Consider the following 113,338-nt stretch of genomic DNA (forward strand, 5'->3'; position numbering starts at 1 on the left):
GACTCGGTCAGCCTCTCCCTGACCGCCGTGACACTCGTCGCCGTCAGCGGCGTCGCCTGCGCCGCGGGCCGCCAGTGGGGCCTGTACCCTTCTTGAACCACGCTGATCGCGCTCGCAGGCGTGCTCACCGCTAAACCATGTCCATCTCCTCGACGGTGCCCGTCCACCAGGCGTCCGGGGCGAGCGCGGCCTCGTCGACCAGGCGCAGGTGCGCCCGCACCGTCTCGACCTCGGCGAGCAGCACCTGCCGCCCCGGATCACTCGCGACGAGCCTCGCGTAGCGCTCCATCGCGCAGAGGAACTCCAGGAACGCGGCCACGTCGCGATTGACGTAGTAGCCGCTGTCGAGTTCCTCCTGGCCGTTCACGAACGGATTGACCACCGCGCCGGTGTCCAGGTCGACACAGATGTCGCACTGCTCGTAGGCGCCCACACCCAAGCGTGCGAACCGCGAGCCGCTCGACGACGTCAGCATCTCGAGCTCACGGGCGACGAAGATCGCTCCCGACCCGACCTCCCGCGGCATCCCGATCCGAAGGACGGCTTCGTCTCCTGGTGACATGCCGAGTTCCGAGAGAGCCGGCGGAGAGAAGTGCAGCAACTCGTAGTCGGCCCACAAGGAGCGCACTCTCTCCGCCAACTCGTTCGGTGTGGTCATCCCGTTTATCATCCGTACTTCTGCGCTAGGTATTTAGCCTTCTCAGCCTTGCCGCGGAGCCGCGAAGCCTGGTCATCGTACTCCCAAGCCCAGGTGACTTTCGCCTCAGTGAAAGTGTCGTTCACAAACCTGTTGCATCCCGCCTTGACCGTGGGAGTGGAGCAGGGCTGGAATTCGGTGTAGATCCGTGTCACCTGGTTCGGTTTGACCCCCTGCTTCTCGAGTTGCGCCCAGATCAGGCGCTCGGCGTGAATGGGCCAGTCGCTGAACATCATCGTGGTCCGCTTCTTGCCCTTCGCATCGATGTACTCGAAGACCGCCCCGTTCTTGCCCGACATCGGGTCGGCGAGCTTCCCGCGGCCGCCCTGCACCATGCGGGCGAGGTCGCTACCGTCGGGGGCGATCTTGCCGATCAGCTTCTTTTCCTTGGCCAACCGTGCGAGCCGCTGGAACCACCGCACGAGCACACCGGGAACGACGAGGCCGACACCCGACATTGCGATGTTGGTGTCTGCCTGGATCGCCTCCTCCACCTCTGCCGCGGCCTTCTCGTTGCCTTCGGAGCGGTAGAGCGCGGCATCCGCGTTCATCGCGAGCGAGTCGACCACGGGGACACCGCTGTACACGGTGAGCCAGGTGTGACCCATGTCGTCGTGGCCGGTCTCGCGTTTGTTGCGGAAGTTGATGCACTCGGCGGTACCACAGGTCAGGTCGAGATACGGGCTCTTGTCGTCGATCTCGCCGAGGCGCCGGAAGAAGTTGGCCACCGGGTCCCACCAGTCGTTGCCGGTGGGATCGCTGAAGGTGACCGGGCTGTTGTTCCCGTAGACGTAGCCATGCAGCGTCTGCGGGTGGTACGGATCCATCAGCAGGTCGATCGACACGAACCTGCCGGTCGAGGGATCGTATTCACGGGCACCCAGATGCACCAGCCCGGTGGGGTCTTCCGTGCCCCCCACAAAGCCCTTCGTGTCCGGCCAGGCGGACGGCGGGGTGCCGCGCGTGCCACCGTAGGGCGTGGTGCGTCGCCAGGTGATCGCACCCGTGACCGCATTGATGGTGCACGAGGCAGTCCCGTGGTGGTCGGCAGCCGTGAAGTGCACCCCGGTGCTGTTCCGGACCGCGACGATCTGCCCGCCGAACCCGTAGTAGCGGGTGCCGGTGACGGTGCTGCCACTTGCCGCGAGATCCATTCCGGGCAGGAACAGCGTAGTGCCACCACCCGCGTCCTTACGGGCGATGCGGTTGCCGTCAGCGTCGTAGATGTACGTGGTGGCCTGGCCGCCGGCAGGCGCGCTCGTCGCCAGGTGTCCCTCAGCATCCCAGGCCAGGTTCTGCGAACCCGCGCCGGTGGCGCAGTTGTTCGAGGCGGCCGCAGCCGGGCGGCAGACCGTGTTGCCCGACGAGTCGTACTCGTAGGCGTAGGTCTTGGCGCCACCGGGCCCCGCCTCGCTGACCGAACGCAGCAGATGCGGCCCGGGTTCGCCCGCGTCGGCATAGTGGTAATCGCGTTCGGTGTCGGTGCCACCGGAAAGCGCGTGGACGGTCTCGGTCTCACGGTTGCCGACCGCGTCGAACGTCCACGACTGGCGGTAGGGAGCCGGCCCGCCGACCCCTGTCTCGTCCGCCCCGTCGGCACACGTCTTGGTGGTGCTGGCATGGCTCCACGCCTCGGTCAGCCGGCGCAGATGGTCATGTTCGAAACACTGGACGTCGGTCCCACCCGGCGTGGTCGCCCCGTCGGCGATCGAGAGCACGTTGCCGGCGGCGTCGTAGTGGTAGCGGGCGTCCATGTCGATGGTCGCCACGCCCTGTCGGTCGACCCTTGACCGCACCAGGCGCCCCGTACCCCGCTCATACTCGTACGTCAGCCAGGCCTTCTTGTTCGCCCCGCCGGTGAACAGCTCAGCCTGGCGCAACTCGCCGAGGTCACCGTGCAGGGTCGAGGTGACGTAGCTGCTCGTTCCGGAGAGGCCGATCGCCCGCTGGAGGCCGTCATAGCTGGTGACGACCGCCTCGGCGAGCAGGCCCCCGGCGGCCGGGAATCCGGTCGACTGCACGGTGCCGTCGGTGTTGTAGGCGGTGGTGAACTGGTAACTCTTGCCGAGCGCGGTTCCCACGCCGGCGGCCGGGAAGCTGTAATTGACCTTCAGAGGCCGGTACAGCTTGTCGCGCATCGCGTAGATGGTGTAGTAGCTCTGCCCGTCCACCAGGCGCTGGCTGTAGTGCAACTGGCCCTTGTTGCCGGCGAGGCTGTCGTAGACCCACGCGGCCAGCTTGGTGCCGGAGCCGATCTGGCCCTGCCACATCTCGGTCTTGCGGTTGAGCTCGTCGTACTTGTAGGAGAGCGTGTTGCCACGTTCGTCGGTGGCGGAGCCCACATTTCCGATCGCATCGTAGGTGTAGTGCGTGTCCCCGCTGTCCGGGTCCTCGATCCACTCCTTGAGGCCGCGCTGGTTGTAGTGGTAGGTCCACTTGTTGCCGGACGGATCGGTGACCGTCTCCAACTGGCCGCTCGGCGTGTAGGTGTAGTGCGTGACGTCGGCCGGACCGGAAGGGCTGTCGCCGTGGTACTGGCGCAGTTCGGTGACCTGGCCCCGGGCACCGCTGACCGTAGTGGTGGCGATCCCGCCCGCGGGCGGATCCACATGGACGCGGTCGCCTTCGTACGTCGTCGAGGTGGACCACCGCGCGTCACCGGCGACGGAGAACGTCTCGACGATCTGCCGACCGGCTTGGTCATAGGTGAAGGTGGTCTGCCCATTGACCGAGCCTTCCGCAGTCACGATCGGGATGTCCCCTGGCGTTCCGGTGGCGAGGTAGCCCTTGTTCGTCTTGTACGCCTGACCGATGCCGTTGTAGAAGGTGTCGGCCAGCAGCCACCCGCCCGACCCCGGAGCCTGCGTCTGACGGGGCCGCAGCATGCCATCGAAGAGCTCGTAGGTGGGGCGGTAGGAGCCGTCGTTCCTGAGCGTCTCAGTCTTGATCACGCTCGGCTTGTCGTTGCGCACGGTATAGGTGAACTTCATGCTCGGCGCAGCGCCCTGCGCCTTGCTCCGGTCCGCACGCCAGACCTCGGCCAACCGGCCGAACGCGTCATAAGCGAGATCGCTGCGGTTGAGGTTCACGTCCTCGATCACCGTCGGCACCCCGTACGCGGGATCCTGGGTGGTCGTGGTGACATGGCTGAAAGGCGCCGGGCTGGTGACGGTGGTCTGGGTCGTGAGGCCGTCGGTCTCGACGAACGCCGTGGTGGTCGCGTGTCCACCCGCGTCCTTCACCGTCGTTGCGCGGCCGTAGCCGTCCTGCGTGGTCGTCTCCGAGGTGACCAGGTAGCGCGTGTCGGTGCCGTCGTACCGGTCAAGGGACTCGCTGCGGGTGCGGATGCCCTTCACGGGGGGTTCGCCGTACGCCTTCAGGTCGAAGCTGGTACGCGCGTCCGCCACGAGCTGCGTGTTCAGGTCAGGTGTGAGCCCACACCCGACCGAAACGGTCCGGGTTCGTGACACATACATGTACATGTAGGTGTCCGGGTTGTCCGCGTACCATGTCTGCACGCACTTGTCGTCCCCCGACGTCGCCACGTCGCCCAGGTCCTCCACCTGGAGCACGCGCCCCCAGGCGGTGTCGAAGCTGGTGACTGTCTTGACCTCGCGCCAGACGTCGTTGCCCTGCGCGTCATCCGGCATGGAGATCAGGTTGCGCACCACGTCGACGCGGACATACGCCGACTGCCGGCTTCCCCAGTCCTCGGTCTGCGTCCGGGTGATGTGTCGCCACGGCTGGTTGATCGTCTTCTTGATGACGTCGGATCCGTTGTAGACGATCGTCTCAAGCTCGTGGCCAGACCACTGGTCGTGATCGGTGTAGCTCGCACCGGTCGAGTCCGTGCGGTTGACCACCGGAGTGCTGCCGTTGGCCTGCTTGCCGCCCGAGAGTCCGCGCAGGAAGAAGTGGTCGGTCCGGGCGGGCATGCTCTGCCCGTTGCCGGAACGCACGGTCACCTGCTTGTAGCCGCGCCAGTCGGACCAGGTGAGATCCTCAGCCTTGCCGATGCCGTCCGGCTCGTCCTTGCGCCAGCCCGCGTCGCCGACATACTCGTACGCGGCGACCATGTCGTCGTTTCCACCGACGAGGTCATCCTCGACCACACTCGCCACGACGTACTTGTGGAACCAGTCGGTGACCTCGTCCTCGTCGTCGCCGCCGAGAGGATTCCAGATCACTGGGAAGCAGCGCCTGTCGGAGTTGCCGGGAGTGGGCAGGTTGTCCTTGCTGCAGTCGGCGGGCGCGTAGTTGACCGAGATCTGCGCACCGCTGTCGGTCTTGACAGTGGCCAGCCGATAGCGGATCAGCGGCCCGAGGTTGTCGCCGGTCTTGACGATGCGGTTGGGCAGTTGGATGCCCTCCAGTTCGGTGGCCGGCAGCGTGATGTCCGGATCGCCCCAGTGGCCGGTGTTAGTGATCTTCTTCAGCCACAGCGTGCGCGAATTGTCATCGTTGACCTTGAACTCGTGCTCCAGTGCCCAAGACTCGACCGGCGACCAGCCTACGCCCTGCCGGATCTGCGTCTCGATCTTCGTGAGCCGCTTGCGGGTAAAGAACGTCGCCGCCGACTGCGTCCACTCGCAGTGGGTGTTCGCCGCGCAGATCAGGTCCTCTGGCACGTCCGGCCAAGAAGCGGCCGTGTCCTCGTCCAAGTCGCCGGGATCGCAGTCGACACTGCCGCCCGGGATGCACCGCTCGGCGGCGTGGAAGACCACCCGGGCCGGCGCGCTGGTGCTGTAGACCTGCTGGTCGCGTTGCCCGTAGTCGATGCGGGCGAGCCAGCCGCCCCGGTGGTACGCCGTCCCGTCGACGTCCGTCTTCCCACTGCGCGCGTAGTGGTTGGTTTCCGCGTCGTAGAAGTAGGAGACCACGTTGCCGCGCGGGTCGACCACGTAGTCAAGGTTCCAGCGCCATGCCTGGTTGCACCACGAGTCAGCGAAGCCGCCGCTGTCATGGCACGGCTCGCCGGAGTCGTCGCCGAACACCGGCACCGTCCATACCGACTCGGTCACCTCTTTGCCGGTGCTCCAGCCCGGCAGCCGGTTCTTGCCGAAGTAGTACTGAGTGCCGTCGGTGGTGGTGACCCGCCAGTGCTCCCCGTCGTTGTCACCGTTGCTCGCACCGGTCAGCCGCTCGATCTTGGAACCGTCGTCGTCCGACAGTCGCCACAGGTTGTCGGTGACCTTCACCAGCGTGCCGGAACGGCCCGACAGCATCATGGTCGCGTTCTGGAACGCCCAGCACTTCTCAGCCGAGTCCTCGTGCCCGTCATCGTCGCAGGACTTGTACTGGCGCTCGATGTAGCCGGGCTCGTAGGAGAAGCCCTCACCGAGCCACGACCCCTGGTTGTTCGTGGCGGCGGTGCGCCCGTCGACGGTCTGCGAGGAGTACGACAGCGCGATACGCGGGCCGAGCCCGCCCGGAGTTCCGGGGGTGCGGATCGGATAGGTCCAGGTGAACGCGCCCGAGGACAGCGACGTCGACCAGGACGACGACGGGGCGAGTTTGGTGGCCTTGAAATCTCCCTGCACCGACGCCTCGCCGGCCATCATGGTGAACGCCATCGCACCGGACTCGGCCGCTGCGGCGTCGACCTCGGCCGACAGGGTCTGCGCACCGCTGTCGTTGATCGTGGCCAGCGGTCGCCCGGTGCGACACTCCGGCTTGTCCGGTGCCGTCAGGGCACAGGCAGGCAGAGCCACCAGCCGGAGCCGCGCACCCCAGTCACCGCCGCGGGCATGCGCGAACCGGCCGTAGCCGATCCGAACATTCACCTTCCGCGCGTTCGGCTCGCCATCCGTGCGGTACACCTTGAAGACCGGGGCATCCACCGCGAGAGCCTGCGACACCGCCTGCCGGAGCACCTTGACGCGCACTTTCCGCGGGGCGTCGGCGGCATGCCCCTCTGCGCCCCGCGCGATGTCGAACGGCAGGCCGCCGACTTCCTGCAGGGAGGTGTCCACCGACATCGCGTCGACGTCGGCCGTGCCTCCGGCAGGCCACACGACGGAGTCCGGCTTACGCATGGTCTTGTCGGCCGACGGATCACGCTTCGGGATCTCCGCGGCCCTTCCCGCACCCTTGGCCGGCCCGGCCGGCCTCTCCACCGCAGGTGCACCGTGGTTCTGTCCGGCCTCGGCCGGCACGTAGGCCAACGTCACCAACAACAGCGCCGACAAAGCCACAGCCACCGTACGTACGGCCCGATGCCGGGCTGATTGGGAACGCTCACCGGTACCACTCATCATCAACACCACCAGGTCGAGCTGACACGAATGCCGCGAAGACGGATATGCCCCCAGCCCCTGCGGCAAGCGCATGGGAGTCGAGACATCGACAATGCTTGGTCGTGGAGGCTAGACCACGGTGATGCGGCCCGCTGTCCCGTCGACAGGGCACCCCTCGGCGCGGCGGGTGCGCGCCCGGCAACCACCTCGACGAGAGACGCCTGTTCACTACGCCGATCGCGTGCCGACTGCGGTATGGCGCGCCAGCCACGCCGCCGCACGGAAAGCCAGCGGTATGGTCTAACTCACAGCGCGGGACTCACAGCGCGAGGGAGCCAGCCGACGCGAAGGCCCAGGTGCAATCACCTGGGCCTTCGCGGTGCCGAAGCGCGGTCAGCAGGCCGACGGGCCCGCGTCGGCCATCGGGCGGGAGGCGTACACGATGTCGCCGTGCCCGGCCCAGATCACCACGCCCGCGCGGTGCGCCCGGGCCCGCTCGGCGGCGGCGAGCAGGTTGCCGACCCGGAACCGGAGGTAGTCCTCCGACCGCCCCGCGGCGGCCGCCACGTCGGCCAGGTGCTTTCCGATGAGCTCGCAGTCGGCGACCATCTCGTCGAGCCGCCCGAAGTCGACCCACACGTCCCCCTGGGCCAGCCCGACCACCACCGTCGCGCCCAGGGCGCGCACCGCGGGCGAGCCCCAGAGGGTGTGCCGGGTGTCGTCGTGCCCGACGAGGTCGGATTCCTCCGGCGGGGTGGTCAGGATGACGAGGTTGCCGGAATCGTTGCGCAGATAGACGTCGACCGAGATGCTCACCAGCGCAGCAGACCACACCCGTGGCCTGCGCTCCAATCACGACTCACGCCATAGAGCGACGTCCGTACGGCCCGCCGTATCTGTCCAGACGGTCCATTCCGGAGGCGGTCAGGCGTTGCAGAGACGGCGGTGGGCGTTCTCGTCGGCGGCGGCGCTGCAGCGGTAGGGCGAGCCGAGGATCCGGCGCAGGTGCTCGGTGAGCGGGATCAGTTCGATGACCCCGGGGGCGAACACCCGCACCCGGTATCCGTCGCCGACGCGGGGCAGGCCTTCGAGGCTGTCCGGCACGACCGTCGCGCCGTCGTCGCCGGTGTAGCGGAAGCCCGTGTAGACCAGGTGGGGAGCCCCCGGGCTCAGGTCCACCTTGAGCGTCGCGGTCGCCGTGCAGCGGACGGGGACGTCGATGCCGCGGCACGGGCCGAGGTCGATGCGCTCGGTGGCCTTGCCGTCGGGCTCGATGGTCAGCTCGGCGCCGTGCACCCGCCAGGTGCCGACATACGGCGCGAGCCCGGGGATGATCGCGGCGGGTGTCGAGGCGGGCGTGCCGCTCGGCGTCACCGGCGCGGCGAGCTGCGGCTCTGCCACGACGACGGTGCCGACGCCGGTGGGACCCACACCCGCGGTGGGGTCGGCGAGCAGCCCGCGGCCGAGGACCACACCGCCGCCGAGCAGCAGCACGCCGAGCGCCGCGGCCAGCGGATACCGCAGTCCCACCCCGCCCTCCCCACGATCGGACGAACTCCCCCGGGTCAATCCACCCTAGTTCCGACCGATTCGTGGCATCCGACAAACGCAAAGATCGCCGTTTCCGGTCCGGATCCACGGTCGAAGCGCAGATCCTGACCCGAAACGGCGATCTTCATCCGGCAGCCGCCCGAGCGGGCGGTCTCAGCCGGGGACGTGTCGCGAGGTGGGACGGGGTTCGGTCAGCGGACGCCGCGCAGGAAGTTCCAGGCGTCGATGACCCATTCGATGGTTCGCAGGTACTGCACACCGGCGACGACCAGGAAGAGGCCGGTCACGGCGTGCGACAGCCAGGCGCTGCGCCGGGTCCGCCCCATGAGCTTCTCCAGCACCACGCCGCCGACGAGCCGGGACAGCGCGAACAGGCCGACCGCCACCACGAACACCAGGAACAGGGCCAGGGTGGCCGAGGCGTGGTCGCTGTCGCCGCCCGCCGAGGCGGCCCACAGGCCCCAGGAGACCAGCAGGAAGATCGCTCCGGCGACGCTCCACCGGCCGCCCGCCTTCAGCTGCCGCATGCGTACGGCGAACGGCACGTCCGGGCGCTTGAGGTGGCCGGACGTGACGATCTGGCCCGGCGCGAGCGTCGGCTCGAAGGAGACCGTCTGCTCCACCTGGCGCTGGGCGGGCACCGCTGCCACACCCGTCTTGAAGTCCTTCTGGCCCGGACCGGGCTGCTGGGTCTGCAACGCCTCGGTCGGGATCTCCTGCGTGCGGTCGAAGCGCAGTTCCTGCGTCGGATCGGTCCCCTCAGTCACGCCCGACATGCTAGCCGCCCGACACGACACCGCCAGCCGAGTATCGCGGCCGGCCGAGTTCACCCGATAGCCTGACGGGATGCAGGAATACGAGCGCCGGAGGCACCGTGGCCGCTCCGACGACGATGACGACCACGACCTCGAGCGGGGCCTGCGCGGCCTGATCGGGCCCGGTGCGTCGCAGATCAGCCTGTCGGCGGCGCTGCGGGCGCGGGACGCCGCCCGGCCCACGGCAGAAGACCTGGCCCGCGCCGAGGCCGAGCTGGAGATCGTCCGCCGTGGTTGGGTGCCGCGCGATCCGCTGCGCTGACCCCGCCGGAATCGCCCCGAAACAGTCGGGAATCCGTCAGTTGGGCAGCGGGGGCAGCTCGCCGGTCTTCTCGTACACCGCGACCTCCTCGATGCGCCGGGCGTGCCGCTCGGCCTGCGAGAACGGGGTGCTGAGAAACGCCTCCACGATCGCGGTGGCCTCCTCCAGCGAGTGCTGGCGCGCGCCGATGCCGACGACGTTGGCGTCGTTGTGCTGGCGGGACAGGGTGGCCGTGTCGATGTTCCAGGCCAGCGCGGCGCGTACGCCCGCGATCTTGTTGGCGGCGATCTGCTCGCCGTTGCCGGAACCGCCGATCACCACACCGAGGCTGCCCGGGTCGGTGACGACGCGGTGCCCGGCGTGCAGGCAGAACGAGGGGTAGTCGTCCTCGGCGTCGTAGGCGTGCGCGCCGACGTCGACCACGTCGTATCCCTTGGCCTGCAGCTCGGTGACCAGGTGGGCCTTCAGTTCGAAACCGGCGTGGTCCGCCGCGAGGTAAACGCGCATGGTCAAAGTCTGCCAGCCGGACCCGCCGGCCGCGCAGCGGACCCGCTCACCGCCGAGCGGGGCGCGGTCCTCACCAAGGTCCTTCGACTTGCCAGGCAGGTGGGCGAATGCGGCTTCAAGATACGCACACGTGCCCGGCAAGTCGGACGATCATGGCGCGGCCGGGCCGACGACCCGCATTGCCCGCCCGCCGTACGCGCTCCCGCCCGGCGTCCCGTCAGCGCTGCTCAGCGTGGGTGGCGCGTTAAGAAGGGCACCTTCTACATCGCGGAGCGATGTGAAGGTGCCCTTCCTTTCGTCAGAGCTGGGTTACGACGAGGCCGGCGCGGGCCTTGGGGGTGAACCAGGTGCTCTTGCGGGGCATCTTCTGGCGGGCCAGGTTGACCTCGACGAAGTCGTCGACGGTGACCGGAGCGATGAGCACGGCGAGGGCGGCGCGGCCGGCGTCGACCTCGCCGGTCAGCCAGGACGCCGGGTAGTCGCCGCCGACGTAGGTGATGCGCTTGTCGCCGGGCTCCAGGTCCAGGGCCTCGCCGAACAGGACGCGCTCGACCAGGGCGTGGTCGATGTTGTCGACGACGGAGCCGGCGGGGTCGCGGGGCAGGGTGACCGCGTAGGAGCGGCCTGCCGCGTAGAGGTGGATCACGCCGCCGGTGGCGGGCACGTCCGGGGTGCCCTCGGCGACCTGCGCGCCCGCCTTCTCCAGGCGGGTCAGCAGCTCCTCGACGGTGACGTCGAGCTTGTGCACCAGGCGGTTGTAGGGCTGGATCGCCACCGAGGCGGGCGTGGTCACCACGGCCAGGAAACGGGTGAAGCCGCCGGTCTGCGCGGCCAGGCTGCGGTGGTTGCCGTCGGCCACGACCAGGTCGCCGCCGCCGGCCAAAGCGACCAGCGCGTCCGCCTGCGGGCCCGCGGGCAGCGGCCAGATCGCGTGGGTACGCCCCGACGGGTCCACGTCGGTCGCGGCCGGCTCGCCCGCTCCGGCGACCGCGTCGGCCAGCGCCGCGTGCAGCTCGTCGCCGCGGCCGGTCTGCAGCAGCAGCACCGGCGACAGCAGGTGGCCCAGCGCCTGGGCCAGCGCCACCCGCTCGCGCACCTTCTCCAGGAAGACGTCCTCGTTGCGGATCACCAGGCCGGGCTCGTCGGCGCTGGTGGAAATCTGGTCGGTGTCGACCATGCACCAGAGGCCGTACGCGGCCGAGCCGTCGGGGGCGGTGATCGCGTAGAGCACCACCACGTCCCGCGCGGAGCGGTAGGCCCCCGCGTCCTTGGCCTCGGCCAGCCGCGCCACCGCGTCGGGCAGCGCGTCGGCGAAGGACTTGCCCAGGCTGTCCGGGGCCCGGTGCGGCATCTCGACGGCGAGCGCGCTACGCGGGTTGGCGGTGATGATCTCGGTGATCTCGGCGTCGTCGGCGAACTCGTCGTAGTTCTGCGCGCCGGTGGCTCCCGTGGTGAGCCAGGCCGTGTGGATCGGGTGTACGACTGTCACGGCTGCTCACGCTACCGCCGTCCACCCGCTGGGACGGCGTGGCCCCGTGGGGCCACGCCGTGGCAGGCGAGGTCAGCGGCCGATCATGAACCCGGCCGGCGAGGCCCCGACCAGCACCGGCTCGGCGAGGAACGCCGCGATCTCGGCGGGCAGATCCGGCTGCCAGGTCGCCCACCTGCTCTCCTCGACCGTGAAGCACGAGGTGCCCAGGCTGTCCGTGACGGCCTGGGCGGGTGCGTCCAGGCGCCAGGGGTCCGCGGCGACGTCCGCCATGTCTGTTCTCCCGACTCGTCGGTGAAGCGGTGATGTGGTCCACTTCACCAACGAGCGGGTGGGCGGAAAAGGTCGCCCCGGCGCGGTCGGCCGGTCGGCCGGACCTCAGTCGAAGATCGGACCGAGGTCGCGGCTGCGCTTGAGCTCGTAGAAGCCGGGGATGCCCGCGACCAGCAGCACGCCGTCCCACAGCTGCCCCGCGGCGTCGCCCTTCGGAGCCGGGGTCACGACCGGGCCGAAGAAGGCGATGCGCTCGTCGTTCGGGCCGGGCGCGTGGATCACCGGGGTGCCGACGTCGGTGCCGACCGGCTTCATGCCCGCGTTGTGGCTCTCGACGAGCAGGTCGTCGTGCACCGTCTCGGTCGCGGCCGCGGCCAGCGCGGGGTCGAGCCCGGCGTCGGTCAGGGCGGCGGCGTACAGCTCCGGGCCCAGCTCCTGCTTGCCGAGGTGGATCCGGGTGCCCAGGGCCGTGTAGAGGTCGCGCAGCACGTGGTCGCCGTACTTGCGGGCGGCCGCGATGCACACGCGCACCGGGCCCCAGCCCTTGGCCATCAGGTCCTGGTACTGCTCGGGCAGGTCACGGCCCTGGTTGAGCACGGACAGGCTCATCACGTGGAAGTCCACCTTCACCGGGCGGACCTTCTCGACCTCCAGCAGCCAGCGGGAGGTCATCCAGGCCCACGGGCAGATCGGGTCGAACCACATGCCGACCGAGGAGGGGGATTCGCTTACAGGGGTCATGTGGTGAATCATGACGCGGCGGTTTCACTCCGGCGCGTGACCTTAGCCACGCCTCTGGGACACAATGTGAAACAGTTACTTCGCGCCCTCACCCGGGACGTGATGAAAGACTGCTCTGGGCAGCGCCACTGCCCCCCATGCTGCTCACGACCGCAGCCGACAGGAGTTAACACGCCGTGACCGGTACGCGCAATCTCTCCCAGACCGAGGCCGCCGACAGGGCCCGGCTGCTGGACGTCAACTCGTACGACATCTCGCTGGACCTCACCGACGGGGCCGGCAACCCCGGCGACGGCACCTTCCGCAGCGTGACCACGGTGAAGTTCACCGCCACGCAACCGGGTGCGGGCACCTTCATCGAGGTCGCCGCGAGCAAGGTCCTGCGCGCCGAGCTGAACGGCGCCGCGCTGGACACCAGCGCCTGGACCGCCGAGACCGGCCTGGTGCTGCCGCAGCTCGCCGAGCAGAACACGCTCGTCGTCGAGGCCGACTTCCCGTTCTCGCAGCAGGGGCAGGGCCTGCACCGCGCGGTCGACCCCGCGGACAAGGAGGTCTACCTCTACAGCCAGTTCGAGACCGCCGACGCCCAGAAGGTCTTCGCCTGCTTCGACCAGCCCGACCTGAAGTCTGTCTACACCTGGCACGCCGTGGTGCCCAAGCACTGGAAGGTCGTCTCCAACGCGCCGATCGACTCGGTCACCACCGAGGGCTTCGGCAAGACGGTCCACTTCGAGCAGTCGGCTCGCATGTCGACGTACGTGACCGCGCTGTGCGCCGGGCCGTACCACGAGGTGCGCACCACGCACGACGGCATCGACATGGGCGTCTACTGCCGCGCCTCGATGGCCGAGCACCTGGAGGCCGACGAGCTGTTCGAGATCACCAAGCAGGGCTTCGACTTCTTCCAGGCGCAGTTCGGCGTGCGCTACCCGCTGCCCAAGTACGACCAGCTGTGGGTGCCCGAGTTCAACGCGGGCGCGATGGAGAACTTCGGCTGCGTCACCCACGCCGACGCGTCGTACATCTTCCGCAGCGAGGTCACCGACTTCGAGCGCGAGCAGCGCGCCAACACGATCCTGCACGAGCTGGCCCACATGTGGTTCGGTGACCTGGTCACCATGCGCTGGTGGGACGACCTGTGGCTGAACGAGTCGTTCGCCGAGTGGGCGTCGCACTGGTGCAACGCCGAGGCGACCCGCTTCTCCGACGCCTGGACCACGTTCCTGTCGCTGCGCAAGAACTGGGGCTACGGCCAGGACCAGCTGTCCAGCACGCACCCGGTCTACTGCGACATGCCCGACGTGGACGCGGTCGAGGTCAACTTCGACGGCATCACGTACGCCAAGGGCGCCAGCGTGATCAAGCAGCTCGTGGCGTACGTCGGCATCGACGCGTTCGTCACCGGCCTGCGCTCCTACTTCAAGCAGCACGCCTGGGGCAACGCCACCTTCGGCGACCTGCTCTCGGCGCTGGAGGCCGCCTCCGGCCGCGAGCTGCGTGACTTCGCCGCCGCGTGGCTGGAGACCGCCCAGGTCAACACGCTGCGGCCGGTCGTGGAGATCGCCAAGGACGGCACGTACCGGCAGGTGACCGTGGTGCAGACCGCGCCGGAGAGCCACCCGACGCTGCGCCCGCACCACCTCGCCGTCGGCCTGTACGACCTCGTGGACGGCAGCCTGGTGCGCCGCGAGCGGATCGAGACCGACGTCGCGGGCGCGGAGACGGTGCTCACCGAGCTGGCCGGCCGCAAGGCCGCCGACGTGCTGCTGCTCAACGACGACGACCTCACCTACACCAAGCTGCGCCTCGACGAGCGTTCGCTGGCCACGGTGGTCGGCAACCTGAGCGGCTTCGACTCGTCGCTGGCCCGCGCGCTGTGCTGGGCCGCCGCGTGGGACATGGTCCGCGATGCGGAGATGCCCGCCCGCGACTACGTCGCGCTGGTCACCAACGCCCTGCCCGGCGAGCGCGACATCAACCTGGTCACCGCCACGCTGCGCCAGGTCCAGCTGGTGCTCACCCAGTACGCCGACCCGGCCTGGGCGCCGGCGGGCTGGGCGAAGCTGGCCGACACCGCCAAGGCGGCGCTGGCCGTCGCCGAGCCCGGCAGCGGCTTCCAGCTCGCCTGGTCGCGGGCCTTCATCAGCGCCGCCCGGGGCAGCGCCGACCTGGCCGTGCTGCAGGGCTGGCTGACCGGCACCGGGGTGCCCGAGGGCATCACCATCGCCGGTGAGCTGCGCTGGCAGCTGGTGCAGTGCCTGGTCGCCAACGGCGGCGTCGAGCCGGCGGTCATCCAGGCCGAGCACGACGCCGACCGCACCGCGTCCGGCGACATCGGAGCGGCGCTCGCGTACGCGCTGATCCCGACGCCGGAGAACAAGGCCGCCGTGTGGACGGAGCTGACGGGCCCGACGGCGCTGCCCAACTGGCGCAACCGGGCGCTGATCCAGGGCTTCCAGCACCCGGCCCAGGCGGAGCTGACCGCTCCGTACACGCCGCGGTTCTTCGCCGAGGTCGCGGGCGTGTGGGCGGCCCGGGACAGCGAGCCGGCGCAGGAGTTCGTGGTGCTGGCCTACCCGGTGCTCGACGTGTCGCAGCAGACCGTCGCCGCGGCGCAGGCGTGGCTGGCGGAGCAGGGCCACCCGGCCCCGCTGCGCCGCCTCATGGCCGAGGGCAACGACCGGGTGCTGCGCGCCCTGAAGGCCCGCGCCAAGGACGCCGCCTCGTCCTGAGCAGGTATGCGAGAAGGGCCGGACGCGTAGCGTCCGGCCCTTCTCGCATGAACGTCAGGTCACAGGTTGTGCTTGCCCGCCAGCCCGGTGAGCTGGGCCAGACCGCTGACGAGGCCGCCGGCCAGGTCGCCCCCGCCGAACGAGGCCGCCATGGACAGCGCGGCCAGCTTGCAGTCGCGGTCCGACAGGCGCTTGCGGGCCTGCGAACCGGTCACGATCTCCAGCTGGCGCCGGGCCGGGTCGACGGCGATGAGCACCGACTCCGCCGGGTGGGCCAGCCGGGCGTGCAGCCGCTCGGCTCCCTCGCGCATCGGCTCCTCGACCTCGCCGACGTACGTGCTGAAGGTCAGGCCGGAGTTCTCGTCGGCCTTGCGCAGCGCGTCGTCGAGCCGCAGCAGCTGACGGGTCGTGAACGGCCCGTCGAGCACCGCCGCGCTGGACACGGCGTAGTGGTCACCAGCGGTCACTTGCGCCTCCTGTCACGTCCACGACCGGCGCGACGTCGCCGGCCGCGGTCAGCTCCGCGCGTGCGGCGGCGTCCAGTGCCGCATGCTGCGCCTCCGGTCCGTCCGATTCGGGCCGGGCGAGGAACCACACCGGCGCGAACTCGTACGGCCGGCCGGGCCGGTACCGCTTGGCGTTGCGGCCGCCGGCCGCATAGACCAGTGCAAAGATGATCCCGATCACCGCGAGCGGGATGCCCGCGTAGATCAGCAGATCGGATAGATCTGGCGTGGACACCGTGAAGCCCCCCGGCTCAGTCCGAATGAACGTCTCAACGCTAGCGGAGCGGACGCGGCCACCTGCTCAGGGGTGGTCGCGTGCCGCCTCAGTCACCCAGCCGCGACAGCTCGGCGAGCACCGTGGGCCAGGCCGCCGACAGCGGGTCGATGACCGCGAAGTGCGCCGCGCCGGGCACCGCCACGAGCCTGCTGCCAGGCTGCCCGACGGCGTACGACTCGGCCACGGTGATCGGCACGATCTCGTCCGACACGCCGTGGACCAGCACCGTCGGCCCCGGCGGGGCGGGCAGCCGAGCCGGGTCGAGATCCTCGCGGGCCGATGCGTCCGCACCCAGGAAATCGACGACCGCGCCGCCGTCGAGCTCCAGCCGCTGCGCCAGCCGCAGGTCCGCCACCGGCGCCAGGGCCAGCGTACCGGCCTGCCGCGGCGCGGGGGCGGCGATCGCCGCCCACAGCACCAGGTGACCGCCGGCCGAGTGCCCGACGGTGATCACCCGTCCGTCGTGTCCGCCCAGCTCACCGGGCACGACGGCGAGTGCCTCGGTGACGTCGCGCACAGTCGCGTCCGGGTCGCCGGGCACGCGGCGGTACTCGACGGACGCCACCGTCCAGCCCGCGTCGCGGATCGCGGCCGCCATCGGGTGAGTGTGGGCACGGTCATACTCGGGCCGCCAGAAACCGCCGTGCACGATCACGACCAGCGGCCGGACCGCAGCGCGGGCGTCACCGGACCAGACGTCGGCGACGTGCTCGGGCTGCGGGCCGTAGCGCAGGGCGAGGTCCGGCGCGGCCGCCTCCCTGGTGAGCACCGACCGGTCCTCGCTCATGCCTCCTCCTCGCTGCGCTCGTCGTCGGCGAAGCCGCGCCGACTGATTCGCTCGCTCATTCCCGCCCCAAGAACGCCAGGGCGTTGCCGCCCAGCAGCTTGGCGCGCTGGGTGTCGGTGAGGAAGTCGGACTTGCGCACCACCGCGCCGACCGGACGCTCGCCCAGGGGGTACGGGTAGTCGCTGCCCAGCAGCACCCGGTCCTCCCCCATCGTGTCGACGAGCAGCCGCAGCGCGGACGGGTCGAACACCACGGTGTCCACGGAGAAGCGGTGCGTGTAGTGGCTCGGCGGCAGCGCGGACTGGCCGCGTACCACGTCGCCGCGCCGGTGCCAGGCGTTGTCGGCCCGGCCCAGCCAGAACGGGAAGCTGCCGCCGCCGTGCGCGAAGCACAGCCGCAGCGACTCGGGGACCTGGTCGAAGACCCCGCCGAGGATCATCGACAGCACCGACAGGTGGGTCTCGGCGGGCATGCCGGTCAGCCAGCGGGCCATCCACCGGTCCAGGCGCGGCCCGGTCGGCATGTCCCACGGGTGCACGAACACCGGCGCACCGACCTGCGCGCAGTGCTGCAGGAACTGCACGATGCCGGCGTCGTCGAGGTCGCGGTCGCCGACGTGGTTGCCGATCTCGACCCCGGCGTGCCCGTTGGCCAGGCAGCGGTCCAGCTCCGCGCAGGCCAGGTCCGGGTCCTGCAACGGCACCTGGCAGAACGGCACCAGCCGGTCTCCCCCGTCCGCGCAGACCGTGAGCGCCAGGTCGTTGAAGATGCGGGCCACCTTCATCGCCTGGTCGGCGGGGCGCTCGTACGAGAAGAACACCGGCGTCGGCGAGACGACCTGGATGTCGACGCCGTCGTCGGCCATGTCGGACAGCCGGGTCGGCGCGTCCCAGCACTGCGCGCCGATCGGCCGGAACTCCGTCTCCCCGACCATGATCATCGCGGCGCGCTCGGAGTCCACCCGCAGCCAGGGCCAGCCGTCGCCGCCGCACGCGCTCGACAGCTCCGGCCAGCCCTGGGGCACGACGTGGGTGTGCACGTCGACGACGGGGGACATCAGCCCTTGCCCGGGTGCAGCGTGCCGCACTTGGCACAGGTGCGGGCCTGCTCGCTGTCGTAGAACGCGGTGAACACCGGCGGCAGGTCGGCGACGATGTCACGCACCTGCAGCTCCACCTCGTGCACGATCTCCTGGCAGTTCGGGCAGTACCAGCGGAACTTCTCCAGCGTGCCCTCCTCACGGACCCGCTCCATGACCAGGCCGATCGAGCCGGCCTCGCGCTGCGGCGAGTGCGGGGTGAGCCGGGGCAGCATCCACATGTGCCCCTCGGGCACCGTGATCGTCTGCGGGCCGTCCGGCGTCATCACGTTGATCCGCAGGGTGCCCTTGATCTGGTAGAAGAACTCCTCGTACGGGTCCACGTGGAAGTCGGTGCGCTGGTTCGGGCCGCCGACCACCATCACGATGAAGTCGTCGCCGGTCGGGAACATCTGCTTGTTGCCGACCGGCGGCTTGAGCAGGTGCTGGTTCTCCTCGATCCAGCCGGGGAAGCTCACCGGCTCGGAAATCTCCGTCACTTCGGTCCTCCTTTCGTCGCCCGCGGTAGCGGCCGCTCGATGTCATCCGGAGCGGAGCGGAGGATGGCATCGATCAAGGCCGCGGTAGCGGGCGAGCATCAACTGGGCAGCAGGGCGACAGCCTGGATCTCGATCAGCAGGTGCGGGTGCGGGAGCTGGTGCACCGCGACCGTGGTGCGGGTGGGTCCGGTGGCGTCGAAGAACTCGCCGTACACCTGGTTGTACCCCCCGAAGTCGTTCATGTTGACCAGATACGTGGTGACCTGGACGAGGTCGGACAGGTCCGCGCCGACCGAGCGCAGGATGTCGCCGATGTTCTCGATCACCGCGCGGGTCTGCTCGCGGATGTCGAGGCTGGTCGTGCCCATCTCGTCCACCGACGCGCCCGCGATGGTGTTGTCCGGCCGCCGGCTCGACGTCCCGCTCACGAACACGAACCCGCCCGCGACCTTCACATGCGGAAACCGCCCCCGCGGCGTCGCCTTGCCCGCGACCACCTTCGCCCCGCTCATGCCGCCGCCTTCAGGCAGGCGGTGCCGAGGCCCTCGACGACGGCGCGGACGTGAGCGCCTGGCGTCAGCGGGACGGCGGCGGTGGCGGCTCCGGCAAGGAAGACCCAGCCGGGTTCCAGGGCGACGCCGTAGCGGGCGGTCAGGGCGCGGCCCTCGGTGAGCGCGCGGCGCGGGTCGCCGAGGATCGCCGCGGTCGAGCCGGCCTGGACGACCTTGCCGTCGACCTCCAGCAGCACGCCGAGGTTGTCCACGCCCGCCGGGACCGGCTGCCACGCGCCGATCACGTACGCCGCACCGGAGGTGTTGTCGGCGACGACGTCGGCATGCGTGAACTGGAAGTCCGCGTACCGCGAGTCGATGATCTCCAGGGCCGGGGCGGCCGCGGCGATGCCGTTCTCGCCCAGCAGGAACGCGATCTCCGGCTCGACCCGCGGGTGGATGAACCCGTCCAGGCTGAGCTGCCCGCCGTCGGGCACGGCCATCGCGTCGGTGAGCCGTCCCCAGATCACCTCGTGCACGCCGACCTGCGCCATCTTGGCCCGGCTGGTCAGCCCCATCTTGATGCCGACCAGCCGCTGCCCCCGGTCGAGGCGGCGCGCGATCAGCGCCTCCTGGACCGCGTACGCGCCGTCGACGTCCAGCTCGTTGGCCAGCGTGAGCTGCGGAATCGCGGTGGCGTTGACCGCCGCGTCGTCCAGCAGCGCCGCCATCTCGGTGACGCTCACTTCGTTCCTTCCCCCGCCTGGACCAGGTCCAGGGCCACGTCCACAATCATGTCCTCCTGGCCGCCGACCATGCGGCGGCGGCCCAACTCGACCAGGATCGAGCGCACGTCCACGCCGTACTTCGCCGAGGCGCGCTCGGCGTGGCGCAGGAAGCTGGAGTAGACGCCGGCGTACCCCAGCGACAGGGTCTCCCGGTCGACCTGCACCGGCCGGTCCTGCAGCGGCCGCACCACGTCGTCGGCGGCGTCCATCAGCGCGAACACGTCGCAGCCGTGCTGCCAGCCCATCAGCTCGGCGGTGGCCACGAACACCTCCAGCGGGGCGTTGCCCGCGCCCGCGCCCATGCCGGCCAGGCTCGCGTCCACGCGCACCGGCACGCCGGGGCGGTCGCCGTGCTCGACGGCGACGACGCTGTTGGCGACGCCGAGCGACAGGTTGTGGTGGGCGTGGATACCGACCTGGGTGGTCTCGTCCAGCACCTGGCGGTAGGCGTCGACGCGCTCGGCGACGTCGCGCATGAGCAGGCGGCCGCCGGAGTCGGTGACGTAGACGCAGTGCGCGCCGTACGACTCCATGAGTTTGGCCTGTTTCGCGAGACCGGCCGGGTCGTTCATGTGCGACATCATCAGGAAGCCGGAGACGTCCATCCCGTTGTCCCTCGCCCAGCCGATGTGCTGGGCGGAGATGTCGGCCTCGGTGCAGTGCGTGGCGATGCGCACGCTGGTCACGCCGAGGTCGCGGGCGGCCTTCAGGTCGGCGATGGTGCCGATGCCGGGCAGCAGCAGCGTGGTCAGCTTCGACCGGGTCATCACCTCGGCGGCCGCGGCGATCCACTCGGCGTCGGTGGCCGCGCCGTGGCCGTAGTTGACGCTGGAGCCGGCCAGGCCGTCGCCGTGCGCGACCTCGATCGCGGCCACGCCCGCCGCGTCCAGCGCCGCGGCGATTCGCCGCACCTGGTCCACGGTGTACCGGTGCCCGATGGCGTGCATGCCGTCGCGCAGGGTCACGTCCTGTACGTAGATCTCGGTCATGCCACTGCCTCCGCGCGCTTGCTGACCAGCCGCTCCGCCGTACGCAGCGCCGCCGAGGTCATGATGTCCAGGTTCCCGGCGTACTCGGGCAGGTAATGCCCCGCCCCGGAGACCTCCAGGAACACCGAGACCTGCAGCGCGGGCTCGGCGAGCATCGGCACGCTCACCCGGTCGAACTGCACCTTCTGCTTGAGCCGGTAGCCGGGCACGTAACCCTGGACCTGCTTGACCATGTCCTCGATCGACGCCTCGATCGCGACCCGGTCGGCATCGGCGTCCGAGCACAGGCAGTACACCGTGTCGCGCATGAGCAGCGGCGGCTCGGCCGGGTTCAGCACGATGATCGCCTTGCCGCGTGCCGCGCCGCCGACGACCTCGATGGCCCGCGCCGTGGTCTCGGTGAACTCATCGATGTTGGCCCGGGTGCCGGGGCCCGCCGAGCGGGACGCGATGGACGCGACGATCTCCCCGTACGCCACCGGCGTCACCGCGTGCACCGCCGCGACGATCGGCACGGTGGCCTGCCCGCCGCAGGTCACCATGTTCACGTTCGGCTGGTCGAGGTGCTCGTCCAGGTTCACCGTCGGCACCACGTACGGCCCGATCGCCGCCGGGGTCAGGTCCACCACGACCTTGCCGTGCGCCCGCAGCACCTCGGCGTTGCGCCGGTGCGCCCCCGCCGACGTGGCGTCGAACACGACCTCCACCTCGACGAACTCCGGCATCGCCACCAGCCCGTCCACACCCTCGGCGGTCGTCGCCACCCCGAGCCGCGCAGCCCGCGCCAACCCGTCCGACTCCGGATCGATCCCGACCATCGCCACCATCCGCAGCGACTCGCTCAACCGCAACACCTTGATCATCAGATCGGTCCCGATGTTCCCCGACCCGATGACCGCCACCCCGGCCTTCACCGCACCCACCGCTCTTCCTGGTTGATCATGAACTTATGGCACGGGTCGGCGGCGTGTCGTGACCACAACTTCATGATCAACGGTCCTGCCTCGCTGTGCTGCGACCTGGGAGCCATGTGCCTCACCCGGCCAGGCCGGAGAAGCGGGTGCGGACGGAGCCTAGGCCGGAGATGCGGGCCTCGTAGGCGGCGCCGGGGGTCACCGGGACCATGGGGCCCAGGGCACCGGACAGGATCACGTCGCCGGCGCGCAGCGGGGTGCCGGACTGGGCCATGGTCTGGGCGAGCCAGGCGACGGCGTGCAGGGGGTGGCCGAGGCAGGCCGCGCCCGCGCCGACGGAGACCGGCTCGCCCTCGTGCTCCAGGACCATGCCGCACAGGCGCAGGTCCACGTCGGCCAGCGCGACCGGGCGGTTGCCGAGGACGAACATGGCGCTGGAGGCGTTGTCGGCGACCGTGTCCACGATGGAGATGTCCCAGTTCGCGATGCGCGAGCCGACGATCTCGATCGCGGGCAGCAGGTGGTCGGTCGCCCGGCTCACGTCGGCGACGGTCACCTGCTCGTACGGCAGGTCCCGGCCCAGCACGAAGGCGACCTCCGCCTCGACCTTGGGCTGCAGGATGCGGGTCACGTCGACCTCGGCCCCGTCGAAGGAGGCCATGTCGGCGAACAGCACCCCGAAGTCGGGCTGGTCGACGCCGAGCTGCCGCTGCACCGCCGGGTTGGTCAGGCCGATCTTCGCCCCGACGATGCGCCGCCCGGCGGCGACGGCCTGCTCGGTCATCGCCCGCTGCACGGCGTACGCCGTGGCCACGTCCCCGACCGGCAGCAGCCGCTCCCGCAGCGGGGCGATCGGCGTGCGCGTCTCCTGCGCCTCGCGCAGCAGCCGTACGGCCTCCTCGACGATCTCCATGCTCACCTCTCCGGTCGTGGCCGCGCCGGTCACGACAGGTCCACGCAGACGTTGGTCAGTTCCGAGTAGAAGGCCAGCGAGTGCACGCCGCCCTCGCGGCCCACCCCGGAGGCCTTCACCCCGCCGAACGGGGTGCGCAGGTCGCGCAGGAACCAGGTGTTCACCCAGACCAGCCCGGCGTCCAGCCGCGCCCCGGCCCGGTGCGCCCGGCCGACGTCGCGCGTCCACACCGTGCTCGCCAAGCCGTACGCGCTGTCGTTGGCCAGCGCGAACGCCTCGTCCTCGTCGTCGAACGGCATGAGGCTGCACACCGGCCCGAAGATCTCCTCGCGGTTGACCCGGGCGTCCTGGGCCAGCCCTGTGAGCACCGTCGGCTGCACATACGCGCCGCCGTCACGGGCGTCACCGAAGCCCGGCACCCCGCCCCCGGCCAGCACCGTCGCGCCCTCGGCGCGGGCGAGGTCGTAGTAGCCGAGCACCTTGTCCCGGTGCTGCCGCGAGATCAGCGGCATGTTCACCGTGGCCTCCTCGTGCGGCCAGCCGAACGCCAGCTCGGAGGCGGCCTTGGCGAGCCGGTCGGCGAACTCGTCGAAGACGGAGCGGTGCACGTACAGCCGCTCGGTGCACAGGCAGACCTGGCCGCCGTTGGTGAAGCTGGACCGCACCGAGCCGGCCACCGCCGCGTCCAGGTCGGCGTCCGGGAATACCAGCCCGGCGTTCTTGCCGCCCAGCTCGAACGAGACCGCCTTCACCCCGTCGGCCGCGGCGCGCATGATCGCGCTGCCGGTGGCCGACTCGCCGGTGAACGTGATCGCGTCCACGCCCGGGTGCCTGGTCAGGAACTCCCCCGCCGAGTCCGGGCCGAAGCCGTGGACCAGGTTGAACACGCCCTCGGGCACGCCCGCGGCGGCCATCACCTCGGCGAGCAGCGTCGCCGAGGACGGGGTCTCCTCCGACGGCTTCACGATCACCGCGTTGCCGCAGGCCAGGGCCGGAGCCAGCTTCCAGGTGAGCAGCAGCAGCGGCAGGTTCCAGGGCACGATGATCGCGACGACGCCGACGGGCTTGCGTACCGCGTAGTTCAGGGCGCGAGCGCCGGTCGCGGTCGTGGTCGTGAACGACTCGGTGGGCGCGGTCGCCACGATGTCGGCGAAGGCCCGGAAGTTGGCCGCGCCGCGCGGGATGTCGAGGGTACGCGCCTGCGAGATGCTCTTGCCGGTGTCCGCGACCTCGGCGGTTACCAGGTCGTCGAAGCGCCGTTCCAGCTCGTCGGCGACCCGGCGCAGCACCGCCGCGCGCTCGCCCTCGCTCATCCGCCCCCACGGCCCGTGCAGGGCCTTGCGGGCGGCGGCGACGGCGGCGTCCACGGTGGCCGCGTCCGCCTCGGCGACGTCGAAGATCTTCTCGCCGGTCACCGGCGACACCTTCGCGAAGGTCTTCGCGGTCGCGACGTACTCGCCGCCGACGAAGTTGCGCAGCAGCCCCGGCTCACCCGCCGGGCGGCCGGTCATGAGGATGGGATCCCAGTTCATCGGCCCGTGCCCTTCCGGAAAGCGAATGCGGCCAGCGCGCCCGCGGCCAGCACCGCCGCGCCCGCCGCCGCGGCGAGCAGCCGCTGCTGCCTGCGCACCCGCTGCTGGACCTGCGCGTACGGCGTGGTCGAGAACGACACCAGTTCGTAGCGTGACACGTACCGGCCGGGCAGCGCCCGCTCCAGCGCGTGCTCGACCTTCTTCTGCGCCTGGAACACCGGGGAGGCGACCTTGTCGCGCATCTCCACGAAGTTGTCCAGCGCCATCTGCGCGATCGCCTCGGTGTCGTCCCGTCGGCGGGACTCGAATGTCGGCAGCGCCCGGTCCCAGTCGTCGCCGGTCTCGTCGAGGATGCGGTCCAGCTCGACGACGTCCTCGAAGGCGCAGTTGGCGCCCTGGCCGTAGAACGGCACGATGGCGTGCGCGGCGTCGCCGAGCAGGCCGACCCGGCCGTACGCGTGCCACGGGCTGCACCGCACGGTGCCCAGCACGCCCACCGGGTTGTGCAGGTAGTCGTCGACCAGGTTCGGGGCCAGCTCGATCACGTCCGGATACACCCGCGCGAAGTGCTGCTCGATCGCGGCCTGGCTGCTCAGCGACGCGAACGCGTTGGTGCCGCCGGTCGGCCAGAACAGGGTGCAGGTGAAGGAGCGGTCCGGGTTCGGCAGCGCGATCATCATCGACGCGCCGCGCGGCCAGATGTGCAGCGCGCCCGGGTCCATCGCGAACTCGCCGTCGCGGGCCGGGATGGTCAGCTCCTTGTACCCGTGCTCCAGGAAGTCCAGGCTCTCGGTCAGGCCGGTGTGCGCGAGCAGCTGCCCGCGTACCGCCGAGCTGAAGCCGTCGGTGCCGATGACCACGTCGGCCTGCGCTTCCACCGCGCCGTGCGGGGTGTCGAAGCGCATCTCGCCGGTCTTCGGGTCCAGCCCGGTCAGGCGGTGGTCGAAGTGCGCGGTCACGCCCGGGAGCGCGGTGGCCGCCTCCAGCAGGGCGTTGTTCAGCGCGCCGCGGCTGATCGAGTTGATCGCCCGCTCGCCGTCGCTGCTGTACGGCTGGAAACCCGGCTCGCCCGCGACCGGGTGGATCATCCGGCCGCGCATCGGCAGCGCGTCGGCCATCACCGAGCGGTCCAGGCCGATGCGGCGCAGCGCGTCCAGGCCGCGCTCGGACAGCGCCAGGTTGATCGAGCGGCCGCGCTCGACCTTGCCGGTACGCGGGTCCGGGCGGCGCTCGTACATCGTCACCGCGTAGCCACGGCGGGCCAGATAGCAGGTCAGCAGGCTGCCCGCGAGCCCTGCCCCGACGACCGCGACGGTCTTGTCCCTGGTCATGCCTTCTCCTCGCTGCGCTCGTCGGCGGCATGACTGCCGGTTCGCATGATTCGCTCGCTGCGCTCGCTCATGCCTTCTCCATCGGGAAGATCGCGGCGAGCGCCTGGGCGACCCGCCAGCAGTCGTGATAGGTCGAGTACAGCGGCACCGGCGCGAAGCGCACGATGTCGGGCTGGCGCGCGTCGGCGATCACGCCGTGCTCGTGGCGCAGCCGCCGGGCCAGCTCGTTCGCGCCCAACTCGGTGGTCCGTACGGACAGCTGGCAGCCGCGCCGCGCCGGGTCGCGCGGGGTGACCTGCCGCAGCGGCCGGCCGGGCAGCACCTCGTCGAGCAGGCTCTCCAGGTACGCCGTCAGCCGCAGGCTGCGCTCGCGCAGCGTGTCCATGCCGACCTTGTCGAACAGCTCCAGCGAAGTGCGCACCGGGCCCATCGCGAAGATCGGCGGGTTGGAGATCTGCCACGCCTCGACCGTGGCCGGGGGGCGCGAGGTCGGCGTCATCTCGAACCGGGTCGCCGCCTCGGTGCTCCACCAGCCCTCGAAGCGGGGCAGCTCGGGGTCGCCCAGGTGACGTTCGTGCACGAACACGCCGGCCAGCGCGCCGGGGCCGGAGTTCAGGTACTTGTACGAGCACCAGGCGGCGAAGTCGACGCCCCACTCGTGCAGGCGCAGCGGCACGTTGCCCGCCGCGTGGGCGAGGTCCCAGCCGACGACCGCGCCCGCGGCCCGGCCCGCCGCGGTGATCGCCGGGATGTCCATCAGCTCGCCGGTGAGGAAGTTGACCCCGCCGAGCATGACCAGCGCGACGGTGTCGCCCTCGTCGCGCAGGAACGCGAGCACGTCCTCGGTCCGCAGGGTGTCCTCGCCGGCGCGCGGGCGCAGGCGTACCACGGTGGTGTCGGGGTCCAGGCCGTGGAAGCGGGCCTGGCTGCGCACCGCGTAGCTGTCGGACGGGAACGCCGCGTCCTCGATCACGATGCGCGTGCGCGCCCCCGCCGGCCGGTAGAACGACACCATCAGCAGGTGCAGGTTCACCGTCAGCGAGTTCATCACCACGGTCTCCGCCGGCAGCGCCCCGACCAGCCGTGCGGCCTGCTCGGTCAGCAGCTCGTGGTAGGGCAGCCACGGCCGGGCGGCCTCCAGGTGCCCCTCGACCCCGAGCCGCGCCCAGGCGTCCAGGTCGCCCAGCAGCTCGTCCCGGGTCGCCCGGGGCTGCAACCCGAGCGAGTTCCCGGCCATGTAGGCGGTCTCCGGGTACGCCCCGCCCTCGGCGGGCGGCACCAGGAACAGGTCACGGTGGCCGGGATCGGCCGCATCCCGACGCCGCGCGTCTTCTTCGGTGAACGTCATGCTGCTCTCGCTGTGTCTCGTTAGATGTCCCGATCATGAGGTTATGGCACGGACACGCCGTCGAGCCGTGCCATAAGTTCATGATCAGCGCTTACATGGCGGTGCGGGCGGACCAGAGTTCGGGGAAGACGGTGCGGGACATGCTGCGCTGGAGCCAGGCGTACCCGTTGGAGCCGCCGCTGCCGACCTTCGCGCCCATGGTGCGGGCCACGGCCTTGAGGTGCTTGTAGCGCCAGTCGTCGAAACGCTCGGCGACGTCGGTCAGGGCCTCGCCGAGGCGGCGCAGGTGGTTGTCAGGGCTCTCGTCGGCGTAGATGCGCACCCAGGCGGCCTCGACGGCCGGGTGGGCCTCGTGCTCGGTGGCGAAGTCGCGGGCCAGCAGGTCGGCGGGGATGTCGAAGCCCTGGCGGGCGAGCAGCGCGATCACGTCGTCCCAGACGCTCGTGCCGTGCAGGGTGGCCAGCAGGTCGTGGTACACCTCGTCCTGGCGCTGGAACGGGCGGATCAGCGACGCCGTCTTCAGGCCGAGCAGGAACTCCAGGTGCCGGTACATCGCCGACTGGAAGCCCGAGCCCTCGCCGAGCAGGTTGCGGAACCGGTTGAAGTCGGCCGGGGTCATCCAGTGCAGCGCGTTCCAGGCGGCGTTGAGCCCGTCCAGGTGCAGCACGGTGCGGCGCAGCGGGGCGAGCGCGCCGTACACGTCGTCCTCGGCGAGCAGCCGCTGCGTCTCCCGCAGTTCGAAGCGCACCAGACCGAAGTACAGCTCCATCACCTGGCTGATCATGAGGAAGGACATCTCACCCGGGTCCTTGCTCAGCGTCTGCTGCAGCGTGTGCAGGGTGCTCGCGTGCACGTACGCGTCGTACGGCGTGCGCTGGGCGAACTCCAGCGTCGGCTCACCGCCGTTGGCCTCGGCGCGCTCGGCGCGCTCGGCCGCGGTGGCCGGGCGTACGGCAGCGTTGGTCGTCGATGGAGCGGTCACGCGTTCCTCCAGGTGCTCTGGTCAACGTCATGATGTCTCCGTGATGCCCCGTGACGGAATGCCGAATCAACGGCACTCGGGGCGATCGGCTTAACGTTCATACTGGGGTCGGGGCGTTTCGTTTACGAAGGGAAAGCGCGTCGTGGACGACATGGATTGGGCGCTGCTGCGCGAACTGCAGGAGGACGCCCGGCTGTCCTTCAGCGAGCTGTCCCGGCGGGTGCACCTGTCCCCGCCGGCGGTCGCCGAACGGGTACGGCGGCTGGAGGAGTCCGGGGTGATCGCCGGTTACCGCGCCCACGTGGACCTGACCGCGGCCGGTCGTCCGGTGGTCGCGCTGATCCAGATGTCCTGCTACGGCGCGGGCTGCATCCTGCGCGACCCGTCGGTGGCCGAGTGGCCGGAGATCCTGGAGATCCACCGCATCACCGGCGACGCCTGCAGCATCCTCAAGGTCGCCGCGACCTCCATGGACGCCTTCGAGGCCCTGATCGACCGCCTGGCCCCCCACGGCCGCCCCTCCAGCACCCTCATCCTGTCGACCCCGCTGGCCTGGCGCCCCCTCACCCCGCCCTGAAGACCCCGCCCGGGTCCCACCCACGCGCGGCCGAGCGCCGGCACTGGCGCGCCAGGCCGCGAGCCGGTGCGGCAACGCACCATGATCGTTCGACTTGCCAGGCAGATGGGCGAATGGGCGGTCAAGATACGCACAGGTGCCAGGCAAGTCGGATGACCTTGGCGGGGGACGGTCGACGACGACGCGCCTGTCCGGTGAGAGTGCCCGGTTCGGGCCTTTTTTCATGTTTATGGGCGTGGTGGGTTAGTGCTGGATGAGAGGATTTGTGATAGCCCGGGGTGATCGGGTGGTCAAACGCGATTTGGGGGAAACATGCGGTCTGCTCTCCGGGTGGCGGCCGGGGCCGTGGCGCTGGTCGTCGCGGCGCTCACCGCGCCGGCGCCCGCGCACGCCGAAGGTGTCTTCGTCGAGGTCAACCCGAGCACCATCCAGGCCGGCTTCCAGGTCGCGATCCGCGCCAGCTGCGGTGACGCGCTGAACAACGCGAAGGTGCACTCCGACGCGTTCGGCACGGTCACCGTCGAGCCGGTCAACGTGTACCTGATCGCGGCGGCAACGGTGCCGGAGAACAAGAAGGCGGGCGGCTACAACGTGAAGCTGACCTGCCCGAGCAGGCAGACCGCCACCACCACGCTGTGGGTGGTCAACCACGACAGCCCGCAGCGCGGCCCGAACACCGGCGGCGGCGGCCTGGCCGGGGACGGCGGCACGACACTGATCGGCGCGGGCGCCGCGGCGATGGGCCTGGGCCTGGGTGTGCTGCTGCTGTCCCGTCGCCGCGGGCGCAACCCGCTGACCCCCGCCTGACGCCGTGCTGCGCCGCCTGCGCGGCCCGCTGGCCGTGGTGCTGCTTCTGGTCGGGCTGTTCAGCGTCGGAATCGGCCTGGGCAAGGCCGGCGGCTTCTCGTTCGCCGAGCTGTTCCGGGGACCGGGCAAGGCTCCGCCGGGCGAGTTCCCGGTGCTGGGCCCGAGCCGGCCGCTGCGCATCCAGATTCCCGCGATCAAGGTCAAGGCGTACATCCACGGGGTGGGCCTGGACGAGCGCGGCGCGATCGACACCCCGTCGCTGCTGCTGCGCAACGAGGCGGGCTGGTTCGACGACGGACCCTCCCCCGGCCAGTACGGACCGGCGATCATCGTCGGGCACGTGGACACCAAGGACTCCCCCGGTGTCTTCCACCGCCTGAACGAGCTGAAGCCCGGCGCGAAGATCGAGATCACGCGCCGGGACAACAAGGTCACCGTGTTCGAGGTCAACACGGTCGAGCGGTTCAGCAAGCAGAGCCTGCCCGTCGACCGGATCTACCACGACTACACCCGGCCCGGGCTACGGCTGATCACCTGCGGGGGCCGCTGGGTGGGCGGCGAGCTGGGCTACGCCGACAACATCGTGGTGTTCGCGAGCCTGGTCAGCGCGCACAAGGCCTGAGCCTCAGACGGTCTCCAGCCACTGCGCCCAGCGCGGGTCCGGGGTGCGGTGGCCGAGCACGCGCCAGACCGCGCCGTGCGGCACGGTGGGCTTCACGGGAAGACGCCAGCCGAGGTCGGCCAGCGTCTTGTCGCCCTTGTGGTGGTTGCAGCGGGCGCAGGCGGCGACCACGTTGTCCCAGGCGTGCTGCCCGCCCTTGGAGCGCGGGTGCACGTGGTCGATCGTCTCGGCCGGACCCTGGCAGTAGACGCAGCGCCCGCCGTCGCGCGCGAAGATCGCGCGCCGGGACAGGCCGACCTGGGTGCGGTAGGGCACCCGCACGTAGCGGGTGAGTTTGGCCACGAGGGGGACGGGCACCCGGGCACGGGAGCTGTGCAGCACCCCGTCGCCGTCGGCGACGCAGACGGCCTTGCCGGAGAGTATGAGGATGGCGGCCCGGCGCACGGACACGACACACAGCGGTTCATAAGTCGCGTTGAGGAGCAACGCGGCGGAGGCGGCTGTGGGTCGTATGTCAGGCATCGGTCTCACCCTCCGGCGGCACAGTCACGTCATCGCGTCATTGTGACCATCGTCCCCGATTGATCTGGTGATTGCACCTACAATTTGCGGCGGTCTCATGAATTCTCAGCCGCGCTATGCCCTGCTCATTGGCATATGCGAGGAAAGTCCCCCGCAGGCCGCCCGCACCGCCGACCGACCGATGAGGTAGCTAGTAAGCCATGCCGTTGAGCCTTCTCGCCCCCGACCCCACGGAGACGCCCTCCACCGCGTGCCTGGCGGACCCCGTCTGCAAAGGCGTCTACAACTTCTCCGACTCGCAGTGGCTGGCCGACGGCGGCTACTACATCCTCATCAAGCCGATCCGCATCGTCGTCATCATTCTCGTGGCGATGATCGCCCGCGCGCTGCTGAATCACACGATCAACAAGATCGTGGCCCGCACGGCGCAGGGCAAGGTGCCGACGATGCTGCGGCCGATCCGGGAGAAGGTGCCGGTCTCGGTGCTGAACGCCGGGAGCGCGTTCCCGGAGCGCCGCCGCCAGCGCGCCGAGGCCATCGGCTCGGTGCTCAAGAGCATGGTCACCGTCGCGGTGTTCTCGGTTGCCTTCCTGATCGTGCTGAGCGAGTTCTCCATCAACGTCGGGCCACTCATCGCCAGCCTCGGCATCGCCGGCGTGGCCCTGGGCTTCGGCGCGCAGTCGCTGGTCAAGGACCTGATCGCGGGCCTGTTCATGCTGCTGGAGGACCAGTACGGGGTGGGCGACGTGATCGACACCGGCGAGGCCGTCGGTGTGGTCGAGTCGGTCGGCCTGCGCACCGTCACCATCCGTGACGGCCGCGGCGTGATCTGGTACGTCCGCAATGGTGAGATCATCCGCATCGGCAACAAGAGCCAGGGCTGGGCCACCGTCATGATCGACGTGCCGATCGGCTTCGTCGGTGTGGAGGAGGCGACGTCGGTGCTGCGCCAGGCGGTCGACGCCTTCGCGCACGATCCCGAGTGGGCCGCCGATTTCGTCGAGCCGCCGCAGGTGCTGGGCGTGGAGAACATCAGCGTGGACGGCGCGGTCATCCGCACCGTGTGCAAGACCTCCGCCGACCGGCAGTGGGACCTGCAGCGGGAGATGCGCCGACGGCTCACGGAGGCGCTCGAGGCGTCGGGCATCGCGGCGCAGATGCAGGCGGCCCGCGCGTTGCGGGCGTCGGTGCCGACCGAGGAGCCATCGTCGGCTCCCTGACTGTGCGTGGTGGCATCAGCCGTAGAGGCTAGCGCTTTATCCACCGATCGGGCAGAATCAACCGACGACATCCCTTCTGGGACGGTCATTCGGCGTGACTCTGCGACAGGATGGCGGTCCTCGACACCAATGTCGTGATCGATGGAGGACCATCCGGTGGTGCACCACCCCGCTCGCACCAATACGCCCCCACCGAACGATCCGCCCGGCTCACCACCTGAGCACCGCGCAACGTTCGGCGAAGTGCTCGCCATCCGCGAGTACCGGGGCATGCTCGGTGCGAGCGTGCTGTCCTGGGTCGGCGACTACCTGGCCAAGGCCGCGGTCACCACACTGGTCTACGAGCAGACGCAGTCGGCCGGCATGGCCGCGGCCACCTTCGCGATCAGCTTCGCGCCGTGGGTGCTGCTGGGTCCGATGCTGGCGGCGGTCGCCGAGCGGTATCCGTACCGCACAGTCATGATCATCAGCGATCTGGCCCGTATGGTGCTCATCGCGCTGGTCGCGGTGCCGGGCCTGCCGATCCCGGTCCTGATCGGCCTGCTCTTCCTCACCGCCCTGGGCAACCCGCCCTACGAGGCGGCCCGCTCGGCGCTGTATCCGGCCATCCTCGCCGGCGACCGCCTGGTGGTGGGGATCTCGCTGAACCTCAGCGCGGGCCAGGCCGCCCAGATCGGCGGCTACCTCGCCGGCGGCCTGCTGGCCGCCATGAACCCGCGGCTGTCGCTGCTGCTCGACGCCGGCACCTTCGCCCTGTCGGCGCTGCTGCTGACGTTCGTGGTGCGGCACCGTCCGGCGGTGGGCGACCCGGCTGCGCGGCGCAACCTGGTCCGGGAGACCGCCGAGGGCTTCGGGGTGGTCTTCGGGATCCCCGCGCTGCGGGCGATCGCCCTGCTCGTCTTCAGCGTGACCCTGTTCGCGATCGTGCCGGAGGGCCTTGCCGCCGTCTGGGCGCACCACCTCGAACCCGGCGGGGAGGCCGAGCGCGGCTTCGCCCAGGGAATGATCATGCTCGCCAACCCGGCCGGTTACGTGCTGGGCGGCATCGTGATCGGCCGGTTCACGGCACCGCACCTGCGCCGGTTGCTGATCCGGCCGCTGGCCCTGCTCACCCCGATCATGCTGGTGCCGGCGCTGCTCAACCCGTCCCTGTACGCCGTGTGCCTGATGGCCGCGGCCTGCGGCTTCTGCCTGGCGGGCATGCTGCCCGCCATCAACGGGCTTTTCGTGCAGGCGCTGCCGAACGTCTACCGCGCCCGCGCGTTCGGCGTGATGCAGGGCGGGATGCAGATCATGCAGGGCAGCGCGGTGCTGATCACCGGGATGCTGGCCAGCCATTGGCCACTGCACCAGGTCATCGGCCTGTGGAGCGTGGCCGGCGTGGTGCTGGTGCTGGTGGCGCTGTCCGCATGGCCCGCGCAGGAGCGCTTCACCGCCGCGATCGAGCGCGCCCGGCGGCTCAACGAGGCTCCGGTCGCCGGGTAGCCTGGGCCTGGTGAGTGACCAGCCCGCCACCCCCGCGTCGACCGCCCTGCCGACTCCGAACTATTTCGAACTGCTCGGCGGCGAGGACGCCTTCCGCCTGCTCGTCGACGAGTTCTACGCCGGGGTCGCCACCGACCCGGTGATGCGGCCGATGTACCCGGAGGAAGATCTCGGCCCGGCCAACGAGCGGCTGCGACTCTTCCTGATCCAGTACTGGGGCGGCCCGAACACGTACTCGCAGGAGCGCGGGCATCCGCGGCTGCGCATGCGCCACGCCCCCTTCGTCATCGGCGCCGTCGAGCGCGACGCGTGGCTGCGCCACATGCGCCACGCCGTCGACGTCCTCGAACTCAGCCCCGAACTCGACAAGATGCTCTGGGACTACCTGGAGCGGGCGGCATTCTTCATGGTGAATTCTGACCATTGATCTGGGCCGAGTGACTTCGGGCACCCTTCTCGACTGACCGGTCGAGGAGGGTGCCCTTCTTTTCGGTCGCCTCGTTAACCAGGGGAGGAATTGCCCGTATTTGCGAGGAGACGTCCTGATGCGCCACCGCGTGGTATCGCTGGCCGCACTGGCCGCGATGGCCCTGCCCGCCGCCGTCTGGGCGGCAGAACCCCAGGCCCCGGCCGAGAACCTGAAGCCGCGCCCGGTGCGCACCGTGGACGAGGATCCCGCCGACTGGACGCCGCACATCCTCGACGGCGAGGTGCACGCGCTGGCCGTGGTCGGCCAGGTCGCCGTCGTCGGCGGCGACTTCACCAGGGTGAGCGACAACACCGGCGCCGAGGAGTACGAGCGCGAGCACCTGTTCGCCTTCGACCTGCGCACCGGGGCGGTGCTCGAGGACTTCGCGCCGGACGTGGACGGCATGGTCTACTCGCTGACCCCCGGCCCGGACAACTCGGTGTTCGTCGGCGGCTCCTTCGAGGAGATCAACGATGCCGAGCAGCGCGGGCTCGCCCGGCTGGACCTGGCCACGGGTGGACGGATCCCCGGCTTCGACGCCGCGATCAACTGGGGCGACGTGCGCGGGCTGGCCGTCTCGAACGGGTGGCTCTACCTCGGCGGCTCGTTCACCGCGATCAACGACGTGCCACGGCGCGGCCTGGCCCGGCTCGACCCGGTCACCGGCGCGGTGGACACCGTGTTCGACGCGCGGCTGGACGCTCCGGAGATCGGCCGGGTGAAGGTCGAGGACATCGCCGTGTCTCCGGCGGGCGACCGCCTGCTGGCGATCGGCGCGTTCACCCGGGTCGGCTCGGCCCGCCGGGTGCAGGCCGCGATGTTCGACCTGACCGGCAACCCGTCGAAGGCCGCCAACTGGTCGACCGACGCGTACGTCCCGCTGTGCCGCGAGGGCTTCGACACCTACATGCGCGCGGCCGACTTCTCCCCCGACGGCGAGTACTTCGTCATCGTCACCACCGGCCGGCTCAGCGGCTGGGAGATCAACTGCGACACCGCGGCCCGGTTCGAGACCTACGCCACCGGCAAGGTCCGGCCCACCTGGGTCAACCACACCGGCGGCGACTCGCTCTACGCCGTCGAGATCGTCGGCGGGGCCGTCTACGTGGGCGGGCACCAGCGCTGGCTGAACAACCCGTACGGCATGGAGTCGGCCGGCCCCGGTGCGGTGGAGCGCCCCGGTGTCGCGGCGATCGACCCGGTCACCGGGATGGCGCTGCCCTGGAACCCGACCCGCTCGCGCGGGGTGGGCGTGCGGGCGTTCGCCATCTCCCCGCAGGGCCTGCTGGTGGGCTCGGACACCGACGAACTGGGCCGGGAGTACCACGGCCGGATCGGGCTGTTCCCCCGCATGGACTGAGGCGGTGGCGCGGCGCTGAGGACGGATCAGCCGCCTGCCCGGGTGTACGAGACCCGGGCAGGCGGCTGTCGCCGTCAGAGGGCCCTGCGGCGGTGGAGAGACGTCCTCAGAGCAGCAGGCCGCCGTCGCTGTGCATCCAGTCCACGAAGGTGGTGGACACCGAGGCGGCGCAGTCGAGCAGCTCCATGAGGAGCGCGTCGTGCACGCCGGAGCGTAGGGGCACCTGCCACTCGGCGTAGATCGGCAGCTGGCCGCGCTCCGTGGGGTCGCCCACGTACGCCTTGGCGAAGCGGCGGGTGTGGTTCCATTCGTTGACCGCGCGATAGGCGAGGTCGGCCAGCTCCGGCGGCACGGTGGCGTGCGGGCGGGCCCGGATCACCAGGATCTCGTCGTCGGGGCCCTCGACCGCGAACAGCAGGGCGTGCCGCTCCCAGAGCGCCAGCAGGCTCTCCTCCCCGTCGGAGAGGTAGCGGATGTCGAGCAGGTCGAGGGTGGCGGCGATGCGGCGCAGGTTGACCTGCGGTGTCTCAGCCGGCGCCAGTGTCGTCGGAGCCGGTGGCAGGCTGTCCATCATGGACAGGTCGTCCGGCACCTCGAAGAGGCTGCGCTGCTGCGGGACCGTACGCGGCCGCGTCTCTCCCGCCGTCGACTGACCCACCCGCAAGCGTTGCCACGAAAACCACGCCATGCCCATGCTCCTGTCCGACCGTAGCCTGAAGCCGACAGATCAATGCTGAGGGAGATTGCTTGCCTACCCTCAGTTCCATCCCCGGCGAGGAGGCTACCCGTACAGCCGTCTTTCGTCATCCCCTTACCGAAGGTCCCGGGCTGAACAGCCGATGGTCGATCAACCTATCGACCGACTGACAATCGGCCGTACGGACAAGACGGGTGTCCGGAACCAGGCGGTGCCATAGGAACCGGCGAGCCCGGTCCACGTGCCGGCGGTGACCACCGTCACCTCGTCGGCACCGAGGAACCCCATCCGGACCAAGCCTTGCACGAGCCGCTGCGGAACGGCGAACGACACGCCGTCCACATCGGACACACCGCTGATGACGACGTGGTCCAGCAGCGCGTCCCGCAGCACCCGCTGCCCGACGGCACGGCCCTTGAGCCCGGTGGACCCGACGTCGCGCAGGGCCTGCGCGGCCGCGGCGGCCGCGCCGCCGACCACCGCCGCGGGCAGCCGCTCGACGGCGCGAGCGGTCGCCGGGGGCAGCGCGCCGCGCCACCGGTCGTCCAGCGCCGGTGGCTCCGCGACGCCTTCCAGCAGCGCCGACGCCTGCGCCACCCGGTCCCGGTCGACGCTGCCGGCGACCGTGCGGGTGACCAGCACGCCCCACGGCAGCGACGCCCACAGCGCCACCCGGCCCGGCCCGGCCGGGCACAGCCGCACCAGCGTCGCCGGATCCAGCCGCACCAGCCGGTGCAGGAACACCGCCGCGTCGGCGCGGTCGGTCAGGTCGACAGCCATGGCTTCAGGAAACTCTGCTCGGCCTCGCTCATCCGGCGGGGCCGCTGCTTGTCGAGGTCGTACGGCACCAGCACGGACCGGGCCCGGCTGGCCAGCAGGTCGCCGTCGAACAGCTCGTAGCAGACGGTGAAGCGGGACGGCTTCAGGTCCTCGATCCACAGCTCGATGCGCACCGGGTCGCCGTAGTCGACCGGCCGCAGGTAGTCCACCTCGTGCCGGGACACCACGATGCCGTCCTCGAAGGAGGTCACCCCGGCCTCCCGGGCGCCGACGAACATCATCGCGACCCGTGCCTCCTCATACAGGGTGAGGAAACGCGCGTTGTTGACGTGCCCGTACGCGTCAAGATCAGACCACCGCAGCGCGCAGTGGTAGGTGAATCTCATGGTTCTCCCACTCGCCTCGATCGTTCGCCCGGCCGCGATCGGCCGGGCGAACGATCATGAAGATCCGGATCAGTCGCGCGTCAGACGGCGGTGGGTGACCCGGTGCGGGCGGGCGGCTTCGACGCCGAGGCGGTCGATCTTGTTCTTCTCGTACGCCTCGAAGTTGCCCTCGAACCAGAACCACTTCGACTCGTCGGAGTCGGTGCCCTCCCACGCCAGGATGTGGGTGGCCACGCGGTCGAGGAACATGCGGTCGTGGGAGATGACCACGGCGCAGCCGGGGAACTCCAGCAGCGCGTTCTCCAGGCTGGAGAGCGTCTCCACGTCCAGGTCGTTGGTGGGCTCGTCGAGCAGCAGCACGTTGCCGCCGATCTTCAGGGTGAGCGCCAGGTTGAGGCGGTTGCGCTCACCGCCGGACAGCACGTTGACCGGCTTCTGCTGGTCCGGCCCCTTGAAGCCGAACGCGGCCACGTACGCCCGCGACGGCATCTCGACCTTGCCGACCATCAGGTAGTCCAGGCCGTCGGAGACGACCTCCCAGACGGTCTGGGCGCTGTCCAGGCCGGCCCGGTTCTGGTCGACGTAGGACAGGGTCACCGTCTCGCCGACCTTGACGTTGCCCTTGTCGGGGTTCTCGATGCCGACGATGGTCTTGAACAGCGTGGTCTTGCCGACGCCGTTCGGGCCGATGATGCCGACGATGCCGTTGCGCGGCAGCGAGAACGACAGGTTCTCGATGAGCACCCGGTCGCCGAAGCCCTTGACCAGGTCCTTGACCTCGATCACCGTGTTGCCCAGGCGCGGGCCCGGCGGGATCTGGATCTCCTCGAAGTCCAGCTTGCGGGTCTTCTCGGCCTCGTTGGCCATCTCCTCGTACCGGTCCAGACGGGCCCGGGACTTGGTCTGGCGCGCCTTGGCGTTGGAGCGCACCCACTCCAGCTCCTCGGAGAGGCGCTTGCGCATCTTGGCGTCCTTGCGGCCCTCGACCGACAGGCGTGCCGCCTTCTTCTCCAGGTAGGTGGAGTAGTTGCCCTCGTACGGGTAGGCGCGGCCGCGGTCGAGCTCCAGGATCCACTGGGCGACGTTGTCCAGGAAGTACCGGTCGTGGGTGATCGCGATCACCGTGCCGGGGTACTTCGCCAGGTGCTGCTCCAGCCAGAGCACGCTCTCGGCGTCCAGGTGGTTGGTGGGCTCGTCGAGCAGCAGCAGGTCGGGCTGCTCCAGCAGCACCTTGCACAGCGCCACGCGGCGCTTCTCGCCACCGGAGAGCGGGCCGACCGGCAGGTCGGGCTCCGGGCAGCGCAACGCGTCCATGGCCTGCTCCAGCTTGGAGTCCAGGTCCCACGCGTCGCTGTGGTCCAGCTCCTCCTGGAGCCGGCCCATCTCGTCCATCAGCTCGTCGGAGTAGTCGGTCGCCATCAGCTCGGCGATCTCGTTGAACCGGGCGAGCTTGGCCTTGGTGTCGGCGACGGCCAGCTCGATGTTCTGCAGCACGGTCAGCGACTCGTCGAGGCGGGGCTCCTGGGCCACCATGCCCACGGTGTAGCCGGGCATGAGCCGGGCCTCGCCGTTGCTGACGATGTCCTGGCCGGACATGATCCGCAGAAGGCTCGACTTACCCGCGCCGTTCGGGCCGACCACGCCGATCTTGGCACCCGGCAGGAAGTTGAGCGTGACGTTGTCGAGCACAACCTTGTCGCCGTGCGCCTTGCGTGCCTTCTCGAGCGTGTAAATGAACTGGGCCACGGTCGGGCCAACCCCCTTCAGACAGTCTTCGGTTCAATACTCCCAGGTGGTCCCGCGCCCTGGGACATCGGGCCGTGTGAGGCGGATCGCGCCGTCGGAACGTGCGACGATCCGGACAGCGGGTTTGGCGGGGCACGGGCCGGGCATCACGCAGCGGGTTGTGATCAATGCGCCCCGCTGGGATGATCTACACGTATCGCCCCCGCGTGCCGCGCCGATGATCCACCTTTCAGGGGACTTCAGTAGTCTCAGAGGATGGCCCACGATCCACCGATCGGAGGAGAGGCAGCGATGGTCGATCGCAGTCCGTTCGTCGTCGTCGCGAACCGGCTGCCCGTGGACGAAGTGACCACGGACACGCCAGGAGGTCGCGTCACGGGTTCCGGTGACTCCGCCCGCCGCTGGCGGCGCAGTCCCGGCGGGCTCGTCACCGCACTGCACCCGGTGCTCGTCGAGCGCCATGGCACGTGGATCGGCTGGTCGGGTTCGCCCGGCCCGGCTCCGGAGCCGTTCGAGCTGGACGGGATCAACCTGCGGCCGGTGCCGCTCTCCGAAGAAGATCTTGAGCGGTACTACGAGGGCCAGTCCAACGCCACCATCTGGCCGCTCTACCACGACAACGTCGAGCCGCCCGTCTTCCGCCGCCGCTGGCGGGAGGCCTACCGGGTGGTCAACCGCCGCTACGCCGAGGCGGCCGCGGAGGTCGCCGCCGAGGGAGCCACCGTATGGGTGCAGGACTACCAGCTGCAGCTGGTGCCGGCGATGCTGCGGGAGCTGCGCCCCGACCTCAAGATCGGCTTCTTCCTGCACATCCCCTTTCCGCCGATCGAGCTGTTCATGCAGCTGCCGCAGCGCGCCGAGGTGCTGCGCGGCCTGCTCGGGGCCGACCTGGTCGGCTTCCAGCAGCGGCTGGCCGCGCAGAACTTCATCCGGCTGGCCCGGCACCTGCTCGGCACGCCCTACCACGGCAACGTGATCGAGTACGAGGGCCGGCAGGTCAAGGCGGACGCCTTCCCGATCTCGATCGACGTCGGCGAGATGCAGCGTCTCGCGGACAACCCACTTGTCCGGGAGCGCGCGGTGCAGATCCGCGCGGAGCTGGGTGACCCCAAAACGGTCATCCTGGGCGTGGACCGCCTCGACTACACCAAGGGCATCGAGCACCGCCTGAAGGCATATCGCGAGCTCCTGGCCGCGGGACGGCTTTCCGTGCCGGAATCGGTGATGGTGCAGGTCGCGACGCCGAGCCGGGAAAGGGTCGAGCACTACCAGGCACTTCGCATCAAGGTCGAGCGCGAGGTGGGCCGGATCAACGGGGATTTCGGCCGCGTCGGCGTGCCTGCCGTGCATTACCTGCACCAGTCGTACAGTCGCAGTGAGTTGGCCGCGCTCTACTGCGCGGCCGACGTCATGATGGTGACCCCGTTGCGGGACGGTATGAACCTGGTGGCCAAGGAGTACGTGGCGGCACGCTTGGAACATGGTGGCGCACTCGTGTTGAGCGAGTTCGCGGGCGCGGCCGGAGAGCTGCGACAGGCGTTCCTGTGCAACCCCCACGATCTGGACGCGGTCAAGGACGCACTCATGCGCGCGGTCACCGTCGACGAGCACGAGGCCCGGCGCCGGATGAGCGTGATGCAGCGGCACCTGCGGCGTCACGACGTGGCGCGCTGGGCGTCAGACTTCCTGACCGAACTGGGAGCAATACCATGACCCTGGGCATGACCGTCGATCTCGACCGCGACGGCTTCGACCCCGAACTGCGCTCCGCGCTGGCGCAGCTGGCCCGCGTACCGCACCTGCTCGTCGCGTGCGACTACGACGGCACCCTGGCCCCGATCGTGGAGGACCCGTCCGCGGCCGCCCCGATCCCCGAGGCGGTCGCAGCGTTGCGATCGCTGGCCACGCTCCCGCAGACCACCGTCGCGGTGGTCTCCGGGCGGGCGCTGCGCGACCTCGCCGCGCTCTCCCGGCTGCCCAGCGAGGTGCATCTCGTCGGCAGCCACGGCTCCGAGTTCGACATCGGCTTCGTCCAGCGGCTCGCCTCCGACCTGGTCGAGCTGCGCAGCAGGCTGCAGACCGAGCTGGAGCGCATCGCCGCCGAGCACCCTGGCGTACGCCTGGAGAACAAGCCCGCCAGCGTCGCCGTGCACCTGCGCACCGCCTCCCGGGCGGTGGCGGCCGCGGTGACCGACGCCATCCGGTGCGGCCCGGCCGCCTGGGCCGGCGTGCACACCACCGAGGGCAAGGAGGTCGTCGAGCTGTCGGTGCTGGCCTCGCACAAGGGCACCGCGATCGACGAGCTGCGCCGCCAGGTGTCCGCGGGCGCGGTGCTGTTCATGGGTGACGACGTCACCGACGAGAACGCCTTCCGGCAGCTGTCGGGCAAGGACATCGGCGTCAAGGTCGGCGCGGGCGAGACCGCGGCCAGCTTCCGGGTGCAGGACCCGCTGCAGGCGGTGCGCATCCTGGCGCTGCTGCTGGACACCCGGCGGCACTGGCTGTTCGGCGAGCGGGCGGTGCCCATCGAGCGGCACTCGATGCTGGCCGACGGCCGCACCGTCGCGCTGATCAGCCCGGACGCCCGGGTGAGCTGGCTGTGCCACCCGCGGCCGGACAGCGCGGCCATCTTCGCCGACCTGCTCGGCGGCGCGCCCGCGGGCCACTTCAGCATCGCCCCGCAGCGCGGCGGGCACCCGCTGGGCCAGCGCTACCGCCCCGGCACGATGACCGTGGAGACCCGCTGGTCCGGGGTGACCGTGACGGACTGGCTCGAAGGCGACAGCCTCATGCGCCGCCTGACCGGCAACACCGTGGTCCGCGTCGAGTACGCGCCGCGGCCCGAGTTCGGGCAGGTGCCGGTGCAGCTGCAGCCGCTCACCGACGGGCTGCTCGTGCTGGGCACCAGCGAGCACCTGTGCCTGTACTCCCCCGGCGTGGAGTGGGACGTCGTCGACGACGGCGGGCACGACACCGCCCGCGCGGTCATCGACCTGTCGAAGATGAACGGCGAGGCGCTGCTGGAGATGCGCATGCGCAGCCACAACCTGACCGCGCACCCGCTGTCCGCGGGCGAGCGGCTGGAGCTGGTCGAGCAGCCGTGGCGGGAGTGGGCCAACTCCCTGGAACTGCCCTCGGTCGAGAAGGAGGTGGTCATGCGCAGCGCGCTCACGCTGCGCGGGCTGTGCCACTTCGAGGGCGGCGGCGTCATCGCGGCGGCGACCACCTCGCTGCCGGAGACGCTCGGCGGCATCCGCAACTGGGACTACCGCTTCGTCTGGCTGCGCGACGGCGCGATGACCGTCAAGGCGCTGGTCGAGCTGGGTTCGCTGACCGAGGCCGAGGCGTTCCTGCGGTGGGTCGACGGTGTGGTCGACCGGACCGGCGGGCACCCGGAGCGGCTGCACCCGCTCTACACCGTGGACGGCTACGAGCTCGGCCCGGAGGCCGTGATCGAGAGCCTGCCCGGCTACGCCGGCTCCCGGCCGGTGCGCGTCGGCAACGCGGCCAACAAGCAGCTCCAGCTGGACGTGTTCGGCCCCGTCGCGGACGTGCTGATGGCGGTCGCGGACAAGCGCGGCAAGATCCGGCACGAGGAGTGGCGGGTCATGGAGGCCATGGTGCAGGCCTGCTCGCAGCGCTGGCACGAGCCCGACCACGGCATCTGGGAGGCCCGTCTGCCTCCGCGCCACCACGTGTACTCCAAGGTCATGTCCTGGATGACGGTGGACCGCGCCCTGCAGGTGCTGGAACGGCACACCACCGAGGAACGCCCCGAGTGGGTCGAGCTGCGGGACCGGATCGCCGAGAACGTCCTGCACCAGGGCTGGCACGAGGGCACCAAGGCGTACACGGTGGCCTACGGCTTCCCGGAGATGGACGCCTCCAGCCTGTGGATCGGCCTGTCCGGCCTGCTCGCCGACGACGACCCGCGCTTCCTGGACACCGTGCTGGCCGTCGAGGCCGAGCTGCGCTCCGGACCGGTCGTCTACCGCTACAAGTGGGACGACGGCATGCCCGGCAAGGAGGGCGGCTTCCACATCTGCACCGCCTGGCTGATCGAGGCCTACCTGCGCACCGGCCGCCGCGCCGACGCCGAGGAGCTCTTCGACCAGATGCTCGCCACCGCCGGCCCGACCGGCCTGCTCCCCGAGCAGTACGACCCGGACCTGGAGCGCGGCCTCGGCAACCACCCCCAGGCCTACAGCCACCTCGGCCTGATCCGCTGCGCCCAGCTCCTCGGCCGCTGATCCAGCAAGGAAGGGCACCTTCACAGCGCTTGTGAAGGTGCCCTTCCTGACGTCGCGGCAACTATGGTAGCGGCAACTATGATAGTTGCCGCTACCATAGTTAGGTGGACGCATCGAAACCTGAGCGGTTGCACGGCCGCGCCGTCGAATGGGACGAGCTGACCGACTTCGTGTCCGCGCCGACGCCCGGCGCGACGCTCGGGCTCGTCTACGGCCGCCGCCGCCAGGGCAAGACGCTCATGCTCGAACTGCTCGCCCAGCAGGCCGGCGGTTTCTTCTTCGGCGCGACCCAGCAGACCGAGAGCCAGAACCTGGCCGACCTCGGCCGCGCGCTGGCCGAGCACCGCGGGCTCGGCTCGCCGCTGGCTCCGGCCGACTGGCGCGAGGCGCTGACAGAGCTGATCCGCCTCGGACGGGAGCGGCAGCTGCCCGTCGTCATCGACGAGTTCCCGTACCTGGTCGCCACGACCCCGGCGCTGCCGTCGTACCTGCAGCAGGCGCTCAGCCCGCTCGGCGAGGCCAAGCAGGACACCCGCACCCGGCTCATCCTCTGCGGCAGCGCGCTGACCACGATGTCCACGTTGCTCGGCGCGGGCGCCCCGCTGCGCGGCCGGGCCGTGCTGGAACTGGTGGTGCGCCCGTTCGGCTACCGCGAGGCGGCCGCCTTCTGGGGGCTCGACGATCCCGAGCTGGCGTTCCGGGTCAACGCGCTGGTCGGTGGCACCCCGGCATATCTGGAGATGGCCGGCGGCGCGGGTCCGCGCAGCGCCGCCGACGTCGACCGCTGGGTGCAGCGCCGGATCATCAACCCGGCTTCGGCCATGTTCCGCGAGGGCAGCCTGCTGCTGCGCGAGGACCCGTCGATCGCCGACCCCACGTCGTACGCCGCCGTGCTGACCGCGCTCAGCGCCGGCAAGGTCCGCCGCACCGAGATCGCGGCCGAACTCGGCCGGCCCGCTTCCGCCCTGGCCCACCTGCTCAACGGGCTGCAGGGCATCGGCCTGGTCGAGGCCGTCGACGACGCCCTGCGCAGCAAGCGCACCGTCTACCGGATCACCGAACCGGTCGTCCGGCTGTACCAGCTGATCATCAACCGGCACGAGGCCGAGCTGGTCGCCGGGCGAGCGGAGCAGGTGTGGGACCGCAACAGCGACACCATCGCCTCCAAGATCTACGGCCCGCACTTCGAGGACCTGACCCGGCAGTGGTGCCTGTGGCACGCGAGCGAGCAGACCCTCGGCGGCCTGGCGAGCCGGGCGCTGCCCACCGAACTCCCCTGCCGGGAGCACCGGGCCGGCCACGAACTCGACGCCGTCGTCTGGGAGACCCGCTCCGGCCACCCCGATCGCATCATCGCGATCGGCGAGGCGAAGGCCACCGCGAGCCCCGTCGGCGTCGACGAGCTGCACCGCCTGGAGCACCTGCGCACCCTGTTGCCCGCTGACGCCGCGACCCCCGCGCCCCGGCTGCTGCTGTTCGCCCGCTCGGGCTTCACCTCCGCGCTGAAGCGCACCGCGTCCACCCGCGGCGACGTCGAACTCGTCGACCTGGCCCGCCTCTACCAGGGGTCGTGACGGCCCCGGGTCGCGACGACCGGCCCTGCCGTCACGCTCACCGGCCGCGGCGCTCCGTGTCGGTCGTGCCGCGCCGCCACGGTGGCGTGCACCGCTTCATGATCTGTTTTTGTGGACGCTGGGTGCCCCTACAGGGGCCGCTGGCGTCCACAAAAACAGATCATGGCTGCGAAGGATCTTCCGGCGGCGCGACCCGGGTCCGGGCGGGGTCAGAAAGCGGTGGGCAGGACGTCGACGACGTCGCCGATGACGACGATGGCGGGCGGGCTCAGCTGCGCGGCCAGGGCGGGCAGGTCGGCGAGGGTCCCGTGGACCGACTTCTGCTGGTCGGTGGTGCCCTCCTGGACGATCGCGGCCGGGGTGGCGGCGTCGCGGCCGTGGGCCAGCAGGGTCGCCACGATGGCGGGCAGGTTCTTGAGGCCCATCAGAATCACCAGCGTGCCGCGCAGCCGGGCCAGCGCGGGCCAGTCCACCAGCGAGTCCGGGTGATCCGGGCCGATGTGCCCGCTGATCACGGTGAACTCGTGCGCCACCCGGCGGTGCGTCACCGGGATGCCGGCTGCCGCGGGCACCGAGATCGCACTGGTCACGCCAGGCACGACGGTCACCGGGACACCCGCCTCGGCGCAGGCCAGCACCTCCTCGCCGCCGCGGCCGAAGACGTACGGGTCGCCGCCCTTGAGGCGTACCACGAACAGGCCCGCCTTGGCCCGCTCCACCAGGATGCGGTTGATCTCCTCCTGCTGCGCGGCCGGACCGTACGGCAGCTTCGCCACGTCGACGAGTTCCACGTCCGCGCGCAGCTCGTCGAGCAGCAAGCCGGGCCCGAGCCGGTCGGCGACCACCACGTCCGCGGCGGCCAGCAGCCGGCGGCCCTTGACCGTGATCAGCTCCGGGTCGCCGGGGCCGCCACCGACCAGCGCCACGGTGCCCTTGACCGTCTCCGGCACCGTCGCCTCGTCCGTGGCCAGCAGGTTCGCGATGCGGTCACGCACCGCGACCGCCCGCCGGGGCGAACCGCCGGCGAGCACGGCCACGGTCACCGCCCCGTGCCGGGCCACGGCCGGGGTCCAGGCGCTCGCGGCGTGCCGGTCGTCGGCGCGTACGCAGAAGATGCGGCGTCGCTCAGCGGCGGCCGAGACCGACTCGGCGGCCTCGTGGTCGTCGACCGCGACCTGCACCAGCCAGACACCGTCCAGGTCGTCCTCGACGAACGGCCGCTCCCGCCAGCTGAGCCGGCCCGCGTCGGCCAGGCCGCGCAGCGCCGGAGTCAGCTCCGGCGCGACCAGGCGCACCTGTGCCCCGGCAGCCAGCAGCGCGGGCACCCGCCGGGTCGCCACCGCGCCCCCGCCGACGACCAGCACCAGCCGCCCGTCCAACCGCAACGCCAGGGGATACAGCTCAGTCACGGGCGTCCTCACTCGGTTCGCACGGCGAGCCACCACCCACCGCCGCGGCCGCCGTGGCGGCGGCCGCTGTCATTCTCGTCTGTGCAGTGAAACCGGGCTCAGCCCGGCGGGCTCACTCCTCGACTTTCGCGGCGACTCCGGCGCTGTCGAAGGTCGCCATCTCGTGCAGGACCCGCACCGCGCCGGCGACGATCGGGTAGGCCAGCACCGCGCCGGTGCCCTCGCCCAGCCGGAGGCCGAGGTCGAGCAGCGGGTTCAGTTCGAGCTGCGACAGGGCCACGCTAGCGCCCGGCTCCACCGACTGGTGTCCGGCGATCATTGCGTCCCGGCTGCTGGGCGCGATGGCGGCGGCGGTCAGCGCGGCGGCGGCCGCGATCACTCCGTCGAGGATGACGGGCACCCGGCGCGACGCCGCGCCCAGGATGAAACCGGTCAGGCCGGCGTGCTCCAGACCGCCGATCGCGGCGAGCACGGCCACCGGATCGCCGGCGGCGTCGTCGCCCCAGGACGGGCCGTGCAGCGCCAGCGCCTGCCGGATGACCTCGACCTTGCGCAGGTGGGTGGGCGCGTCGATGCCCGTGCCGTAGCCGGTCACCACGCCGGGGTCGCGCCCGGTGAAGGCTGAGATGAGCGCCGCCGACGCGGTCGTGTTGCCGATGCCCATGTCGCCGGTGAGCAGCACCCGCGCACCGCCGTCGATCATCGCGTACGCGGTCTGGATGCCGACCTCCAGCGCGGCCTGCGCCTCGGCGCGGGTCATCGCGGGCTCGCCGGTCATGTCCCGGGTGCCGGCGCGGACCTTGGCCGAGACCAGGCCCGCGGCCGCAGGCAGGTCGGCGGCGACCCCGATGTCGACCACGGTCACCGTGACGCCGGTCTGCCGGGCGAACGCGTTCACCGCCGCGCCGCCGGCCAGGAAGTTGGCCACCATCTGTGCGGTGACCTCCTGCGGCCACGGCGTCACGCCCTGCGCGTGCACCCCGTGGTCACCGGCGAAGATCGCCAGCTGGGCCGAGTCCAGCATCGGCGGCGGGCAGACCGCGGTCAGGCCGGCCAGGCGCACCGACAGTTCCTCCAGCTCACCCAGCGATCCGGCCGGCTTGGTCAGCCGGGCCTGCAGTTCGCGGGCCTGGTTCATCGCGGCGGCGTCGAGCGGACGGACCGCCTCGATCGTTAAGCCCAACAGCTCACTCGTCACGACCTCACCTCACCATGTCGACTGTCGCGATGCCGACTCGGGGGCAGAAATCGTCGCGTCTTTTACTGCTTTGAATCCTTCTTCTGAGTAGTTTGTCCTACCTTTGTAGGGTGAAGCCGCTTAGCCGCCTAAAAGGTGCAATTTCCGCCACTGGACGTCTCGCGCCGATCCTGCGGTCGGGCCTGATCGCGGGCGTCGTCGTAGCCGCGGTCACCTACCCCCTCGCCGCCGTCGGCGGCCTGGGACTGAAGGCCGGCGCAGATTTCTACGACTCGCTGCCCTCGGAACTCAAGAGCCTGCCGCCGGCGCAGACCAGCTACGTGTACGCCTCGGACGGCAAGACGCTGCTCACGAACTTCTACGAGGAACATCGCAAGTACACGCCGATCGCGAGCATCTCGGAGAACATCCGCAAGGCGATCGTGGCCAGTGAGGACGGGCGCTTCTACGAGCACAACGGCGTCGACGCCAAGGGCATCGCCCGCGCCTTCGTGGCCAACCACACCGCGGGCGAGGTGTCCCAGGGCGCGTCGACCCTGACCATGCAGTACGTGCGCATGGCCCTGCGCGACGGCGCGCAGACCCCCAGCGAGGTCATGGCGGCGACCGAGCAGACCCCCATCCGCAAGATCCGCGAGGCGCGGCTGGCCATCAAGGTCGAGAAGGAGATGTCGAAGACCGACATCCTGGAGCGCTACCTGAACGTGGCCTACTTCGGACACCGCGCGTACGGCGTCTTCGCCGCGGCGCAGATCTTCTTCTCCAAGCTGCCGCAGGACCTGACGCTGGCCGAGTCGGCGACACTGGCGGGCCTGGTCAAGGCGCCGACGGCGTACGACCCGGCGGGCAGCGACCAGACGGCGGCCACCCAGCGGCGCAACTACGTGATCGACCGCATGGCCGAACTCGGCTACATCACTCCCGCGGTCGCGGAGACCACGAAGAAGGAGCCGATCAAGCTCAAGATCACCGAGCCGCCGAACGACTGCATCGCGGTCGCCAAGAAGAACAACAGCTGGGGCTTCTTCTGCGACATGTTCAAGAACTGGTGGCTGTCGCAGCCCGCCTTCGGGGCCAACCCCGGCGAGCGCGAGGACAACCTGCGCCGCGGTGGCTACAAGATCACCACTTCGCTGGACCCGAAGGTCCAGGACATCGCGATGGAGCACGTCACCAAGCGCCAGCCGATCGGCAGCGCGTACGCCCTGGGCGAGGTGGTCGTGCAGCCCGGCACCGGGCTGGTCAAGGCGATGGCGGTGAACCGCACGTACTCGCTCGACCAGGCGGGCAACGGGGCGCACACCGACCCCAAGCGGTATGGCAAGATCAAGGGCAACTACCCGAACACGGTGAACCCGCTGCTCGGCGGCGGCAACCTGCCCGGATACCAGGCAGGCTCGACGTTCAAGATCTTCACGATGGTCGCCGCGCTCGACGCCGGCATGAAGATGAACACCTGGTTCTACGCGCCGCACCGCTACAAGTCGCAGTACTTCGCCGGCTGGGGCGAGCGCGGCTCCTGCGGCGGCGGGCACTGGTGCCCGTCCAACGCGAGCGGCTCGATGACCGGCAACCACGCCATGTGGTCGGGCTTCGGCAAGTCGGTCAACACGTACTTCGTGCAGCTGGAGCAGAAGGTCGGCGCGGACAAGGCGGTCCGCATGGCCGAGCGGCTCGGCCTGAAATGGCGCACCGACATCGACAAGCTGCAGGCCTCGCCGGGCAAGTCCAAGACCTGGGGCTCGTTCACCCTCGGCGTCGCGGACACCACGCCGCTGGAGATGGCCAACGCGTACGCCACGATGGCCGCCGACGGCAAGTTCTGCGAGGCGCTGCCCGTCACCGGGATCGTCAAGCCCGACGGCACCCCGGCGATGATGGACGTCAAGGGCAAGCAGGTGCCGGTCGCGACGCCGCGCTGCCGGCAGGAGGTCAGCAAGGACGTGGCCCGTGCCGCCACCGACGCGATGCGCTGCGTCACCGGGTACGGCGCGGCCAAGGGTGCCTGCGGCGGCTGGTCCACGGCGCCCGGCGTGTACGGCATGGTCGACCGCCCGGTCGCCGGCAAGACGGGTACCACCGACGACACCCGCGCCGCCTGGTTCGTCGGCTTCACCAAGGAACTGGCCGCGGCGTCGTTCATGGCCGATCCGGACAACCCGTTCCACGCCACCGGCGACTACAACTCCTGGAAGCCGATCGAGACCGTGGCGTACACCCTGAAGGACGCGCTCAAGGGCAAGGACGTGCAGCAGTTCACGCCGCCGTCGGACAACATCCTCGGCAAGAAGCCGGCGAACCTGCCGAAGATGAAGAAAAAGAAGAAGAACTGAACGGCTCACACAGCGAAGGGGCCCCGCCGATCGGCGGGGCCCCTTCGCGTTGCCCGCCTCAGCGCAGGTCGGCCGCGACGATCGACCAGACCTCCAGGTCCACCCGGCCGCTGTGCACGTATCCGGCGTTGCGCAGCAGGCCCTCGTAGGTGAAGCCCGCCTTCTCGGCCACCCGGCGCGAGGCCGTGTTGCCCGGGGCCACCCGCAGCTCGATGCGCTGGAAGCCGTGCTCCAGCACCAGCGCCAGGGTCAGCGCGTCCACCGCCTCCGGAGCCATGCCCAGCCCCCGGGTGTCCGCGGAGACCGCGTACGAGATCTCGGTGACCCGGCCGACCCAGTCCGTGCGCTTCGTCCACAGGCAGCCGACCAGGCGCTGGTCCTCGCGCCGCACGATGCCGTAGTGGTCGCCCGCCCCGCTGTCGCGGCGCTCGCCCGCCATCTCCGTGCACCACGAGCGCCCGTCGATCTGCCCGAACTCCTTCGGGAACGGCAGCCAGCGCTGCGTCTGCTTGTCCGCGAAGATCTCCGTGACCGGGTCGGCGTCGGCGGCCAGCAGCGGCCGCACGTCCAGCCGCGGGGTCTGCACCGTCATCGTCGGAAAACGGCGCACGGCGACGTTGCCCAGCCCGGCCACACCGGGATCGTTGGCAGGCATACGAGGACTCCAGGCGTAAGGGCGGCCGCCTCGGCGGAACACAGGTGCTGTTTCACGGACGCGCGGCCGCTGTCCGAAGCTGCACCATACCCGCTGGCCCAACCGGTCGCCCGAGTGACCGCTCCACCGATCGGCCGTGACAGAACTCACAGCTCAGGGCATAGGTAAACTGCCCGGGTGCACGCCCTCCTCACCCGCCGCTGGCTGACCGTCTTCGCCGTCGCCCTGCTCGCCTCCTTCGTGATGGTGCTGCTCGGCCGCTGGCAGTGGAGCCGGTACGAGCTGCGCAGCGCGATCAACGACCGGATCGACGCCAGCACCGTGGTCACCCCGGTGCCGGTGGGCGACGTCCTGGCCCCCGCCACCGGCAAGGGCGCGGCGCCGGGACCCGGGGAGGGCGCGGCCTGGACCCGGGTCACCACGACCGGGCGGTACGACACCACGCAGGAGATCCTGGTCCGCAACCGCACCGTCGACGGCACGGTCGGCTACGAGATCCTCACGCCGCTGCTGCTGGCCGACGGCTCGGCGCTGCTCGTCGACCGCGGCTGGGTGCCGCCGCACCCCGACGGCATCACCGTCGCGCCGCGGTTCCCCGCCGCGCCGAGCGGCACCGTCACCGTCGTCGGCCGGGTGCACCTGACCGAGTCCGGCGCGAGCGGCGTCGACCAGCGCAACGGCCACTGGGAGACCCGCCGCGTCAGCGTGCCCGCGATCGCGGAGAAGCTCCCCTACCCGGTGCTCGGCGCGTACGTGCTCGCCGACGCCGACACCCCCGGCGCGCAGGGCCTCACCGCGATCGAGGTCGGCCACGAGAACGACTGGCTCAACCTCGGCTACGCGGTGCAGTGGTGGATCTTCGCAGCCGGCGCCCTGGTCGGCGTCGCCTATCTGGCTCGCAAGGACCTGCGCGAACAGCAGGCCGCAGCGGAGTCCGGCACGGGTCCGGACCCTGACCTCGACCCGGAATCTGCGCCCGCCGACGCCGTGACGCCCGCCTGAGCTGCTCCGACGTAGCGGGATCGGTTCTCATCCCGGCCGCTGTGCCCGACCGTCCGGTGTGCACGGCGCTGCCGGACACCGGGCTGTGCACGGGCGGTCACCCCGGTGAGCGCTGATGCCGTTGCGGGCCAGCGGCTATCGTGCCGGTGTGACCGACGAGCAGCCCGACAAGCCGACCCCCGACCTGCCGCCCACCCTGCCGCTGCCGACCGAGCCGCTGGCGGCCTTCGGCGCGCGTGCCCGGGCCGAGATGCCCGGCGCGGCTCAGGTCCCCGTCGCTGCTCCACCGAGCGAACCCCCGGCCCAGCCCACCATGCCGGTGGTCTACGTCGCCACCCCGCCCGCACCCCCGGCCGACCCGACGCAGCCCTTCCCGGCCGCCCCTGCCGTGGGCTCGGCACAGGTCCCCGCACCGCCGGCCCCTTCCGCGCCGGCGGTGGGTTCCGCACAGGTCTCCACTCGCCCGGTCGCGCCCGCTGTCGGATCCGCGCAGGTCTCGGCTCCCACGATCCCGTCGGCCGTGGCACCGCTCGCGCCCACCGCGCCGATCTCGTCGGCACCCGCCGTGGGATCGGCGCGGGTCTCCAGCCCTCCGGTCGCGCCTTCCGCCCCACCGCTCGCGCCCACCGCCCCGATCTCCTCGGCACCCGCCGTCGGATCGGCGCAGGTCTCCAGCCCCCCGGTCGCGCCACCCGCCCCACCGCTCGCGCCCACCGCACCCATCTCCTCCGCACCCGCCGTGGGATCCGCGCAGGTCTCGACGCCTCCGGTCGCGCCCGTGGCGCCGTCCGTCCCGCCTGTCGCGCCGCCGCCCGCGGCTCGGGCCACGCAGCCCGCGCCACCGCGGTTGCAGCTGCCGAACGAGCCGGCTCCGGCGACCCGTCCCCCGGCCACGCCCCCGGGGCGGCCGGCCGCCGGGCCTGGGCCGGTGCTGGTGCAGCTCGGTGAGGTGTCGGTCAGCTCGACCACCATTCACACACCGTCGGGCGAGATCCCGCTGCGCGGTTCGCAGTGGACGGTCAGCGACCAGTGGCACTCCCAGCAGCGCATCCCCGCCTGGGCGGTGGTCTGCGCGGTCGTGGGCTTCTTCCTGGTCTGCTTCCTGAGCCTGCTCTTCCTGCTCGCCAAGGAGACTCGGTACAGCGGCACGGTGCAGGTCCTCATCACCAACGGCCCGCGGCAGTACGTGATCCGCATCCCGGTGACCGATCAGCGCGTGGTGGCCCACATCCACGCTCAGGTGAACTACGCCCGCTCACTGGCCGCTCTGTAGCGGCCCACCGGGGCCCATTCGAATCGACGTTGGCCTATCACATCGAATACGGGTCGATCGAACTCGATGCAATAGGCCAACGTCGACAAAAAGCCCGGATCAGGACTTGGCGGCCTCGGCCACGTTGTGCAGGAGCAGCGCCTCGGCGAGGCAGACCCGCGCGAACTCGCCCAGGTGCAGGCTCTCGTTCGGCCCATGCGCCTTCGCGTGCGGGTCCTCCACACCGGTGACCAGGATCGACGCCCCCGGGAACATCTCCTGGAAGGTCGCGATGAACGGGATCGAGCCGCCCACGCCGATCTCGACCGGCTCGGTGCCGTCCCAGGCCGTCGCGAACGCCGAGCGGGCCGCGTCGAAGTACTTGCCGGTCGCGTCGATCACGCACGGGTTGCCGTCGTGCTCGAACTCGAAGCTGACCTTCGCACCCCACGGCGCGTGCTTCTCCAGGTGTGCCGTGAGCGCCTGGTACGCCGACTTCGGGTCGTCGCCGGGGGCCAGCCGCAGGCTCAGCTTGGCGCGGGCCGCAGGGACCAGCGCGTTGGGCGCCTCGGCCGTACGCGGGGCGTCGATGCCGAGCACCGCCAGCGCCGGCTTGGTCCACATCCGGTCGACGATGCGGCCGGTGCCGATCAGCTCGACGCCGTCGAGGATGCCCGCCTCGGCGCGGTAACGGTCCACCGGGTAGTCCAGCGGCGCGGCCTCACCGCTGACCAGGCCGGGCACCGCGACGTCGCCGTTCTCGTCGTGCAGCGTGGCCAGCATCCGGCACAGCACGGTCAGCGCGTCGGGGACCGGGCCGCCGTACATGCCGCTGTGCACGGCCGACCCCAGCACCTGCACGTCGACGAAGCTGTTCACGATGCCGCGCAGCGAGGTGGTCAGCGCGGGCACGCCGATGTCCCAGTTGCCGGAGTCGGCGATCACGATGACGTCGGCGGCGAGCTCGGTCTTGTGCTTCTCCAGCAGCGCGGGCAGCGAGTCGGAGCCGAACTCCTCCTCACCCTCGACGAACACGACCACACCCAGCGGCAGCCGGTCGTCGTCGGTGCCGCAGCCGAACGCGCGCAGCGCCGCGATGTGCGCCATGACGCCGGCCTTGTCGTCGGCGGCGCCGCGGCCGTAGAGGCGTCCGTCGCGCTCGGTCGGCTCGAACGGGTCGGACTCCCACTTGCTCAGGTCACCGACCGGCTGCACGTCGTGGTGGGCGTAGAGCAGGACGGTCGGCGCTCCGGCCGGGGCGGGGCGGCGGCCGATGACCGCGGGGTGCCCGTCGCCGATCCGGCTGACCTGCACGTCGAGCCCGACGCCGCGCATGAGTTCGGCAACCGCCTGGGCGGAACGCTCCAGCGGGGCGAAGTCGAAGCCGTCGAAGGCGATGCCGGGGATGCGTACGAGCGTCTCGAGGTCGGCCCGTACCCCCGGGAGCTCGCGCTCGATCGCAGCGCGCAGCTCATCAACAGTGAGGGTCGTCATGAGGATGATCCTGTCACGGCCCTGGGACGACCTGCACGGCGATCGGCCCGTTGCGTCGTGGCCGACGCGCGGCCGCCGCCGCTCCGGGTCCGCGCAGCCGCGGGCCGGCGGGGGCCGGTGCCGCCGGTCAGCCCGCGCCGTCGATCCGCACGTCGGCGAGCGCTGCGGTGCCGTCGGCGGCGAAATGGATCGCCTCCCGCCGCCGCCACGCGCGCAGCGCCGGCTGCATCGCCGGACCGTCGCGCAGTACGCTGCGGGCCCGGCGCACCCGCGCCGGGGCGTCGACGTACACGGTGAGGCTGGCCCAGGCCCGGCCCTCCGCGCGGGCACTGCCGACCCCCTCGACGATCACGATCTCGGCGGGCCACACGGTGACCCACTCGGTGCCGAAGCGCCGCAGGTGCCAGTCGTACGGGTGGTAGCCGCCCGGCGCGCCGAGCCGGATCGGCGCGAGCACCTGCCGCTCCAGCCGTGCCCAGTAGGTGAACTGGTCGTCCCAGCCGTCGAGCAGGTCGTCGGTGTGCACCACGGCAACGGACCGCTCGCCCAGCGCCTGCGCCAGCCGCGCCGCATAGAAGGTCTTCCCCGCCCCACTCGGCCCGTCGACCAGCACCAACCGGCTACGCCCGAGCCGCGGCGGCGCCGCCAACACCCGCGCCACCTCCTCAGTCGTCACCACACCCTCCTCTCCGGCGCACCCTCCGGCTCAGTCACTCGGCAGCTTCAGGGAAACTGCAGGTATCAGCACCGGAATTCATGCAGTCTCCCCGAAAGTGCAAGGCAGACCCGGAGCGGGGCGGAGCGAGGGGCGGGGGCGGGTCATGCGAGGGAGGGCGCGCCGGGCGGGAGGAACGGCAGGCCCGCCGGGGCTCCCTTTTCGATGAGCTGCCAGAGCGCCTCGGTGTCCAGGTGCTCCTCGACCAGGTCGCCGAGGCGGTCCACGGTGGCCTCCCGCATGGCGGCGAAGCTCGTGTCCGGCGCGACCTCGAACCCGTGCCGCCCGGCCAGGCCCGCGGCCAGGGTGAGGAAGCGGCGGCGGAACTCGTCGGACTCGAACGCGCCGTGCCAGTGCGTGCCGAACACGTTGCCCGCGGCCACCCCCTCGGTCTCGCCGTCGGACAGGGTGATCAGCGACGCCAGCGCCGGATCGCGGTACGCCACCCGCCCGTGATGGATCTCGTAGCCGCGCACGTCCGCGCCGAGCGCTTGACCGGCCGGCCGGGACAGCGTCTTGTCGGACGCGAACACGATGCGCACCGGCAGCAGGCCGAGCCCGGCCACCTCGCCCCGGCGGCTCTCCACCTCGTCGGCGATCTGCTCGGACAGCATCTGGAAGCCGCCGCAGATGCCCAGCAGCGGCCGCCCGGCACGGGCGTGCGCGAGCACCGCCCGGTCCAGGCCGGTGTCCCGCAGCCAGCGCAGGTCGTCCACGGTCGCCTTGGTGCCGGGCAGCACGACCAGGTCGGCGTCGGCGATCTCGCCCGGTTCGACGGTCAGCCGGACGCTCACCCCGGGCTCACAGGCCAGGGCTTCGGCGTCGGTGGCGTTGGAGATGTGCGGCAGCCGCACCACGGCGACCCGCAGCCACTCCTGCCCCCTGGCCGGGCCGGGCCGCCCGAGCACCCGCCCGTACGCGAGCGCGTCCTCGGCGTCGAGCCACAGGTCCACATCGAACGGGAGCACGCCGTACACGGTCCGGCCGGTGGCCGCCTCGATCATGTCCACGCCGGGCTGCAGCAGGCTTCGCGAGCCCCGGAACTTGTTGACCACGAATCCGGCGACCAGTGCCTGGTCCTCGGCGTCGAGCAGGGCGACGGTGCCGAACATGGCCGCGAACACACCACCGCGGTCGATGTCGCCGACCACGATCGTCGGCATGCGCCCGTGCCGGGCCAGCCCCATGTTCACGTAGTCGTGGTCCCGGAGGTTGATCTCCGCCGGGCTGCCCGCGCCCTCGCAGACCACCACGTCGTACTCGGCGCGCAGTTCGTCGTAGGCGGCGAACGCGGCCCCGGACATGGCCGACTTCAGCCGCCGGAAGTTCGCCGCGTCGATGGTGTCCACCGCCTGCCCCAGCAGCACGACCTGGCTGGTGTGGTCGCTGCCGGGCTTGAGCAGCACCGGGTTGAACCGCACCTGCGGCTCCAGCCCGCTGGCGACGGCCTGAAGTGCCTGCGCCCGCCCGATCTCGCCGCCACGGCCCGACGCGTCGACGACCACCGCCGAGTTGTTCGACATGTTCTGCGCCTTGAACGGGGCGACCCGCACACCGCGACGGTGCAGCCAGCGGCACACTCCGGCGGTCAGCACGCTCTTGCCGGCGTCGGAGGTCGTGCCGGCGATCAAGATCCCGCTCATGCTCCCAGCCTAGGGGAATGCTGTGGTCCTCCTTCGGGAGCGGGGCGACCGGCCTCCCCCTCGCATGCCCGCCGGTCGCCCCTCCCCTCCCCCGGGTCTACGCCGCGACGGGCACGCGCGAGCGGGCCGCCGCCTCGTCGTCGTCGAGGTCGTCGTCCTCCTCTTCGGCGTCCTGCTCGCCGGTGACGAGCTCGGCCTGCAGGCCGCCGCCGCGCAGCGAGGAGATCGCGTCGAGGTCGAACGCCCCGCCGAAGGACGCGTCGTCGTCATCGGCGAACAATGGGTCGTTCGGGTCCGGGCCGATCCGCATGTCCGGCGCGGCCTCGGTCTGCTCGCCGCCCACCCGGTCCTCGCCCGTGCCGTCGTCGAGCGCGCTGGTCGCGGTGCTCGGCTTGGTCCGGGCGAACTTGCCCCGGCCCCGGGACAGGTCGTGGCCGACCGCCGCCGCCTCCAGCTCGTACATCACGCGGCGCTGGCCGTCCTCGTCGATCCAGTCCCGGGTGTAGAGCCGGCCGACGACCACGACGGGGTCGCCGACCATGACCGAGCTGGCGACGCCCTCGGCGAGCCGGCGCCAGCAGTTGACGCGCACGCGCAGGCTGTTCCCGTCGACCCAGCGGTTGTTGGCCCGGTCCAGCCGGCGGGCCGTGGAGGCCACCTTGAAGTTGGCCACGAGCTGCCCGGACTGGCTGGTGCGCCGCCACTCCGGCGCGGTGAGAACATTGCCGACGATCGTGACGTTCGTGTCGAACACTGCTTTTCTCCTCTCGGCATCCGATGCCACCGAGGGTGCGCCAGGAGCCGCGGTCCGGGCCATCGACCGCCGTCGCGCCCTGTGGACGGCGGGCCGCTTGGGGATAACCGCCTGATCATGAAGTTGATCTGTTAAGGCGACCCCTACTTCGCGGTAACATAGGCGCGTGCAGACGGACATCCTGGGCGAGCCCTACCGGCAACGGGTCATCGAACTGCCCGACGACGACCAGGGCAGGGTCGTCGCCACGCTGGTCAGCCGCCGCGCCTCTGGGACCAGCCGCCGCGCGGTGCTGCACCTGCACGGCTTCACCGACTACTTCTTCCAGACCCACGTCGCCGACTTCTTCGTCGAACGCGGCTACGACTTCTACGCCCTCGACCTGCGCAAGTACGGCCGCAGCCTGCTCGACCACCAGACGCCGAACTTCACCCGCAGCATGGACGAATACTTCCCCGAGCTGGACGAGGCGGCACGGATCATCCGGGCGGAGGACGGCCACGACACGCTGGTGGTCGCCGCGCACTCGACCGGCGGGCTGATCTCCTCGCTGTGGGCGCACGCCCGCGCCGACGCGGGGCTCGTCGACGGGCTGCTGCTGAACAGCCCGTTCTTCGACTTCAACGCGCCCTGGCTGCTGCGCCGCCCGGCGGTGTCGGCGGTCGGCTCGCTGGCGCAGCGCGCGCCGTACCGGGTGGTGCCGTTGAAGCTGCCCGGCCTGTACGGCCGCAGCCTGCACCGCGACCACGACGGCGAGTGGGACTACCGGGTCGACTGGAAACCCGTGAACGGCTTCCCGGTCCGGGTGGCCTGGCTCAAGGCGATCCGCAGCGGCCAGCGCCGCCTGCACGCCGGGCTCGACCTGCGGGTGCCGGTGTTCGTCGGCTGCTCGACGGCCTCGTACCGCCAGCGCACGTGGTCGGAGCAGGCACACGAGGCCGACGCGGTGCTCAACGTGGACCACATCGTGCGGTGGGCGCCCGCGCTGGGCCGCGACGTCACGCTGGCGCGCATCGAGGGCGGCAAGCACGATCTGTCCCTGTCCCGACAGCCCGCTCGCGACCGCTTCTTCGCCGAGTCCGGCCGGTGGCTCCGAACCCAGCTGGGCTGACCGGCGCATCAGTTCGAGCATGAATACAAGTCGCTGTTCGGCGGGCGTGTCGCTGCCCTAGGATCGTGGTCAACTTCCGCCGGGTAGCCGATCACGCCGGTCGTCTCGCGCGGTAGCCTTCAATCGCGCGCTCGTAGCTCAGCTGGATAGAGCAGGGGCCTTCTAATCCTCAGGTCGCAGGTTCGAGTCCTGCCGGGCGCACCATCTCCACTCCACCCCGCGGCAGGCACTCAGGTGCCCCGTGGTCTGCGAAAACCTGTCCACATGGTGTCGCCCGTCAGTGGTAGCTTCCGTCGGTGAACTACCCCTCACCTGAACCGACGCCGCCGCCATACGGGCAGCCGCCATACCCGCAGGTTCCGGCACCGCCGCCGGCCGCGCCGCAGTCCGGTCCGCCCGCGGACCCCTACGCGCCCTACGGCGCCGCTCCCCAGTACGGCACCGGACAGCAGTACGGCGCCGGCCCGCAGTACGCCGCGAGCCAGCCCTACAGCGCTCCCCCGCAGCAGACGCCCCCGGGCGGCTACGGCGTGCCCTACCAGCAGCTGCCGCCGCCGAAGTCGGGCACCAACGGCTTCGCCATCGCCTCGCTGATCTTCGGGGTCATGGGCGGCGTCCTGCTCGGCTTCATCTTCGGCTTCGTCGCGCTGTCGCAGATCAAGAAGCGCAACCAGGGCGGCAAGGGCATGGCCGTCGCCGGCCTGGTCCTCAGCACGCTCTGGTCGCTGGTCATCTGCGGCGTGATCGGCGTCGCGATCATCGCCGCCAACGACGACAGCACGACCGGCACCAGCGGCACGGGCGACGACACCTCCGTGTACTCGCTGCGCATCGGCGACTGCCTCAACGACCTGAGCACCGAAGAGGAGATCGAGGAGCTGCCGGTCGTGCCGTGCAGCGAGCCGCACGACGGCGAGGTCTACGCCGAGTTCAAGCTGACCGAGACCACGTTCCCGGGTGTCGACGCGATCGAGAAGAAGGCCGACCCGCGCTGCGCGGACCTGCTCAAGTCGTACGCCCCCGACGCCGTGGACGACCCGGACGTGGACACGTACTTCCTCTACCCGACCGCCGAGAGCTGGGCCCGCGGCGACCGCGCGATCACCTGTATCGCCAACTTCGAGCCGGCCCGCACGGGCAAGCTCAAGGGCTGACCGGTCCGTACGAAGGGCGCTGTCCGGGATCCCGGACGGCGCCCTTCGTCATCGCCGCCGCCTCCGGCGGCGCAGCAGCATCACGACGGGTGTCGCGAACAGGCCGGTGAGGACGGCCAGGCAGCCGAGGAACGCCCAGTCGATCGAATCGGCGCCGCCGGAGACGATCGCGACGATCGTCAGCGGCAGGGTGAGCAGGCCGAGGCCGAGAGCCACGAGGCCGAGCAGCACCATCGCGATGATCTCGCCGACGTTCCCGCCGTCGGGGGCGGGCGGGGCGGCAGCGGGTGCGGCGGCGGCCGGCCGCGGGATCGAGGCCGGGTCGCGCGCGGGTTGCGGGAGGTGCCGGGCCGGGCCGACGCCGGCGTCGAGCGCGCCGATCTCCTGGTACGGCATGGCCCACATCGCGGGTTCCAGGTGCAGCACGATGCCGTCGTTGCCGATGAGCCGACGCGCGCCGTCCGGCCAGCTCATCATGGCCGCGCAGTCGGCGTAGTGGACCGTGGAGCAGGAGTGTTCGCGCACGATGCTCACCGCCTCCGGCCCGATCACCAGCGCGACCTCGCCGTCCTCGCGGTGGGCGTAGCGGCGGCCGTCGGCCTGGCACTCCGACGAGGTCGGCGCGGCGGCGTAGCCTGCCCAGTCGGCCGTGGTGCGGTGCGGCGTCTGCAGCAGCGCGGTGTCGGCGGCCTCGACCGCGACGGCGTACACCTGCTCGGCGGTGACCGCCGCCAGTTCGGCGCGCAGCTCGTCCACGGTCAGGTTGCGCTGGCCGGTCAGCAGGTTGAGCGCGTGTCCGGGCAGGCGTGCCGCCTCGATCTCCGGGTGGTTCAGGTTCTCCAGGGACTTGTTGCGTACGGCGGTGACGCTCGCCGGGTCGATGGTCCCGTAACGCAGCCGGGCCAGCACGTCGACGAACCCGCCCAGCACCGCTCCCTGCTTCTCGGGCAGCGCGTCCGCGTACGCGGTGACCGTCGCGTAGCCGTCGCCGCGGGGGTCGTACGACGTGGACGCGGTGTAGGAGTAGCCGCCCTCCTGGCGCAGGTCGCGGAACAGCTCCCGTTCCAGCACTCCGGAGTAGACGCTGGCCGCCGTGCTGCGGCGGACCACCGCGCTGAACACGACACTGGTGTCGTCACCGGTGTACCAGGCGGGGGTCTGCGGCAGGGCCGAGGTCGGCACGGGCACCGGGCGGCGCGCCCCCGGCCGCAATCGCAGGCGCAGCCCGTCCGGGACCCGCTCGCCCGCGATCCACAGCACGGCGTTCTCCCGGGTGAAGTAGTTCTCCACCCACCAGCGCAGATCCTCCGGGCGCAGCCGGGCCAGCCCCCACTCCGGGTAGCTGGGCAGGCCGTAGCCCTGCGCGCCGTACCGCCACAGCGGCAGCGCCGAGGTGCCGCCGCGGGTGCGGCTCTCGGTGCGCAGGATCTCCTTCTCGGTCTCCAGCCGGTGCATCGGGAGGTCGGCGAGCCCGTCGCATACCTTGCCCAGGTAGCCGACCACATCGGACTCACTGCCGCGCAGGTGGAAGTGGGTGTACACCGACGCCGTCTCGCCGTTGTAGTGGTAGTCGGACAGCCCGCTGTCGTGCAGCGCCAGATGCTCGACCAGGTGCGTGATGCCGTGCAGCGGCAGCGTCTCGTCGGCCTGGCCGACCCGGAAGATCAGCCCGGCCGCGGTCCGCCCCGCCGACGGCGCGAACAGCGTGGGCACGCCGTCGATCTCGATCGCCTCGACCACGGGTCAGCCCTCCTTCAACGCGAGGTCGCGGTGCTTGGCGAACTGCTGCCCGGCGTCGCCGAGGTAGGTCCAGGGGTACTCGCTCGCGAACCCGCCCAGGGCGCGGAAGTGCACGGCGGCCCGCCGGTGGTCCCCGGCGAGGCTGAACACCCAGGCGAAGTGGCTGTGCGCGCTGACCCAGCCGTACACCGGCCGGAACGACGGCTGCAGCACCGAGCGCAGCGCGGCCTCGGCGACCTCCCGCAGCACCTCGGGCCGGCGCAGGTAGTTGTCCCGGTCGGCGCCGCGCAGCGTGGCCCAGTACTCCATGTGCACCTCGGGGATGAGCAGCGCGTTCACACTGCCCTCGGGAGCGGCGGCGGCGCACTGCCGCGCGAACCCGAACGCCGCCTCCCAGGATCCGCCCCACTTGGGGCAGAGCTGCTGCAGCAGCTGCGTCTGCGCGAAGAACATGTGGGGGTGGTGCATGGCCAGCCGGTCGTACCGCCGGCGCGCCTCGGCCTGGCCCAGCTCCAGACCGCGCGCGTTGACGATGCGCATGGCCCACGCGGCACCGTTGCCGGGATCCCGGGCGGTGACCTCCAGCAGCCTCTCCTCACCGAAGCGCAGGAATTCGTGCATCTCGGCGAACTGCTCCTGGCTGACGTGCTGCGCCTGGGCCCCGGTGCGCGCCTCCCAGGCCAGCTCGATGGCACGTGCCCCGAGCAGCAGCTTCGGCAGGATCGCGCTGGGCTGCGCCTGCGCCACCTCACCGGCGAAGGTCGTCACGCCGGGCACCTCGGCGACGGCCCGCGCGTTGAAGTAGACGGCATCGGCCGTCGGCAGCTGCGCGAAGTGGCGGGCGACCGAGTCCCAGTCGCCCTGGCGGCACCAGGCCTGCACGGCCTGCACCTCGGGGAAGGGCGCGGCGCGGTCGAACGAGGGGACCGCGGCGGCCGGGATGATCGTCACCGGGGCATCCTAGGTGACCTGTCACGCTGTGCGATGCCCCGTGACGACCCGCCGTACAGCTAGAGTTTCACCACCATCTTGCCGGTGTTCGCCCCGCGCAGCAGGCCCGTGAACGCCTCCGGCGCGTTCTCCAGCCCCTCGACCACGGTCTCCTCGGCCTTGATATCTCCGGCCGCGTACCAGGCGCCGACCTCGCGGATCAGGTCCGGCATGCGCTCGTTGTGGTCGCTGACGATGAAGCCGCGCATGGTGAGCCGCTTGCCGATCATCAGGGTCATGTTGTCCGGCCCCGGCACCGGCTCGTTGTACGCCGAGATCGCGCCGCACAGCGCGAACCGCGCGAACGGCTTGGCCCGCGCGATGGCCGCGGTGAGGTGGTCGCCGCCGACGTTGTCGAAGTAGACGTCGATCCCGTCCGGTGCGGCCTGCTTGAGCAGCTGGGACACGTCGCCGTCGCGGTAGTTGAACGCGGCGTCGAAGCCGAGGTCATCAGTGAGGTGGGCGACCTTCGCCGCGCTCCCGGCGCTGCCGATCACGCGCGCGGCGCCCTTGAGCCGGGCGAGCTGGCCGACCAGGCTGCCGACCGCCCCGGCCGCGCCGGACACGAACACCGTGTCACCGGGCTTCATCGCGGCGATGTCGAGCAGCCCGACGTACGCGGTCAGGCCCGGCATGCCGAGCACGCCGAGGAACGCGCTCGGCGGGGCGACGGGGTCGAGCTTGCGGAAGCGGCGCGCGTCGTCCACCGCCCACTCGCGCCAGCCGTAACCGTGCAGCACCAGGTCACCGGGCTTCAGGTCGGGTGAGCGCGACTCGACGACCTCGCCGACGGCCCCGCCGTCGAGCACCGCGTCCAGCGCGAACGGCGGCACGTACGACTTCACGTCGTTCATCCGCCCGCGCATGTACGGGTCCACCGACATCACCAGATTGCGTACCTTGACCTGGCCCTCGGCGGGCTCCGGCACCGCCACCTCCACCAGGCGGAAGTTGTCCGGGGTGGGCATCGCCACGGGGCGCGAAGCCAGGTGGATCTCACGTCCGACGGTCACGTCGTCTCCTTGTCCGGGGCGGCCGTGGCCGCCTCAGTGATCTTGCGCAGCGTGTCACGCAGGTAGGCGAGTTCGGAAGCGGGCACGCCGGTCGCCTCGGCGATCGCCCGCGGGATGCCGGTGGCCTGCTCGCGCAGCCGATCGCCGGCCGGGGTGAGGCTGACCACGACGGAGCGCTCGTCGCGCGGATCGCGGGCCCGGTCCACCAGACCGGCCGCCTCCAGGCGTTTGAGCAGCGGGGACAGCGTGCCCGAGTCGAGCTGGAGGGACTCCCCCAGCGCCTTGACCGACGTCTGCCCCCGCTCCCAGAGCACCAGCATCACCAGGTACTGCGGATAGGTCAGGCCGAGCCGTTCCAGCACCGGACGGTAGACCGCGGTAAGCGCACGGCTGGCGGCGTACAGCGCGAAGCAGACCTGTTTCTGCAGGTCCAGGTCACCGGGGTCGGGGCGGTCGGCGCGGGTCATGGTCTCAGCGAAGCACGAGCTGGACGTCGATGTTGCCACGGGTGGCGTTCGAGTACGGGCAGACCTGGTGCGCGGTGTCCACGAGCTGCCGTGCCGTGTCGGCGGGCACGCCCGGCAGGGCGATCTCCAGGGTGACGGACAGGCCGAATCCGGCGCCGTCCCGGCCGAGCCCGACGTGCGCGGTCACCTCGGAGCCGTCGACGTCGGCCTTGGCCCGCCGGGCGACCAGGCGCAGCGCGGAGTGGAAGCAGGCCGCGTATCCGGCCGCGAACAACTGCTCCGGGTTGGTCGCCCCGCCGGCCCCGCCGAGCTCGGCGGGCGTCGCCACGGCCGTCTCCAGCAGCCCGTCCGAGCTGCGCACCTTGCCGTCACGTCCGTCACCGGTGGCCGTCGCGACGGCCGTGTAAAGAGGAGTCATGCCCCGAACCTAACGACAATTCAGGTTGTGCACAACCGAATCGTGCGCGACCAAAATCACGCCCACCGCCGACACACGCGGTCCAGCCCCCGTTCCCCGCCGTCGCGGGTCGCCCATCATCGACCGCCCACCGGTCGCCCAGCCCTACAAGCCAGGCGGCGGCTAGAGCGCGTAGGCAGACCGAGGTGCGACGATGATGCGGTGGCGCAAAAGCGACAAACCAGGCGCGAGCGCGAGCACCGCGCGACGCTGTTCTGGCTGGTCGTACTCGCACTCGCCGCAGGCGGCTGGCTCTGGTACGCCTACGGCCGCCCCGACACCCCACCCCCGGCCACGACGGTCTCGCCCAGCCCGTCGACCCGCCCCACCGGCCCGCCCGCCGGGGCGCAGCCGGTGCGTGTGGACTTCCCGCTGGACGGCGACTCGCTGCAGGTCACGGCCGATCAGCCGGGTCCGGTGATCGACGTCACCGAACCGGTCCAGGTGCGGCTGCTCGGCATCGACGCCCCCGAACTGCACGGCGCCGACGGCAGCCCCCAGTGCTGGGCCGACACGGCCCGCGCCGAGCTGCGGCGACTCGCTCCGAACGGCTCCCGGCTGTGGCTACTGCCCGACGAGCAGCGCCTCGACCCGTACGGCCGCCGCCTGGTCTACGCGTGGACCGCCGACGGCCGCTTCGTCAACGGGGAACTGGCCGCCCGCGGAGCCGTGCGCGAGCTCGCGATCCGGCCCGACCTGGCGCGCCAGCAGGAGCTGCATGACGCCGTCGAGCAGGCTCGGACCGAGCGGCGTGGCCTGTGGGGAAGCTGCGTCGGCCGATAATCATTTAGCGAAGATTTCAAGTACGTCCAATGGCTTTGTGTCGTTGATTGCGGAAGAATCCCGCCCGTGGAGGTCCCGATCGGTACGGCGCTGGCAGGGCGATACGTGCTGACCAGGCCTCTGGCGCGCGGCGGAGTATCCACTGTGTACCAGGCCGTCGACGCGACGGCGGGCCGCCGGCTCGCGGTGAAGGTGGTCGACGACCGCTACTCCGGGCTGATCCGGCACGAGGCCGCGATGACCGACCGGCTGCGCCATCCCCACGTGCCCAAGGTGCTCGACGTGGGTGTGGAGACCGGGCCGGACGGCCGCGACATCGGCTACCTGGCCCTGGAGCTGCTGAAGGGCGAGGCGCTGACCAGCGTGCTGCTGGACGGGCCGCTGCCCTGGGCCGGCGCGGTGCGGGTCGCCGCCACCGCCGCCGACGTGCTCGCGGTGGCCCACCGCCGCGGCGTCGTGCACCGTGACCTGACCCCCGGCAACGTCATGATCACCACTACCGGGCCGAAGGTGGTCGACTTCGGACTGGCCGAGCTCATCGGCAGCAAGGCCACCCCGGAGTTCGCCAGCCCCTCCGACGACGTGTACGCCCTGGGCGCGCTGCTCTACCAGGCGCTCACCGGCAAATCGCCGTACGCCGGCGGCAACCGCAGCCCGCAGAGCCCGGCAGCACTGCGCTGGCTGGCGCCGACTCCGGTGCTGGCCGTGCCCGGCCTGCCGCAGGCCGTCTCCGACCTGTGCCGCGCCTGCATGGACAAGAACTCGCAGGCGCGGCCCAGCGCCCGGGAGGCGTCACTGCGACTGTGGACCATCGTCGGCAACGCCATGCATTGATGCTGCTCAGCCGCGCAGCTCTCCGGCCACGAGGCCGGCCGTGAAGGCCCGCCACTCGTCGGCGTCGAAGGTCAGCCACGGGCCGTTCGGCTCGCGCGAGTTGCGCACGAGGACCAGTTCACCGTCGAAGGACACTTCCACACAGTGCCCGGACTCGCACCGGGAAGACCGCCGCCAGTGACGGTCCTGTTGGTTCTCGGACATGGCCTACCGCCTTACGCCTAGTTCCGGTTCCCGTTCATCACTGTGGCATATCCGCGAATTCACGAACATGCCATGAGTCGTGAACGACCGGCACTCCCGCGCGCACATTCACGTCCGCGGCCCGGGTAGACAAAAGGCCGGCACGTCGTCGTCGCGTGCCGGCCGGAGCCCGTTCATCCGTACGGGGTCAGCGCAGGTCGAACTCTCCGGTTTTCACGCCGGCCACGAAAGCTCGGAACGCCTCCGTCGACACGACCAGATGCTGCGCCGGGCTCACCGAGTCTCGAAGACCCACTCCGGTGGTGCCGAGGTCGGCGACCTCCACGCAGTGGGCCGATTCGCAGCGGCCGCTCTTGCGCCATGCTGCGCCCAGCACAGACGTCATAGGTTCACTCCAGGTCACGATGGGTAAGAGATACGCCCGCGCGGTTACTGGCATGCCGGTCGTTGGCGCGCAGGGCTGCGCCCCCAGTAAACTCGTCCGAAAGATTGGTCGCAAGTAGCCATACGGCGTTTCGCCAGCGGCTCAGTCCGTGGCGCGAACGGAAGGCGGAGATCCACGTGAGCGCGCAGAGCCCGGCGGTCGCCCGTCTCAGGCTACGACACGCGCTCCGCTCCGCCCGGGAGAGTTCCGACTACACCCAGGAGCAGGTCGCCTCCGAGCTTGAGTGGTCACTCTCCAAGGTGATCAGGATCGAGAACGGCACCGTCCGGATGACCGTCACCGACGTGCGGGCGCTGATGCAGCTCTACGGCATCGACGACGCCTCGGAGATGTCCGAGATGGAGAGCCTGGTCCGCGCCTCGCGCCAGCGCTCGTGGTGGACGCAGTACGGCAGCGAGGTCATGTCCGGCCGCTTCGCCACCTACATCGGGCTGGAGGACGGCGCATCGGCGCTGTCGATGTACCAGGCGCTGGTGGTGCCCGGGCTGCTGCAGACCGAGGCGTACGCCCGCGCGGTCATCGCCGGGCTGCGCATGCCCGAGCAGGACAGCCGCAACCACGAGACCTACCTCGACATCCGGCTGCGCCGGCAGGAGAACGTGCTCCAGCGCAAGGACCCGCCGCAGGTCCACGCGGTGCTCGACGAGGCCGTGCTGCGCCGCATCAACGGCGGCGTCGGCGTGCAGCGCGACCAGCTGCTGCACCTGGTCGCCCTGGGCGCGGCGCCACACATCCACCTGCGGGTGCTGCCGCTGTCCAGCGGCATCCACACCATGGAGTCGACGTTCGTGCTGCTGTCCTTCCCGTTCGGCGAGGACGTCGTCTACCTGGAGCTGAACAGCGCGCTCGCGGGCGACCCCGACCGGGGCCAGTTCCTCGACCGCGGCGAGGTCGCCGCGCCGTACCGGGACACCTTCACGATGCTCACCGGCACGGCGCTGAGCGAGGCCGACTCGCTGGCCTTCATCGCCAAGGTCGCCGGGGAGCTCCGCTGATCACCAGGAGCGGCTTGTCGCAGCGTGCGGCATATGCTCGGCGGCATGAGCTTTCCTCCCTCCGCAGCGCCCTGCGACGACGTGCAGCGGGTGCTGTGCGTGTTCGCGCATCCCGACGACGTCGACTTCGGCTCGGCCGGAACGGTGGCCCGCTGGGTGGACGAGGGCCTGGAGGTGTCGTACCTGCTGGTCACCAGGGGTGACGCGGGCGGCTTCGACGAGACCCCGCGCGACGAGATGCCGATCCTGCGGGAGGCCGAGCAGCGGGCCGCCGCAGCCGCCGTCGGGGTCAAGCAGGTGGACTTCCTGGAGGGGTACGCCGACGGCTCGGTCACGCCGAGCCTGGCCCTGCGCAAGGACCTCGTGGCGGCGATCCGGCGGGCCCGGCCCGACCGCATCCTGACCAGCTCCCCACTGCGCCGCTGGGACCGCATCGCCGGGCCGAGCCACCCCGACCACCTGGCCGTGGGCGAGGCGTTGACCTGCGCGGTCTACCCCGACGCCCGCAACCCGTTCGCGCACCCCGACCTGGGCGCGGCGGGCCTGGCCGCCTGGACGGTCCGCGAGATCTGGTACTCGGGCGGGCCCGACCCCGACCACGCGGTCGACGTCACCGACACCTTCGACCGCAAGCTCGCCGCCCTGCGGGCGCACGTCTCGCAGACGGCCCACCTGTACGAACTCGACGTGATGCTGCGCGAGCGGCTGGGCGGCCTGGCGGAGTCACTCGGCATGCCCGGCCGGCTGGCCGAGGCGTTCACGATCATCAGGACCGAGTGAGGGCCCGCCGCACCGCGAGGGCGTTGCCGCGAGCTACGGCAACGCCCTGTTTTCGGAGGAGGGTGGTCAGGCGGCGCGTTCCCAGCCGGACCGGCTCCCACCGGGAACCAGGCGGGAGGGGTGCATGTTCGAGGGGTGCGGCACCCCGCGGCTCGGCCGGGGCCGCGGGAGGTTCAGGTGGCCCAGCCGCTTCTCGACGAGGCTGCGCCGCAGGTAGCGCTCCACGGCGTGGAACAGCCACCAGTCGTCGCTGACGAACAGCTGGGTGGGGTGACCGTGGTAGTCGGCCCACAGCTCCAGCCGCCGCGGCCGCCGCCGCGCGCTGATCAGTGTGGCCACGGCCAGTCCGCTGAGCACGGCGACGGCGGCGACGATGCCGGTCGGCTGCAGCAGCGGTGCGAACGCCCCGAGCAGGACCATGCCGCCCACGGCCATCGCGCCGACGCGACGCGTCAGCGGGTCGTGTCCGGCCTGTCGGATGTGGACGTTCTCGATGGCGCCGAGGGTGAAGTGACGTGCTCCCACCTGGAAACATGTCGCCGAGATGTGCAGCCCCGGGCGGATGGTCACGATGGCTTGTTCTGGTGGCCGTTCCGGTGCCCGTGTAGGCTCCATGGAAGTCTCCCAACTGCTCGACACGCGGGCCCGGCTGGTGGTGGTGCCCGCAGAGGTGGCGACGCCTGGCATGTGGTGGAGCTTGTGGACCGACATCCGGTGGCCGCCGGGTGTCGGTCTTTTTCTGTCTTCGAGCCGCCGCGCGAGCCGTCCGTCGGTGGACTTCCCGGCTGCCTCGTGACCTCAGTGTGACCGAGACAGCCGTCGTTGTGAAGCCTCTCAATCAGCCAGGTGGCAAGTTGGCACGTTCCCTGAACCTAATGTGCGTTCAGGCATCACCTAATGTGACGGAACTTTTTCTACATACCTGGATCAGGTCGGGCACATCGCCCAACTCGCCCTTGGGCTTGGCGGTTTCCGGGACTACCGTGACTGACACTGGCCGGTTGTCCGCCGCCCACCCCCGGGCGGCACCGGACCAGCGCCGCCGAATCGCCGCACGCTCGCGAAGATCAATCCCCTGCGGGTGCGCGCGAACCGGGGACCCAGGTTATCGGGGTGAATCAGTGGTCACCGACAGTGACCGCAGTAGGGCGCCCTTCGCCCGAACCCGTCAGCTAACTCGGTAGGCGGCTGCGGAGAAGGGCCACCCATACCTTGTCATCACCCCATGGCAGGGGCTGGCGCGCTGCCGCGCGCCTGCTCGCCCCCGCCGGAGCACTGACCATCGCACTGCTCGGATTCGGCGCCCCCGCGCACGCCGCGCCCAGCGCCGCCGAGCTCCGCAAGCAGATCACAGAGAAGTCCGACCAGCTGGAGAAGGTCGTCGAGCAGTACAACAAGCTCAACACCCAGCTGAAGCAGACCCGGGCCGAGGCCGCCGCGCTGGAGCGCGAACTCGGCCCGCTGGAGGTCAAGGCCGACCAGGCGAAGGGCAACGTGGCCCGGATCGCGGTGACCGCGTACCGCACCGGGTCGTTCAGCGGATTGAACGCGTTGCTGGACTCGTCCGGCGACGGCAAGCTGCTGGCCCGGCTGAGCGCCCTCGACCAGCTCGCGACGAGTCAGCGGGCGCAGATCGACGAGGCGCACCGGGCGGCCGGCGACCGGTTCGAGGTCAAAGCGGCGCTGGACGCGCGGCTGCAGGAGCAGACCACCCGGTTCACCGCGGTCGAGACCCAGCGCAAGGGCATCGAACGCGACCTGGCCAAGCTCAAGGAGCTGCGCCGCCAGGCGGGCCTGGTCGACGAGAAGTCGTCCACCTACACCGGGTCCATCCCCAAGTACAAGGGCAAGGCCGGCATCGCCGTGTCGTTCGCGTACAAGCAGCTGGGCAAGCCGTACGTGTGGGCCGCCGACGGCCCGAACGGGTACGACTGCTCGGGCCTGACGCTGGCCGCGTGGCGCGCCGCGGGCGTGAGCCTGTACCACCAGGCCGCCACGCAGTGGCGTGAGGTCACCCACATCAGCCGGTCCCAGTTGCTTCCGGGCGACCTGGTCTTCTACTCGGGCCTGGGACACGTGGCGATCTACGTCGGCAGCGGCAAGGTGATCCACGCGCCGACCACCGGCGAGGTGGTCAAGGTCGCCAGCGTCGACATGATGAGTCCCTACGGCTACGGCCGGGTGCGCGTGTAACCCGACCAGCACGGCAAGAAGCCCTCTCCCGGACTCGGGAGAGGGCTTCTTCGTCAGCAGGGAGCGGGTCGGGTCAGACGGACTGCAGGCCCTCCGCGCGGGCCAGCTCACGCAGCCGGCCCAGCGCCTGGATCTCCAGCTGGCGGATGCGCTCACGGGACAGCGAGAAGCGCGACGCCACCTCGGTCAGCGAGTGCTCGCGACCGTCCTCCAGGCCGTACCGCGCGCGCATGATGCCGGCGGAACGGTCGTCGAGGTGGTTGAGCAGGCCCTCGATCCGCTGGCGCTCCAGCGCCGAGAGGACGATCTCCTCCGGGCTGGGCGTGTCGCGGTCGGCGACCAGGTCACCCAGGTTGGTGTCGCCGTCGTCGCCGACGGGCGTGTCCAGCGAGACGGTGTCCTGCGACCAGCGGATCAGCTCGGTCACCCGCTCGACGGTGACGCCGAGGGCGGCCGCGATCTGGTCCGGCTCCGGATCGCTGCCCAGCTCACGGGTGAGCTGGCGGGTCACGTTGCGCATCCGGTTGACGTCCTCCACCAGGTGGACGGGCAGCCGCACGGTGCGCTCCTGCTGGGCGATGGCCCGGCTGATCGCCTGCCGGATCCACCAGGTCGCGTACGTGGAGAACTTGTAGCCCTTCACGTAGTCGAACTTCTCGACGGCCCGGACCAGGCCAGTGTTGCCCTCCTGGATCAGGTCCAGCATCGGCATGCCCGAGCGCACGTAACGCCGGGCGATCGACACCACCAGGCGCAGGTTCGCGCGGATGAACAGGTCCTTGGCGTGCTCGCCCTCGGCGACCAGCTTCTCCAGCTCGTCGCGCTTCAGGCCGCGCTTGAGCTTGTCGGCCTCCAGCAGATGCTCAGCATATAGTCCTGCCTCGATCGCCTTAGAGAGGTCGACCTCCTGCGCCGCGTCGAGCAGCGGAGTACGCGAGATCTCGTGCAGATATACACCGACGAGGTCTCGCTCCTCAGCCACCTGGTCGGTGCGCAGCATGGTCATGTTCTCCACGTTCGGGTCCCTCCCACGTAATCGCCGCAGGGCCTTGCGGTACTGACACCTTCACAACAGATGACGCCCGGAGATGATTCCGCGTTGCCCATCGAAACTGTCACGAAAAGCTGTGAACTCGCTGATACCGGCTTGGCGACTCGCTGGAAGCGAGCCGACCGGTCCGCAATGCCCCATTTATGACACCACGGAGCCGCTCAGGGTACAGCGATCCACCTCACTACAACGCTGTGACCTGCGTCGCCATTTCTTGTGACGTCCGAGTCCGCGCGCTATTGCACGGTTCCACACCTGTCCCACCCGAACGCAGGACACGTATACCCCATCGAGGGGAATGCACACCCATTCGGCCATGAACTCCCCACGAATGGGGTCCGGCTTTCGGGGTAGTCGCGCAAGCCGGGCGCAGCGCGCACCAAGGTCATTCGACTTGCCAGGCACATGGGCGAAAGCGGGCTCAAGATACGCACAGGTGCCTGGCAAGTCGGACGATCATGGGCGACCGGCCGCACCAGCACGGCCCCGCCGGGTCCATCCGGGCCCGGCGGACGATCATGGGCGGCGGACGGCGCCGGAACGGGCCCGTCGGGCCTGCCCGGACACTGATCGGAACGGGCCCGTCGGGCCTGCCCGGGCACTGATGACGGGCGAACGCGGTCAGTCGGTGAGGGCGGCGACGGCGTCGCGGACCCGGTTGCCGTGGCCGGCCAGCGCGCCTCGAGCGGCGGCCACCTCGCGGTCGGCCAGCAGCGCGACCAGGGCGGCCCGCAGGTCTCCCCCGGCCGCGTCCAGGGTGCGGTGGCACTCGTCCTCGCTGTGGCCGGTCGCCTCGACGAGGATGTTCAGCATGCGGCCGCGCAGCTTCGCGTTGGTCGGCACCATGTCGATCATGAAGTTGGAGAACACCCGCCCCAGGCGCACCATCACCGCGCTGGAGAACGCATTCAGCAGCAGCTTCTGCGCGGTGGCGGCCTTCATCCGGGTCGATCCGGTAATCACCTCAGGGCCGGTGTCGACGCCGATGAACACGTCCACCCAGGCCGCGGCGGCGGCGTGCGGGTTGGCCGCGATCAGCGCGGTGCGGCAGCCCAACTCCGCCGCGGCCCGCAGCGCGCCGAGCACGTACGGCGTGCGGCCGCTGGCGGCGATGCCCACCACCACGTCGCCGGTGCGGGCGCACCGGGCGATCTCGTCGGCCCCGCCCGCGGTGTCGTCCTCCGCGTCCTCGACTGCGGCCAGCAGCGCGCCCGGGCCGCCCGCGATGTGGGCGCAGAACCAGCTCCGCGGGGCGTTGAAGGTCGGCGGCAGCTCGGCGGCGTCGAGCACGCCGAGCCTGCCGGAGGTGCCCGCGCCGACGTAGTGCACGCGGTTGCCGCGCTGCAGCGCCGCCACGGCGTCCTCGACCACGACGGCCAGCGGGTCCAGCACCGCGCCGACCGCCTCGGCGACTGTGCGGTCGGCCTCGTTGATCACTTGCAGGATCTGCCGGGTGCCCAGCAGGTCTAGGTCGGCACTCGGGGCGTAGCGCTGCTCGGTGGGGGCGTCGACACGGACCGGGAGGGAGCCGGTGGGCAGCTCAGGCATCGCCGGACCGGCGGCGGGCAGTTCCGACGCGACGTCCGCGCACCGCCTCGGCGGTGACCTCCAGCGCCTTGCGGGCCTTGCTGCGGGTGCGCGCGGCCACCCCGACGAACAGGCAGTCCACGACCGTGAGCTGCGCGAGGCGGCTGGCCATCGCGCCGGACCGGTAGGTGGTCTCGCGCGCCGCCGTGGTCAGCACGAAGTCGGCGACCTCGCAGATCGGCGAGCGGGGGAAGTTGGTCAGCGCCACGGTCACCGCGCCCGCCGCCTTGGCCCGCTCCAGCACGTCGATGGTGTCGGCGGTGGTGCCGGTGTGCGAGATGCCCAGCGCCACGTCACCGGGGCCGAGCAGGGCCGCCGAGGTGAGCGAGGTGTGCAGGTCGGGCCAGTAGTACGCGACGCGGCCTATGCGGTGCAGCTTGGCCTGGAAGTCGGCGGCGACGAAGCCGCTCGCGCCCGCCCCGAAGACCTCGACCCGGGAGGCTTTCACCAGCAGATCCACGATCTTGTCGCAGACCTCGGGGTCGAGCTGCTCGGCGGTCTCCTCCACGGCGCGGGCGTCGTTGAAGGCGATGGTGGCGATGATCTGCGCCATGTCGGCGCCGGGCGGGATGTCCCCGCCGACCACCCGCGAGTCGGCCGGCTCGACCCGGCGCGCGGCCTCGGCGGCGAGCCGGATGCGCAGCTGCGGGTAGCCCGACATGCCGATGGAGCGGCAGAACCGGATGACGGTCGCCTCGGAGGTCTCCGCGGCGGCGGACAGGTCGGTGATGGTGCGGCGGGCCGAGGCGGCCGGATCGGCGAGCACGAGCCGTGCCACGCGCTGTTCGGCCGGGGAGAGCGCGGGCAGCAGACCATTGATCTGAACGATCAGCCCGACAGGTTCCTGACCGGCGCGCGAGACGCTGTCATTCTCCTCGGAAACTTTCGACTTCTTCGCCACGATTGAAACTTACTTTCAGGACCGCCCCACGTCAACTGCCAAACCACGTTTCACGACCGGCCAAACGACCGCCCAGACGGCTTGGGCGACCGCATCGGGATCACCACTGCCGTCGACGTGTACCGCATCCGACAGTACGTCTTTGTAAGCCGCGTAGCTCGCGTTCAGATATTCGATGTCCTCGTGGTCGTCGCCACGCTGCTCCACCCGGTGAAAGGCCACCTCGGGCGGGACGTCGAGAAAGATGATGACAGCCGGGCGGGGGAACGGGGCATAAGCCGCGCGTACCGTCCGGGTCAGCCACTCGCCGCCCTCATGTGCCCGAATGCTCACCAGCTGGCAGGGGGTGTAACGGTCCATCACCGCCACCGCGCCCGTCAGCCGCGCCGTCACCAGCGAGCGGGCGATGGCCAGCCAGCGCAGCACCGCCTCCACCGTGAGCAGGCCCCGGCGGCCGAGCAGGGACATCGCGTCGTCGCGGCCCAGCTTGCGGGCAACCCGCCCCAGGAAGCGCCGGCCGCCGGCGTTGCGGCCGTACCGGGCCGTGACCCCGGCCGCGCAGAGCGCCGCGGCCAGCCGTACCGCCTGGGTGGTCTTGCCTGAGCCGTCGATGCCGACCAGGGCGACCACCGACGCACTCGTGCCTGCCATGCCGCTGACGCTACCCGGCGCACGCCAGCGGTGATCGACAGTGCGGACACGGACACGCTGTGCGATTGAGTGAGCATCATTCATGGGCCAATGGCATCCTCCTAACCTCCCGGAGGCACTCCCATGGCAGAAGTGCACCATTTCGCGTACGGCTGGTTCAACCCGGTGACCGCGTACGTGATGGCCTTCATCGGCTCGATGCTCGGCCTGGTCTGCACGGCCCGCGCCCGCCGCGCGCCCACCGCCGGCCGGCGAGCCCGCTGGCTGGTGATCGCCGCGCTCTCCATCGGCGGCACCGGCATCTGGCTCATGCACTTCATGGCGATGATCGGCTTCGACGTGCCGAACAGCCCGGTCCGCTACGACCCGGTCGTCACCTTCATCAGCCTCGCGCTCGCCGTGCTCACGGTGGGCATCGGCCTGTTCATCGCCGGCCAGGGCCGCCGGTCCGCGCTGCGCATCGTGGCCGGTGGCGGCTTCACCGGCCTCGGCGTCGTCGCGATGCACTACAGCGGCATGGCCGCGATGCGGGTCGCCGGGCGGGTCAGCTACGACTTCGGGCTGGTTGCCGCGTCCGTGCTGATCGCCGTCGTGGCCGCGACCGTCGCGCTGTGGTTCACCGTGACCGTCTCCGGCATGCGTGCCATCACGGCCGCCGCGGCGGTGATGGGCGTCGCCGTGTGCGGCATGCACTACACCGCGATGGCCGCGATCCGCATCACGCTGGACGTCGGCGGCACCGGCCAGGTCGAGGGCCTCAGCCCGTTCGTGCTCATCGTGCCGATCGTGCTGCTGTCGGCGCTGTGCCTGATCGGTGTGACGTTCAACGCCCTGCAGGCGATGACGCAGGAGGAGTTCGACGGCGCGGACGCCAGCCGGGTGAAACACCGTGCGCAGGTCCCCGCCACCGTCATCCCCGCGCCGCGCGGCGCCGACGCCCCGCCCCTGGTCAACCCGCCGTTCAGCCTGGCCAGGTCGCTGGCCGACCGCAACCGCACGAAGATCCCGCGCTGACCGCACCACCCGTACGCGGATACCGCGCGCCTGAGTCGGCACACCGACACCGGGCACACGGTATCCGCGTATGTCCATATCAGAGGGAAGCGCGGACGGCGTTGATCCGATATAAACGGCGGCATGGACGCCCCGGCTTACCTCATGACCATGCCGCTGCACGCCATCACGGAGGTGCTCGGCGAGCAGGGCCTGCGGGACCGGTTCGCCCTGGAGATCCAGCGCCTGCCCGCGGCCGACCAGGCCGTGCTCGCCGAGGCGCTGGAGCTGGCCGGCCGGCTGCACGCCGAGCAGCGGCGGGTACGCGAGCCGTACCTCAACCACCTGCTGCGGGTCACCATCCGGATCATCACCTACTACCGGATCACCGACCGGGACGTGCTGGTCGCCGCCCTGCTGCACGACTCGGTCGAGGACCAGCCGTGGGGCATCGTCGGCCAGGCCCACCGCAGCGGGCCGCCGCCCCGGGAGCAGGCGCTGGCGGTGCTCGCCGAACGCTTCGGCCCCCGCGTCGCGCAACTCGTCAACGCGGTCACCAACCCGGAGTACGACCTCGACCGTGACAAGGACGAGCAGTATCGCGAGCACGTGGTCGAATCGCTGGACGTGGACCCGTGGGCGCGGATCATCAAGGTCTCCGACTTCACCGACAACGGGGTCGGCGTCATCCACACCATCGGCCCGAAGGTGCTGCGCGCCGCGACCAAGTACCAGCCCCTGGTCCCGCTGCTGCGGGAGCTGGTGGCCCGGCCGGACACGCCGCTTCTCGGCGAGGTCAAGGCGCACATCTTCGCCCAGTTCGACCTCGCCGAGAAGCGGTTTTCGGCCATTCTGGCCGGAAATTGAGGCTCAGTTCGGCCATTTTGGCCGGGAATTGAGGCTCAGAAGTCCTCGTCGAGGCTGACCGTGCCGGGGACCGCCACCTGATAGGCGGTGACCCGGCGCTCGAAGAAGTTGGCCAGCTCCTGCACGTCCTGCAGGGCCATGAACGGGAACGGGTTGCTGGACCCGAACCGCGCCGGCATGCCCAGCCTCGCCAACCGCTGGTCGGCGACGTACTGCAGGTACTCCCGCATGTCGGCCAGGGTCATGCCGGGCAGCCCCGCGCCGCACAGGTCCTCGGCGAAGGCCAGCTCGGCGTCGACGGCGTCCTCCAGCATCCGGGTGACCGCTTTGCCCAGCTCGTCGTCGAACAGCTCCGGCTCCTCGGCGCGGACCGTGTCGACGACCGCGAACGCGAAGTCCATGTGCATGGACTCGTCGCGGAACACCCAGTTGGTGCCCGCGGCCAGCCCGTCCAGCAGGCCGCGCGAGCGCAGCCAGTAGACGTACGCGAAGGCGCCGTAGAAGAACAGGCCCTCGATGCAGGCCGCGAAGCAGATCAGGTTGAGCAGGAAGCGCCGCCGGTCGTCGGCGGTGACCAGCTCGGGCAGGTCGAAGACCGAATCGATCCACTCGAAGCAGAACCGTGCCTTGCGGGCGATCGACGGGATGTTCTCCACGGCGGCGAACGCCTGCGCCCGCTCCTCGTCGTCGGGCAGGTACGTGTCCAGCAGGGTCAGGTAGAACTGGACGTGCACCGCCTCCTCGAACAGCTGGCGGCTCAGGTAGAGCCGGGCCTCGGGCGCGTTGATGTGCCGGTACAGGTTGAGCACGAGGTTGTTGGCGACGATGGTGTCGCCGGTCGCGAAGAACGCGACGAGGCGGTTGACCAGGTGCCGCTCGCCGTCGCTGAGCGTGGCCAGGTCGGGCAGGTCGTTGCCGAGGTCCACCTCCTCGACCGTCCAGGTGTTGCGGATGGCGGCGCGGTAGCGCTCGTAGAAGTCCGGGTAGCGCATCGGCCGCAGGGTCAGGTCGAGGCCCGGGTCGAGCAGCATCTTCTTGGCGTCGGTGGTCACTGGCAGGCCTCGCAGATCTCCGGGTTCTCCAGGTTCAGGTTGATCAGGCTCGCCGCGGTCCGCAGCGGCTGCGCCGGAAGTCCGGGCACGCCGCCGGCCACCGCGGAGCCGCCGACCCGCACCGCCTCCGGCAGCGCCGCATCGGCGCTGCCTGCGCCCACCGCAGCGTTAAGAAGGTGCCCTTCCTCCACGGAAACCGATGGGAAGGTGCCCTTCCTTACGGTGGTGGGGGTGATGGTGGTGGCGGGGCGGGAGCGGAGGTAGTAGGTGGTTTTGAGGCCTTTTCGCCAGGCGTAGGCGTACATGGAGGAGAGTTTGCCGATGTCGGGGGAGGCCATGAAGAGGTTGAGGGACTGAGACTGGTCGATGAAGGGGGTGCGGGCGGCGGCCAGGTCGATGAGGGCGCGTTGGGGGAGCTCCCAGGCGGTGCGGAAGCGGGTGCGCAGTTCGGCGGGGATCTCGGGGATCGCGGCGATGGAGCCTTCGGCGGCGAGGATGTGTTCGCGCAGGGCGGCGGTCCACAGGCCGCGGGCCTTGAGTTCGTCGACGAGGTAGCGGTTGACCTGGAGGAACTCGCCGGACAGGGTCTCGCGCTTGAAGACGTTGGCGACCGGCGGCTCGATGCACTCGGCGCAGCCGGCGATCGAGGCGATGGTGGCCGTGGGCGCGATCGCGATGAGCAGCGAGTTGCGCAGGCCGGTGCGGGCGACCTTGGCGGCCAGCTCGTCCCAGGCCCAGGGGCGGGTGCGGGTCGCGTCCGGGTAGTGGTCGGGGTGCAGGACGCCGCGGGCGGCGCGGGTGTCCGCGTACGACGGGTGCGTGCCCAGCTCGGCGGCCAGGTCGGCACTGGTGTCGTACGCCGCGAGCGCGATCTCCTCGGCGATGCGGGTGGACAGCGCCAGCGCCTCGGGCGAGTCGAAGTCCAGGCGTAACGTGAAGAAGACGTCGGCCAGGCCCATCACGCCCAGGCCGATCGGCCGCCACCGGTTGTTGGCCCCGGCCGCCTCGCCCGTCGGGTAGTAGGACAGGTCGATGGTGCGGTCGAGCACGCGTACGGCGGTGCGCACCGTGTCGCGCAGCGTGTCCCAGTCGACGCCGTCGTCGCCGAGGTGCGCGGCCAGGTTGATCGAGCCGAGGTTGCACACCGCCGTCTCGCCGTCGCTGGTCACCTCCAGGATCTCGGTGCACAGGTTGGACAGGTGCACCGTGTTGCCGGCGACCGCGGTCTGGTTGCAGGCGCGGTTGGCGGCGTCCTTGAACGTCATCCAGCCGTTGCCGGTCTGCGCCAGGGTGCGCATCATGCGGCCGTACAGCTCCCGGGCCTGGACCGTGCGCACCGCGCGCCCGGCGGACTCGGCGGCCCGGTAGGCCGTGTCGAACTCCTCGCCCCACAGGTCGACCAGCTCCGGCACGTCCTTCGGATCGAACAGCGACCAGCTCGCGTCGGCCTCGACCCGGCGCATGAACTCGTCCGGCACCCAGTTGGCCAGGTGCAGGTTGTGGGTGCGCCGGCTCTCCTCGCCGGTCGAGTCGCGCAGCTGCAGGAATTCGTCCAGGTCGGCGTGCCAGGTCTCCAGGTAGACGCAGGCCGCGCCCTTGCGCCGGCCGCCCTGGTTGACGGCGGCGACGCTGGAGTCCAGCGTGCGCAGCCACGGCACGATGCCGTTGGACAGCCCGTTCGTGCCGCGGATCAGCGAGCCCCGGGACCGGATCCGGCTCCACGCCACCCCGATGCCCCCGGCGTACTTGGACAGCCGCGCGATCTGGCCGTAGCGCTCGTAGATCGACTCCAGCTCGTCGCGCGGCGAGTCGAGCAGGAAGCAGCTGCTCAGCTGCGGTCGGCGGGCGCCGGCGTTGAACAGCGTCGGCGAGCTGGGCAGGTACGCCAGCCGGCTGAGGATGGCGTACAGCCGCCCGACCTCGGTGACACTGCCCGGCAGCCGCCGCCCGGCACTGCCCGCGTCGCCGACCTCGCCCATCAGGCCGCAGGCGACCCGGAGCAGGAACTGCTGGGGTGTCTCCAGCACCTTGCGGGTCACCGGGTGCCGCAGCAGGTAGCGGTCGTAGACGGTGCGCAGCCCGAAGTACTCGAAGCGGTCGTCGGCGGCCGGGTCCACGAGTTCCCCCAGCTCGTCCGCGTGGGTCGCGACGAACGCGGCCAGGTCGTCGGCGAGCAGCCCGGCCGCGTGCGCGGCGCGCACGGAACTAGGGAAGTCGGTGACGCCCTGGGTGGCCGCCTCCGCGGTGATGTGCACGGTGAGCAGCCGCGCCGCGAGCCGGCTGTACGACGGCTCCTGGGCCACCAGGGCGGCGGCCGTCTCGACGGCCCGCAAGCGCAGATCGGCCTCGGTCGCGCCGGGCCAGACGCCGGCCGCTACCGGGGTCAGCACGGCCGTGTGGTCCACATCGGGCAGCCCTTGCGCCGCCTCGGCGAGCAGTGTCGCGAGCGACGCGGTGAGCGGCGCGGCGTCGGCGGTGCCGGAGTCGGCGGTGTTGCGGAAGGTGGTGCTGGTCAAAGTGTGCGCTCCCCCTCGTTCAAGCGCGGGAGGGCACGCGAACGGCACCGACCCGGCTGGTCCGGGCCTACGCCGTCCACCGAGGACCATCCCGCGCGGTCCGGTGTCGCGGCCCCTGGCCCTGCCGCGCAACGGCGCAGTCGGCACAGTGGGTCGCGGGCGCGTCGCGGAACCGTCCGCGGCACGCACGCCGGCAGGTCTTCGGGCTCGTGGGCGCGGCCGGGCGGCGCGGTGCGGACACCATGCTGCCGTAGACCCCCTACGCCGTCGCTTCCCAGGCCGGACCGGCCCAGTGCTGTCCGCTCCCCTCTTCGCGGGAGGAGGGCGGGACGGCTTCGTTCCCACTCACCGCTGCGGGGCAGCTCCGGAATCGCACCGGATTCCCTCAGCGCGGACCGCCCTGCGGCGGCTCGCGCGCACCCCGAAACCCGGCCCCGAGGGGGCCGGAGGGGTGGACCAGCGATGCCCTCACACTACATCTAGTGGCACGCAGACAACAGCGGCCCCATATAGGCTCGGCGTGTCGTCGATGGCCCGCCCTCACCGGCGTCGATGCGGGCGGTCAGCAGGCGCAGGCCGCGCCGCTCGCGGGGGCCGTCAGCGGGTCCACGTCGTTCTTGCGCAGCCCGAGGAAGGTCTGCGTGTCGAAGCCCTCGCGCACCCAGTACTCGTACCCGCCGAGCATCTCCTTGACCTGGTAGCCCAGACGGGCGAAGGCCAGTGCGGCCCGGGTCGCACCGTTGCAGCCAGGCCCCCAGCAGTAGGTGACCACGACGCTGCCGGCCGGCACGACCTCGGCCGCCCGTGCCGCGATCTCGGCGGTGGGCAGGTGCACCGCGCCGGGCAGGTGCCCCTGCTCCCACGCCTCCAGCGAGCGGGAGTCGACGAGCACGAAGCCGGGTGCGCCGGACGCCAGGTCGGCGGACACGTCGGACACGTCGGCCTCGAACGACAGGCGGGCGGCGAAGTGCGCGGCGGCGACGCCGGCGGCGGCCGGGGGCGTGCTGAGCACTGCGGAGGTGGTGACAACGGCGGGCATGGTCGGCTCCTTCTGGTCGGTCACTGGTTCCACCCTGTCGAGCCGGCCGGGCCACCAGAAGTGGCGAGAACGCCGCTGTCCGCTAAGATCTCGCCATGGGTACGCCGGTGACACTGGAGACCCGCGCCCGGCACCGGATCGCGGTGCTGGCCTACGCCGGGATGGCGCCCTTCGAGCTGGGCTGCGTGGTGGAGGTGTTCGGCCTGCCCCGCCCCGAGCTCGACGTCGCCTGGTACGACCTCGACGTCTGCGCCGAGACGCCGGAGCCGATGCCGGCCGTCGGCGGCTTCTCGATCACCGCCCGGCACGGCCTGGCCGTGCTGGCCGCCGCCGACACCGTGATCGTTCCGGGGGTTGCCGACGTCCGCGGCGAGGTCTCCCCCGCGCTGGTCGAGGCCCTGCGCACGGCCGCCGACCGGGGCGCTCGGATGGTCTCCATCTGCTCCGGCGCGTTCGCGCTGGCCGCGGCGGGCCTGCTGGACGGCCGGGCGGCCACCACGCACTGGAAGTACGCCCCACTGCTGCGCGAGCGCCATCCGCTGGTCGAGGTGACCCCCGACGTGCTCTACGTCGACGCCGGCCAGGTGATCACCAGCGCGGGCAGCGCGGCCGGGCTGGATCTGTGCCTGCACCTGGTGCGCCGCGACCACGGCGCGCAGATCGCCAACACGGTCGCCCGGCGGCTGGTGCTGCCGCCGCACCGCGACGGCGGCCAGGCGCAGTTCATCGAATTGCCCGTGCGCGACGTCATCGACGACGACGGCGTGGCCCGCGCAATGGCCTGGGCACTGGACCACCTGACCGAGCCGCTCACGGTGAACCTGCTGGCCGCGCACGCGCGCATGTCCCCGCGCAGCTTCCTGCGCCACTTCGCCCGGCACACCGGCACCAGCCCGATCCGCTGGCTCATCGACCAGCGCGTGGCGGCCAGCCTGCCGCTGCTGGAGACCTCGGACTCCCCCGTCGAGCAGGTCGCCGCCGCGGTCGGCTTCGACTCACCGGCCACGTTCCGGCACCACTTCAGCCGGTGCATGCGCACCTCGCCGTCGTCGTACCGGCGGACGTTCCGCGGCCGGTAGCCGCGGAACGCCTGGTCCGTGCGGCGGGGCGGCGATCAGCCCCACTCGAAACCGCCGTTCGCCTGGGCGGCGCCGGCGAAGCCCAGCACGGCGAGCGCGGCCACGGCGGCCGTCGGCGCCATCCTGACGAGAAGTCTGCGCATGCGAATCCTCCTTTCGAGATCCCGATCGATGCGCACCATCGCACGCGGCGCGGTCCCGCCATCGCCCCGAACGGCGGCGGATCTCCGCCACCCCCGGCGATCACGACGACACGGCGCGGGTGCTCTCCACCGTGGACTGCAGTCGCCGGGCCTCGGCCAGGTAGGCGTCGGACAGGCCGAACCGCTCGTCGCCGCGGTGCAGCTCACCCAGTCGGCGCGCGGTCTGCGCCTGGGCGCGGCGATCGCCGATCCGCTCGAAGATCTCCAGGGCCTGGGTGAGCCGCTGTACGGCCACCTCGGGCGCTTCCAGCGACGCCAGATCGGTCAGGCAGTAGGCCTCGCAGTGGGCGTCGCCGAGCACCGCGAACCGGTCCAGCGCCGCGATCAGGTCCGCGCGCGCGAGGGCCGGCTCGCCGCTGCGCAACCGGAGCAGGCCCAGCTGGCGGGTCAGCAGCGCGGCCCGGTGCTCGTCGCCGATCTCCTCGGCCAGGGCCAGCCCCGCGGTGAAGTAGCGGTACGCCTCGGCGAGTTCGCCCTTGGCCAGCCACACCATGCCCAGCGCGCCCCGCGAGTACGCCTCGCCGTGCCGGTGCCCGAGCAGCCGGTATGCCTCCAGCGCCTGCCGGTAGCAGTCCAGCGCCTCGTCGTGCTCGGCCCGGATCCGGTGCCCCGTGCCCAGCCCGGCCAGCGCCGCGGCCTGCCCGCACAGATTGCCGAGCCGGGCGAACAGCAGCCGCGACCGGCTGAACGCCTCCGCCGCCTCCTCGTAGTGATCGCGGTAGAGGTGCAACTGTCCCAGCCCGCGCAGGGTCACCGCCTCACCGAGCAGGTTGCCCCGCGCCCGGCAAGCCGCCAGCGCGGTCCGGTGCGTCTGCTCCCACTCGGTGGTGTGCCCGCCCATGTCGCACCAGGCCACCATGGCGTGCGCCAGCTCCCAGGCCAGATCGGACAGCCCATTGGCGGCGGCGGCCTCGACCGCGCCGAGCAGCGCCTCCCGCTCGGTCGCGAACCAGCGCACCGGATCGCCTGCCAGCTCCGCCGCGCCCGGCACCGCCCAGCGTGCCGCGACGGTGACACCGGGCCCGAACACCTGCGGCGGCAGCCCGGCGGCCGCACGTTCCGCCAGAGCGAGGTAGCCACCGAGCGCCCGGGTCAGGGCCGCGCCGATCGCCTCCCCGGGCAGGTCCGGGGCCAGCAGCCCGACCAGCACCGGCAGGCCGTAACGCGGCTGGCCCAGGTCGTCGGTGCCGGTGGACCGCAGCAGCCGGGCCCGGTCGAGCGCATCGAGCACCTCCGTCGCGTCCGGCCGGTCCAGCAGCGCGGCCGGAACCCAGCCCGGTGCGGAGGGGATGCCCAGCCGGGCCAGGCCCCGCAGCACCAGCGCGGCCGCGCCGTCCAGCCGGGTGGCCAGCACCGCCGGGCCCTCCTGTTCGACGAGCAGGGTGCGGTGCAGGCGGCGCAGCGGCTCGCCCGGCTCCACGCCCAGCTCCTCGGTCAGGGTGCGGCGCGCGGTGGCGTACGCCGACAGCGCCTCGGCCCGGTGCCCGGCGTCGCGCAAGGCGGTCACCAGCAGGGACCACGCCTCTTCGCGCAGCGGCTCCTCGGTGACCAGCCGGCGCAGCTCGTCCACGGCCGCCGCGGGCTGCCCGGCCTCGATGCGCAGCCGGGCCCGGTTCTGCCGGACCGCCCGCCGCCGCTCCACCAGCCGGTCGATCTCCGCACGCCACAGCGGTGAGGCGGGCAGGTTCTCGACCGGCTCGCCGCGCCACAGGCCCAGGGCCGCGTCGAGGCTGTCCGGGTCACCGCCGCGGGCGTACTCCTCGAAGCGCAGCAGGTCCAGCTCGCCGCAGTCCAGCTCCAGCCGGTATCCGGGCGCCTGCCGGCGCAGCCGGTCCTCGCCCAGCCGGGTGCGCAGCGCGCTGACGTACGTCTGCACGTTGGCCAGCGCCGACCGGGGCGGGTCCTGCCCCCACAGCACCTCGATCAGCTGATCCACCGACACGGTGCGGCCGTGGTTGAGAGCGAGGGTGGCCAGCAGCTGGCGCGGCTTCACGCCGCCGACAGGTGCGTCGAGGCCGCCCAGGGTCAACTCGAAGGAGCCCAGGATGCGCAGTTCCAGCCGGTCCGACACGCCAACCCACCCACACGATCCGTGATCGATTGCCTGAGCCTACGCGTGCTCGGCTGATCGGACCAGAGCACTCGGCTGAACGGCTGTAGGAGTTCTGGAGAAACGTTGGAGAGCGTATCGCGACGCTGTGAACACACCCCGCGCAGTCACGGGCCTCCTGTTCCACCACCCCACGGAAGGGAACCGTCCATATGCGACCGACACGATTGTTCGCCGGCGCCGCAGCGCTGGTCATAGGACTGGCCGGCGCGGTCCTGCTCGGCAGCCCCGCGCAGGCCGCGCCCGCTTTCCAGCTGCCCTTCCCCTGCGGCCAGACGTGGAACGGCAACAGCACCGGCAGCAGCGCACACGTCTCCTGGGAGATCGACTTCAACCGCGGCTCCACCGCCACCGCAGACCTCGGTGACACCGTCGTCGCCGCCGCCGCGGGCACCGTCGAGGTCTCCGCCCACCAGGGCTCCGTCAACGGCTACGGCAACCTGATCGTCATCGACCACGGTGGCGGCTACTTCACCTACTACGCGCACCTGGACACCCGCGCCGTCACCGCGGGCCAGGCGGTGCTGCGCGGCCAGGCCATCGGCTCGGTCGGCAACACCAGCAAGCCGGGCAACGGCATCTCGCCGCACCTGCACTACGAGGTGCGCTACCCGGACCGGTCGCAGTCGCACATCATCAAGGCCGTCTTCAACGGCAGCACCTTCGGCTACGGCTCGGCCAACGTGACCAGCGGCAACTGCGCCACCTCATACGACCCGGCGGCCGAGTGCGGCAGCGGGTTCCAGGTCATCGACTCGGTGAAGCTCGGCAGCGCGGGCACCGCGAATCTGCTGTGGAAGGGCTCCACCAGCCAGAACTGCGTCATCACCCTGAAGATGGCCAGCGTCGGCACCCCCACCACCACCAGCGCGTTCCTGGAGCCGCAAGGGGCCGGCAGAACCACCGACTCAGGCAGCTTCTCCTACTACGCCGGGCCGGTCATCCGCACCGCGCCGGACTGCGTGAAGTGGGGCGGCAGCGCCGGCGGCACCAGCTACACCTCCGGCTTCGAACACTGCGCCTGATCCCTTTCCCCGCATCCACTTCACCAGAGGAGCACCCCGTGCACGTCAAGCGTTTCCTGGGGCTGGCCGTGACCGCCGTGGCGGTCGCCGCGGCAGTCCTGGTCGAGGCCTCGCCGGCGATGGCCGCCCCGACCTTCAAGGTCCCCTTCCCCTGCAACCAGGTGTGGTCGGGCCAGACCCGCACCAACCACAGCCCCGCCAACGCCATCGACTTCAACCGCACCGACGACCAGGGCGACCCGGTCGTGGCCAGCGCGCCCGGCACGGTGGACGTGGTCACCAACCTCGGTGACACCAGTTACGGCAAGTACGTGCGGATCAACCACGGCAGCGGCTACACGACGTACTACGCGCACCTGAACTCGTTCAACGTGTCCGTGGGCCAGACCGTCAAGTACGGCACCGTGATCGGGTACGTCGGCACCACCGGCGGCTCGACCGGCCCCCACCTGCACTACGAGCAGCGCTCCGGCGGCTCCGCCATCCAGATCAAGTTCAACGGCGTGACCGCCCTCTACTGGGGGACCAAGAACTACACCAGCGACAACGGCTGCGGCGGCGGCGCGGCGCAGGGCACCGTCAACACCGCGGGCTCCCCGCTGACGGTGCGCTCCGGCCCCGGCACCGGCTACTCCTCGGTGGGCACCGTCGCCGACGGCGCCGACGTGTCCATCCAGTGCCAGACCACCGGCACCACGGTCACCGGCACCTACGGCACCAGCAACATCTGGGACCGCATCGGCTCGGGCCGCTTCATCTCCGACGCCTACGTCTACACGGGCTACGACGGCTTCATCCCCGGCGTCCCCCGCTGCTGAGACCAAAGGAAGGGCACCTTCTTAACGCTCCGCGTTATAGAAGGTGCCCTTCTTAACGCCTGACCGGCTTTGACCTGCGGCGGAGGGCCGTGGATTGCGCAGGGGCAGCGTGGCGGCCGGGGCGTTGCTAACGTCTGCCGATGCCGCACCGACCCGGAGCCCTCCTCGCCGCCGTGTTCGCCGTGTTCACCCTGGCCGCCCTCGCCGGATGCGACGCGGCCGTGCCCGCACCGGCCGGTACGACGGCCACCGCGGCACAACCGGCGGCGACCCGGGACCCCGTGGCCGACCTCTCCCGCATCACCTGCGACACCGCTCAGCTGTCGGCCGTCCCGTACTTCACGCCTTACATCGAGGCCCTGCTCGCGTACACCGACAGCCTGACCGGCGGTGACGAGGCGGAGCAGCGCCGCCGGGAGCGGGCCGTGCGCGACGCCGTCGCGCCCTGGGCCGCCGTCTACCGCGAGTACGCCGCCCGCGACATCGATCCGCGGCTCCAGCACTTCTTCGCCGACCTGGCCGACGACATGGTCAAAACCGAGCCCTCCGGGCAGCTGCCCGACACGCAGAACCTGGTCAGGTCCGAATGCACCCGGTTCGGCTACCTACCCGCGGCCTGACCGGTCAGGCCGCGGGCCAGCAAAGCGATCCGCCTGCCCCGCCCCACCACGGCCCTGCGGACGAAGACATCGTGGTCGGCGCGCTCGATCTCGTCGAGGATCGCGCCGTAGACCAGGTAGGCCGTGCGCACGCAGGTGCGGGACGCGCCGGGTAGCAGGTCGAGGCCGGGCAGGGCGGCGGTGTAGTGGGCGCGGGCGCGGTCGACCTCGTACGCGATGAGGCTCTTGATCTGCGGAGTGGCCCGGCGGGCCGCCGCCGCCGCGCGCAGGTCGGCCGAGCTGACGTCGAACCGGGCCAGGTCGTCCTGGGGCAGGTAGACGCGGTCGCGGGCGAGGTCCTCGGCGACGTCGCGCAGGAAGTTGGTGAGCTGGAACGCCAGGCCGAGCTGCCGCGCGGGCTCCCGGGCCGCCACCGGGTCGGCGGGGCCGAGGATCGGCAGCATCAGGGCGCCGATGACGGCCGCCGAACCCTCCATGTACGACAGCAGCGCCGGATAGTCGGCGTATTCGCGCACGGTCAGGTCCATCGCCATGCTGTGTCCGAACGCGGCGAAGTCGGCCGGGTCCAGGTCGAAGACCTCGACGGTGTGCAGCACGGCGGGCAGCAGCGGATCGGCCACGGGCGCGCCGCGCAGCCCGGCCAGCAAGCGGCCGGACCAGTCGCGCAGCCGCTCGGCACGATCCTCGGGGGTGCCCGTGTCGGTGCGGTCGACGATCTCGTCGGCGTACCGGGCGAAGCCGTACAGCGCGTGCACATGCGGCCGCTTCCAGGCGGGCAGCAGGCGGGTCGCGAGGAAGTAGCTGCGGCCGTGGCGGCGGTGCAGGTCACGGCAACGGCGGTACGCCTGCGCCAGCTCGGCCGGGATCGCGGCGGCACCCGCCGGGACGCGTCGCGGGTCGGCGTCGGCCGGGGTGCGGTCGGCCGCCATACCCACCTGCCGCACCGCCGCTGCTCCCCACACCCTGCCGCCCGCGCATTCGCACAGGCCACGGCCATCCTAGGCACGAGACGCCGCCGGCCCGCCACCGGGCGGCCGTAGAAGATCGCTGTCTCGGGTCAAAGGGTGAGGTCGGACCGCAGATCTTGACCGGAAACAGCGATCTTGCCGCGACGCCACCCTGGCAGACCCGGCTTCCGCACACGCCCTGCCGGACCGGCCCCGGCCCGCCCTCGGACCGCCACAGACCCACTGCCGGATCACCGCAGGCAGCGGCTCTACCGCGTTAAGAAGGGCACCTTCTTCAACGCATAGCGTTAAGAAGGTGCCCTTCCTTTGCCTCACCAGCGCCCCGAGGGAGCAGCGGCCGGCGAGGGGCGGGGCTCAGTCCGAGCTGAAAGCCGCGTCGAACGAGGCGGTGGGCGGGTCGAAGAGCAGACCGCGCACGAACTCCAGGGCCTGGGGGGCACCGATGAGGCGGTCCATGCCCGCGTCCTCCCACTCGATCGAGATCGGGCCGGTGTAGCCGATCGAGTTCAGGGCGCGGAAGCAGTCCTCCCATGGCACGTCGCCGTGGCCGGTGGACACGAAGTCCCAGCCCCGGCGCAGGTCCGCCCAGGGCAGGTGGGACGACAGGATGCCGCGGCGGCCGTCGCCCATGCGCACCTTGGTGTCCTTGCAGTCCACGTGGTAGATGCGCTCGGCGAAGTCGAGGATGAAGCCGACCGGGTCGCAGCCCTGCCAGACCATGTGGGACGGGTCCCAGTTCAGGCCGAACGCGGGCCGGTTGCCCAGCGCGTCCAGGGTGCGGCGGGTGGTGTGGTAGTCGTACGCGATCTCGCTGGGGTGCACCTCGTGCGCGAAGCGCACGCCGACCTCGTCGTACACGTCGAGGATCGGGTGCCAGCGGCGGGCGAACTCCTCGTACCCGGCGTCGATCATCGACTGCGGCACCGGCGGGAACATGGCCACGAAGTGCCAGATCGGCGAGCCGGTGAAGCCGACGACGACGTCCACGCCGAGCTTGGCGGCGGCGCGGGCGGTGTCGGCCATCTCGGCGGCGGCACGCTGGCGTACGCCCTCGGGCTCGCCGTCGCCCCAGATGCGGGCGGGCAGGATCCCCTTGTGCCGCTCGTCGATCGGGTTGTCGCAGACCGCCTGGCCGACCAGGTGGTTGGAGATCGCGTAGACGCTCAGCCCGTACTTGTCGAGCTGGGCGCGCTTGCGCGGGATGTAGGTCTCGTCCGACAGCGCCTTGTCGACCTCGAAGTGGTCGCCCCAGCAGGCGATCTCGAGGCCGTCGTAGCCCCACTCGGACGCCAGTCGGCAGACCTCCTCGAACGGGAGGTCTGCCCATTGGCCGGTGAACAGGGTGATGGGTCGAGGCATGTGTTCGCTCTCCGATCGTGTGCGGGAGTGCCTGGTGCGTCGAGCGGAAGTCGGATGGGTGAGAGGGCCGGTCGGTCGGCGTCCGACCGGCCCTCCCACGTTCAGTGCCGGTGCGGTCAGGCCGCGACCGGGAAGGCGGGCTGCGCCACCTCGGTCCAGGCGGACCCGGACTCGGCGGAGTGCTGCACCGCGTCGAGCACGAGCTGCACGCCGAGCGCCTCCTCGAAGGAGGGGTGAGGGTCGGTGCCCTCCGCCACGGCCTGCACGAAGTCGCGCATCTGGTGGGTGAAGGAGTGCTCGTACCCGATGATGTGGCCGGGCGGCCACCACGCGGACAGGTACGGGTGCTCCGGCTCGGTGACCAGGATCCGGTTGAAGCCCTGCTCGGCGGTCGGCCTGGTCGCGTCGTAGAACTCCAGCTCGTTGAGGCGCTCCAGGTCGAACACGAGCGAGCCGAGCGAACCGTTGATCTCCACGCGGAGGCCGTTCTTGCGCCCCATCGCGAAGCGGCTGGCCTCGTACGTGGCGATGGCCCCGCCGGACAGCCGCGCCGTGAACAGCGCGGCGTCGTCGACGGTCACCTGCCCGACGGCCTGGCCGTTGCCCGTGGCGGACAGGCCGCTGGTCTCGCTCGGGATCGGCCGCTCCTTGATGAACGTCTCGGTCAGCGCGCTCACCCCGGTGATGCGCTGGCCCGTGACGTACTGGGTCAGGTCGATGATGTGCGCGCCGATGTCGCCGAGCGCGCCCGACCCGGCCCGCTCCTGCTGGAGCCGCCAGACCAGCGGGAACTGCGGATCGGTGATCCAGTCCTGCAGGTACACGGCACGCACGTGGCGGATCACCCCGAGCCTGCCGGCGGCGATCATCTGACGCATCAGCGCCGCCGCCGGCACGCGCCGGTAGTTGAACCCGCACAGCGTACGAATACCCGACTCCCGCGCCGCGGCTGCGGCATCGACCATCGCCCGGGCTTCCGCCACGGAGTTCGCCAGCGGTTTCTCGCACATGACGTGCTTGCCCGCGGCGAGCGCGGCGATGGTGATCTCCGCGTGGCTGTCGCCGGGCGTGCAGACGTCGATCACGTCGATGTCGTCCCGGGCGATCAGCTCCCGCCAGTCCGTGACGTAGCCGTCCCAGCCGAGCTTTTCAGCCGCCTCGGACACCTTGGCCTCGTCACGGCCGCAGACCGCCGCCATCCGGACCCGCAGGGGCAGGTCGAATGCGCGGTTCACGGTGCGCCACGCCTGTGAGTGCGCGGCGCCCATGAACGCGTAGCCGACCATGCCGACCCGCAGTTCCTTGTTGTCGTTTGTGGACACGGGGTGGGCTCCTCCGTTACCGAGCCCGCTGGTGCGGGCGAACCATGTCGGGCTTAGAAACCGAGCTTCAGGTACGTGCTCGCGTTCTCTTTCGTGATCGTCTCGGAAGCCAGGATGACCTCCTTGGGCACCTGCAGCTCGACCAGGTCGGACATGCCCCGGCCCTGGGCGATCAGGCGGGCCAGCGAGATCGCCGACGACGCCATGGACGGGCTGTAGGTGACCGTGGCCTTGAGTACGGTCTTGTCGGCGGCGATGTCCTCGATCGCCTTCTTCGAGCCGGCGCCGCCGACCATGAAGAACTCGCTGCGGTTCGCGGCCGTGATCGCGGCCAGCACGCCGATGCCCTGGTCGTCGTCGTGGTTCCAGATGGCGTCGATCTTCGGCAGCGCCTGCAGGAGGTTCTGCGCCTCCTTCTGGCCCGAGTCGGCGGTGAAGCGCGCCGCGCGGCGGTTGGCCACGGTGAAGCCGTAGGTGGCCAGCGCGGCCTTGAAGCCCGCGCTGCGCTCCTGGGTCAGCTCCAGCTCGTCCATGCCGGCGATCTCGCCGATGATCGGGCTGGCGACGTTCTTCGCCTTGAGCGCCTTGCCGATGTAGTGACCGGCGGCCACGCCCATGCCGTAGTTGTCGCCCTTGATCTGCAGGCGGTACGCCAGCGCGTCGGGGAAGGCGCGGTCCAGGTTCACGACCGGGATGCCCGCCTCCATCGCCTTGAGGCCGAACGCGTTGAGCTCCTTGCCGTCGTGCGGCAGCAGCACGATCACGTCGGGCTTCTCGGCGATCAGGGTGTCCAGCGCGGCACGCTGCGCCGCGGCGTCCTTGCCCGCCTCGACCTGCTTGAACGTGACGTCCTTGTACGCCCCGGCCTGCGCCTTGGCGTTGTTGGTGATCGCCGCGATCCAGCCGTGGTCGGCGGCCGGGGCGGAGAAGCCGATCGTGACCGCCTTGCCGGCGGCGGCGTTCGGGTTTTCGGTGTCGGCGCCCTTGGTCTGCGCCGGGGTCGGCGTCTGCTCGTTGCTGGTGCAGGCGGTGAGCAGAGCGCCGGCGGCGATCGCCGTGCCACCGAAGAGGAGCCGGCGGCGGGACGTGTCCGGAATCGAGTTGGTCATCACGACCTCCTGGTCGTCGCGAGGGTGTGTTCGGTCTGGCGACCGTCGCGTTCGACGGTCACCCCAGGTGGAGCGGGCTGTGCGGTGATGGAACCCAAGCCGGGGCGGGCCGATCGGGCGCCCGCCCCGCGGCGGTCAGGTCTGCGGTTTCGCCCGGGTGAGACCGTGCCTCCGGGCGAACTGCGTGACGGACGAGAACCGCACCTGCTGGAGAAGGACCGCGACCACGATGATCGCGCCCTTGACCATGTTCTGGACCTCGGTGGGCAGGTTGGCGATGGCGAACAGGTTGGTGATCGCGGAGAACACGATCACGCCGAACAGCGAGCCGATGATGGTGCCGCGGCCGCCGGACAGCAGCGTGCCGCCGATGATCGCCGCGGCGATCGCATCGAGTTCGTAGAGTTCGGCCGCGGCCGCCTGGGACGAGGTGGCGAGCGAGGTGAGCATGATCGCGGCAATGCCGCAGCACAGGCCCGAGAGCGCGTACAGCAGCATGGTGTGGCCGCGGACGTTGATGCCGGCCAGGCGGGCCGCCTCGGCGTTGCCGCCGATGGCGACGGTGCGCCGGCCGAAGGTGGTGCGGTTGAGCAGCACCCAGCCGAGCCCGGCTACCGCCAGCAGAATGATGACCAGCAGCGGGATGCCGACGATCCGCGTGGTGGCGATGCTGTTGATGAACTGGTCGCCGGAGATCTGGGTCTGCTTGCCGGAGATCTGCGCGGCCAGACCGCGTGCCGCGACCAGCATCGCCAGCGTGGCGATGAAGGGCACCAGCTTGCCGTACGCGATGAGCACGCCGTTGACCAGGCCCGCGCCGATGCCGACGGCGACCGCCGTGAAGATCATGCCGACCGGGCCGAAACTCTGCGTGGCCAGCGTCGTGGCCCACACGCCCGACAGCGCGATCAGCGCGCCGACGGACAGGTCGATGCCGCCGCCGATGATCACGAAGGTCATGCCGACGGTGACCACGCCGATCGCGGCCGCCTGGGTCAGGATGACCATGATGTTGTTGACGACCCAGTCGACGTCGCTGTAGAGGTCGGGCCGGATGTACGCGCCGATCGCGAACAGCGCCAGCAGCACCCCGACCAGGCCCAGGTTGCGCCGCATCGGCTCCTGCGCCTCGTCCTTCCACCAGCTCGTCTTGGCGACGGCCGGGGCGGCATGGGGCGCGGGACTCCCCACCTGTTCCTCTACTTTATGTTCGCTGGACACGCTCATGCGGCCACCTCTTCAGTCGTCGCGGCGGTCAGCGATCCCGCCATAACCAGATCGAGTACGTCTTCCTCGTTGATGTCGGCCGCGGGCGCTTCGCGCACCACCCGGCCCTCGCGCATGACGAGGACCCGGTCGGCCAGGCCGAGCACCTCGGGCACCTCGCTGGAGACCAGCAGCACCCCGACGCCGTTCGCGGCGAGGTCGCGGATCACCTGGTAGAGCTCGGCCCGCGCGCCGACGTCGACGCCGCGGGTGGGCTCGTCGAGCAGCAGCAGCCGGGTGCCGCCGAGCAGCCATCGGCCGACGACCACCTTCTGCTGGTTGCCGCCCGAGAGCGTGCGCACGGCCCGGCGCACGTCACGCGGGCGCAGTTCCAGCTGGTTCGCCACCCGCATGGCCTCGTCCTGCTCCTTGCCGGTGTCGGTGAACCCGGCGGTGGCGTACGAGCTGAAGTTGGTCAGCGTCATGTTGCGGTAGATCGGCTGGCCGAGCAGCAGCGCCTGGCTCTTGCGCTCCTCGGGGGCCATGCCCAGCCCGGCCCGCACCGCCGCGGCGACGTTGCCCGGCGGCAGCGCCCGCCCGTCCATCACCACCGTGCCCGCCTCGGCCTGGCGCGCCCCGAACACCGTCTCCAGCAGCTCGGAACGGCCCGAGCCGACCAGGCCCGCGATGCCGACGATCTCGCCCGCGTGCACGTCGAGGTCGACGCCGGTGAACTCACCGGAGCGGCCCAGCCCGCGCACCTCCAGCAGCTTCTCGCCGGGCGCGGTGTCCGGCCGGGGCGGGAAGACGTACTCGATGGAGCGGCCGGTCATCCGGCTCACCAGGTCACGGGTCGGCGTGGTGCGGGCCGGCAGGTTGACCGCCGAGGTGCGCCCGTCCTTGAGCACGGTGACCCGGTCACCGATCTCGCGGATCTCCTCCAGCCGGTGCGAGATGTAGACCACCGCGATGCCCTGCGCGGTCAGCTCCCGGATGATCCGGAACAGGTTGCCGACCTCGTCGTGCGCCAGCACCGCGCTGGGCTCGTCCATGATGATCAGCTTGGCCGAGTGCGACAGCGCGCGGGCCATGCTGACGATCTGCTTGCCCGCGGCGGGCAGTGACTTGACCAGCCGCTGCGCCGGAATCTCGCCGTGGCCCAGCCGGCCCAGCAGCTCCCGGGCCTGGCGCGCGGCCTGGCCCTTGTGCACGAAGCCGAGGCTGCGCGGCTCGTGGCCGAGGTAGATGTTCTCGGCCACCGACAGGTAGTCGACGAGGTCGAGCTCCTGGTAGATGGTGGCGATGCCGGCCTTCATCGCGGCCTGCGGCCCGCTGAACGAGACCTGCTCGCCCAGCCACTGCACGTCGCCCGCGTCGGGGCGGTGCACGCCGGCCAGCACCTTGATCAGGGTGGACTTGCCCGCGCCGTTCTGCCCCAGCAGGCAGTGCACCTCGCCCGCGCGCACCTCCAGCTCGACGCCGTCGAGGGCGCGTACGCCGGGGAAGGTCTTGACCACACCGGACAGCCGCAGAACCACCTCGCCCGCGGCCTCCGCAGTGGTCGCCGCCTGCTCGCTCATGCTCGACTCCTCGCTCATCTCAGGCTCAGGCCTGCTCGAAGGCGATCTCGCTGGCAAGCACCGCGGCGCCGGCGACACCGGCGCGGGGGCCCAGCTCGGACAGCACCAGGGGCAGGTTGCCGGTGGCCAGCGGCAGCGACCGCCGGTACACCACGCTGCGGATCTCGGCGAGCATGATGTGGCCCAGCTGGGCCAGCCCGCCACCGATGACGATCATCGAAGGGTTCACGAAGCTGACCAGCCCGGCCAGCACGGTGCCGATGCGGCGGCCGCCGTCGCGGATCAGCTGCACGCAGACCACGTCGCCCTCGACCGCGGCGATCGCCACGTCCATCGCGGTCACCGCGCCGTTGGTCGCCAGCCGCTCGGCCAGCGCGGGCGAGGTGCCCGAGCGCGCGGCGGCCGTGGCCTCGCGGGCCAGCGCGGCCCCGCTGAACACGGCCTCCAGACAGCCGACGTTGCCGCAGGTGCAGACCGGGCCGTGGCTGTCGACCTGGATGTGGCCGATGTCGCCGGCGCAGCCGTCGGTGCCCCGGTAGACCTCGCCGCCGAGGAAGACGCCGCAGCCGATGCCGGTGCCGATCTTCACGAAGAGGAAGTTGTCGACGGAGTGCGCCACGCCCGCGTTGCGCTCGCCCACGGCCATGATGTTCACGTCGTTGTCGACCACGGCCGGGCACCCGTGTTCCCGCGTGAGCAGCTCGCGCACGGGGAAGCGGTCCCAGCCGGGCATTATCGGCGGCGAGACGGGCACCCCGTCACGGAAGCTGACCGGGCCGGGCACGCCGATGCCGATGCCGTCGAGGTGCGTGAACGCGCCCTCCACCTTGGCCTTGGCGAGCAGCTCGTTGACGCGCTGCAGGGTGACCTTGGGGCCGCTGCGGATGTCGGCGGGCTCGCTGTAGTGCGCGACCGGCTCCAGCCGGCCGTTGGTCACCTCGACGTCGATCGACGTCGCGCCGAGGTCGACGCCCGCGAAGCGCATGCCCGGGTTCAGCTCCACCAGCGTGGACCGGCGGCCGCCGCGCGACTCGGCCGGGCCCGCCTCGGCGACGTGGCCGCCGGCGACGAGCCGGTCGAGCTCGCCGAGCAGTCGCGGACGCGGGATGTCCAGCCGGTCGGCGAGTTCGGCACGCGACAGCGCACCCTCGTCTCGCAGCAGCCGCAGCACTCTGACGTGCAGCGGATCCCAGAGCGTCCGCGCGAGGCTCATCCGCTCGTTCCTCCGACCTGATAGGACTCCACCGATGTGGTGTGTCGCACAGGTTACGAGCTTTCGACAATCGTGTCCATAGCTTCTCGCCGAATCCGCTAAACTTTTGTTTGATCTAGCAGAAGTTAGCCATGACCATCCAGAACACCCCCTCCCCTACTGCGCAAGTCTTAAAAAGTCGCGGTCTCATAACGGTCTCCAGACCGCGAGTCCGTCGGACTTGCGCCCCCGGTCCGGGCCCGGCCGGCGGGAAGTGGCGTTGCGGGAGCGTTCGCGCCCAGCCGGGACAGTCGGAGCGCTTGCTCCACGGGCGCCCGTCCAGCCCCGCCGGGCGGGCCGACCGCGCGGGTGAACGCGCCCGATTCACGCCCGTCACTGAGAAAAGTCGCCCGCTCCCGCGGCGCGAACCTTTTATGGGGGGCGCGCCTCCCACCATGATCGTTCGACTTGCCAGGCACCTGTGCGTATCTTGAGCACCCTTTCGCCCACCTGCCTGGCAAGTCGGGCGATCATGGAGAGATGTGCCGGCGGCGCGAGTACGCGGGCGCGGCGCGGATCGGGCGAGCGGGAATGCCGGTCAGGCTCGCGGGAGGCGCTGCTCCTGCCAGCGCTGCATCGCGCCGCCTACCTGCTCCTCCACGAAGCGGAAGAAGTCGCGCAGGTCGGCCATGCGCTCGCCGGCCAGTGTCCGCGCGCCGCCGGCTGCTTCGATGACGACGTCGGCCTCGTCGGAGAACTGGCCGTAGAAGCCGCGCTTGGCGGTGGTCACGCCGTACCAGGGCTGGTCGGGCAGGCGGTAGCGGTCGCGGCGGGAACCGGGCGCGGGCTCGCGCACGACGAAGCCCATCTGCATCAGGTAGCGGACGGCGCCGGAGATGGCGGCGGCGCTGACGCCCAGCCGCTCAGCCAGGTCACCGGCGGTCAGCGAGGTCTCCTCGGCACTCATCATGGTCATCAGCACCCGGGACGGCATCCGGGGGAAGCCCATGTCGGCCAGCATCATCGCCATGTGCTCCACCGACCGGCGCACACCGTCCTCATCACGCGGCGCGACCGCGTCAACCTTGTCGCTCATCAAGGACGATCATAACAAGCTTAGGAGTATTCACAATTTTATGAACAACGTGTACGTTCTCCGGCCACCCCGTGCGGTGCCCGCCTCGGCCGCGGGCACCGCACGGTGAGCAGGGTGCTAGGAGCCCGCGCCCTTGGCCGTGCCGGTCAGCGCACCGACCACCCAGCCGACGAACAGCCCGTAGGCCGAGCCCGCTGCGGCGGCCTGGAGCGCGCCCACGAAGGTGGGATCGCTGATGATGAACGCGGTGATGAAGGCCGCCAGCGCCGATCCGAAGATCAGTGCCGACCAGCCGAGCAGGAAGCCGCCGGCACCACCGGTGACCGCCTTGCTGACCACCCCGAGGATGAGGGCCACGAAGAGGATCAGCAACAGCGCGCGCAGGTCGTCGGCGAGCAGCCGGCGCATCGCGCCGCTGGATCCGTCGACGGGACCGAAGGCCCACCGGGGCCAGGTCAGCACACGCAGGAACCAGCCCCAGGCACTGTCGGAGCTGGTGTGCCTCGACACCCACTCCACAAAGGGCTGATTACCGAACAGCAGGACGAGCGCCACGGTTGCGATGATCCCGGCACCTGTCACCGTACGAGTTCGCGCCATGACTAATGATAGTTTCCCAAGCGCGCATATGTCGATGGGTCATACCGCTGGTAACACCTGCCTTTCCCGCCCGTCGACCGGTCACCGGCGGCTGTCGCACCTAGACTGACGGCCATGCGCACCGTCCACGTACGCTGCGGCGACGACCTCCGGGAGACCCTCGGACCGGCCGGCTTCCCCGGTGACTTCGTGCCGTTCACGGACCCGGTGTGCCAGGGTCCCGTCCCCCGCACGGCTGACCCGGCCGAGTTCGACGCGATCCGCGCCGGCTGGCTCGCCGGAGCGTACGACCTCGACGCCGCACCCGTGCGAGAGCGCCTGGCGCAGGAGCGGGCCGGCCTGGACGGCCTGGACGCGTACGACCGGGTGCTGCTGTGGTTCGAGCACGACTGGTTCGACCAGGCGATCCTGATCCGGCTGCTCGCGCTGCTGGCCCACCGGCCCGCGCTGCACGGGCGGCTCCGCCTGATGTCGATCGACGCGTTCCCCGGCGAGGACCCGTTCATCGGGTTCGGGCAACTGTCCGCGCCGCAGCTGGCGACACTCACCGGTCGGGAACGCCCGGTCACCGCCGACCAGTTCGCGGCGGCGGAGCGGGCATGGGCCGCGCTCGCCGCGCCGGACCCCGTCGCTCTGGCCGAGATCAAGGACGAGGCGCTGCCGTACCTGCCCAGGGCGGTCGGGCGGCACCTCGCCGAGCTGCCGTGGACCACGGACGGGCTGTCCCTGTCCGAGCGGCTGTGCCTGCGCGCGGTCAGCCCCGGGCCGCTGCCGTTCGCCGCCGTCTACCAGGCGCACCAGGACGCCGACCCGCTGCCGTACCTCGGTGACGTGATGCTGGCGCCGGTGCTGCGGCGGCTGCACGACGCCGAGCGCCCGGCGCTGGCGCTGCGCGGCGGCGAGTACCAGCTCACCGCGTACGGCCAGCGGATCCTGCACGGTGACGCGAGCTGGCAGACCTTTCCCCGCTGGGTCGGCGGGGTGCTGCTGCCCGGCTGGCGGTGGGACCCCGACGCGGCCCGGCCCGTCCCGGCCTGAGGCCTGACAGGTTCACGCCTCCAGCGGGGCGGCGGCGAAGGACACCTTGAAGCGGGCGCACCAGATGGTGACACTGCGCAGCTCGGTCGGGTCGACGTTGGCGGGCACGGCGTAGACCTGGGTGCCGTGGGTGCCCTTGAGGCGGCCCAGCTCGACGTGCTTGCCGTCGTCGAAGACGTGCCAGCCGGCACGGCCGGGCAGCACGGGCTGATCGGTCAGCCACACCCGCAGGTCGGGGCCGTCCGATGTGGCCAGATCGCGCAGGATCACCTGGTGGCGGCCGTCGGGCAGCCGCACCAGCTGCGCGGTCCCCGAGCTGTCGTGCTCGTGCGTGACCAGCTTGCCCTCCGCCAGCAGCACCGCGACGGCCGACGGCGAGGGCGCGCCCGCGACCGGGGAGGAGGCCGGTGCGGGCGTCGCGCTCGTGGACACCACCGCCGGGGCGGCGTCGTTGACGGTCTTCGAGGTGAGCAGTTTCCAGGGCTGGAACCAGTACAGACCGAACGCCAGGCCCACGGCCAGCACCGCGGCCACCGCCCAGGAGGCGGGCTTGCGGAACAACCTCGTCATGCCCTGACGCTAAGGCCCGCACGGCCCCGGCGGGACCCCACGTTCGCGGATCGTAAGGTTCCGGCGGCGGCGGCATCCGGGCACCGCCGATGATCTCGACGTACGCTCGCGGCATGGCCACCAGTGTGCTCGTCGTCGACGACGACCCGACCGTCAGCGACGTGGTCCGGCGCTACCTGGAGCACGCCGGGCACCGGGTGGTGCTGGCCGCCGACGGACAGGCCGCGCTCGACGCGTACGCCCGGGAGCGGCCCGACCTGATCATCCTGGACCTGATGCTGCCCGTGCTCGACGGGCTGGAGGTGGCCCGGCGGCTGCGCGCCGCACCCGGCCCCGGCGTGCCGATCATCATGCTGACCGCGCTCGGCGAGGAGGTAGACCGCATCGCCGGCTTGCAGGTCGGCGCGGACGACTACGTGACCAAGCCGTTCTCCCCGCGGGAGCTGGTGCTGCGCGCCCAGTCCGTGCTGCGCCGCACCGGCCCGCAGGCCGCCCCGGTGGCGGTGCTGACCGACGGGGACCTCGTCGTCGACCCCGTACGCCGCACCGCGCACCTCGCCGGCCGCGAGCTGGCGCTGACCGTACGCGAATTCGACCTGCTGGCGTTCCTGATGGCGCACCCGAACGAGGCGCTGCGCCGGGCGCAGCTGCTGGAGTCGGTGTGGGGCTGGACCTTCGGCGACCAGTCCACGGTCACCGTCCACGTGCGGCGGCTGCGCGAGAAGATAGAACCCGACCCGGCCGCGCCGCGGCGCATCCACACCGTCTGGGGCGTGGGCTACCGGTACGAGCCGGTGCCGGCGGGCGCCGGTGCGTGACCTGCTGCTGATCCTGCTCGCCGCGCTGGCCGGGGCGGCGATCGTCTGGCTGCCCGCGGCGCTGCTGCTGCGCCTGCTGCACCGCCGCTCGATCACGCTGAACGTGTGCGTGCTGCTGGTGGCCACGGTGCTGGCGATGCTGGCCGGGGTGCTGGCGGTCGCCGAGGGCATGTTCATCTCCCCGCACGACCTGCAGGTGCTGCTCGTCGTGGTGCCGCTGTCGGGGCTGGTCAGCCTAGGGATCGGCGGCTGGGTGGCGTGGCGGCTGGCCCGCTCGGCGATGTGGGCGGCCGACGCCCGCGAGCGCGAGCGCCAGGTCGAGGCGAGCCGCCGCGACCTGGTCGCCTGGGTGTCGCACGACCTGCGCACCCCGCTGGCGGGTATGCGGGCCATGGCCGAGGCCCTGGAGGACGGGGTGGTCAGCGACCCGGCCACGGTCGCCGAATACCACCGCCGGATCCGTACCGGCACCGACCGGATGGCGGCGCTGGTCGACGATCTGTTCGAGCTGTCGCGGATCAACGCCGGGGCGCTGCAGTTGGCCCCCGTGGACGTGCCGCTGGGCGAGGTGGTCTCCGACGCGGTCGCCGCGGCCGCGCCGGTCGCCGCCGCGCGGGGCGTACGCCTGCTCGCCGAGGGCGAGTGGCCCGTGGTGCGGGCGGGCGAGCGCGAGCTGTCCCGGATCGTGGCGAACCTGGTGCTCAACGCGGTGCGCTACACACCCCCCGCCGGAACCGTGACGGTCACCGGCGGCCGCGACGCCGAGGGCGGCTGGCTGGCCGTCGACGACACGTGCGGCGGCATCGCCGAACCCGACCTGCCCCGCGTGTTCGACGTGGCGTTCCGCGGCGCGAAGGCACGCACCCCGGACGCCGACGGCGGCGGGGGCGGGCTCGGCCTGGCCATCGTCGCGGGGCTCGTCGACGCGCACGGCGGCCGGGTCGACGTGGCGAACACCGCCGCCGGCTGCCGGTTCGAGGTCCACCTGCCGGCCGCGCCCGCCTGACGGTTCCCGCCGGTTCCGGTGTCCGGCCTGCGGGACGGGCCCGGAGGCCGTCACGGCTCGCGCACTAGGCTGCCGGGCATGCCTTCGGTTTCCTTGGTTCACATCGGCTCCTACACGGCGAAGGCCGGCACCGCGCAGGCGATCACCGCCTGGCGGCAGGACCCGGACACCGGGCGGCTGGAACCGGCGGGTTCGCCCGTCGAGGCGGTCGACCCGTCGTGGCTCGCCTGGCACCCCGACGGCACCCACCTGTACGCGGCCAGCGAATCCGCCGCGCGGGTGCTGTCGTACGCCGTGACCGCCGACGGGCTCGAACTGCTCGGCGCTCAGCCCAGCGGCGGTGCGGACCCCTGTCACCTGGCGGTCGACCCGCAGGGCCGATTCGTGGTGGCCGCCAACTACAGCGGCGGGTCCGTGGCCGTGTTCGCGATCGGCGCCGACGGCGCGCTGCTGCCGTACCACCAGCTGATCGCGCACGAGGGCAGCGGCCCGGACGCGGAGCGCCAGGAGGGACCGCACGCGCACATGGCGCTGCTCGCTCCCGACGGGCTGCTGCACGTCACCGACCTGGGCACCGACGAGGTTCGCAGCTACGCCGTCGAGCCCGCCGGTCTGCGGCCCGTGGCGACCTCGCCGCTGGTCGCCGGGATGGGGCCGCGCCACCTGGCCGTGCACCCGTCCGGGGTGGTGTTCGTCGCAGGCGAGCTGGACTCCACGGTCGTGACCTGCGAGGTCGCCGACGGGCTGCTGCGGCCGGTGTCGAGTGTCGCGGCGACGGCCGGCGAGCCGGGTGAGCGCAACTACCCGAGCCACCTGGAGTGCTCGCCCGACGGGCGCTTCCTCTACGTCGCGAACCGGGGCGCGGACTGCCTCACCGTGTTCGCGGTGGAGGGAACCGCGCTGCGCCCGGTCGCGGATGTGCCGACCGGGCGCTGGCCGCGGCACTTCGCGCTGCTCGGGGACTTCGTGTACGTCGCCGACCAGGACGGCGACACGGTGAGCGTGTACCGCCGCGACCCGGCCACCGGCCTGCCCTCGCCGACCGGCGACACCGTTGCCGTGCCGAACCCTTCCTGCGTCGTGCCCGCCCCGCGCCGCGCCTGATCAGCGGGCCGTCCCGGCTCCGTTTTGCTATCGATGTTGGCCTGATCTCATCGAAATCCGGGCACCCGGATTCGATGAGGCAGGCGACCATCGGTGACTGGCGGGACGAGGGCTCCGCGCCGGGCCGACCGGTGGAGGCAGGATCCCCGGAGGGCGCGGAACGCCGACGAATATCCCCAAAGAACTCCATACCCTCCCGGGACCGGCTGATACTGGCCACGTAGCAGTCATGATCACGGGAGGCGTACATGATCGGGGCGATCCTCTGGGGCATCATCGGCGGCGCGATCGTCGGCTACCTGGGCCGGCTGCTGCTGCCCGGGCGCCAGAACATCTCCGCGCTGATGACGGTCGTCGCGGGCATCCTGGCCGCGACGCTGGGCGGCATCATCGCCACCTGGCTGGGCGTCGGCGAGACCCGGGGAATCGACTGGATCAGGCACATCATCCAGCTCGCGCTGGCCATGTTCTTCGTATGGCTGGCCGCGCGGATGTCCGCCAAACGCCACACGCAGGCGGTGCAGCCGCGCACCCGCTGATCCCTCAAGAGCCGGGCGCACGTCCGCTGTGCGCCCGGGTACGCAGGATTAATCAGTACACACTGGACATGGATGTTTACTGACCGTGGCGCGCGGCAATCGCAGCGCCATGGTACTGACCGCATCGCGATACCGCACCGCGACCGGTGCGGGCGTCATCGCCGCACTCATTCTCGTGCTGGTGTTCGGCAGCCCCGTCTACGTCGACTGGGCCAACGACAACGCCGACACCAACACCGCCGGTGGCTGGTTCCTCAAGCTGCTGACGTGGCCTGCCTGGAGCTTCGACGCGGACAGCTCCGTGCAGGACGTGCTCGCCGCCGACCTCAAGGCGATCCTGCTCATCATCTTCACTGCGGTGTTCCTGGCCCTGTCGACCAACGCCCAGCTGGGACGTGCTCGCGGCACGTTCAGCCAGCTCATGGCCGGCTGGTCCGGGTACATCTTCGCGGGTGCGGTGGCGGGTCTGCTGACCGCCTTCATCCGCTCGGACGCCTCCCTGCTGGGGGCCTTCCAGGCGGCCGGTTCCGGCGCCATCTACGGCCTGTTCGTGGGCTGGATCGTCGGCATCGCCACGCTGGGCCACTACCGCGGCTCCACCCCCTGAGCCCTGCGGCCCAGTTGTTTCTGGGGAATCCGCCCCCTCCGCTCCCCCGGAGGCCGCGGGTTCCCCGGAACCGTCTCCGGGGAAAGATCGCCCGACTTGCCAGGCAGGCGGGCGAAAGCGGGCTCAAGATACGCACGGATGCCCGGCAAGTCGGGCGATCTTGCGGCCGATGCGGGGTACCGGAGGCGCTCAGGCCCTGTCTGCCATGGTGACCGGCGGGTAACGTGCGGCGGGTGGAGATGACTTACGACACGACCATGCAGGGCGCGCTGGCCGAGCGCATGGGCATCAAGCTGCTGGAAGCGACCCCGGAGCGGCTCGTCGCGACGATGCCGGTGGACGGCAACACCCAGCCCTTCGGCCTGCTGCACGGCGGCGCTTCCTGCGTGCTGGCCGAGACCCTCGGCTCGATCGGCGCCACGCTGCACGGCTCGACCATCGGCCGCCCGTACGCGGTGGGCGTGGACATCAGCGCCACCCACCACCGGGCCGCCCGCTCCGGCCTGGTCACCGGCGTCGCCACTCCCCTGCACCGCGGCGGCAGCATCGTCACCTACGAAATCGTCATCACCGACGAGGACGACCAGCGCATCTGCACCGCCCGCCTCACCTGCCTCCTCCGCAAGTAACCCACCCCTCGCGAAGGAAGGGCACCTTCCCAACCACGTGCGTAGAGGAAGGGCACCTTCTTAACCACTCACCCGGATTGACCTGCCGTGGCAAGCCCGCACACGTCAGACGGGCGTGTCTGCCCAGGCCACCTGGACAGAGGGTTAGGAAGGTGCCCTTCCGCTACCCATAGCGATAAGAAGGTGCCCTTCCTTTCACCAGGACGGGCGTTGGAGGAGGCTGACGAACTCGACGAGGAGGCGTTCGCGCAGGCGGGGTGGGGCGGCGGCGAGCACGGCGTTGACGACGGCCATGCGGGGGGCCGCGCCGGGTTCGCCGCCGGTGAGGCCGAAGGTGTCGGCCAGACCGGCGACCATGTCGGCGGTGAGCTGGTCCGGCGGCAGGTGGGCGGCCATCGCGAGCAGTTCCGCGGGCAGCTCGACGGGGCCGTGGGCGCGGGCGGCGGCGGCCGACTCGGCCAGGGCCGGGCCGAACTGGGGCACCTGCGGGAGCACGGACGCGGTGACGGTGAGGTGGATGCTGGCCGGGATGCCCTGGTACGGCAACTGCGGCTGGGTGTGCCAGCCCCGCGCGGCCAGCTCGTCGGCGAGCACGAACAGGTCCAGCCCTGGATCGTCCGAGGTCAGGCACACGACGGTGAAGTCGGCCGGGGCGAGCAGGCGCAGCCCGTCCACCTCGGACACGGCCTTGGCCAGCCCGGCGACGGCGTCGCGGGTCTGCCGGGCCAGTTCCAGGTATCCCTCGTCGCCGACGTGCCGCAGCGTCGCGAACGCCGCCGCGATCGGCCCGCCGGACCGCGTCGACGAGATCACCGGGTTGACCATGGTGTACCCGGGCCAGTCGGCGAACGCGAAGTACTGCGGGCGGCGCAGGCCCGCGTCCCGGTGCAGCAGCACCGACACCCCCTTGGGGGTGTACGCGTACTTGTGCAGGTCCACCGACATGCTCGTCACCCCCGGCACGCCGAAGTCGAACGCGGGCACCGCGACCCCGACCCGGCGCAGGAACGGCAGCGCCCAGCCGCCGAAGCACGCGTCGACGTGGCAGCGCACACCCTGCTCGGCGGCGATCGCGGCGATCTGCTCGACCGGGTCGACGACCCCCTGCGCGTACGACGGCGCGGAGCACGCCACCAGCACCGTGTCCGCGGTGATCGCGGCGGCGACCGCGGCCGGGTCGGGCGTGAACGTCTCCGGGTCCACCGGCACCAGGTCCAGCGCTACGCCCAGGTAGTGCGCGGCCTTGGCGAACGCCGCGTGCGCGGTCGACGGGGCGACCAGGCGCGGCGCGGTGATCTCCGGGTGCGCGTCGCGGGCCGTCTTCACGGCCAGGATCAGCGACTCGGTGCCGCCGCTGGTGACCGAGCCGACCACGTCCGGCGCGTCCGTGCCGGGGCCCGCTCCGAGCACCCGGGCCGCGGCGGCGACCAGCGCGTTCTCGGTGGCCAGCAGGGACGGGAACGCCGTCGGGTCCAGGCCGTTGACGTGGGCGGACAGGGCGTACGCGGACATCGCCAGCTCGTCGAGCCCCGCCTTGGCCGGGTCGTACACGTAGGCGAACAGCCGCCCGCCGTGGGTCGGCAGGTCGGCGGCGCGCATCCCGCGCAGCTCGGCGAGCACCTGGTCAGCGGGCACGCCCTGGGGCGGAAGTGCGTCGATCATCGGGTCACCGTACCCGTCTCCACCTGCACCGATGCGAGCCGCTCCGGGGTCAGGTCGTAGCGGCGCAGCAGCAGCGTCACCGGGCCGACCAGCAGCGCGGGCACCACGCTGAAGCCGAGCAGCACACCGAGCCGGGCCCCGTCGGACTGGGCCGCCGCGCCGCTCGCCGAGGAGGCGTAGCCGGACAGCTGCAGGACCAGCGCGTAGAGGCCGGGTCCGAGCGCCAGGCCGAAGGTCTCGCCCGCCGTCCACAGGCCGGTGAACACGCCCGCCTGGCGGCGGCCCGTGCGGGCGGCGTCGTACGCCACGCAGTCGGGCAGCATCGCCATCGCGAAGACCTGCTGGCCCGCGTAGCCGACGCCGATCAGACCGGTGATCACGTACGCGACCACCGGCGGCACGGAGCCCGCGACGACGAGCGCGAGCGCGCCGCCCGACAGCAGCACCGAGGCCAGCACCAGCGCCTTGGTCTTGCCGACCCGCGCGCCGACCCGGCTCCACAGGGGCATGACCAGCAGCGCCGGGCCGACGAAGCAGGCGAACAGCAGCGTCGGGCCGTCCTCCGGGCGCTGGAGCACGTGGTCGGCGACGTACTTGACCCCGGCCAGCATCGTCGCGACGCCGATCGACTGCACCACGAACACGGTCAGCAGCACGGTGAACGGCCTGTTCCGGCGTACCACGGCGAGTTGCGCGCGCAGCGTCGGCTCGCTCTCGGTGACCCGGCCGACCGGGGCGCGCCGGGTGCCGAGGAACGCGCCCAGCGCCCCGATCACGATCAGTGCGGCGACGAACACACCCATCCAGCGGTGTCCGGGCACGCCCCCGCCCCCGGCCTGCACCACGATCGGGGCGACCGCGCCGGAGACCAGGATCGCCACCGCGAGCACGGCGACCCGCCAGGTCATCAGCCGGGTGCGCTCGCTGTAGTCGTCGGTCATCTCGGCGGGCATCGCCACGTAGGGCACCTGGAAGAAGGCGTACGCGGTGGCGGTGGCCAGGAACGCGACCGCGACGTAGACCGCCGCCCCGGAACCCGCCCCGAACGGCCCGGCGAACATCGCGGCGAACAGCACCGCCACGGCGAGGCCGCCGAACAGCAGGTACGGCCGGCGCGCGCCCCAGCGCGAGACGGTGCGGTCGGAGATCCGGCCCGCGACCGGGTTGATCAGCACGTCCCAGGCCTTCGGCACCAGCACCAGCAGGCCGGCCAGGCCCGCGGCAACGCCGAGGTTGTCGGTGAGGTACGGCAGCAGGAGCAGGCCGGGCACGGTGCCGAAGGCGCCGGTGGCCAGCGAGCCCAGCGCGTATCCGGCGCGTACGCCGCCGGTCAGCGGCTGGTCCCGGTCAGGGGCGGTGACCTCGGACGATGTGGGGGGCGACACGGTCATGGCTGCGGATGCTACGCGCCGTGTGGCGTAGCGCACAGAGGGAGGTGAGGGAATTTCACACTGTTCTTGATGCTTCAACAATCAAGTAGCAACGGGCGCGTTACCTGGATGGGCACGTTCCGACGACGAGACTGGTGAGCCATGACCGAGCAGCCGGCAGTACGCACGAGGGTGACCGTTCCGCTGCGTTTCCCCGACGGGTACGCCACCACCGCCGAGGTCTTCACCTTCACCGGCCTGTCGGACGGCCTGGAGCACCTCGCGCTCGGCCTCGGCGACTTCGCGCAGGCGGGCACGCCCCTGGTGCGGGCCCACTCGGAGTGCATGACCGGCGACGTGTTCGGCTCCGCCCGCTGCGACTGCGGCCCGCAGCTGCGCGAGGCCGTTCAGCGCATCTCCGAGCGCGGCGGCTACCTGCTGTACCTGCGCCAGGAGGGCCGGGGCATCGGTCTGTACGCCAAGCTCGACGCGTACGCCCTGCAGGACGCGGGCCTGGACACGTACGCCGCGAACCGGGCGCTCGGGTTCGGCGACGACGAGCGGGACTACACCGCCGCCGCGCAGATGCTGGCCGCCCTCGGCGTGCCCGCTATCGACCTGCTCACCAACAACCCCGACAAGCCCAGCCAGCTGCGCGACCACGGGGTCGAGGTGGCGCACGTGGTCCCCACCGCCGTGCACGCCAAGCCGGACAACCTCCGCTACCTGCGCGCCAAGGTGACGCATACCGGCCACACCATCGCCCTCCCGGCCGCAGCCTGACCGTCAGCCCTGCTCAGCCCCCATCGACCGTTAAGAAGGGCACCTTCTACATCGCATAGCGATGTGAAGGTGCCCTTCCTTTCGCTCGGGTGGTCGGACCGTCGAGGTCCCGCTGGTGGTGCTAGGCGGTGATGTCGTTGACGCAGCGGAGCACCGGCTGGGCGGCCAGTGCGGTGGCGTCGAGGCGGGCGGTGGTGTGCACGGTGAACGTGACCGACTCGCCGGGCAGCAGCGTGACCAGGGCCTGGTCGACGGTGGCGGCCGGGTCGAGGCGGTCGGGGAACAGGGACAGGTCGCGCAGGATGGTTCCGGCGGTGACGGTGACGGCGTAGCCGCCGGCGGTCGGTGCGACGGTCGTCTCGTACCGCGCGGCCGGGTAGTCGATCTCGCGGTCCTCGGCGTGGAACCACCAGGCCTGCTGCTCGCCGACGACGGCACGGAGCAGCTCGGACCGGGGTTCCTCGGGTAGCGCGACGCCGTCCGGGATCGGCGTCACCGTCACCGAGCGCGGCGCGACGTCGAACGCGACCGCGGTCGCGGCCAGCGCCTTGCCGCTCAGGTCGTGGCTGGTCACGTCCGCCGAGGCCTGCCACGGCCGGTCGGTGTCGTTGGAGGCGACCAGCACCAGGCCGCCGTCACGCGGCTGGATGGTGAGCAGGCGGTCGGCGTACGCATCGCGCAGCACGTACCACAGCGGCTTGCGCCGGCCGTCGCCGTCGATCGCCGCCCAGGACGTCACCGGCCAGCAGTCGTTGAGCTGCCAGACGATCGCCCCCATGCACACGGGCTGGTGGGACCGGAAGTGCTCGACGGCCAGCCGGATCGCGCGGGCCTGGTTGACCTGCGTGAGGTAGTGCCAGTCGTCGAAACCCTGCGGTTCGGGCAGGTGCGCGTCCAGCCCGCGCCGCAGCTTCAGGTCGCCGTCGGCGGCCTTCTGGTGGTGGCGCATGCCGGGCGAGTCGCTGGCCAACGGCTCGTCGTGCAGCGCTCGGCGCAGCGTCGCGTACGCCGGCGGGGCCTGGAACCCGAACTCGGCGCAGAACCGGGGGACGTAGTCGCGGTAGTGCGTGTAGTCGACCTGGTTCCACACGTCCCAGATGTGCATGGTGCCGTGCGCCGGGTCGTTCGGGTGGATGTCCGGCGTGCCCGACCAGGGGCTGCCCGGCCAGTACGGGCGGGTCGGGTCCAGTTCGGCCACGATCGCGGGCAGCAGCTCGTGGTAGAAGCCCGCGCCCCAGCTGCGCCCGGCGAGCTTCTCCGGCCAGCCCCAGTCGGCGAAGCCCCAGATGTTCTCGTTGTTGCCCGTCCAGGTGACCAGGCTGGGGTGCGAGGCCAGCCGCACCACGTGCTCACGCGCCTCGGCGGCCACCTCGGCCGCGAACGGCTCCTCCTCCGGGTACGCCGCGCACGCGAACAGGAAGTCCTGCCCGACCATCAGCCCCAGTTCGTCGGCCAGCTCGTAGAAGTCCTCCGACTCGTACCGGCCGCCGCCCCATACCCGCAGGTAGTTGATGTTCGCGTCGCACGCCTGGCGGAAGCGCTCGGCCAGCCGCTCCCGGGTGATCCGGGTGACGAAAGCGTCGTCGGGGATCCAGTTGACCCCCTTCACGAACACCGGCACGTCGTTGACCACCACCGTGTACGGCGTGCCGTGCTCGTCCGGCGTCGTGTCGACCCGTACCGTGCGGAAGCCCACCCGCCGCTCCCACCGGTCCAGCTCGCGCCCGCCCTCGGTGGCCAGCACCACGCGCAGCGGGTAGAGCGGCTGCTCCCCGTAGCCGCGCGGCCACCAGCGCCGCACGTCGGGCACGGACAGCCGCAGGGTCGTGCCGATGCTGCCGGGGCCGATCGAGGCGACCCCGACCACGCCGCCGACCTCGACGGTGACGTGCAGCGATTCCGTCGACGCCCGCTCCACGTCGACGTGCACGTCCACCACACCGGTCGTGCCGTCCACGGTGACCTGCGGGCGCACCTGCGCCAGCCGCGCCGTCGACCAGCTGTGCAGGCCGATCGGCTGCCAGATGCCGGCGGTGACCACGGTCGGGCCCCAGTCCCAGCCGAAGTTGCAGGCCATCTTGCGGATCAGGTTGTACGGCTCGTCGTAGGCCCCCGGCCGCGAGCCGACCTGCCGCGCCATCGCCGCCGTGTAGTCGTACGCGGAATCGAAGGTGATCCGCAGGTCGTTGCGGCCGGGGGTGAGCGCCGAGCGCAGGTCGAAGCGGTAGCCGCGGTGCATGTTCGCGGTGCGCCCGACCTCGGTGCCGTTGAGCGAGATGACGGCGACGGTGTCCAGCCCCGCGCAGACCAGGTCGATCCGGTCGTCCTCCGGGCCGGACCAGCCGAAACTGGTCTCGTACGTCCAGCGGGTGCGCCCGATCCAGCTCAGCTCGTTCTCATTGGAGTCCAGATAGGGGTCGGGAATGAGACCGGCTGCCAGCAGGTCGGTGTGCACGCACCCGGGCACGGCCGCCGGCACCCGGTCGACCGGCACCGGCGTGTTGCGCGCCGACACCGACCAGCCGTGGTGGAGCTGGACCATGCTTCGGGACCGAGACGCCATCATCACGATTTGACCGCACCCTCCATGATGCCGCGGACGATCTGCCTGCCCCCGACGAACAACAGAATGATCAGTGGCACGGTGGCCACGAACGCACCGGCGAGCACTCGCCGGTACAGCACATAATTACCGCTGGCCAGGTCGAACAGCGCGACCATCGAGGTCGGGTAGTCCGTGCCGCCCAGCGTGATGAGCGGCCACTGGAAGTCGTTCCAGCTGCCGACGAAGGTGAGCAGGCCCAGCACGGCCAGCGCGGGCCGGATCGCGGGCAGCACGATGCTCCAGTAGATGCGCATGGTGGTCGCGCCGTCGACGCGGCCCGACTCGATCAGCTCGTCCGGCACCGCGCCGAGGATGAACTGCCGCATGTAGAACACGCCGAACGCGCTGACCAGGCCGGGCACGATGACCGCGAGCAGGCTGCCGTTCCAGCCGCCCTCGCCGGGCAGGTAGCCCATCAGGATGTAGAGCGCGACGATGCCGAGCTGGTTGGGCACGGTGAGGGTGAGCACGACCATCACCATCAGGATCCGGCTGCCCCGGAAGCGCAGCTTGGCGAAGGCGAAGCCGGCCACCGAGCAGAAGAACAGCACCGACACGGTGACCACGGTCGACACGATGACGCTGTTGACCAGCGACTCGGCGAAGTACACGTCCTGCAGCGAGAAGACCTCGGTCAGGTTCTTCATGAACTCGCCGCCCGGCAGGAACTTCGGCGGGATCTCGGCCAGCGCCGCGTCGGTGCTCGTCGCGATGACGAACATCCAGTAGATCGGGTAGATGGACAGCAGGAACGTCAGCCCGAGCAGCAGGTAGGTCCATTTGCCGGCCGGGGTGTCCTGGGGCGCGCGGCCCAGCAGCGCGGGCTTCATCCTGCGGCGCGGCGCCTGGTCGGGGGGCGTCTCGGCCGGGGTCGCCGGGCGGGTGTCGGTGGTGGTGCTCATCGCTTTCCTCCTCCGAGCCGGTTGGTGACCAGGGTGTTGACGACCGCGACGAGCACGATGACCAGGAACAGGGCCCAGGACATCGCCGCCGCGTAGCCCAGGTTGAGGTTCTTCCAGCCGACCTTGTAGATGAGCTGGGCGATGGTCTGCCACTCGCCGTTGGAGCCGCCGCTGGCCGAGGCCGGGTTCGCGTCGAGCAGCATCGGCTCGGTGAACAGCTGCAGGCCGCCGATGGTGGACAGGACGACCGTGAAGATCACCACGGGCAGGATCATCGGCACGGTGATCCGCCACAGCTGCTTCCACGAGGTCGCGCCGTCCAGCGCGGACGCCTCGTAGATGTCGCGCGGGATGGTCTGCATCGCCGACAGGTAGAGCAGCGCGTTGTAGCCGATCCACTTCCAGTTGACCATCGTGGCGATGGCGACCCAGGACTGCAGCTTGCCCGCGCGCCAGTCGATCGGGTCGTCCATGCCGAAGACGGACAGCACCCAGTTGGCCACGCCGTAGTCGCGCCCGAACACCACCAGGAAGACCAGCGTCGAGGCGGTCAGCGGGGTGATGTACGGCAGCAGCATGCTGACCCGGAACCAGGTCTGCCCGCGCAGCCTGCGGTTGAGCAGGAACGCCACGCACAGGGCGAGGAACAGCTGCGGCACCGTGGACAGCACGAAGATGCCGAAGGTGTTGTAGAGCGCGTTCCAGAAGTCCTCGTCGGTCAGCAGCTTCTCGAAGTTGGCCAGGCCCGCCCAGCCGTCCTGGGCCGGGTCGTCCAGCCGCCAGGTGCGCAGGGCCACCACGCCGTTGAAGATCAGCGGGAACAGCCCGAAGATCGCGAAGAGGATGAAGAACGGTGCGATCAGGACGTAAGGCATCTGCTTCACGTCGAATCGGTGCAGCCGGTGCGATAGCCCGCGCACGATTACCTCCGTTTACCGAGGACGGTCGATATGATGCGGAACGTGGCGCGGCGGGCGAAGGGGTGGACGCCGTAGGGAGACGCCCACCCCTTCTGATCCCCACTGCAGCGGAGTCAGGTCAGGCCTTCGAAGCCTTCTCGGCTTCCTTGACCGCCTGTGCCCAGGCGTCGGCGGCCTTGGTGGTGCCGGCCTGGACGGAGTTGATGACGTTCTCGACCGCGACCCGGGTCGGGCCGTTCTTCTTGCCCAGGTACTGCGGGGTCAGGCCCTCGGCGGTCTTGCTGAAGATCGCACCGACCGGGGCGTCGCTGAAGAACGGGTTCCTGAAGTCGGCGATCGCCGGGTCCTTGTAGAGGGCCGGCTGCGAGGGCAGGTTGCCGACCTTCTTGAAGATCTCGATCTGCTGCTCGGGCTGGATCAGCCACTCCAGCAGCTTGTACGCCTCGTCGACGTTCTTGCCCTGCTTGGGCACGGTCAGGAACGAGCCGCCCCAGTTGCCGCCGCCACCCGGGATGGCCGCCACGTCCCACTTGCCGGCGGTGTCCGGCGCGGTGTTCTTGATGTGGCCCTGCATCCACGCCGGGCAGGCCAGCACCGCGAAGTCGCCCTTGACGAAGGCCGCGTTCCACTCCGGCGACCAGGCCGGCAGGTTGGCCGACAGGCCCGCGTCGATGGCCTTGAGGGTGAGGTCGAAGGCCGCCTTCGGGCCGCCGTCCATCTTCAGCGTCTCGGACTCGTCATAGAAGCCCACCGGCTGCTGGCCCAGGATCGGGTTGAACAGGTTGGTGGCGTTGTCGACGAACTTCTTCTTCGACTTGGCGGTGTAGTTCTGGCCGGTCTTGATGAACTCGTCCCAGGTCGGCCACAGGGCCGACACCTTGTCCCGCTCGGTCGGCAGGCCCGCGGCCTTGAACAGGTCGGTGCGGTAGCACATGGCCAGGCCGCCGACGTCGGTGCCGAGGCCGATCTGCGTCTTGCCGTCGGCCGACAGCGACTGCTTCCACTTCCAGCCCAGGTACTTGTCCTGGTACTTGCTCGCGCCCTTGTCGAGCAGGTTCACGAACTTGTCGGCCTGGCTGCGGAAGCTGACGATGAAGCCCTCGTCGATCGCCGCGATGTCGGGGGCGCCGTTGCCGGCGATCAGCTTCTTCTGCAGGTCCTCGTGCTGGGCGTTGTACTCGCCCGAGTTGAGGACGATCTTGACGTTCGGGTTGGCCGCCTCGTACTTGGCCTTGAGCTCGTCGAGACCGAAGTCGCCCCAGAAGGCGATCTTCAGCTCGACCGGGCCGCCGGGCTTCGCCGGCTCGTCACTGCCCCCGCCCTTGCAACCGGCGAGCGTGAGCGCGCCGACCGCGACGAGCGCGGTGGCCACCACCCAGCCGGACCTGTGCAGTCGCATGTACGTCCTCCGAAACAACTTGGAGCGCTTCCAGGAATAGCGAAGCGTCTACTGAACCGGATAAGTGCACACACGGTATGGGCGCGCTCCCAACGTGTCAATAGGACGTCGTTCTCGTGACGACCCTGTGACGTGGACCATGAAAACCGCTTAAGTAATCTTGACTGACATCGATGGCTAGACTGATCGGAGAGGAAAACCGTGCGGTGAACGCGCTCTCCGTACGGCATGATCGGCGGGCGCGTGAGGACACCGGAAGGGGGTGCGCGGCACCGTGGCCGAGGACTTGAAGATCACCGATCGGGTCGTGATTCCCGACAGCGAACTGCGCGAACGCTTCTCGCGAAGCTCCGGCCCCGGTGGGCAGGGGGTCAACACGAGCGACAGCCGGGTGGAGCTGTCGTACGACGTGGAGCGCTCCCACGCCATCCCCGACGAGCTCCGCGACCGCGTCCTCGAACGGCTGGGCCACCGGCTGACCGGCGGGGTGCTCACCATCGCCGCCAGCGAGCACCGCGCCCAGCTCGCCAACCGCGAAGCGGCCCGCGAACGCCTCGCCGCCCTGCTCCGCGAGGCCCTGGCTCCCC

104 protein-coding genes, 1 tRNA gene and 2 riboswitches are annotated in these 113,338 nt (G+C 71.0%); of the genes, 38 read left to right on the forward strand and 67 right to left on the reverse strand.

What is annotated here, in order from left to right:
• Nucleotides 1–130: 130 nt before the first annotated feature.
• From AB0B35_RS29520 to AB0B35_RS29540, 5 genes are all read right to left on the reverse strand, one after another.
• On the reverse strand, nt 131–658 hold the full coding sequence (locus tag AB0B35_RS29520) for an SUKH-4 family immunity protein (protein WP_361051311.1): 528 nt from the start codon (nt 656–658) through the stop codon (nt 131–133).
• An 8-nt stretch (nt 659–666) separates the two neighbouring features.
• Entirely contained in the window at nt 667–6,954 is a 6,288-nt protein-coding gene (locus tag AB0B35_RS29525; protein ID WP_361051508.1) for a nucleic acid/nucleotide deaminase domain-containing protein, read from the reverse strand.
• Between the two features lie 372 nt (nt 6,955–7,326).
• Nucleotides 7,327–7,749, reverse strand: coding sequence for a hypothetical protein (locus AB0B35_RS29530; RefSeq protein ID WP_361051314.1), 423 nt, complete (start codon nt 7,747–7,749; stop codon nt 7,327–7,329).
• A gap of 108 nt (nt 7,750–7,857) precedes the next feature.
• Nucleotides 7,858–8,463: a hypothetical protein gene (locus tag AB0B35_RS29535; RefSeq protein ID WP_361051316.1), complete on the reverse strand. Its 606-nt coding sequence runs from the start codon at nt 8,461–8,463 to the stop codon at nt 7,858–7,860.
• A gap of 212 nt (nt 8,464–8,675) precedes the next feature.
• On the reverse strand, nt 8,676–9,251 hold the full coding sequence (locus tag AB0B35_RS29540) for a hypothetical protein (protein ID WP_361051319.1): 576 nt from the start codon (nt 9,249–9,251) through the stop codon (nt 8,676–8,678).
• A 79-nt stretch (nt 9,252–9,330) separates the two neighbouring features.
• Between AB0B35_RS29540 and AB0B35_RS29545 the strand changes: the two genes are divergently transcribed.
• Nucleotides 9,331–9,561 carry a hypothetical protein gene (locus tag AB0B35_RS29545; protein ID WP_155389646.1) on the forward strand — a complete coding sequence of 77 codons (231 nt, stop codon included), beginning with the start codon at nt 9,331–9,333 and terminating at the stop codon, nt 9,559–9,561.
• A 36-nt stretch (nt 9,562–9,597) separates the two neighbouring features.
• Here AB0B35_RS29545 and AB0B35_RS29550 read toward each other — a convergent pair whose 3' ends face one another.
• From AB0B35_RS29550 to AB0B35_RS29565, 4 genes are all read right to left on the reverse strand, one after another.
• Complete coding sequence (locus AB0B35_RS29550) at nt 9,598–10,068, reverse strand: ribose-5-phosphate isomerase (protein WP_360540219.1); 471 nt, start codon at nt 10,066–10,068, stop codon at nt 9,598–9,600.
• Nucleotides 10,069–10,366: 298 nt separating this feature from the next.
• Nucleotides 10,367–11,557 (reverse strand): DUF1015 family protein, encoded by a 1,191-nt coding sequence (locus tag AB0B35_RS29555; protein ID WP_361051322.1) that lies wholly within the window; start codon nt 11,555–11,557, stop codon nt 10,367–10,369.
• Between the two features lie 72 nt (nt 11,558–11,629).
• Nucleotides 11,630–11,830 carry a hypothetical protein gene (locus AB0B35_RS29560; RefSeq protein WP_360540215.1) on the reverse strand — a complete coding sequence of 67 codons (201 nt, stop codon included), beginning with the start codon at nt 11,828–11,830 and terminating at the stop codon, nt 11,630–11,632.
• A gap of 105 nt (nt 11,831–11,935) precedes the next feature.
• Nucleotides 11,936–12,571 (reverse strand): disulfide bond formation protein DsbA, encoded by a 636-nt coding sequence (locus AB0B35_RS29565; protein ID WP_361051324.1) that lies wholly within the window; start codon nt 12,569–12,571, stop codon nt 11,936–11,938.
• Between the two features lie 176 nt (nt 12,572–12,747).
• Between AB0B35_RS29565 and pepN the strand changes: the two genes are divergently transcribed.
• Nucleotides 12,748–15,303, forward strand: coding sequence for an aminopeptidase N (gene pepN, locus AB0B35_RS29570; RefSeq protein ID WP_361051327.1), 2,556 nt, complete (start codon nt 12,748–12,750; stop codon nt 15,301–15,303).
• A 59-nt stretch (nt 15,304–15,362) separates the two neighbouring features.
• Here the strand turns inward: pepN and AB0B35_RS29575 are convergent, their stop codons facing one another.
• From AB0B35_RS29575 to AB0B35_RS29640, 14 genes are all read right to left on the reverse strand, one after another.
• Complete coding sequence (locus AB0B35_RS29575; RefSeq protein WP_361051330.1) at nt 15,363–15,770, reverse strand: DUF5130 family protein; 408 nt, start codon at nt 15,768–15,770, stop codon at nt 15,363–15,365.
• Nucleotides 15,757–16,020: a hypothetical protein gene (locus AB0B35_RS29580; RefSeq protein WP_361051511.1), complete on the reverse strand. Its 264-nt coding sequence runs from the start codon at nt 16,018–16,020 to the stop codon at nt 15,757–15,759. The genes AB0B35_RS29575 and AB0B35_RS29580 overlap by 14 nt, the downstream gene beginning before the upstream one ends.
• A gap of 112 nt (nt 16,021–16,132) precedes the next feature.
• The gene (locus AB0B35_RS29585) at nt 16,133–16,873 is read right to left on the reverse strand and encodes an alpha/beta hydrolase (RefSeq protein WP_361051332.1); all 741 of its coding nucleotides are present in this window, start codon (nt 16,871–16,873) and stop codon (nt 16,133–16,135) included.
• Nucleotides 16,874–16,928: 55 nt separating this feature from the next.
• The gene (locus AB0B35_RS29590) at nt 16,929–17,933 is read right to left on the reverse strand and encodes an amidohydrolase family protein (RefSeq protein ID WP_361051513.1); all 1,005 of its coding nucleotides are present in this window, start codon (nt 17,931–17,933) and stop codon (nt 16,929–16,931) included.
• Nucleotides 17,930–18,451: a 3-hydroxyanthranilate 3,4-dioxygenase gene (locus AB0B35_RS29595; protein ID WP_361051335.1), complete on the reverse strand. Its 522-nt coding sequence runs from the start codon at nt 18,449–18,451 to the stop codon at nt 17,930–17,932. The genes AB0B35_RS29590 and AB0B35_RS29595 overlap by 4 nt, the downstream gene beginning before the upstream one ends.
• A 98-nt stretch (nt 18,452–18,549) precedes the next feature.
• Nucleotides 18,550–18,963 carry a RidA family protein gene (locus tag AB0B35_RS29600; protein ID WP_361051338.1) on the reverse strand — a complete coding sequence of 138 codons (414 nt, stop codon included), beginning with the start codon at nt 18,961–18,963 and terminating at the stop codon, nt 18,550–18,552.
• A complete protein-coding gene (locus AB0B35_RS29605; protein ID WP_361051516.1) occupies nt 18,960–19,673 on the reverse strand; it encodes a fumarylacetoacetate hydrolase family protein in 714 nt (237 codons plus the stop codon). The genes AB0B35_RS29600 and AB0B35_RS29605 overlap by 4 nt, the downstream gene beginning before the upstream one ends.
• Nucleotides 19,674–19,684: 11 nt before the next feature.
• Nucleotides 19,685–20,719 (reverse strand): 4-hydroxy-2-oxovalerate aldolase, encoded by a 1,035-nt coding sequence (dmpG, locus tag AB0B35_RS29610; RefSeq protein ID WP_361051341.1) that lies wholly within the window; start codon nt 20,717–20,719, stop codon nt 19,685–19,687.
• Nucleotides 20,716–21,633, reverse strand: a complete 918-nt coding sequence (locus AB0B35_RS29615; protein ID WP_361051519.1) for an acetaldehyde dehydrogenase (acetylating) — start codon at nt 21,631–21,633, stop codon at nt 20,716–20,718. Before AB0B35_RS29615 ends, dmpG begins: the two co-directional genes overlap by 4 nt.
• Before the next feature lie 121 nt (nt 21,634–21,754).
• A complete protein-coding gene (locus AB0B35_RS29620) occupies nt 21,755–22,546 on the reverse strand; it encodes a fumarylacetoacetate hydrolase family protein (protein WP_361051522.1) in 792 nt (263 codons plus the stop codon).
• Between the two features lie 29 nt (nt 22,547–22,575).
• The gene (locus AB0B35_RS29625) at nt 22,576–24,057 is read right to left on the reverse strand and encodes a 2-hydroxymuconic semialdehyde dehydrogenase (RefSeq protein ID WP_361051524.1); all 1,482 of its coding nucleotides are present in this window, start codon (nt 24,055–24,057) and stop codon (nt 22,576–22,578) included.
• 17 nt (nt 24,058–24,074) lie between these two features.
• A complete protein-coding gene (locus tag AB0B35_RS29630) occupies nt 24,075–25,409 on the reverse strand; it encodes an NAD(P)/FAD-dependent oxidoreductase (RefSeq protein WP_361051344.1) in 1,335 nt (444 codons plus the stop codon).
• 67 nt (nt 25,410–25,476) lie between these two features.
• Nucleotides 25,477–26,757, reverse strand: a complete 1,281-nt coding sequence (gene kynU / locus AB0B35_RS29635; protein ID WP_361051347.1) for a kynureninase — start codon at nt 26,755–26,757, stop codon at nt 25,477–25,479.
• A gap of 91 nt (nt 26,758–26,848) precedes the next feature.
• Nucleotides 26,849–27,739 carry a tryptophan 2,3-dioxygenase family protein gene (locus tag AB0B35_RS29640; RefSeq protein ID WP_361051350.1) on the reverse strand — a complete coding sequence of 297 codons (891 nt, stop codon included), beginning with the start codon at nt 27,737–27,739 and terminating at the stop codon, nt 26,849–26,851.
• A gap of 142 nt (nt 27,740–27,881) precedes the next feature.
• Between AB0B35_RS29640 and AB0B35_RS29645 the strand changes: the two genes are divergently transcribed.
• From AB0B35_RS29645 to AB0B35_RS29655, 3 genes are all read left to right on the forward strand, one after another.
• Nucleotides 27,882–28,316 (forward strand): Lrp/AsnC family transcriptional regulator, encoded by a 435-nt coding sequence (locus tag AB0B35_RS29645; protein WP_360540193.1) that lies wholly within the window; start codon nt 27,882–27,884, stop codon nt 28,314–28,316.
• A gap of 312 nt (nt 28,317–28,628) precedes the next feature.
• A complete protein-coding gene (locus AB0B35_RS29650) occupies nt 28,629–29,123 on the forward strand; it encodes a hypothetical protein (RefSeq protein ID WP_360540191.1) in 495 nt (164 codons plus the stop codon).
• Between the two features lie 4 nt (nt 29,124–29,127).
• A complete protein-coding gene (locus AB0B35_RS29655) occupies nt 29,128–29,745 on the forward strand; it encodes a class F sortase (RefSeq protein ID WP_361051353.1) in 618 nt (205 codons plus the stop codon).
• A 3-nt stretch (nt 29,746–29,748) separates the two neighbouring features.
• Here the strand turns inward: AB0B35_RS29655 and AB0B35_RS29660 are convergent, their stop codons facing one another.
• On the reverse strand, nt 29,749–30,267 hold the full coding sequence (locus AB0B35_RS29660) for an HNH endonuclease (protein WP_361051356.1): 519 nt from the start codon (nt 30,265–30,267) through the stop codon (nt 29,749–29,751).
• Between the two features lie 200 nt (nt 30,268–30,467).
• Here AB0B35_RS29660 and AB0B35_RS29665 point away from each other — a divergent pair, with 200 nt between their 5' ends.
• The 4 genes from AB0B35_RS29665 to AB0B35_RS29680 all read left to right on the forward strand — a co-directional run bounded on the left by AB0B35_RS29665 (nt 30,468) and on the right by AB0B35_RS29680 (nt 34,801).
• Nucleotides 30,468–31,487, forward strand: coding sequence for a mechanosensitive ion channel family protein (locus AB0B35_RS29665; RefSeq protein WP_361051359.1), 1,020 nt, complete (start codon nt 30,468–30,470; stop codon nt 31,485–31,487).
• Between the two features lie 243 nt (nt 31,488–31,730).
• Nucleotides 31,731–32,972: an MFS transporter gene (locus AB0B35_RS29670; RefSeq protein WP_361051362.1), complete on the forward strand. Its 1,242-nt coding sequence runs from the start codon at nt 31,731–31,733 to the stop codon at nt 32,970–32,972.
• Between the two features lie 10 nt (nt 32,973–32,982).
• A complete protein-coding gene (locus AB0B35_RS29675) occupies nt 32,983–33,399 on the forward strand; it encodes a globin (RefSeq protein WP_361051365.1) in 417 nt (138 codons plus the stop codon).
• 118 nt (nt 33,400–33,517) lie between these two features.
• Complete coding sequence (locus AB0B35_RS29680) at nt 33,518–34,801, forward strand: delta-60 repeat domain-containing protein (RefSeq protein ID WP_361051368.1); 1,284 nt, start codon at nt 33,518–33,520, stop codon at nt 34,799–34,801.
• Nucleotides 34,802–34,907: 106 nt separating this feature from the next.
• Here the strand turns inward: AB0B35_RS29680 and AB0B35_RS29685 are convergent, their stop codons facing one another.
• From AB0B35_RS29685 to ettA, 4 genes are all read right to left on the reverse strand, one after another.
• Nucleotides 34,908–35,375 (reverse strand): YbjN domain-containing protein, encoded by a 468-nt coding sequence (locus AB0B35_RS29685; protein ID WP_120321434.1) that lies wholly within the window; start codon nt 35,373–35,375, stop codon nt 34,908–34,910.
• A gap of 273 nt (nt 35,376–35,648) precedes the next feature.
• On the reverse strand, nt 35,649–36,278 hold the full coding sequence (locus AB0B35_RS29690; RefSeq protein WP_361051371.1) for a hypothetical protein: 630 nt from the start codon (nt 36,276–36,278) through the stop codon (nt 35,649–35,651).
• Nucleotides 36,263–36,664: a thioesterase family protein gene (locus AB0B35_RS29695; protein WP_361051374.1), complete on the reverse strand. Its 402-nt coding sequence runs from the start codon at nt 36,662–36,664 to the stop codon at nt 36,263–36,265. Before AB0B35_RS29695 ends, AB0B35_RS29690 begins: the two co-directional genes overlap by 16 nt.
• Nucleotides 36,665–36,733: 69 nt before the next feature.
• The gene (gene ettA, locus AB0B35_RS29700; RefSeq protein WP_361051376.1) at nt 36,734–38,410 is read right to left on the reverse strand and encodes an energy-dependent translational throttle protein EttA; all 1,677 of its coding nucleotides are present in this window, start codon (nt 38,408–38,410) and stop codon (nt 36,734–36,736) included.
• Nucleotides 38,411–38,701: 291 nt separating this feature from the next.
• Between ettA and AB0B35_RS29705 the strand changes: the two genes are divergently transcribed.
• From AB0B35_RS29705 to AB0B35_RS29715, 3 genes are all read left to right on the forward strand, one after another.
• On the forward strand, nt 38,702–40,123 hold the full coding sequence (locus tag AB0B35_RS29705) for a trehalose-6-phosphate synthase (protein WP_203697773.1): 1,422 nt from the start codon (nt 38,702–38,704) through the stop codon (nt 40,121–40,123).
• The gene (otsB, locus tag AB0B35_RS29710; protein WP_239167873.1) at nt 40,120–42,660 is read left to right on the forward strand and encodes a trehalose-phosphatase; all 2,541 of its coding nucleotides are present in this window, start codon (nt 40,120–40,122) and stop codon (nt 42,658–42,660) included. The genes AB0B35_RS29705 and otsB overlap by 4 nt, the downstream gene beginning before the upstream one ends.
• A gap of 104 nt (nt 42,661–42,764) precedes the next feature.
• Nucleotides 42,765–44,234 (forward strand): ATP-binding protein, encoded by a 1,470-nt coding sequence (locus AB0B35_RS29715; RefSeq protein ID WP_361051379.1) that lies wholly within the window; start codon nt 42,765–42,767, stop codon nt 44,232–44,234.
• Between the two features lie 209 nt (nt 44,235–44,443).
• Here the strand turns inward: AB0B35_RS29715 and cobA are convergent, their stop codons facing one another.
• Together cobA and cobT are read right to left on the reverse strand one after the other, a co-directional pair.
• A complete protein-coding gene (gene cobA, locus AB0B35_RS29720; protein WP_361051382.1) occupies nt 44,444–45,643 on the reverse strand; it encodes a uroporphyrinogen-III C-methyltransferase in 1,200 nt (399 codons plus the stop codon).
• A 112-nt stretch (nt 45,644–45,755) separates the two neighbouring features.
• On the reverse strand, nt 45,756–46,829 hold the full coding sequence (cobT, locus tag AB0B35_RS29725) for a nicotinate-nucleotide--dimethylbenzimidazole phosphoribosyltransferase (RefSeq protein ID WP_361051527.1): 1,074 nt from the start codon (nt 46,827–46,829) through the stop codon (nt 45,756–45,758).
• Between the two features lie 122 nt (nt 46,830–46,951).
• On the opposite strand from cobT, the gene AB0B35_RS29730 reads away from it, so the two are divergent.
• Nucleotides 46,952–49,174, forward strand: a complete 2,223-nt coding sequence (locus tag AB0B35_RS29730; protein WP_361051385.1) for a transglycosylase domain-containing protein — start codon at nt 46,952–46,954, stop codon at nt 49,172–49,174.
• A 58-nt stretch (nt 49,175–49,232) separates the two neighbouring features.
• Here the strand turns inward: AB0B35_RS29730 and AB0B35_RS29735 are convergent, their stop codons facing one another.
• Nucleotides 49,233–49,829: a GNAT family protein gene (locus AB0B35_RS29735; RefSeq protein ID WP_360540167.1), complete on the reverse strand. Its 597-nt coding sequence runs from the start codon at nt 49,827–49,829 to the stop codon at nt 49,233–49,235.
• A 177-nt stretch (nt 49,830–50,006) separates the two neighbouring features.
• On the opposite strand from AB0B35_RS29735, the gene AB0B35_RS29740 reads away from it, so the two are divergent.
• Nucleotides 50,007–50,831, forward strand: coding sequence for an SURF1 family protein (locus AB0B35_RS29740; RefSeq protein WP_361051388.1), 825 nt, complete (start codon nt 50,007–50,009; stop codon nt 50,829–50,831).
• 148 nt (nt 50,832–50,979) lie between these two features.
• Entirely contained in the window at nt 50,980–52,104 is a 1,125-nt protein-coding gene (locus AB0B35_RS29745; protein ID WP_361051391.1) for a hypothetical protein, read from the forward strand.
• 99 nt (nt 52,105–52,203) lie between these two features.
• Here AB0B35_RS29745 and AB0B35_RS29750 read toward each other — a convergent pair whose 3' ends face one another.
• From AB0B35_RS29750 to ssb, 4 genes are all read right to left on the reverse strand, one after another.
• Entirely contained in the window at nt 52,204–53,577 is a 1,374-nt protein-coding gene (locus AB0B35_RS29750) for a dipeptidase (RefSeq protein WP_361051394.1), read from the reverse strand.
• 127 nt (nt 53,578–53,704) lie between these two features.
• Nucleotides 53,705–54,253: a hypothetical protein gene (locus tag AB0B35_RS29755; RefSeq protein ID WP_361051397.1), complete on the reverse strand. Its 549-nt coding sequence runs from the start codon at nt 54,251–54,253 to the stop codon at nt 53,705–53,707.
• Nucleotides 54,254–54,396: 143 nt separating this feature from the next.
• Complete coding sequence (locus AB0B35_RS29760; RefSeq protein ID WP_361051400.1) at nt 54,397–55,935, reverse strand: cobyric acid synthase; 1,539 nt, start codon at nt 55,933–55,935, stop codon at nt 54,397–54,399.
• Between the two features lie 97 nt (nt 55,936–56,032).
• Entirely contained in the window at nt 56,033–56,689 is a 657-nt protein-coding gene (ssb, locus tag AB0B35_RS29765) for a single-stranded DNA-binding protein (RefSeq protein WP_361051403.1), read from the reverse strand.
• 166 nt (nt 56,690–56,855) lie between these two features.
• On the opposite strand from ssb, the gene AB0B35_RS29770 reads away from it, so the two are divergent.
• The 3 genes from AB0B35_RS29770 (at nt 56,856) to AB0B35_RS29780 (ending at nt 58,954) form a co-directional block, all read left to right on the forward strand.
• A complete protein-coding gene (locus tag AB0B35_RS29770) occupies nt 56,856–57,800 on the forward strand; it encodes an alpha/beta hydrolase (RefSeq protein WP_361051406.1) in 945 nt (314 codons plus the stop codon).
• 127 nt (nt 57,801–57,927) lie between these two features.
• A tRNA-Arg gene (locus AB0B35_RS29775) sits at nt 57,928–58,004 on the forward strand.
• 92 nt (nt 58,005–58,096) lie between these two features.
• Nucleotides 58,097–58,954 (forward strand): DUF4190 domain-containing protein, encoded by an 858-nt coding sequence (locus AB0B35_RS29780; protein ID WP_361051409.1) that lies wholly within the window; start codon nt 58,097–58,099, stop codon nt 58,952–58,954.
• Between the two features lie 48 nt (nt 58,955–59,002).
• Here the strand turns inward: AB0B35_RS29780 and AB0B35_RS29785 are convergent, their stop codons facing one another.
• Genes AB0B35_RS29785 through AB0B35_RS29805 form a run of 5 tightly spaced genes read right to left on the reverse strand, consistent with a single transcriptional unit; the run spans nt 59,003 to nt 63,582 of the window.
• Complete coding sequence (locus AB0B35_RS29785; protein WP_361051412.1) at nt 59,003–60,694, reverse strand: insulinase family protein; 1,692 nt, start codon at nt 60,692–60,694, stop codon at nt 59,003–59,005.
• A gap of 3 nt (nt 60,695–60,697) precedes the next feature.
• The gene (locus AB0B35_RS29790) at nt 60,698–61,645 is read right to left on the reverse strand and encodes a hypothetical protein (protein WP_361051415.1); all 948 of its coding nucleotides are present in this window, start codon (nt 61,643–61,645) and stop codon (nt 60,698–60,700) included.
• A gap of 59 nt (nt 61,646–61,704) precedes the next feature.
• Nucleotides 61,705–62,697, reverse strand: coding sequence for an NADP-dependent oxidoreductase (locus tag AB0B35_RS29795; protein ID WP_361051418.1), 993 nt, complete (start codon nt 62,695–62,697; stop codon nt 61,705–61,707).
• On the reverse strand, nt 62,694–63,164 hold the full coding sequence (locus tag AB0B35_RS29800; RefSeq protein WP_361051421.1) for a MarR family transcriptional regulator: 471 nt from the start codon (nt 63,162–63,164) through the stop codon (nt 62,694–62,696). The genes AB0B35_RS29795 and AB0B35_RS29800 overlap by 4 nt, the downstream gene beginning before the upstream one ends.
• Before the next feature lie 4 nt (nt 63,165–63,168).
• Nucleotides 63,169–63,582 carry an organic hydroperoxide resistance protein gene (locus tag AB0B35_RS29805; protein ID WP_361051424.1) on the reverse strand — a complete coding sequence of 138 codons (414 nt, stop codon included), beginning with the start codon at nt 63,580–63,582 and terminating at the stop codon, nt 63,169–63,171.
• Nucleotides 63,583–63,783: 201 nt separating this feature from the next.
• Here AB0B35_RS29805 and AB0B35_RS29810 point away from each other — a divergent pair, with 201 nt between their 5' ends.
• Together AB0B35_RS29810 and AB0B35_RS29815 are read left to right on the forward strand one after the other, a co-directional pair.
• Nucleotides 63,784–64,404, forward strand: coding sequence for a thermonuclease family protein (locus AB0B35_RS29810; RefSeq protein WP_361051427.1), 621 nt, complete (start codon nt 63,784–63,786; stop codon nt 64,402–64,404).
• Between the two features lie 66 nt (nt 64,405–64,470).
• Nucleotides 64,471–65,238, forward strand: a complete 768-nt coding sequence (locus AB0B35_RS29815; RefSeq protein WP_361051429.1) for a serine/threonine-protein kinase — start codon at nt 64,471–64,473, stop codon at nt 65,236–65,238.
• A gap of 6 nt (nt 65,239–65,244) precedes the next feature.
• On the opposite strand, the gene AB0B35_RS29820 is transcribed toward AB0B35_RS29815, so the two are convergent.
• On the reverse strand, nt 65,245–65,442 hold the full coding sequence (locus AB0B35_RS29820) for a DUF397 domain-containing protein (protein ID WP_203698518.1): 198 nt from the start codon (nt 65,440–65,442) through the stop codon (nt 65,245–65,247).
• A 187-nt stretch (nt 65,443–65,629) separates the two neighbouring features.
• Nucleotides 65,630–65,827: a DUF397 domain-containing protein gene (locus tag AB0B35_RS29825; RefSeq protein ID WP_360522854.1), complete on the reverse strand. Its 198-nt coding sequence runs from the start codon at nt 65,825–65,827 to the stop codon at nt 65,630–65,632.
• A gap of 176 nt (nt 65,828–66,003) precedes the next feature.
• Here AB0B35_RS29825 and AB0B35_RS29830 point away from each other — a divergent pair, with 176 nt between their 5' ends.
• Nucleotides 66,004–66,882, forward strand: a complete 879-nt coding sequence (locus tag AB0B35_RS29830; protein WP_361051432.1) for a helix-turn-helix transcriptional regulator — start codon at nt 66,004–66,006, stop codon at nt 66,880–66,882.
• A 45-nt stretch (nt 66,883–66,927) separates the two neighbouring features.
• On the forward strand, nt 66,928–67,662 hold the full coding sequence (locus tag AB0B35_RS29835) for a PIG-L deacetylase family protein (protein ID WP_361051435.1): 735 nt from the start codon (nt 66,928–66,930) through the stop codon (nt 67,660–67,662).
• 66 nt (nt 67,663–67,728) lie between these two features.
• Here the strand turns inward: AB0B35_RS29835 and AB0B35_RS29840 are convergent, their stop codons facing one another.
• Complete coding sequence (locus AB0B35_RS29840; protein ID WP_361051438.1) at nt 67,729–68,232, reverse strand: DUF6232 family protein; 504 nt, start codon at nt 68,230–68,232, stop codon at nt 67,729–67,731.
• A gap of 460 nt (nt 68,233–68,692) precedes the next feature.
• A riboswitch (cyclic di-AMP (ydaO/yuaA leader) is annotated at nt 68,693–68,865 on the forward strand.
• A 9-nt stretch (nt 68,866–68,874) separates the two neighbouring features.
• Here AB0B35_RS29840 and AB0B35_RS29845 point away from each other — a divergent pair.
• Nucleotides 68,875–69,855, forward strand: coding sequence for an NlpC/P60 family protein (locus AB0B35_RS29845; protein ID WP_361051441.1), 981 nt, complete (start codon nt 68,875–68,877; stop codon nt 69,853–69,855).
• A gap of 73 nt (nt 69,856–69,928) precedes the next feature.
• Here AB0B35_RS29845 and AB0B35_RS29850 read toward each other — a convergent pair whose 3' ends face one another.
• The 4 genes from AB0B35_RS29850 to AB0B35_RS29865 form a co-directional block, all read right to left on the reverse strand.
• Nucleotides 69,929–70,861 (reverse strand): sigma-70 family RNA polymerase sigma factor, encoded by a 933-nt coding sequence (locus tag AB0B35_RS29850; protein WP_203698535.1) that lies wholly within the window; start codon nt 70,859–70,861, stop codon nt 69,929–69,931.
• A 666-nt stretch (nt 70,862–71,527) separates the two neighbouring features.
• Complete coding sequence (locus AB0B35_RS29855) at nt 71,528–72,454, reverse strand: N-acetylmuramic acid 6-phosphate etherase (protein WP_361051444.1); 927 nt, start codon at nt 72,452–72,454, stop codon at nt 71,528–71,530.
• Complete coding sequence (locus tag AB0B35_RS29860) at nt 72,447–73,325, reverse strand: MurR/RpiR family transcriptional regulator (RefSeq protein WP_361051530.1); 879 nt, start codon at nt 73,323–73,325, stop codon at nt 72,447–72,449. The genes AB0B35_RS29855 and AB0B35_RS29860 overlap by 8 nt, the downstream gene beginning before the upstream one ends.
• Before the next feature lie 84 nt (nt 73,326–73,409).
• Nucleotides 73,410–74,045 (reverse strand): thymidylate kinase, encoded by a 636-nt coding sequence (locus AB0B35_RS29865; RefSeq protein ID WP_361051447.1) that lies wholly within the window; start codon nt 74,043–74,045, stop codon nt 73,410–73,412.
• A gap of 123 nt (nt 74,046–74,168) precedes the next feature.
• Here AB0B35_RS29865 and AB0B35_RS29870 point away from each other — a divergent pair, with 123 nt between their 5' ends.
• Together AB0B35_RS29870 and AB0B35_RS29875 are read left to right on the forward strand one after the other, a co-directional pair.
• Nucleotides 74,169–75,059 (forward strand): MHYT domain-containing protein, encoded by an 891-nt coding sequence (locus AB0B35_RS29870; protein ID WP_360522833.1) that lies wholly within the window; start codon nt 74,169–74,171, stop codon nt 75,057–75,059.
• A 123-nt stretch (nt 75,060–75,182) separates the two neighbouring features.
• Nucleotides 75,183–75,905: an HD domain-containing protein gene (locus AB0B35_RS29875; RefSeq protein ID WP_360522830.1), complete on the forward strand. Its 723-nt coding sequence runs from the start codon at nt 75,183–75,185 to the stop codon at nt 75,903–75,905.
• A gap of 35 nt (nt 75,906–75,940) precedes the next feature.
• Here AB0B35_RS29875 and AB0B35_RS29880 read toward each other — a convergent pair whose 3' ends face one another.
• The 3 genes from AB0B35_RS29880 to AB0B35_RS29890 all read right to left on the reverse strand — a co-directional run bounded on the left by AB0B35_RS29880 (nt 75,941) and on the right by AB0B35_RS29890 (nt 80,512).
• On the reverse strand, nt 75,941–76,936 hold the full coding sequence (locus AB0B35_RS29880; protein WP_361051533.1) for a ribonucleotide-diphosphate reductase subunit beta: 996 nt from the start codon (nt 76,934–76,936) through the stop codon (nt 75,941–75,943).
• 17 nt (nt 76,937–76,953) lie between these two features.
• Entirely contained in the window at nt 76,954–79,371 is a 2,418-nt protein-coding gene (locus tag AB0B35_RS29885; RefSeq protein WP_361051536.1) for a ribonucleoside-diphosphate reductase subunit alpha, read from the reverse strand.
• A 297-nt stretch (nt 79,372–79,668) separates the two neighbouring features.
• Nucleotides 79,669–79,859: riboswitch (cobalamin riboswitch) on the reverse strand.
• A 176-nt stretch (nt 79,860–80,035) separates the two neighbouring features.
• The gene (locus tag AB0B35_RS29890) at nt 80,036–80,512 is read right to left on the reverse strand and encodes a rhodanese-like domain-containing protein (protein ID WP_361051539.1); all 477 of its coding nucleotides are present in this window, start codon (nt 80,510–80,512) and stop codon (nt 80,036–80,038) included.
• A gap of 95 nt (nt 80,513–80,607) precedes the next feature.
• Between AB0B35_RS29890 and ftrA the strand changes: the two genes are divergently transcribed.
• On the forward strand, nt 80,608–81,591 hold the full coding sequence (gene ftrA / locus AB0B35_RS29895; protein ID WP_361051450.1) for a transcriptional regulator FtrA: 984 nt from the start codon (nt 80,608–80,610) through the stop codon (nt 81,589–81,591).
• A gap of 243 nt (nt 81,592–81,834) precedes the next feature.
• Here the strand turns inward: ftrA and AB0B35_RS29900 are convergent, their stop codons facing one another.
• Complete coding sequence (locus tag AB0B35_RS29900) at nt 81,835–83,865, reverse strand: BTAD domain-containing putative transcriptional regulator (protein ID WP_361051453.1); 2,031 nt, start codon at nt 83,863–83,865, stop codon at nt 81,835–81,837.
• A gap of 191 nt (nt 83,866–84,056) precedes the next feature.
• Here AB0B35_RS29900 and AB0B35_RS29905 point away from each other — a divergent pair, with 191 nt between their 5' ends.
• The 3 genes from AB0B35_RS29905 (at nt 84,057) to AB0B35_RS29915 (ending at nt 86,367) form a co-directional block, all read left to right on the forward strand.
• Nucleotides 84,057–84,929 carry a M23 family metallopeptidase gene (locus AB0B35_RS29905; RefSeq protein WP_361051456.1) on the forward strand — a complete coding sequence of 291 codons (873 nt, stop codon included), beginning with the start codon at nt 84,057–84,059 and terminating at the stop codon, nt 84,927–84,929.
• 38 nt (nt 84,930–84,967) lie between these two features.
• Nucleotides 84,968–85,747 carry a peptidoglycan DD-metalloendopeptidase family protein gene (locus tag AB0B35_RS29910; protein ID WP_361051459.1) on the forward strand — a complete coding sequence of 260 codons (780 nt, stop codon included), beginning with the start codon at nt 84,968–84,970 and terminating at the stop codon, nt 85,745–85,747.
• A gap of 140 nt (nt 85,748–85,887) precedes the next feature.
• Nucleotides 85,888–86,367, forward strand: coding sequence for a hypothetical protein (locus AB0B35_RS29915; protein ID WP_361051462.1), 480 nt, complete (start codon nt 85,888–85,890; stop codon nt 86,365–86,367).
• On the opposite strand, the gene AB0B35_RS29920 is transcribed toward AB0B35_RS29915, so the two are convergent.
• The 9 genes from AB0B35_RS29920 to AB0B35_RS29960 all read right to left on the reverse strand — a co-directional run bounded on the left by AB0B35_RS29920 (nt 86,349) and on the right by AB0B35_RS29960 (nt 96,754).
• A complete protein-coding gene (locus AB0B35_RS29920; RefSeq protein ID WP_361051542.1) occupies nt 86,349–87,233 on the reverse strand; it encodes a phytoene/squalene synthase family protein in 885 nt (294 codons plus the stop codon). The two genes, AB0B35_RS29915 and AB0B35_RS29920, sit on opposite strands and share 19 nt — an antisense overlap.
• Before the next feature lie 456 nt (nt 87,234–87,689).
• Nucleotides 87,690–88,694, reverse strand: coding sequence for a sugar phosphate isomerase/epimerase family protein (locus AB0B35_RS29925; protein WP_360522812.1), 1,005 nt, complete (start codon nt 88,692–88,694; stop codon nt 87,690–87,692).
• Nucleotides 88,695–88,810: 116 nt separating this feature from the next.
• Complete coding sequence (locus tag AB0B35_RS29930; protein ID WP_361051465.1) at nt 88,811–90,016, reverse strand: Gfo/Idh/MocA family oxidoreductase; 1,206 nt, start codon at nt 90,014–90,016, stop codon at nt 88,811–88,813.
• Nucleotides 90,017–90,069: 53 nt separating this feature from the next.
• Nucleotides 90,070–91,125 (reverse strand): substrate-binding domain-containing protein, encoded by a 1,056-nt coding sequence (locus tag AB0B35_RS29935; RefSeq protein WP_360522806.1) that lies wholly within the window; start codon nt 91,123–91,125, stop codon nt 90,070–90,072.
• Nucleotides 91,126–91,260: 135 nt separating this feature from the next.
• On the reverse strand, nt 91,261–92,241 hold the full coding sequence (locus tag AB0B35_RS29940) for an ABC transporter permease (RefSeq protein ID WP_360522976.1): 981 nt from the start codon (nt 92,239–92,241) through the stop codon (nt 91,261–91,263).
• A 107-nt stretch (nt 92,242–92,348) separates the two neighbouring features.
• On the reverse strand, nt 92,349–93,911 hold the full coding sequence (locus AB0B35_RS29945) for a sugar ABC transporter ATP-binding protein (RefSeq protein WP_361051468.1): 1,563 nt from the start codon (nt 93,909–93,911) through the stop codon (nt 92,349–92,351).
• Between the two features lie 25 nt (nt 93,912–93,936).
• Nucleotides 93,937–95,124, reverse strand: a complete 1,188-nt coding sequence (locus AB0B35_RS29950; RefSeq protein ID WP_203698655.1) for an ROK family transcriptional regulator — start codon at nt 95,122–95,124, stop codon at nt 93,937–93,939.
• A gap of 577 nt (nt 95,125–95,701) precedes the next feature.
• Complete coding sequence (locus AB0B35_RS29955) at nt 95,702–96,199, reverse strand: helix-turn-helix domain-containing protein (RefSeq protein WP_360522797.1); 498 nt, start codon at nt 96,197–96,199, stop codon at nt 95,702–95,704.
• Between the two features lie 117 nt (nt 96,200–96,316).
• On the reverse strand, nt 96,317–96,754 hold the full coding sequence (locus tag AB0B35_RS29960; RefSeq protein ID WP_361051472.1) for a hypothetical protein: 438 nt from the start codon (nt 96,752–96,754) through the stop codon (nt 96,317–96,319).
• 159 nt (nt 96,755–96,913) lie between these two features.
• On the opposite strand from AB0B35_RS29960, the gene AB0B35_RS29965 reads away from it, so the two are divergent.
• Entirely contained in the window at nt 96,914–97,837 is a 924-nt protein-coding gene (locus AB0B35_RS29965) for a DUF1835 domain-containing protein (RefSeq protein ID WP_361051475.1), read from the forward strand.
• 12 nt (nt 97,838–97,849) lie between these two features.
• On the opposite strand, the gene AB0B35_RS29970 is transcribed toward AB0B35_RS29965, so the two are convergent.
• Nucleotides 97,850–98,407 carry a DM13 domain-containing protein gene (locus AB0B35_RS29970; RefSeq protein ID WP_361051478.1) on the reverse strand — a complete coding sequence of 186 codons (558 nt, stop codon included), beginning with the start codon at nt 98,405–98,407 and terminating at the stop codon, nt 97,850–97,852.
• A 113-nt stretch (nt 98,408–98,520) separates the two neighbouring features.
• On the opposite strand from AB0B35_RS29970, the gene AB0B35_RS29975 reads away from it, so the two are divergent.
• The 6 genes from AB0B35_RS29975 (at nt 98,521) to AB0B35_RS30000 (ending at nt 103,110) form a co-directional block, all read left to right on the forward strand.
• Nucleotides 98,521–99,225 (forward strand): response regulator transcription factor, encoded by a 705-nt coding sequence (locus tag AB0B35_RS29975; protein WP_361051481.1) that lies wholly within the window; start codon nt 98,521–98,523, stop codon nt 99,223–99,225.
• A gap of 1 nt (nt 99,226) precedes the next feature.
• On the forward strand, nt 99,227–100,231 hold the full coding sequence (locus tag AB0B35_RS29980; protein WP_361051545.1) for a HAMP domain-containing sensor histidine kinase: 1,005 nt from the start codon (nt 99,227–99,229) through the stop codon (nt 100,229–100,231).
• 78 nt (nt 100,232–100,309) lie between these two features.
• Nucleotides 100,310–101,335 (forward strand): lactonase family protein, encoded by a 1,026-nt coding sequence (locus AB0B35_RS29985; protein ID WP_361051484.1) that lies wholly within the window; start codon nt 100,310–100,312, stop codon nt 101,333–101,335.
• Nucleotides 101,336–101,583: 248 nt separating this feature from the next.
• On the forward strand, nt 101,584–101,874 hold the full coding sequence (locus tag AB0B35_RS29990; protein ID WP_361051487.1) for a GlsB/YeaQ/YmgE family stress response membrane protein: 291 nt from the start codon (nt 101,584–101,586) through the stop codon (nt 101,872–101,874).
• A 109-nt stretch (nt 101,875–101,983) separates the two neighbouring features.
• Nucleotides 101,984–102,481 (forward strand): hypothetical protein, encoded by a 498-nt coding sequence (locus AB0B35_RS29995; RefSeq protein WP_360522776.1) that lies wholly within the window; start codon nt 101,984–101,986, stop codon nt 102,479–102,481.
• A 239-nt stretch (nt 102,482–102,720) separates the two neighbouring features.
• Complete coding sequence (locus AB0B35_RS30000; protein ID WP_360522970.1) at nt 102,721–103,110, forward strand: hotdog fold thioesterase; 390 nt, start codon at nt 102,721–102,723, stop codon at nt 103,108–103,110.
• A gap of 195 nt (nt 103,111–103,305) precedes the next feature.
• Here AB0B35_RS30000 and AB0B35_RS30005 read toward each other — a convergent pair whose 3' ends face one another.
• Together AB0B35_RS30005 and AB0B35_RS30010 are read right to left on the reverse strand one after the other, a co-directional pair.
• Nucleotides 103,306–104,772, reverse strand: coding sequence for an aminotransferase class V-fold PLP-dependent enzyme (locus tag AB0B35_RS30005; protein ID WP_361051490.1), 1,467 nt, complete (start codon nt 104,770–104,772; stop codon nt 103,306–103,308).
• Nucleotides 104,769–106,163, reverse strand: coding sequence for an MFS transporter (locus AB0B35_RS30010; protein ID WP_361051494.1), 1,395 nt, complete (start codon nt 106,161–106,163; stop codon nt 104,769–104,771). Before AB0B35_RS30010 ends, AB0B35_RS30005 begins: the two co-directional genes overlap by 4 nt.
• Before the next feature lie 141 nt (nt 106,164–106,304).
• Here AB0B35_RS30010 and ribA point away from each other — a divergent pair, with 141 nt between their 5' ends.
• A complete protein-coding gene (ribA, locus tag AB0B35_RS30015; protein ID WP_361051497.1) occupies nt 106,305–106,925 on the forward strand; it encodes a GTP cyclohydrolase II in 621 nt (206 codons plus the stop codon).
• A gap of 121 nt (nt 106,926–107,046) precedes the next feature.
• Here the strand turns inward: ribA and AB0B35_RS30020 are convergent, their stop codons facing one another.
• The 4 genes from AB0B35_RS30020 to AB0B35_RS30035 all read right to left on the reverse strand — a co-directional run bounded on the left by AB0B35_RS30020 (nt 107,047) and on the right by AB0B35_RS30035 (nt 112,751).
• On the reverse strand, nt 107,047–109,467 hold the full coding sequence (locus AB0B35_RS30020) for a glycoside hydrolase family 2 protein (RefSeq protein WP_361051499.1): 2,421 nt from the start codon (nt 109,465–109,467) through the stop codon (nt 107,047–107,049).
• A gap of 23 nt (nt 109,468–109,490) precedes the next feature.
• Nucleotides 109,491–110,360, reverse strand: coding sequence for a carbohydrate ABC transporter permease (locus AB0B35_RS30025; RefSeq protein ID WP_361051548.1), 870 nt, complete (start codon nt 110,358–110,360; stop codon nt 109,491–109,493).
• A 68-nt stretch (nt 110,361–110,428) separates the two neighbouring features.
• Nucleotides 110,429–111,307 carry a sugar ABC transporter permease gene (locus AB0B35_RS30030; RefSeq protein ID WP_361051551.1) on the reverse strand — a complete coding sequence of 293 codons (879 nt, stop codon included), beginning with the start codon at nt 111,305–111,307 and terminating at the stop codon, nt 110,429–110,431.
• 163 nt (nt 111,308–111,470) lie between these two features.
• A complete protein-coding gene (locus AB0B35_RS30035) occupies nt 111,471–112,751 on the reverse strand; it encodes an extracellular solute-binding protein (RefSeq protein WP_361051502.1) in 1,281 nt (426 codons plus the stop codon).
• A gap of 274 nt (nt 112,752–113,025) precedes the next feature.
• Between AB0B35_RS30035 and arfB the strand changes: the two genes are divergently transcribed.
• Nucleotides 113,026–113,338 (forward strand): alternative ribosome rescue aminoacyl-tRNA hydrolase ArfB (arfB, locus tag AB0B35_RS30040; protein ID WP_361051505.1); only part of this gene is annotated, 313 nt, incomplete at its 3' end.

The organism is Catellatospora sp. NPDC049133, from assembly GCF_040648455.1.
GTDB classification, from domain to species: domain Bacteria; phylum Actinomycetota; class Actinomycetes; order Mycobacteriales; family Micromonosporaceae; genus Catellatospora; species Catellatospora aurea.

Bases quoted from the DNA above. Each gene is read 5' to 3' on its own strand.
- AB0B35_RS29520 (WP_361051311.1), bottom strand. From the start codon at position 658: ATGACCACACCGAACGAGTTGGCGGAGAGAGTGCGCTCCTTGTGGGCC.
- AB0B35_RS29525 (WP_361051508.1), bottom strand. From the start codon at position 6,954: ATGATGAGTGGTACCGGTGAGCGTTCCCAATCAGCCCGGCATCGGGCC.
- AB0B35_RS29545 (WP_155389646.1), top strand. From the start codon at position 9,331: ATGCAGGAATACGAGCGCCGGAGGCACCGTGGCCGCTCCGACGACGAT.
- AB0B35_RS29550 (WP_360540219.1), bottom strand. From the start codon at position 10,068: ATGCGCGTTTACCTCGCGGCGGACCACGCCGGTTTCGAACTGAAGGCC.
- AB0B35_RS29560 (WP_360540215.1), bottom strand. From the start codon at position 11,830: ATGGCGGACGTCGCCGCGGACCCCTGGCGCCTGGACGCACCCGCCCAG.
- AB0B35_RS29565 (WP_361051324.1), bottom strand. From the start codon at position 12,571: ATGACCCCTGTAAGCGAATCCCCCTCCTCGGTCGGCATGTGGTTCGAC.
- AB0B35_RS29585 (WP_361051332.1), bottom strand. From the start codon at position 16,873: ATGAGCGAGGACCGGTCGGTGCTCACCAGGGAGGCGGCCGCGCCGGAC.
- AB0B35_RS29600 (WP_361051338.1), bottom strand. From the start codon at position 18,963: ATGAGCGGGGCGAAGGTGGTCGCGGGCAAGGCGACGCCGCGGGGGCGG.
- AB0B35_RS29605 (WP_361051516.1), bottom strand. From the start codon at position 19,673: ATGGCGGCGCTGCTGGACGACGCGGCGGTCAACGCCACCGCGATTCCG.
- dmpG (WP_361051341.1), bottom strand. From the start codon at position 20,719: ATGACCGAGATCTACGTACAGGACGTGACCCTGCGCGACGGCATGCAC.
- AB0B35_RS29620 (WP_361051522.1), bottom strand. From the start codon at position 22,546: ATGGAGATCGTCGAGGAGGCCGTACGGCTGCTGCGCGAGGCGCAGGAG.
- AB0B35_RS29625 (WP_361051524.1), bottom strand. From the start codon at position 24,057: ATGACCGGCCGCCCGGCGGGTGAGCCGGGGCTGCTGCGCAACTTCGTC.
- AB0B35_RS29630 (WP_361051344.1), bottom strand. From the start codon at position 25,409: ATGACCAGGGACAAGACCGTCGCGGTCGTCGGGGCAGGGCTCGCGGGC.
- kynU (WP_361051347.1), bottom strand. From the start codon at position 26,757: ATGACGTTCACCGAAGAAGACGCGCGGCGTCGGGATGCGGCCGATCCC.
- AB0B35_RS29650 (WP_360540191.1), top strand. From the start codon at position 28,629: ATGCGGTCTGCTCTCCGGGTGGCGGCCGGGGCCGTGGCGCTGGTCGTC.
- AB0B35_RS29660 (WP_361051356.1), bottom strand. From the start codon at position 30,267: ATGCCTGACATACGACCCACAGCCGCCTCCGCCGCGTTGCTCCTCAAC.
- AB0B35_RS29665 (WP_361051359.1), top strand. From the start codon at position 30,468: ATGCCGTTGAGCCTTCTCGCCCCCGACCCCACGGAGACGCCCTCCACC.
- AB0B35_RS29680 (WP_361051368.1), top strand. From the start codon at position 33,518: ATGCGCCACCGCGTGGTATCGCTGGCCGCACTGGCCGCGATGGCCCTG.
- AB0B35_RS29685 (WP_120321434.1), bottom strand. From the start codon at position 35,375: ATGATGGACAGCCTGCCACCGGCTCCGACGACACTGGCGCCGGCTGAG.
- AB0B35_RS29690 (WP_361051371.1), bottom strand. From the start codon at position 36,278: ATGGCTGTCGACCTGACCGACCGCGCCGACGCGGCGGTGTTCCTGCAC.
- AB0B35_RS29695 (WP_361051374.1), bottom strand. From the start codon at position 36,664: ATGAGATTCACCTACCACTGCGCGCTGCGGTGGTCTGATCTTGACGCG.
- AB0B35_RS29705 (WP_203697773.1), top strand. From the start codon at position 38,702: ATGGTCGATCGCAGTCCGTTCGTCGTCGTCGCGAACCGGCTGCCCGTG.
- otsB (WP_239167873.1), top strand. From the start codon at position 40,120: ATGACCCTGGGCATGACCGTCGATCTCGACCGCGACGGCTTCGACCCC.
- AB0B35_RS29735 (WP_360540167.1), bottom strand. From the start codon at position 49,829: ATGCCTGCCAACGATCCCGGTGTGGCCGGGCTGGGCAACGTCGCCGTG.
- AB0B35_RS29750 (WP_361051394.1), bottom strand. From the start codon at position 53,577: ATGACGACCCTCACTGTTGATGAGCTGCGCGCTGCGATCGAGCGCGAG.
- AB0B35_RS29760 (WP_361051400.1), bottom strand. From the start codon at position 55,935: ATGAGCGGGATCTTGATCGCCGGCACGACCTCCGACGCCGGCAAGAGC.
- AB0B35_RS29800 (WP_361051421.1), bottom strand. From the start codon at position 63,164: ATGACCCGCGCCGACCGCCCCGACCCCGGTGACCTGGACCTGCAGAAA.
- AB0B35_RS29805 (WP_361051424.1), bottom strand. From the start codon at position 63,582: ATGACTCCTCTTTACACGGCCGTCGCGACGGCCACCGGTGACGGACGT.
- AB0B35_RS29820 (WP_203698518.1), bottom strand. From the start codon at position 65,442: ATGTCCGAGAACCAACAGGACCGTCACTGGCGGCGGTCTTCCCGGTGC.
- AB0B35_RS29825 (WP_360522854.1), bottom strand. From the start codon at position 65,827: ATGACGTCTGTGCTGGGCGCAGCATGGCGCAAGAGCGGCCGCTGCGAA.
- AB0B35_RS29835 (WP_361051435.1), top strand. From the start codon at position 66,928: ATGAGCTTTCCTCCCTCCGCAGCGCCCTGCGACGACGTGCAGCGGGTG.
- AB0B35_RS29850 (WP_203698535.1), bottom strand. From the start codon at position 70,861: ATGACCATGCTGCGCACCGACCAGGTGGCTGAGGAGCGAGACCTCGTC.
- AB0B35_RS29855 (WP_361051444.1), bottom strand. From the start codon at position 72,454: ATGCCTGAGCTGCCCACCGGCTCCCTCCCGGTCCGTGTCGACGCCCCC.
- AB0B35_RS29865 (WP_361051447.1), bottom strand. From the start codon at position 74,045: ATGGCAGGCACGAGTGCGTCGGTGGTCGCCCTGGTCGGCATCGACGGC.
- AB0B35_RS29870 (WP_360522833.1), top strand. From the start codon at position 74,169: ATGGCAGAAGTGCACCATTTCGCGTACGGCTGGTTCAACCCGGTGACC.
- AB0B35_RS29875 (WP_360522830.1), top strand. From the start codon at position 75,183: ATGGACGCCCCGGCTTACCTCATGACCATGCCGCTGCACGCCATCACG.
- AB0B35_RS29880 (WP_361051533.1), bottom strand. From the start codon at position 76,936: ATGCTGCTCGACCCGGGCCTCGACCTGACCCTGCGGCCGATGCGCTAC.
- AB0B35_RS29890 (WP_361051539.1), bottom strand. From the start codon at position 80,512: ATGCCCGCCGTTGTCACCACCTCCGCAGTGCTCAGCACGCCCCCGGCC.
- ftrA (WP_361051450.1), top strand. From the start codon at position 80,608: ATGGGTACGCCGGTGACACTGGAGACCCGCGCCCGGCACCGGATCGCG.
- AB0B35_RS29905 (WP_361051456.1), top strand. From the start codon at position 84,057: ATGCGACCGACACGATTGTTCGCCGGCGCCGCAGCGCTGGTCATAGGA.
- AB0B35_RS29915 (WP_361051462.1), top strand. From the start codon at position 85,888: ATGCCGCACCGACCCGGAGCCCTCCTCGCCGCCGTGTTCGCCGTGTTC.
- AB0B35_RS29925 (WP_360522812.1), bottom strand. From the start codon at position 88,694: ATGCCTCGACCCATCACCCTGTTCACCGGCCAATGGGCAGACCTCCCG.
- AB0B35_RS29935 (WP_360522806.1), bottom strand. From the start codon at position 91,125: ATGACCAACTCGATTCCGGACACGTCCCGCCGCCGGCTCCTCTTCGGT.
- AB0B35_RS29940 (WP_360522976.1), bottom strand. From the start codon at position 92,241: ATGCGGCGCAACCTGGGCCTGGTCGGGGTGCTGCTGGCGCTGTTCGCG.
- AB0B35_RS29945 (WP_361051468.1), bottom strand. From the start codon at position 93,911: ATGAGCGAGCAGGCGGCGACCACTGCGGAGGCCGCGGGCGAGGTGGTT.
- AB0B35_RS29950 (WP_203698655.1), bottom strand. From the start codon at position 95,124: ATGAGCCTCGCGCGGACGCTCTGGGATCCGCTGCACGTCAGAGTGCTG.
- AB0B35_RS29955 (WP_360522797.1), bottom strand. From the start codon at position 96,199: ATGAGCGACAAGGTTGACGCGGTCGCGCCGCGTGATGAGGACGGTGTG.
- AB0B35_RS29965 (WP_361051475.1), top strand. From the start codon at position 96,914: ATGCGCACCGTCCACGTACGCTGCGGCGACGACCTCCGGGAGACCCTC.
- AB0B35_RS29970 (WP_361051478.1), bottom strand. From the start codon at position 98,407: ATGACGAGGTTGTTCCGCAAGCCCGCCTCCTGGGCGGTGGCCGCGGTG.
- AB0B35_RS29975 (WP_361051481.1), top strand. From the start codon at position 98,521: ATGGCCACCAGTGTGCTCGTCGTCGACGACGACCCGACCGTCAGCGAC.
- AB0B35_RS29985 (WP_361051484.1), top strand. From the start codon at position 100,310: ATGCCTTCGGTTTCCTTGGTTCACATCGGCTCCTACACGGCGAAGGCC.
- AB0B35_RS29990 (WP_361051487.1), top strand. From the start codon at position 101,584: ATGATCGGGGCGATCCTCTGGGGCATCATCGGCGGCGCGATCGTCGGC.
- AB0B35_RS29995 (WP_360522776.1), top strand. From the start codon at position 101,984: ATGGTACTGACCGCATCGCGATACCGCACCGCGACCGGTGCGGGCGTC.
- AB0B35_RS30000 (WP_360522970.1), top strand. From the start codon at position 102,721: ATGACTTACGACACGACCATGCAGGGCGCGCTGGCCGAGCGCATGGGC.
- AB0B35_RS30005 (WP_361051490.1), bottom strand. From the start codon at position 104,772: ATGATCGACGCACTTCCGCCCCAGGGCGTGCCCGCTGACCAGGTGCTC.
- AB0B35_RS30010 (WP_361051494.1), bottom strand. From the start codon at position 106,163: ATGACCGTGTCGCCCCCCACATCGTCCGAGGTCACCGCCCCTGACCGG.
- ribA (WP_361051497.1), top strand. From the start codon at position 106,305: ATGACCGAGCAGCCGGCAGTACGCACGAGGGTGACCGTTCCGCTGCGT.
- AB0B35_RS30020 (WP_361051499.1), bottom strand. From the start codon at position 109,467: ATGGTCCAGCTCCACCACGGCTGGTCGGTGTCGGCGCGCAACACGCCG.
- AB0B35_RS30025 (WP_361051548.1), bottom strand. From the start codon at position 110,360: ATGAAGCCCGCGCTGCTGGGCCGCGCGCCCCAGGACACCCCGGCCGGC.
- AB0B35_RS30030 (WP_361051551.1), bottom strand. From the start codon at position 111,307: ATGCCTTACGTCCTGATCGCACCGTTCTTCATCCTCTTCGCGATCTTC.
- AB0B35_RS30035 (WP_361051502.1), bottom strand. From the start codon at position 112,751: ATGCGACTGCACAGGTCCGGCTGGGTGGTGGCCACCGCGCTCGTCGCG.